This window comes from Nesterenkonia aerolata (genome assembly GCF_031470965.1).
GTDB lineage: Bacteria > Actinomycetota > Actinomycetes > Actinomycetales > Micrococcaceae > Nesterenkonia > Nesterenkonia aerolata.
Genome location: NZ_JAVKGR010000007.1, coordinates 1 through 112,623, shown reverse-complemented (window position 1 = coordinate 112,623; position 112,623 = coordinate 1). Strand labels below are relative to the sequence as shown.

The window sequence follows — 112,623 nt, the reverse complement described above, 5'->3', positions numbered from 1 at the left end:
CAGTGCAGCACGATCGCGCCCTCGGCTGCCCGGCTCATCGCCGCGGAGTCGACCCGATAGTCGCCGAAGAGGCTCAGCCGGTGTTCCTTCTCATCCTCCTGCCCCATGGAGATCCAGGTGTCAGTCGCGACGACGTCGGCATCCTCCAGAGCGGTGGCGGGATCGGTGGTGACCAGGACTGAACTGCCGGTGATCGCCGCACGGTCCTGTGCTGCGGCGATCACCGCATCGGCGGGCAGGTATCCGTCCGGACCGGCGATGCGTACATCCATTCCGGCGTTGACTCCGGCGAGCAGATAGGAGTTCGCCATGTTGTTGGCAGCATCACCCAGATATGCCAGACGCCGGCCGGCCAGGTCTCCGAAGTGTGCACGGACGGTCTGCAAGTCCGCCAGCAGCTGGCAGGGGTGGTAGTCGTCGGAGAGCGCGTTGACCACCGGAACGCCGCTGTGCTGAGCCATCTCCTCGAGCCCGATCTGGGCGAAGGTCCGCCACACCACTGCCGAGACCATGCGCTCGAAGACACGGGCAGTGTCAGCGATGGACTCCTTATGACCCAGCTGCGCCTCACCGGGGTTGATGATCAGCGGGGCGCCGCCCAGTGCGCTGATTCCCGCGGCGAAGGACACGCGGGTCCGGGTGGAGGTCTTGTCGAAGACCACGGCCACGGTCTGCGGACCGGCCAGCGCGGGCACTGCGTAGGGCTGGTCCTTGAGGTGGTCGGCCAGGTCCAGGACCTCGGTGAGCTCCTGCGGCGAGAGGTCGAGGTCGGTGAGGAAGTGGCGGACGGTCATCGGGGCTCCTGGTGGTCATCGAACACGGCGGCGAACCGTGTCAGGAATTCATCGGCGTCGGCCGGGCTGAGGATCAGCGGCGGGGCCAGGCGCAGGGTGTCCGGCCCGGTGGCGTTGAGCACCAGACCGTGGCGGCGGGCTCGGCGGACGACCTCGGGCGCCTCGGCCCTGAGGTCCACACCGAGATGGAGTCCGAACTGGCGCACCTGCGCCACCGGCTCCATCTGCCGCAGCCCCGCGGCCAGCTGAGCGCCGACCCGGCGGGTGTTCTCCAGCAGCCCCTGAGACTCGATCGCGGCGAGGGTGAGGCGCCCGGCGGTGGCGGCCAGCGGATTGCCGCCGAAGGTGGTGCCGTGCTCTCCGGCGCTGAGCCGGGCGGAGTGGCTGGGGCCGAATGCCAAGAGCGCGCCGATCGGCACTCCGGAGCCCAGGCCCTTGGCCAGGGTCATGTAGTCGGGGGTGAGGTCCTCCCCGACCTCACGGCCTGCGCCCTGGAACCGGAACCAGTCGCCGGTGCGCCCCACGCCGGTCTGGACTTCGTCGAGGATCATGAGCGTGCCGTGCTCGCGGGTGAGCCGCCGTACTGCCGCCAGATATTCAGGGCTCAGCGGCCGGACGCCGGCCTCCCCTTGAATTGGCTCGAGGAAGATCCCGGCGATGTCACCGGCGCTCAGCGCGGCCTCCAGGGCTTCGAGATCGTTCGGAGCCAGGAATTCGACACCGTCGAGCAGCGGGCCGAAGGGCTCACGGTAGGCGGGCTTATGGGTCAGGGAGACCGCGCCGACGGTGCGTCCGTGGAAACCGCCGGTCAGCGCCAGGATCCGAGAGCGACCGGTCTGGGCACGGTATTTGAGCACCGCTTTCAGTGCGGCCTCGTTGGCCTCGGAACCGGAGTTGGCGAAGAACACTGTGGAGCCGGCCGGCGCCTCGGCCAGGCGCAGCAGATCCTCGGCCAGACCGATCTGCGGTGCGGAGGTGAACAGGTTGGAGATATGGCCCAGGCGGTTCAGCTGTGCCGTGAGACCCTCGGTGAACCCGGGGTGGGCGTGGCCCAGGGCATTGACCGCGATGCCGCCGAGCATGTCGAGGAGCTCACGGCCCTCGGCATCGGTGACCCGGCAGCCGGAGCCGGAGACCAGCAGCTGCTGTGGGGAGCCGAAGACACCCATCACCGAGTCGGTGTACCGCTGCTGCCAGGAGAGGGATTCCATTCCCTCAGCAGCCGCGGCCCCCTGAGTCCCGACTTCCGGAGGCTCAGATTCCTGGGACTTCGTGACGGGAGCCGTCGACGTCGTGGTCTCCTGAGTCATACTCCACCTCCTGCCGTCTCCCCTGCGGCTGCTCCCCTATCCGGGTGGACCTCTGTGCCGACTCCTTCGGCCGTGACGATCTCCAGCAGCATCGAATGCGGCTCACGGCCGTCCACGACAGCCGCGCGGGAGACACCGGCATCGACTGCATGTAAGGCCGCTGTCATCTTCGGGATCATCCCCGAGGCCAGCTCGGGAAGCATCGCGCGCAGCTCGGAGGCGGAGATCGAGGAGATCAGCGAATCCCGGTCGGGCCAGTCGGCGTAGAGGCCCTCCACGTCGGTGAGCATGATCAGCTTGGCAGCCCCCAGCGCGGAGGCCACCGCCGCGGCGGCGATGTCGGCGTTGACGTTGAGCACCTGCCCGGTGGGCCGTCCCTGCTGGTCGAACTCCGGCGCGACCGTGGAGATCACCGGGATACGTCCGGCCGCGAGGAGGTCCTCGACCCCCTGCGGGTTCACCCCGGTGACCTCACCGACCAGCCCGAGGTCGATCTCCTCGCCGTCGACCTCCGCACGCTGCCGAGCCGCACGCAGCAGGGCCGCATCCTCTCCGGAGAGACCCACCGCGTAGGGGCCGTGGGAGTTGATGAGTCCGATGAGCTCCCGGCCGACCTGCCCGGTGAGCACCATGCGCACCACGTCCATCGTCTCCTCCGTGGTGACCCGGTAGCCGCCGCGGAAGACGGACTCCACGCCGAGGGTCTCGAGCATGGCGTTGATCTGGGGGCCACCGCCGTGGACCACCACAGGGTTGACTCCCACGTGGCGCAGGAAGACCACATCCTGGGCGAAGGCGCGGCGGAGGTCATCGTCGATCATGGCGTTGCCGCCGTATTTGATGACGATGGTCTCTCCGGCGAAGCGCTGCATCCACGGCAGCGCCTCAATGAGGGTCGCAGCCTTCGTCGCCGCGCTCAACCGGGGATCGGAGGCCCGGTAGGTGGTGGTCTCGCTCACTGTGATGCTCCTCAGGTGGAGTACGCGGAGTTCTCGTGGACGTAGTCGTGAGTGAGGTCATTGGTGAGGATCGTGGCCTCCGCCTCTCCGGACTTCAGATCGATGGTCACCTCGACCCGCCTCTCGGAGAGGTCCACGCCGGAGCGGTCCTCACCGATGCCCCCGGCTCGGCAGATCCACACGCCGTTGACGGCGACGTCGATCGTGCTGGGATCGAACTCGACGTCGGTGGTCCCGACGGCGGCGAGGATCCGCCCCCAGTTGGGGTCACCGCCGAAGATCGCGGTCTTGAACAGGTTGGAACGGGCCACCGCACGCCCGGCGGTCTCGGCCTGCTCCTCGGTGGCGGCCCCGATGGTGGTGATGGCGATCTCGTGTGCCGCACCCTCGGCGTCAGCGATGAGCTGGGCGGCCAAGTCCCGACACACCTCGGTCAGAGCGGCGCGGAACTCCTCCTCATCGTGGGCACCGGCCTCAGGATGGGCACCCGAGGCCATGGCGACGACGGTGTCGTTGGTGGACATGCAGCCGTCAGAGTCGGCCCGGTCGAAGCTGACCCGCACGGCTTCGCGCAGTGCGGCGTCAAGCGTGGACGGATCGAGCTCGGCGTCAGTGGTGATCACCGCGAGCATCGTGGCCATCCCCGGCGCCAGCATGCCCGCGCCTTTGGCGATGCCGCCAATGGTGAAGCCGCGCCCTGAGGCCTGGGCGGTCTTGGCGACGGTGTCCGTGGTGCGGATCGCCTCGGCCGCGGCCAGCGCGGAGCCCTCATCCTCGCCCAGCTCCGCGACGGCGGCCTCGACCCCGGGCAGCAGCAGATCCATGCGCAGCCGTTGCCCGATCAGCCCGGTGGAGCAGACCAGGACGTCCTGGGCGGAGAGGCCCAGTGCCTGAGCAGCATGTTCTGCGGTGCGGTGGGTGTCGGCGAAGCCCTCCGGGCCGGTGCAGGCGTTGGCGCCGCCGGAGTTGAGCACTACGGCATCGGCACGGCCGTCGCTGACCGCTTGGGCTGACCAGAGCACCGGTGCCGCCGCGACCCGGTTGGAGGTGAACGTGGCGGCCGCCGCATGCAGGGGCCCGTCATTGACGATGAGCGCGATGTCTCGGCCGGCCGACTTCAGCCCGGCGGTGACGCCGGCGGCACGGAATCCTTCGGGCAGGGTGACGGTCATGGGGAGACTCCCAGCAGGTTGAGCCCGGTAGTTTCGGGGAGGCCGAGGGCGAGGTTCATCGACTGCACGGCACCGCCGGCGGTGCCTTTGGTGAGGTTGTCAGAGGCCGAGGAGACGATGACCCGCCCGGTGCGCTCGTCGACGGCGAGCTGGACGGTGACGTGGTTCGAGCCCACCACCTGCTTGGTGGTCGGCCACTGGCCTTCGGGCAGCAAGTGGACGAAGGGCTCGTCCTCGTACTGGGCGGCATAGGCCTCACGCAATGCCGCCGCGCTCGCACCGGAGGCCAGCCGGGCGGTGGAGGTGGCCAGGATGCCCCGCGGCATCGGCGCGAGTGTGGGAGTGAAGGAAACGGTGACCTCCGCGCCGGAGACCTGCCGCAGTCCCTGTTCGATCTCGGGAGTATGGCGGTGGACACCGCCGACCCCGTAGGGGCTCATCCCGCCCATGACTTCGGAGCCGAGCAGATGAGGCTTCGTCGATTTCCCCGCACCGGAGGTGCCGGTGGCCGCGACGATGACGACGTCGGCACCCTCCAGCAGCCCGGCGGCGAAGGCCGGGGCGAGGCCGAGCAGGATCGTGGTCGGGTAGCAGCCGGGCACGGCGATGCGCCGGGCCGCGCGCAGTCTCTGCCGCTGGCCGGGCAGCTCCGGCAGGCCATAGGGCCAGGTGCCTTGGTGGGCAGATCCGTAGAACTGTTCCCAGGCGGTGGCGGACTCGAGCCGGTGGTCGGCGGCCGCATCGATGACCAGCGTGTCCTCACCGAGCTGGGCGGCCAGCTCACCGGAGGCACCGTGCGGCAGGGCGAGGACGACGACGTCGTGGCCTGCCAGGTTCTCGGCAGTGGTCTCGCTGATGAGCCGGTCGGCCAACGGCAGCAGGTGCGGCTGCAGGCTGCCGAGGCGTTCACCGGCGGAGGAATGCGCGGTGACGGCCCCGATCTCGACCTCAGGGTGCCCGGCCAGCAGACGCAGCACCTCTCCCCCGGCGTAGCCGGAGGCACCGGAGACGGCGATGGAATAGCTCATGACGCCACCTTACGCGATACTATTCGGCATCTCCAATATTTATGCACTACGTCGGAAGTCACCGTCGAGCTGGGGACATTTCTGTCACGATGCCTCTCTTCGGTACCCTGGGCCGCATGAACGCACAGGATGTCTTCCCTGAGGACCTGCCCAGCTCCGCGACCCAGATCCGCGTCGAGCAGACGGGAGGCCCCGAGGTGCTGCAGGCCGTCGAGACCGGACTGCCCGAGCCGGGCGCCCATCAGGTGCTGGTGGAGTCCGGTGCCGCCGGCGTCAACTTCATCGAGACCTACCAGCGCAGCGGCGTCTATCCGATGGAGGCGCCCTTCGTCCCGGGGAGCGAGGGCACCGGTACCGTGATCGCCGTCGGGGAGAAGGTCGAGTCCCTGAGCATCGGCGAGCGCATCGCCACCTGCGAAGCCGCCACCGGCACCTACTCCACCCATTTCCTGGTGGATTCGGTCAAAGCGGTCAAGGTGCCCGATGAGGTCAGCGATGAACAGGCCGCCGCGTTGCCGCTGCAGGGCGTGACCGCCCACTATCTGATCAACTCCACCTACCGCGTCTCCCCCGGAGAGACGGTGCTCACCCACGCCGGGGCCGGCGGGGTCGGACAGCTGCTCACCCAGCTGCTGAAGAACCGTGGCGCCCGGGTGATCACCACCACCTCCACCCCACAGAAGGCAGAGATCGCCCAGCGTGCGGGGGCGGACTATGTGCTCGGCTATGAGGACTTCGCGGAGAAGGTCAAGGAGATCACCAAGGATGAGGGCGTCTCCGTCGTCTACGACGGCGTCGGCCGCGACACCTTCGACGGCTCCCTGGCCTCTCTGGCGATCCGCGGCACGATGGTGCTCTTCGGCGGCGCCTCCGGGCAGGTGCCGCCGCTGGACCTGCAGGAGCTCAACCGCCGCGGCGGGCTGTTCGTCACCCGCCCGGCAGTGCACTGGTACCTGCGCAACGCTGAGGAGCGCGCCTGGCGGTTCAGTGAGCTCTTCGGCCTGCTGACCGAGGGCGAGCTGCGCCTCGACATCGGCGGAGTCTACCCGCTGGCTGAGGCTGCGCGCGCCCATGAGGACCTTGAGGGCCGCCGCACCACCGGCAAGCTCGTCCTGAAACCCTGAGCTGCGGGGCAGAAGCCGCAGAAACGGGTACGCGGCATGAGAGCTCGCACCCGCGCAGCTCTACCCGCTCCGCTATGTATGTGGTGCGGGCTGAGATATATGGCGAGCCCGCACCACATACATAGCGGAGGCCGACAGCGAGCTGTCGGCCTCCGTGCTGGCTGGACTGTTTCATGCCGGGTGGGCTGTTTGAACGCCGGGCTGCTTGAGCGCCGGGTGGACTGCCTCAGCGCTGCACGGCGCCGTGGCGGCTCACCACCAGCTCCACCGCGTCACCGCGGGCGGCCGAGGCCTCCTCGGCGGTGAGCGTGCGGTCCGCTGCCCGGAAACGCAGCGCGTAGGCCAACGACTTCTTCCCGACGTCGATGCCGGCCCCGTCGTAGACGTCGAAGAGCTCGATGTGCTCGAGCAGTTCTCCCGCACCCTCGGCGAGGGTACTCTGCACCTCGGCAGCCGGAATCCCGGCGTCGAGGATCAGCGAGACGTCCTGCGTGGTCGGGGGGAACGTGGAGATCGGCTCGGCGGTGACCTGGCCGGCCGCGGCATCCAGCAGGGCAGAGAGCTCCAGCTCCATCACCGCGGTGCGGGCCGGAAGGTCCCACTGCTCGACGACCTTGGGGTGGATCTCACCAGCCCAGCCCACCTGTGTCTGCCCGATGTGCAGCTGGGCAGTGCGTCCGGGGTGGAAGGCCTGGTGCCTGCCCTGGGTGATCTCCAGCTGGAGGCCGAGCAGTTCGGCGACGCTGCGTGCCGCGTCGATCGCATCGGCCCAGTCGCGGCGTCTTCCGGCGTCTCCGAGTTCGGCCGCCGGCTCATCACCGGCAACGGCAGCAGCGATCCGCCAGGGCTGGTCAGGGATCCCGGCGGTGAGTTCAGCGATGACCTCGTCTCCGGGGTAGCGGCCGAGGGCGGGGATGGAAGCGCTGCCGTGGATCTGACCGGGGTGGAACACCAGCCCGGCTTCGAAGACGGCGAGGTCGTGAAAGCCCCGGGAGACGTTGCGCCGCAGTGTGTCCAGCAGCCCGGGCAGCAGCGTGGTGCGCAGCGTGGGGTGCTGGGCGGCGATGGGGTTGGCCAGGCGCACTGTGGGCAGCGGTTCCGCTGCGCCTTCGGCCCGTCCGAACAGCTCATTGGCCTCCTGGGAGAGGAACGGGTAGCTCAGCGTTTCGGTGTATCCGGCGGCCGCCATCCCGGAGAGCACCTGACGGCGGCGCTGCTGTGCGGGGGTCAACCCGCGCCCGGCGGGAGCCACCGGCAGGCGGGAGCCGATGGCGTCGTAGCCGACGAGCCGGGCGATCTCCTCGATGAGATCCTCCGGGGTGCGCAGGTCGGGACGCCAGGTGGGCGGGGTCACGGTGAGCGTCTGACCTCCGTCGACCACCTCGGCACCGATCGCCCGCAGCGTCTCGATGATCTGTTCGCGCTGGTATTCCACACCGGTGATCCGCTGCGGGTGCTCTGCACTCAGGGCGATGGGGCTCGGCGCGGGAATCTCTCCGGTGACAGTGAGAGCCCCGGTGTCGGTGGCACCGGCGAGGGTGACGAGCAGATCCACGGCTCGCTGGGCCGCCACCGCGGTCATGGCCGGGTCCACTCCGCGTTCGTTGCGCTTGGAGGCCTCCGAGGGCAGCCGGTGGCGTCGGCGGGTGCGGCCGATGCTGACGGCGTCGAAGTGGGCGGATTCGATGAGGATGGTCGAGGTGGTGGCGCTGACCTCGGTGGCCGCACCGCCCATGACCCCGGCGAGGCCGATCGCACCGCGGTCATCTGCGATGACGAGGTCTTCGGTATTCAGCTCGCGGTCTTTCTCATCCAGGGTGGTCAGCCGCTCGCCCGCGGAGGCGCGGCGGACCTGGATCGGTCCCTGGAGGGAATCGGCGTCGTAGAAGTGCAGGGGCTGACCGAGCTCCCACATCACATAGTTGGAGATGTCCACCGGCAGGGAGATGGGGCGCATACCGGCCAGGCGTAGTCGTGCTGCCATCCACGGCGGGGTGGGAGCGGTGACGTCGACGTCGGTGACGGTGCGGGCGACGAACCGTGAGCAGCCGGGCACGCCGTAGACAGGGGCTGCGTCATCGAGGATGACCTCTTGACCAGGGTTCCCGGACTCCGGCGCTGCGACGGCGTCAGCCGGGTCGGTGAAGGGCGTGCCGGTGGCGTGGGAGTATTCGCGGGCAACTCCGCGGATGGAGAAGGCGTAGCCGCGGTCCGGGGTCACATTGATCTCAGCGGCCTCATCGTGGAGCCCGAGGAGTTCAAGGGCGTCAGCGCCGACCTCAGGGTCGAGCCCGAGGGTGGAGAGCACCAGGATGCCGTCATGGTCCTCGCCGATGCCGAGCTCCTTGACCGAGGCGATCATCCCGGCGGAGACATGACCGTAGGTCTTCCGCGCACTGATCTGAAAGTCGCCGGGCAGCACGGCACCGGGCAGGGTGACGACGACTTTGTCACCGACCTCGAAGTTGTGGGCGCCGCAGACCACACCCTGGACGCCGTCGGGCGAGATCCCCTCGTGCGTCAGGGTCTGTGCCTGACCCTCGGGCACCACACGGACCTGACACCAGTTGATGGTCTTGCCGTTGGACTGCGGTTCTGGGTGCTTCTCGAGCACTTCACCGACGACGATCGGACCGCTGATCTCATCGCCAGGACGGTGAACGTCCTCTTCTTCGAGACCGACCCGGACGAGATCAGCCATCAGATCCTCAGCGCGCGCCTCGGCGGGCAGCTGGGTGTATTCACGGAGCCAGGAGAGCGGGATGCGCACGGGCTCAGACCTCCATTCCGAAGCGCTGGGAGAAGCGGACGTCGCCTTCGATCATGTCTCGCATATCGGGGACCCCGTTGCGGAACATCAAGGTCCGTTCCACACCCATGCCGAAGGCGAAGCCGGTGTAACGCTCCGGGTCCACTCCGGCGGCGCGGAGCACATTCGGGTTGACCATGCCGCAGCCTCCCCATTCGATCCACTGCGGGCCGCCCTTGGCATCGGGGTGCCAGATGTCCATCTCAGCGGAGGGCTCAGTGAACGGGAAGTAGGCCGGGCGCAGGCGGATCGCCGCCTCGGGGCCGAACATCTTCCGTGCGAAGTGCTCCAGGGTGCCCTTCAGATCCGCCATGGTCAGCCCCTCGTCCACAGCGAGGCCCTCGAACTGGTGGAACACCGGGGTGTGGGTGGCGTCGAGTTCATCGGTGCGGAACGTCCGGCCGGGGCACAGTACGTAGACCGGCAGCTCGCGCTCCAGCAGGGAACGCACCTGCACCGGGGACGTGTGGGTGCGCAGCACCAGATGCGCCTCGGGCGGTTCGATGAAGAAGGTGTCCTGCATCTCCCGCGACGGGTGGTCCGGTGCAATGTTCAGGGCGTCGAAGTTGAACCACTCAGACTCCACCTCGGGGCCTTCAGCGATCTCCCAGCCCATCGCGGTGAAGACGTCGGAGACCCGCTCCTGCAGCACTGAGAGTGGGTGCCGGGCACCGATGCGCCGACGCCGCGGGGCCGCGGTGACGTCCACGGTCTCCTCCACCAGCATGCGCTCGGCGTGCTCGGCCTCCAGCACCTCCGTACGTGCGGCCAGGGCCTTCTGCACGCGCCCGCGGGCCTGACCGAGCAGCTTTCCGGCGGCAGCCTTGTCCTCCTTGGGCAGGGACCCGATCTGCCGGTTGGCCAGCACGATGGGGGCCTTGTCCCCGGTGTGGGCCAGCCGAGCCGACTTCAGCTCCTCCAGATCAGCCGCAGCGTCAAACGCGGCCAGAGCGTCCTGGACGCAGGCTTCGAGCGCCTCATCGTCGAGCGGGTGGGGCACGGCCTCATCATGGGCGGTGGTGGTCATACTGCTCCGTGGGTCTTGCCGGATCTGCCGACTGCTCAGCAGGCGAACCGCTCCAGTCTATGCGTTCCCAGGGGAAGGTCTCACACCGCTCCATGCGGTCGCATACGCCTGGCCGCAGAGGAAGCCACCCCTATCCGGCGGCTTCGACGTCCTCGTCCACCCATTCCATCGTCCGCTGCACCGCCTTCTTCCACAGGCGCATGCTCCGTGCCCGGGTCTGTTCATCCATCTGCGGGCTCCACCGGCGGTCCTCTGACCAGTTGGCCACCAACTCGTCGGTCCCCTGCCAGTGACCGACAGCCAGACCGGCCGCATACGCGGCACCCAGCGCGGTGGTCTCGATGACCCGAGGGCGGACCACCTCTACCCCCAGGATGTCGGCCTGGAACTGCATGAGCGTGTCATTGACGACCATCCCGCCGTCGACCTTTAGCTCGGTGAGTTCCTGGTCGGCGTCGGAGTCCATCGCATCGACGACCTCCGCGCTCTGATACGCCACCGCTTCCAGGGCGGCCCGGCACAGGTGGCTGCGGTTGACATAGCTGGTCAGCCCCACGATCACCCCGCGGGCATCAGGCTTCCAATGCGGGGCGAAGAGCCCGGAGAACGCCGGGACGATATAGGCCCCTCCGTTGTCCTCGACCTCCTTGGCCCGGGTCTCGGACTCCGCCGCCGAGGAGATGAGGCCGAGGTTGTCCCGCAGCCACTGGATGAGGGACCCGGTGACTGCGATGGAGCCTTCCAGCGCGTAGATGGGCTTCTGCTGGCCGATCTTATACGCCACAGTGGTCAGCAGCCCGTTCTCGGAGCGGACGATGTCCTCACCGGTGTTCATCAGCATGAAGTTGCCGGTGCCGTAGGTGTTCTTCCCCTGGCCGGGTTCGAAACAGGCCTGCCCGAAGGTAGCCGCCTGCTGGTCGCCGAGGATCCCGGCGATGGGCGTGTCGATGAGCAGCCCCTTCTTGCGGCCATAGCCGTAGACCTCCGAGGAGGAGCGGATCTCCGGCAGCATCGCCACCGGCACCCCCATCTCGGCGCAGATCTCGTCGTTCCAGTCGAGAGTGTCGATGTTCATCAGCATGGTCCGTGAGGCATTGGTGACGTCGGTGACGTGCACACCCCCGTCCGGGCCGCCGGTCATGTTCCACACCAGCCAGGTGTCCATGGTCCCGAACAGCAGCTCCCCGGCCTCAGCCCGTTCACGGGCGCCGTCGACCTCATCGAGGATCCACCGGATCTTCGGCCCGGAGAAGTAGGTGGCCAGCGGCAGCCCGACACGCTCTTTGAACCGTTCGGTGCCGTGACCGGAGGCGAGCTCATCACAGATGCGCTGGGTGCGCGTGTCCTGCCAGACGATCGCGTGGTGGATCGGCTCACCGGTGACCTTATCCCACACCACAGTGGTCTCACGCTGGTTGGTAATGCCGACGGCGGCCAACGAGTGACGGTTGATCTCCGCCTCCGTCAGGGCCAAGCCGACGACCTCGCGGGTGTTGCGCCAGATCTCCTGGGCATCATGCTCCACCCAACCGGCCTTGGGCAGAATCTGCCGGTGCTCCTTCTGTCCGCTGGCGACGATGTCGCCGCCGCGGTCGAAGATCAGCGCCCGAGTCGAGGTGGTGCCCTGGTCAATGGCCAGCACGTACTCCGGCGTCTCCTTCGCGCTCTCAGTCATGGTGACGTCCTTCCCCGGTCATCCCGGTGATCTGGTGCTGAGGGTCTTCATCATGCAGTAGCGTCATCCTGCCGTCCCGGTCATCCCGCGGCACCCAGCAGAGGCAGCAGCTGCACCGATCCGCCGGCCAGCACGGCACCGACCAGCGGCCCGACGATGGGCACCCAGGAGTAGGCCCAATCGCTGGAGCCCTTCTTGCCGATGGGAAGCAGCGCGTGCGCGATGCGCGGGCCGAGGTCACGGGCGGGGTTGATCGCGTAGCCGGTGGGTCCACCCAGTGAGGCACCGATCGCCACCACGATCAGGGCGACGGCCAGCGGACCCAATTCATGCGGGGTCTCACCGAACATGAGCACCAGCAGAACCAGCACATAGGTACCGATCGCCTCGGTGACGGTGTTCCATCCGTAGGCACGCTTCTCCGGGCCGGTGGAGAAGACCCCCAGGATGGCGCCGGGGTCCTGCTCGTCGTCGAAATGCTTCTTATAGGCCAGCCAGGCACACACCGCGCCGAGGAACGCGCCGATGAGCTGCGCGGCGAAGTAGGCGAGCATATGCGGCACGGTGACCGCGATGCCCGGGGCGAACTCCTCGGCACCGGAGCTCAGCAGCCCCAGGGTGACCGCCGGGTTGATATGGGCCCCGGAGGCATAGGCGACGTAGACACCGGCGAAGACGCCGAGCCCCCAGCCGAAGTTGACCAGCAGCCAACCCCCGGCATGGCCTTTGGTGCCAGTCAGCACCACATTGGCCACCACACCGGCGCCGAGCAGGACCAGTGTGGCCGTGCCCATGATCTCGAAGAGAAAGATCGTTCCCATCAGCGGAGCTCCTCCCTGTCAGTGACTCAGCTCACGCCCGAGCAGGTTACCCAACAGTACGCGCTCTGGCGAGCATCAGGCCACCATGCCGTGCGGGTCGATCACGTACTTCGTCGCCGCCCCCTGATCGAACTCCGCATAGCCGCGCGGCGCCTCGTCCAGGGTGATGGTCTGCGCATTGACCGCCTTCGCGATCTGCGCCCGGTCATGCAGGATCATGTTCATCAGCTGCCGGTTGTACCGCTTCACCGGGCACTGACCAGTGGTGAGCCGGTGGGACTTCGCCCAGCCGAGCCCCAGGCGCACGCCGAGGGTCCCCTCCTTCGCGGCGTCATCGACCGCACCGGGATCGCCGGTGACATAGAGGCCGGGGATCCCGATACCGGCGGCCGCGCGGGCCACCGTCATACAGTCGTTGAGCACAGTGGCCGGGGCCTCATCCGCCCCCTCACCGTGACCGCGGGCCTCGAACCCGACAGCGTCGACGGCGGCGTCGACCTCCCGCTCCCCCACGACGGCCTCGATCTTATCGGCCAGCGCCCCCTCAGCGGTGAGGTCGATCCCCACACAGCCGAAGCTCTCCGCCTGAGCCAGGCGGCCGGGAAGCATATCGCCGACCATCACGACGGCGGCACCGAGCAGCTGGGCGGCGTGGGCAGCAGCCAGGCCCACCGGGCCCGCACCTGCGACGTAGACCGTTGACCCCGTGGTCACTCCCGCCGTGAAGGCGCCGTGGTATCCGGTGGGGAAGATGTCCGAGAGCATCGTCAGGTCCAAGATCTTCTCCAGGGCCTGGTCCCGGTCCGGGAACTTCAGCAGGTTGAAGTCGGCGTAGGGGATCATCACATACTCAGCCTGCCCGCCGAGCCATCCGCCCATGTCCACGTAGCCGTAGGCGGCTCCGGCCCGGGCCGGGTTGACGTGCAGGCAGACCCCGGTATGCCCCTCGTCGCACATCCGGCACCGCCCGCAGGCGATGTTGAACGGGACCGAGCAGATGTCACCTTCGCGGACGAACTGGACGTCCTCACCGACCTCGACCACCTCACCGGTGATCTCATGCCCCAGCGTCTGCCCCACCGGCGCAGTGGTGCGGCCTCGGACCATGTGCTGATCGGAGCCGCAGATATTGGTCGTGACGAGCTTGAGGATCGCGGCATGGGGAGCTTTCCGGGAGATGCCGAAGTGCTGGGCGACCTCCTGGGGGGTCTCCAGCCGGGGGTAGTCGATCGATTCGACGGCGACCTCTCCGGGCCCTTGGTAGACGACGACGCGGTTCGAGGCAGACATGGTCACGCTCCATTTCCTCAGCAGCCTGGCGATGTGTGATGAATCACATCCTGACTCCAGTGTCCCGCAGAACCTGTGGTGACGGGAAGAGGGAGGGCGGCGCGGACGGAAGTTTAGGACTCCTGAGCTCTCGGGCAGCCGAGCACGCGGTTCGTTGAGCGCCCGGCCTGCTTGAGCACCCGACCCGCTGAGTTCTCGGTCCATACAGGTCCGTACAGGTCCGTACAGAAGGGCACCGGGTAGCGTGGGGCGATGAGCACTTCTCACGCAGAGGCTGCGGCCGACGCGCCGATCCCCGTCTTCGACGGCCATAACGACCTCCCCTGGCACCTGCGGGAGACCCACGGTTCTGCTGTGACAGGCCTTCACGACGAGGCGATCTCTCCGTTCACCACGATCCCGCAGATCCGACGCGGCGGCCTGGCCGCGCAGTTCTGGTCGGTGTACGTACACAGCTCGATCACCGGACCCGAGGCGGTGAAGGCGACGCTGGAGCAGATCGATCTGGTGCACCGCCTCATCGAGACCTACCCGGAGGATCTCGCCTGGGCGCTGACCGCCGATGAGGTCCGGCGCACCGCCTCGGAGGGGCGGGTGGCCTCGCTGCTGGGAGTAGAGGGAGGTCAGCAGATCGACGGATCCCTGGCCGCACTGCGGATGTATGCACGTCTGGGCGTGCGGTATATGACGCTGACTTGGTCGACCACGCATTCCTGGGCGGATTCGGCCACTGATGTGCGGGTCCACGGCGGGCTCACGGAGTTCGGCCGCGAGGTGATCCGGGAGATGAACCGGCTGGGGATGATCGTGGACCTCTCTCATGTCTCGGAGGAGGTCATGCACCAGGCGCTGGAGCTGAGCACGCTGCCGGTGCTGTTCTCACACTCCTGCGCACGGTCGATCACCGATCATCCGCGCAATATCCCCGACGAGGTCTTGGACCGGCTTCCGAGCAACGGTGGCGTGGCGATGGCGACGTTCGTGCCCGGGTTCGTCAGCACTCGAGAGGATGCTGAGGGCGCCGCGGAGGCGACCGTGGAGGATGTAGCCGACCACCTCGACCACATGCGGGAGCGTGTGGGCGTGGACCACATCGGCCTCGGCGGCGATCTCTGCGGTACCCCCACATTGCCCACCGGGCTGGGATCGGCGGCGGACTATCCCCGGCTGTTCTCCGTGCTGTCCGGCAGGGGGTGGTCACGGGAAGACCTGCACAAGCTGGGATTCGAAAACGCCGCACGGGTGCTGGAAGCCAACGACCCGGCCTACCTCAGCTCCCGTTGAGGGCGCCCCCGCGCCGAGGGAGCAAACCTGGCCGCGCCACCCGGCGTGTCACGGCAAATTTCTCTCCCTCGAGACTCCCCGCTCCGGGACCCTGCCTCGAGGGAGCAAAGTTGGTGACGACACGCCGAAATCCGGGGCGAGATTCTCTCCCTCGCTGGGGGTGGGGAGGGTGCGTGCGAGGCGGCACCTGAGTGACCAGAGAAGCGTGATCGAACCCGTGTTCTGACAGCTTCCTCACAGAATCCACTCATCGAACATCTGTTCGACTCACTACCGGGATGACTTGCAGAGTCCATAGAATACGTGTTCTAATCGTGGTGCGCGATGGGAAGCGCGACCCGCGCAGAAGCCCTCCTCACTGCTTCTGCGCGGGTCTCCCATTTAACCGGTCGATCAGCATCAGGTGCCGATCAGGGCCTCGACGATCGGCACATCAGCGGGGATCCATGGATACCTCAGCGCGCGCTCATCCAGCCGCACCCATTCGACGCGGTCATGGTCCTGCAGCGGCTGCGGTGCCGACGAGCCTCCGCTCAGCCGGCCCAGGAACAGCCGCATCACGGCCTTCTCGCTGAGCCGCCAGCCCCACCCCGGCTCATATTCCGGCGCAGTCTGCGACATCACCTCATCGCCGAGTTCGACCTCGACGCCGAGCTCCTCCGCCAACTCCCGTGCCGCGCCGGCACGGGGATCTTCCCCCGGCTCGAGCTTCCCACCGGGGAACTCCCACAACCCCGCCAGCTTCTCCGGGGCGCTGCGCCGGGCAATGAGAAGCTCCTGACCTTCAGCCCCCTCACCGCGCAGGATCGCCGCGGCCACCACCGTCTGCGGGGCATCCACCTCACCGGTCACGGGTCCTCCTCAGCTCACCGGGCGACTCTGCTCCACCCCGATTCTCCCTCATCCCCTATCGGCCCCCGCCGACGCGCGCCGACGAAGCGATGCCAGACCCTGAACGACGAGCACCTCAGGGTCAGCCCGGTGCCCGGCGTGCAGGCGCGCATAGAGCGGGGCGACGTCGGCATCGATGGGAGCGGCTCGTTCATCGCTGAGCATCGGCGCCGTGGCCGCACTGCCGATCACGAAGTTCGAGGCCGTATAGGCACTACCCAGCGGGTCGACCGCGCCCTCCTTCTCCAAGAGGACGCACATCCGCTCGGAGAACCGCAGGTAGTGGGGGCCGCGCGGAGCACGACGGACCAGGATCTGCGGCGCCCAGCGGTGACGGACCAGGTGACGGTACAGCGCCAGCATCAGATCCTCGAACACACCGGACTCCTGGGCCCCGACCCCTCGCACCCGGGAGTCACGGACGTCGGCGTCGAGCGCTCGCTGCACCTCAGCATCCTCACCCAGCGCGGCATCCAAGGCGAGATCGAAGAGGTCTTCCACAGATTCCACCCGCGAGTAGAGGCTCGCTGGTGCCACTGCGATCTGCGCGGCGACGGCGCGCACAGTCAGCACCCCGAGGCCCCCCTCATCGAGCAGCCGCACGGACGCGCGGGCCACCTCCCCGATGTCCACGGCACGGGCCCTGCGCACTGGCCGGACGCGCTCCCAGTAGCTCATGCAGCGATCCTAAACTATCCGAACTGTGTTAGCTTAACACTGTGATCCGTTCCTCTGCCCTCCCTCTCCATGACGACCGCTTCACGCTGCGCAGACTCACCGCCGAGGACGCTGCAGCCTTCGCCCACGGCGCTTCTGACCCCCAGGTCCAGGCCTTCGCCCATCTGCCGCGCACCGACTACACCGCCGCAACAGTCCGAGAGATGATCGACGAGCAGGTCACCCCCTCGCTCGCGCGCGGCGACCTCGCCGTCCTGGCCGTGGCGGACCGCGAGACCGATGAGCTGATCGGCAGCCTGGTGCTCTTCGACGTCACCGTGGACTCCGCCGAAGTGGGCTTCTGGGTCAGCCCCGCACACCGGGGCACGGGGGCGGCCTCTGCTGCACTGCATCTGGGCATGCGGCTGGCCCGGCTCAGCGGGCTTCACCGGCTCTCGGCACGGACCGTGCCTGATAACCCGAGCTCGCAGAAGGTACTGATCCGGACCGGGTTCACCGAGACCGGACGCGGCCGCGAGGTTCTTCCCTCGAACCGCGAGGCAGAGGTCATCCGGTGGATCCGCGAGATCGCCCCCTGCCCGCAGGTCCCGCTGGCCACGTCACGGCTGCTCCTGCGACTGCACACCGGCACCGATGCAGAACCGCTCCGGGCGATCTATGCGCAGCCTGACGTCGCGAAGTATCTCTTAGACGACCCGTGGGACACCTCCGCGGCACAGCGTCACCTCAGCGAACGGATCAACCAGACCGATCTGCGTGCCGATGGGGCGCTGGCCCTGGTCATCACCCACCAGGGGACCGTCATCGGCGATGTCATGCTCTGGTCCCGCGAGGCGCAGCACCGACTGGGCGAGATCGGGTGGGTGCTGGACCCGGCCTTCGGCGGTGCCGGCCTGGCCTCAGAGGCGGTGGAGGCCGTTCTTCGTCTGGCTTTCGATCATTACCACCTCCACCGAGTGGCCGCGCAGATGGATGCCCGCAACACCGCCTCTGCCCGGCTCGCCGAGCGGGTCGGTCTGCGCCGTGAGGCTCACCTGCGGCAGGACTGGTGGAATAAGGGCGAGTGGACCGATACGCTCATCTACGCCCGGCTCCGGCACGAAGCCGATGACCAGCGCAGTCATGAACAGCACCCCGAGGCGTGACGAGCCGCCGATGCTCCTTCTAGACTCCTGGCTATGAGCACTCTGTCTCTGAACTCCGGCCACACCATCCCGCAGATCGGCTACGGCACCTACGCCACCGAGGACACCGCGGCGTCGGTCGCCCAAGCCCTCAAGCTCGGCTACCGCCACCTGGACACCGCCCAGATGTATGAGAACGAGGCCGCCGTCGGTGAGGGCATCCGCCGTTCGGGACTGGATCGGTCGGAGGTGTTCATCACCACGAAGCTGAACAACGGCAACCATCTGCGTGAGGACGCACTGGCCAGCTTCGAGGCCTCTCTCCAGGCGCTGGGCACTGAATATGTCGATCTCTTCCTCATCCACTGGCCAGTACCGACGCTCTACGACGGTGACTTCGTCTCCACCTGGAGGACGATGCAGCAGATCGCCGACTCCGGGCGGGCCAAGACCATCGGTGTCTCCAACTTCACCGCGGAGCACATCGATCGACTCATCACTGAGACCGGCGTCGTCCCGGCGGTGAACCAGATCGAAGTGCACCCCTACTTCCCCAATGACGCAGTGCGTGGCTACTGCCGTGAGCACGGCATCGTCGTCGAGGCGTGGTCACCGCTGGGCCGCGGTGACGAATTCGCCGACCCGACCGTGCGCGAGGTCGCCCAGCAGCTCGATGTCTCAGAAGCCCAAGTCATCCTGCGCTGGCACCTGCAGCGCGGTGATGTGGTCATCCCGAAGTCCAGCACTGAGGAACGGATGCGCGCCAACCTGGATCTGCACAGCTTCCTGCTCTCCGAGGAGCAGATGGCGGCGATCAGCGAACTCGACCGTGGGGAGGCCGGACGGCGCGGAGGTCACCCCGACACGTTCACCGGCTGATCGCCTGCACCGCCTGCCCCACTGCACCGCCTGACCCACTGGTCCCGGGGGCTGATTCGGTCCCGGGAACTGACTCGACCCCGGGGCTCGATTCACCCCAGCTTCCCGGCGGCCGACTCAGCAGCGCTGACCACGGTGCCGGAGCGCACCAGTGCGACGGCGGCCTCAATCTCCGGAGAGAGGTACCTGTCCTCACCCACAGCGGGGATGACGTCACGGACTGCGCCTATCACCGCGGAGGTGGCCGGGGCACTGCACAACGGCCGCCGCAGGTCCAGCGCACGGGCGGCGATGAGCACTTCGATGGCCACCACCCGGGTCAGCGCATCGACTCCGCGGCGCAGCTTCCGGCCCGCCGCCCAGCCCATCGAGACGTGGTCCTCCTGCATCGCCGAGGAGGGGATGGAGTCCACTGAGGCCGGGGCCGCCAGGCGCTTGAGCTCGGAGACCATCGACGCCTGGGTGTACTGGGCGATCATGAAACCGGAATCCAGCCCCGGATCGTCACCGAGGAAGGCCGGCAGACCGTGGGAGCGGGCCGGATCCAGCATCCTGTCCGTGCGCCGCTCCCCGATGGAGGCCAGGTCCGCCGTCGCGATCGCGAGGAAATCGAGCACGTACCCCACCGGGGCACCGTGGAAATTACCGTTGGACTCGATGCGCCCGTCATCGAGGACCACCGGGTTGTCCACAGCGGCGGCGAGTTCGACCTCAGCTACGCGCTGAGCATGGGCCAGCGTGTCACGCACCGCCCCCGCCACCTGAGGGGCGCAGCGCAACGAATAGGCGTCCTGGACGATGGAGCAGTCCTCACCACGGTGGCTGGCCACGATCTCCGAATCGGCCAACAGTGCACGGAGGTTCGCCGCCGAGATGCTTTGCCCGTGATGGGCCCGGACAGCTTGGACCTCCTCGGCGAAGACCCGGTCAGTGCCCAGCAGCGCTTCGATGCTCATCGCCGTGGCCACCTCAGCAGTGCGGACCAGCCCGGCGAGATCCACAAGGCTCAGCGCCAGCATCCCCAGCATCCCGTCAGTACCGTTGATCAGCGCCAACCCCTCTTTGGCGGCGAGCGCATACCGGGGCTCCATCTGCAGTTGGGTGAAGGCCTCATCGGCTCCGAGGAGTCGCCCTTCGGCGCTGCGCACCTGCCCCTCTCCGATGACGGCGAGCGCACAGTGGGCCAACGGCGCCAAGTCACCCGAGCAGCCCAGAGACCCGTATTCATAGACCACCGGAGTGAACCCGTGGTTGAGCAGGGCCGCGTAGCGCTGGGCGGTGGAGAGCCGCACTCCAGTCCGCCCGGTGGTGAAGGTCTGCAGCCGCAGCAGCATCATCGCGCGCACCACCTCCGCCTCGACCTCCGTGCCGGTGCCCGCCGCATGGGAACGGACCAGTGCCAGCTGCAGGGCGTCACGGGATTCGGCGTCGATAAGGGTGTGCGCCAGGGCGCCGAAACCTGTGGATACCCCGTAGATCGCCCGCTCTGAACCGGCATGGTCCTCCACGACGGTCCGGGCATGCTGGATACGCTGCTGCGCCGAGGCGCTGATCTCCACTGCTGCACCCTCACGGGCGACGGCGGAGACCTCCTCCACTGTCAGCGGACGATCACCGAGGATGACCGGATCCTGCTCTGCCCCTGATGGTGCGCCCATAAGCCCGCGTCTCCTTTATTCCGTCCAATGGTGAGCACATGCCGCTGTGCGGCATATCACCAGGCACTCTTCCACAGAGGGCTCCGAAGGACAACGCCTCCCCCGGCGCCTCAGAACGAGACGTCAGGCGCCGAGCACACGCTCCAAGTACGGGTTGCTGAACGCTCGCGCGGGGTCCAGACGTTCCCGCAGGTCCAGTGCGTCATCGAAGCGCGGGTAGAGCCGGCGCAGCGCGGCGGCGTCGAGAGTGTGCAGCTTTCCCCAGTGCGGGCGCGCCTGGAAGTCCGCGAGAACGTCAGAGACCGCGGCGAAATACTGCTCATACTGTTGACCGATGTGCTGATGCGCGGCGATGTAGAGGCTTTCGCGCCCTGCCGAAGTGGACAGCCAGGCCGAGTCCGCCGCCGCGACACGGACCTCCAGCGGGAATGAGGAAGCCCACCCCTGTTCCCGGAAGAGGCTCCGGAGCCTGCCCATGACCTCAGCAGTGTGCTCCACCGGCACGGCCTGTTCAGTCTCGGTGAACCGCACCCGGCGTGAGGTCGCGAAGATCTCATGAGAGGCACGCACCTCGTCGCGGCCGCCCCACACCGCAGTGCATAGACGGTTGATCTGCGGCACTGCACGCGGCACCGCCTGGCCCGCCCGGCAGAGGGCGGCGAAGCCGGCATTGCTGAGCAGTTCGTCCTCCACTGTCCGGCGCAGCGGCGAACGCGGTGTGCGTTCCCGCTCCCCCGGCGCCACCCGATGCGAGGTCTTGGTCAGCACCTGATCACTGTGCCCGAACCAGTAGAACTCAAGGTGATCGACCTGTTGGACCCGCTGCCGCCACTCGGAGACGACGGTGTCGAAGGGTTCGAGCCGCTCGATGATGTGCAGATCGAAGGCCTCGACGCACTGCAGCGTGACCTCCAGGATGATCCCGAAGGCCCCGAGCCCCACGCGCAGAGCATCCAGCAGCTCCGGGTCGGAGCCGTCGACGTCGAGCAGCTCACCGGTACCGGTGAGCATCCGCATCCCTATCACCTGTGAGGAGATCGAGGCGTAGGCGAATCCGGTGCCGTGGGTCCCCGTGGAGACCGCACCGGCGATGGTCTGCCGGTCGATGTCGCCCAGGTTCTCCATGGCCAGCCCGTAGGGCTCCAGCAGACCGGGGATCTGCCACAGCGGGGTACCGGCACGCAGCCGGACACGACGGGCGGCGACGTCGACGTCGATGATCCCGGTCAGCCGGTGCAGATCCACCTGCACCTGCGGGGCGACGGCGATGCCGGTGAAGCTGTGCCCGGAGCCGATGACCTTGACCCGCTCACCGGACTGCAGTGCGGCGCGCACCTGCCGGACCAGTGCGGCCTCAGTATGCGGGGTGATCACCCGGTGCGGCCGGGCGCTCTCCAGCCGCGACCAGTTCCGCCATATCGGTGTGCTGTTCATGCGCTGCTCCTCACAGAAAGACCATCCCCTCGCCACGGTAGGTGGGGGCTGATCCCACGATGGCCTCTCCGCGGATCAGGTGCAGCTCATCGACGTGTTCGCACAGCTCCCCGGCTTTGGTGTGCCGCCACCAGGTCAGCTCACCGATCTGCGGCACCTGTGACGTGCAGCGCAGCGGAGTCTGCACCTCCCCGGCGGCCTCTGCCGGCAGCAGGCGCATACCTGCCGGCCAGACGGGTGAGGGCTGCCGGTCCGCGCCGGTGGGCCCCGAGGCGATCCACCCGCCGCCGTGGACGGTGACGATATCGGCGGCGGGACGGCGCACCACCCGCAGCGCGAAGGCCGCGGCCGGCCGCGGAGCGAATCCGCGGTACCCGTCGAACAGGTGAGGGCCGTAGAGCCCGGAGCCGGCGGCAAGCTCAGTGCACTCGCCTCCGGCATCAGTGCTCTCCAAAGACCCGGTGCCGCCGCCGTTGACGAACTCAAGCTCGGCGTGGCGCCGCACGGCCTCCACCACCTCGCGGCGTCGGCTCCGCAACTCGCGGACGGAGACGTGCTTCATCCCGCGCACCGCGAGATCACCTAACCGTGCGGGGAGGCTGCTGCGCCGGTCGTCGACGACGCCGGCGACCTGCGCCTCGTAACCCATCAGACCCACCAGCCGGAAGCCGGGCCGTGCTGCGATGTGCTCGGCCGCACGTGCGGCCTGCTCCGGGGTCCGCACCGGAGAACGGCGCGCACCGAGGACCAGCGGCCCCACTCGCAGACTGCAGTCGAGATCCAGACAGACCCTGATCTCGGTCCGCGAAGACGGCGGGACGAGTTCGTCGATGAGGTCCAGCTGAGCGGGCGAGTCGATCATCAGGGTGATCTGCGACGCCAGCTCCGGATCAGCGCACAGCTGGGCCAGGGCCCCGCGTTCGGCACACGGATATCCGAGGACGACGTCGTCGCTGGTGCCGGTGCGGACCAGCCATATGGCCTCGGCCAGGGTGAAGGCCAGCACGCCGGAGAACCCTGGGCGGTCCAGGACGGATCGGAGCAGCTGGCGGGACCGCACGGACTTACTGGCCACGCGGATCGGGGTGCCGCCGGCACGGCGGAGGAGGTCTTCGGCGTTGGCATCGAAGGCGTCGAGGTCTACAGCGGCCAGTGGGGCGTCCAGGCCGTCGACGGCGCGGCTGAACGCCTCCCACGGCGGGGGCCAGGCAGTGTCAGTGCTCACCTGGCTGAGTCTACGCTCAGATCGGCGCCGCGTACCCGGCCAGCTGCCGGACCTCGGCGGGCAGGTGAGCGGCGAGGTCCACTTCGTTGAATGCTCGGGTCACGGCATCGTCTTCTGCCTCTGGTGTCATGTGCGTTCTTCCCCTGAGCCGTGTGCTGCTCGGGGGATGCGCCAGCCGAAGCTCAGCGCCAGCAGCCGCAGGGTCAGCACCACCGCCACGATGCCGGTACCGGTCAGGGCCCCGAACACCCCGAGCTCGAGCACCAGAGTGGTCAGCGCGGCACCGAGCAGTGCCGGGGCGGCGTAGACGCCTTCGGGGTTGACGATCTGCGGGACCTCATTGGCGACGACGTCGCGCAGCGTACCCCCTCCCACTGCGGTGGTCACGCCCATCAGGATACAGGCCACCGGGTTGAGGCCGACGTCGTGGGCGATGGTGGCACCCATGACGCAGAACAGCGACAGACCGAGGGCGTCGAAGACCAGCAGGGTGCGGCGCAGCCGAGTCTCCCGGATGAGGGTGAGGTAGACGGCGAGCACTGCGATGAGCACCGGGAGCAGGTAGAGCGGGGTGTCGAAGGCGTTGGGCACCCCGGAGTCGAGGACCAGGTCACGGATCACTCCCCCGCCGAGGCCGGCGAGCCCGGCCAGCAGCAGGGAGCCGACGAGGTCGAAGCCTTTGCGCACGGCGAGCAGGGCACCGGAGACGGCGAAGGCGAAGGTGCCGACGAGCTCCAGGATGAGGATGATGTCGACCTGCGGCAGGCCAGTGAGGAGCGCCGTCATCACCGGCGGGGTGTCAGCCGGACGCCGGGCAGCTGCGGGGCCGGCAGGGGGTCTGCCGTGCCCGGCGGGAACTCACCGAACTGCAGGGATGAGGGATCTTGCACGGAATCGGAGTCTGCTGAGGCGGTGGTGCCAGCAGCATCGGCTCCGGTCTCGAAGCCCATCTCGGCCTGATAGGTCGCGCGGTAGGCGGCGATCTCCTCGTGGCTGCGGCCGACGAAGTTCCACCACATGACGATCTGCTCATCAAGCGGCTGACCTCCGAAGAGCAGTGCCAGCAGCGGCTGCTCATCAGTATGATCACCAGCGTGGTTGCCGGGGTCGTCACTGGTGTGGCCACCGGGGTCGTCACTGAGCGCGGCGGCGGCGCGGATGCGCAGTCGCTGACGCCCGGCGTCGACGACGCCGAGGTGGTCGGCCTCCAGCCGTTGGCCTTCGAAGTCGGCGGCTCCTTCGACGACGAGCAGCCCGTGTTCGTGTCCGGCGGGCACTTCGATCTCCAGAGAGGCACCCGGGGCTAGGCGCAGTTCGGCGCCGGTGAGCGGGATATACGAGTGGATCTGGGAGCGGCTGCCCAGCAGATCACCGACGAACACCCGGGCCTGCCAGCCCTCGCCCTCCACCGGCTCCGGGCGGTGGACATCGAGATGCGGGGCGATGAACCGGTGCTCGTCGGGCAAAGCGTACCAGAACTGGGCCCCGTGGAGAGTGGTCACCTCCGGGGAGGAGTATTCGGAGTGGGTGATGCCGCGCCCGGCGTTCATGAACACCGCGTCACCGGGGCGGAAAGTGGCCCAGTTTCGGGCGGAATCCAGGTGGTCGATGCGCCCGGAGAACAGCCAGGAGACCGTGGCCAGGCCGGTATGCGGATGACGTGGCACGGCCATGCCGCCGGTCTCGGCGACGTCGTCGGGACCGTAGAGATCGAGGAAGCACCAGGCACCGACCAGTGACCTAGTCCGTTGCGGCAACGTGCGACGGACCTGCATGGCCCGCGGCCCGCCGAGCGGGACATCGCGGGGTTCGAGGACTTCCACACCGCCGGCGCCGTGGGTGATGCCCGGGCTGAGGCCCTCGCGCGTGTAGGGGCGGTTCTCGCAGAGGTGTTCCTGCGGATTGCGTTCGGTGTTGCTCATCCCGGCCTGGCCTCCTGCTCGTCGGTGCCTGAACAACTCTAGACGCCGCGCCTCTAGCGTGCCTCTAGACGCCGTGCCTCTAAACTGTGCGCCATGACTGAGCTGCTCGGCACCGACCGGATGGCGAACTACGGGCTGGCCCACGGGGCGATGCTCGTGGTCACCGTGCTGTCCTGTGTGGTCAGTCTCTGGTGGCTGCGGCGGTTGCGTGCCCGCGGCGGGCCGGCGGCCGTGCATCGGGTGATGCGCACCGCCGGGTGGGTCTTCCTCATAATGACACTGCTGTGGGCCGGGTGGCGTCTGCTTCCCGAGAATTTCTCGGTGTCCTCGTCACTGCCTCTGCAGTTCTCGGATGCGCTGCGGTTCATCGTCGCGATCGCCTTGATCTGGCGGGTGCGCTGGGCGGTGGCGGTGAGCTTCTATTGGGGGCTGACGCTGAACCTGCAGTCTCTGATCACTCCGGATCTGACCTACGGTCCGTTTCCGTGGCTGAGCTTCTCGGCGTTCTGGGTGCTGCACATCGTGGTGTTCGCCGTTCCGGTGCTCTTCCTCTTCGTTGACGGGTACCGGCCCACCTGGCCGGATTTCTCCGTGACCTACCTGATCACTCTGGGGTGGGCCGCCGTGGCGATGACGGTCAATGCGCTGACGGATACGAACTACGGCTACCTCAACGGTGCTCCGGAGTCTGCGTCCATACTCGATGTGCTGGGGCCGTGGCCGCTGTATATCGTCTCAGTGGCTGTGTTGGTGGCGGCGGTGTGGGCGCTGATGACCTGGCCGTTCACCTCTCAGCATCGGTATCGACGTCGGCGTCGGCATCTGCTTCAAGGGGGAAGAACCGGCGCAGCGCGGAGATGAAGACCTCCGGCTTCTCCGAATGGACCCAGTGCCCGGCACCCTTGACGGTGACCAGGTGGGTCCGGGGGAAGAGCCGGCGCATCGTAGGCTCGGCGTCTTCGGTGATGTAGTCGGAGTTCTCTCCGGCGACCCAGAGGACCTGACCGTCGAAGGTCACGCCGTCTTCAGCTCCGCGCCGGCCTTGGCTGAGCTGCTTGTCCGCGGGGAATCCGCCGATGGCGTCGAGGTCCCGGTGGAGCATCGTCAGATGAGCCCGCCAGTGGAAGCCTTCGTCTGTGCTGCGCAGGTTCTGCAGCAGGAATCCGCGCACTGTGGGGTTCGGGATCGGCGCGGCCAGTGTCTCGTCAGCATCTTTGCGGCGCGTGATCGTGTTCAGGTCCAGTTCGGCCAAAGCGCCGAGCAGGTGGCTGAACTCCCCGGTGGAGCCGCCGGAGACCGGAGAGATGTCGACGACGACGAGCCGGTCCACCAGTTCCGGATGCCTCAGGGCCAGCACCATGGCGACTTTGCCGCCCATCGAGTGCCCGACTACGTGGACCGGGGATTCGGCCGCAGGCCCGGCACGCAGCTTCTCGGCGACGAGATCTGCGATCTGCACATAGTCGAAGTTCTCGGTCCAGTCCGAGGCGCCGTGGTCCGGCAGATCGACCAAGACGGAACGCAGCTCAGGCAGCAGGGACTTCGCGATCTGCGAGAAGTTCCGGCCTTGGCCGAAGAGCCCGTGCAGGAAGACCACTGTGGCCTGTGGCTCAGCGGATTCGTCGGAGACCTCTGTGGTGTGGAGGGTGAAGGTGTCGAAATCGGTCACCGAGTCACCCTATCGAGAACCTGCGCCCAGGCCCTAGGGTCAGGACTAGGGCCTGAACAAGATGAGGGTCGGAGCAAAGGGGCGCACGATCCTCCGAACGGGTCATCCATCACCGCAGGGAATCACCGGGAATCACAGGGAATCACAGGGAATGAGGAGTGTTCACATGGCATTGCTGCAGGGACATAAGGCGCTGGTCACCGGCGGGACGATGGGCATCGGCCGCGGTATCGCCAAGACTCTCACCAGACATGGGGCCGAGGTCATCGTCACCGGTGTCACCGAGGAGGAGTGTCAGCAGGCCCGGGCGGAGGGGCTTCGAGCGCTGACCTTGGATGTCCGGGATGCGGCCGCCTGCCGTGAGGTCATCGAAGAGGTCACCGCTGAGCTGGGCGGACTGGACGTGCTGGCCTCGAATGCGGGGATCTACCCGCAGGTGCGGATCGAGGACGCCGCTGACACCGACATCGAGTCGATCTTCTCCGTCAACGTCCACGGCACGGTGCATAGTGTGCAGGCCGCAGTTCCGGCGCTGCGTGCATCCGGACGGGGCCGCATCGTGCTGACCAGTTCGATCACCGGGAACTACACCGGGTTCCCGGCGTGGTCGCTCTATGGTGCGACAAAAGCCGCGCAGATGGGTTTCGCCCGCTCGGCGGCGATCGAGTTGGCGCCCTCGCGGATCACCGTCAACGCGGTGCTGCCGGGCAATATCGTCACCCCGGGTCTTGAGGAGATGGGGCAGACCTATCTGGAGCAGATGGCGCGCAGCGTGCCCCTGGGCTACCTGGGTGAGCCCGAAGACATCGGTGAGACGGTGGCCTTCCTCGCCTCGGACGGGGCCCGGTACATCACCGGTCAGGGAATCGTCGTCGATGGTGGGCAGATTCTTCCCGAGACCCCGGAGGCGCTCGACGAGATGTGAGGGCCGGGATTGTGACGTGCGGGATGTGCGATGTCAGAGCTCCCCGATAGGCTCGTCTGCGTCAGACTGACGTATCCGATGTAGGGGTGTCTCATGAGCATCAACTTCCGCAACCTCGTCCTGCGTACCGTTCCGGGCGCGATGATCCTCAACTCCGGCATCGGGAAGCTGGGTATGCCGCGGGAGCAGGCGGAGGCGCTGCAGGCCATGGCGGTCAAGGGTGTGCCGGCCTTCGAGAAGCTGAGCGCTGAGCAGTTCGGCAAGTTCCTCAGCTACGGTGAGGTCGCCGTCGGCGCGGCCCTGTTGACTCCGCTGGTGCCCAACCGCGTTGCCGGTGCTGCCCTGGCGGCGTTCTCCGGGCCTCTGCTGTCGATGTACTTCAACACCCCAGAGATGACGGAAGAAGACGGCATCCGGCCTTCGCAGGAGGGCACCGCGATCGCTAAGGACAGCTGGTTGGCCGCGATCGCGCTGGCGCTGCTCATCGGCGAGGACCGCAAGGACGACTGACTCTGGGTAGACTCACAGATAGGCCTCTGACCTGGGGAAACTCTGTGATACGCCGGGAGGGCATATGGGCGAGACCAAGCAGCCGCAGGACCTGATGCAGATGCTGGAGGAGATCGGCACCTGCATGCTCACCACCGTCGACGCTGAGGGCCGGCTGGCCTCCCGGCCGATGGGGGTCGCGCATATTGATGAGGACCACCGGCGGTGGTTCTTCAGCCGTGTCGAATCCGAGAAGGTCGACGACGTCGTCGGCGAGGGTCAGGTGAACCTGGCCTTCGTCGATGACAAGACCTGGGTGTCAGTGGCGGGCTCTGCCGTGGCGCGCACTGACGAGGCGACGAAGGCGCAGCTGTGGGACCTGGGCGCGAAGGCCTACTTCGCGGACGGTCCGGAGGACCCTGATGTCGCGTTGATCGAGGTACGGCCTGAGTCCGCACAGTACTGGGAGGGACCGGGCGGTGCGGTGGCTCTGGTGAAGATGGCCACAGCCTCACTGGCCAATAAGTGGGGCAAGGACTCCCCCTCGATGGGTGATCAGGGGCGGGTTGATCTCTGACGGCGGGCACGCCACCAGCGGCGGACGTCGGTGGATTCCAGCGCCCAGAGGATGAGCACCGGCTGGAAGAACAGCCGCGCCAATCGGGCGCGGTCGCTCTCCAGCCCGAAGGCATCTGTGCCCTCCACGTATTGGGCGAAGTTTCCCGGGAAGATGACCACGAAGAAGCCCGCTGTGGCCAGGCCGATGACTGGGCGTATGGCGCTGGGGCTGAGGATCAGACTGCCACCCAGGCCGATTTCGATCACGCCGGAGCCCAGGACCACCAGGTCATGGTCCACCGGCATCCAGTCCGGCACCTGGGCCTGGAACTCTTCGCGATGCGAGGTCAGGTGGGCGATCCCGGCGCCGACCAGGGCACTGCCGAGCAGGACTCGTGAGGCGCCGCGGGCCATGCGGATCAGCCGGGAGCCGGTGCCAGGTGATGTACGGGCGCTCATCGTGCCGAACCTGCCGTATCAGGTGAGGTTGACTGCCCGGTGGTGGCTCTGCGGCGCATCGGAGTGTGCGGGATTCCGTCTTCCAGGAATTCTGGGCCATCGGGCTCGAAGCCCAACCGGGCGTACCAATGTGTCAGGTGGGACTGTGCATCGAGTACGCAGTCCTGCTCCCCCACCTGGGCCAGGGCGGCGCGCATCAGCTCTGCCGCCAGCCCTGCGCCGCGGTGCTCCTGGGCTACGGCAACTCGCCCGATCCGCACAGAGTCCGGGTCCTTCAGGACCCGCAAACAGCCCACAGGTGTACCGTGGCGCTCCACCCACAGGTGAGAGGCATCCGATTCCATATCTCTGCCGTCCATATCCATGTACGGGCAGTCCTGCTCCACGATGAAGATCCGGGCACGCAGCTGCCAGAGCTGGTAGGCGACTCGTGGATCGAGATCCGCGAATGCTGCCGAGCGGATACGGGAGGCGTGGAGAGTCTGAGACATGAGAGCCAGTCTGGCACGCAGGTCAGCGATCGAGATAGGCCATGTGCACCTCACCATAGCGGTCGCCGGCGACGCCGATTCATTCACCATGCCCGTGTGGAGTCCTTTTCCCAGCGGGCTGACCGGCACGAAGCTGATGCCGAACGCGGAGACCTCAAGACCTTAGCCGAGTGTTCTGGCGTGCATAGGTCCTCTCGTTCCAAAGCGCTCCTTCACCTCACACGCAAGTGAGAGCGTGGTCCTGATGAACCAACACGGAAGACTAGCAGTCGTCGACATCCTCAAAGTCCAGCAAGAGAGCACAGATGGACATCCTCACACTGCCCCTCGTCGATTTTCGTTGGAGAGTCATCGAGTCAACCTGAGCCTTGCAAAGCAGGATGCAACTATGCATAACACCTGGTCGCCTGCGGTCTAGACGAACCTCAGGGCGCATCTGGGGCGCACACGGTCGGATCAGCCGTCGGGCGTGGCTGACGCCCGGACCTTCAGACGCATCCCGACCTCGAGAGAAGCAAACTCGATCGGTCGCCAGTAAGAGAGATCGTCGAGCATCTGCTCAAGGTCGGCTCGCAGTTCCTCGGCGCTGTGACCGGAAGGAGCGATCTGATGGCTTGCGGTCCACGCATCGACCAGACCTGCATCATCGAGGTAGACCTCGCACATCGCGTACTCGTGACTCCCGTCGTGTTCCACGAAGACGGACAGGTAGTGCCAGGTACTCATGCGGCGACTTCCTTGGTCAGCGGCGTGACGGGTGCGTCGATCTTCGTCATCAGCGGTGCCAGACCCTTCTTGGACAGATGCTCATACCGGTCCAGCGTAATCGAGGGGCAGACCTGGCCCATCGCCTGCGAGACGCACAAGAGGTCAGCATCTGCCTCTGACAATGAGATACGGCGAACGTGCGCCTCAGGCCGTGGACGGTCGGCCGCAGGTTCTTATCATCACGGTCCGCGTGTGCGCGAACGACAGCCCGTGTGAGGGCGTGGTTCGGGTACTGCTTGCCGATCGGCGCGCTTCTTCCGCGGAGACGGGAACATCCAGTCCGCCTTCGGGCGGTCGCCTGCCTGAGCGACGAGCAGCGGCAACGGGTATCGCCGGGACGAGGAGCTGCCGATGGGAGGCCCTGATCTTCATCATGTCGGTGCCGGCCCCGCTCTTCTTCACCGCGAGGGGCGTGTGGCACACCGGTCACCGCCAAGCTGAACTCAACACATTCAGCTCGATGGACGCGCGGTGCTGCACGCACACCCTGACCTCGGTCTACTTGTTAGCAGGAGTCGCCGACACTAGACTGTTCGAAGCAACCGCAAGTACCTTGCGTTTACTACAGATAGGGACCCTGTCATGTCCGCAGCCGAAACCCTCGCCCCGTCGACCCATTCCGCTGACGACGAGCAGCAGCTCCGCCGAGTCTACGACATGCTTACCGCCGAGGAGTCACTGTCCCCGCGACCCCGGCACTACCTGGTGGGCGGAGTAGAAGATGACCCCGTCGAGATCCCGCAGGAGGTCTACGAGGCGCTGCTGCGCGTCGTGGACGCGATGCGCAAGGGCCTGTCTGTGACGGTCTCGCCGACCTCGCAGACGCTAACCACGCAGCAGGCCGCCGATCTCCTGGGCATCAGCCGTCCCACGCTCATCAAGGCCCTCGACGAGGGGCAGCTGCCCTACACCCGCTCGGGCACGCACCGCCGGATCGCCCTGACTGACGTGCTCGACTACCGCGAGCGGCGGCGACAGGCGCAGTACGCAGCCATCGATGCGCTGTCCTTCGACGTCGACGAGACCAGAGACATCGAAGAGACCCTGACCAACCTGCGCCGAGCCCGCAAGGCCGTGGCTGAGAAGCGCCGGGCCGCGAGGACAACCTGAAATAGACTGGGGCGGTGTTCTCCGCCGTCCTCGACACCAGCGTGCTCTGGCCCAGCCTACAGCGCGACTTCCTGCTGTCACTGGCCGCAGAGAGGACCTACTCCCCCAAGTGGAGCACCGCGATCCTCGACGAGCTCGTCTTCCACGAGGCCGAGAAGCTCGTCGGGCGCGGATCACCCGCCGGCGAAGCGAAGCAGTCCGCCGAGCGCCTCATCGACCAGATGTCGAGCGCCTTCGACGACGCCCTGGTCACCGATTGGGAGCCGCTGGAAGGCACCTATGGGCTGCCAGACCCCGATGACGAGCACGTCCTCGCGACCGCGGTCATGTGCAGCGCCGAGGTGATCGTCACCGAGAACCTCAAGGACTTCCCCGAGTCGAAACTGCCCTCACCGATCCGGGTAATCCCGGCACGGGACTTCGTCTACGACACCGTCCGCGCGCATCTGACGCAGTCATGCAGAGCGGTGATCGCGATCTGCGACCGCAGCGGACGCCAGGGCCCAAAGCTCACCACGGCCGACCTCCTGACCATCCTGGAGGAGCGCTACGGGATGACCAGGACCACGGAGCTGCTGTCGACAGCGCCGGGGCTGCGAGACGCGCTGCCCTGAGCCCGCATCGGGGGATCTCTGGCCTAGGGAATGCACTCGTGCCGGTGTTCCACTACGCCCGCGACCTCAGGTCTTCCAGCCGCCGCTGCGCCGGACTGCAACTCACAGCGACACTGCTTCAGTGAGCCTCGAGACGGAGACCGGGCGCTTGAGCAGCTGGGCAGGAAACACGTCGATGCCATCGCACCCGAACAGCACACGCGTCTCCTCGAGTAGACCGGATGCACGCATCAGGAGGTTCCCCTCGGCAGGGTCCATCTCAACGAGGATGTCGATGTCCGATCCGGCAGACGCTGTGCCGCGAGCGACGGGCCCGAACAACTTAGGGTTGGTTGCGCCGAACTGATCGAGGAGCACCTGGAACTCATCACGACGTGCGGCGAGAAGCTCGCGCAGGGCGAGCGTCTCGGGCGTGATGACGGACTCAGACATACTTCCAGGGTACCGGCCCCGGCAGCACCTCGATATGGCGTCCTAGACGTTAAACCGGAACTAAGCCAGTTCTCAATCAAGCACCAGCACATCCCCGGAAACACAGGTGACACACGCTCTCGCGGTAGAGTTTGACCCAAGCACTTTGACCCAAACGATGAGAGCACGATGGCTAAAACCAAGACTACGCCGATACTCAACGGACGCGCTACAATCGCCGCCCCAACGGAGGCATACCCCTACTGGCGCATTACCTACAACGACCCAATCACGGGCAAACGTCGCAGAGCCAGCGGAGGCACCACAAGGAGCGAGGCAGAAGCCAAAGCAGCACACCTGTTAGGCGACTACTCCCCTAACCATAAGAGGAACACCGAGACACCGCCCACGCTGAAAGAAGTTGCCCAAGACTGGCTGGCCACCAACAAGCACCGCTGGAACAGCCGAACCTATGAGAGATACCAGAGCCTAACGAACCGCTACATAAGCGAACTGGCTGACTATCCCATCACACAGATAACGCCCCAGCACATTCGCAGTGTTGATGTTTCAGGCTTGAAGCGCGGAGGACAACAGAGCGCACGCAGAATAATCAACGGCATTTTCGGGCACGCCACAGGATGGATAAACCACGATGTCAGCCTCTACTCCAACGCCATCAACATAAGCGGCAACAAGACACGCACCGGCAGAAACAAGCAAGTCAGCAAAGGCGACATTCCATCAGCACGCTATGTATCAGCACTGATTATCACCGCCTATCACACAGGCCAGATGGGGCCACTGGACGAACCAGACCGATACGGGACAACCATCAACCCCCACACAGGGGAAAAGACCTACGAGATACCCACCAGTCTCTGGCCCAAGGGCATAGGGATGACAGAACCCGATGACACAGCATTCATCGGCGGAGCAGACCAAGTCATCGTTTCCAAGATGAGACGAGGAATGCCCAAGCACTACAAAAACATTGAGCAGCGACAGGCAGACGAAACCGAAGAACTTGCCAGCAGGTTCAGGCAGGTCGGACTACTCACCGCATTAGGCGCAGCAGGAGGCATCCGAGTAGGAGAAGGATTAGCACTCCGAGTAAGGCACTTCCTTACCAGAGAACAAGTCTTCAACTGGTTCCACTATCAACACCGCTTGAAGCGATGGCAGATGGGAGACCGCACCTATGACCAGAGCAGGCTGGAACCATACCGAGGCAAAGTCGAAATATTAGAACAGGCAAGCCAAGGCGCAAGCGGCAAAGTCTGGATAACACGCCCCAAGATGGACAAGGAACGCACCGTCTATCTACCAGCCTTCCTCCCCTCCTGGCACGGGCACACAGCAGGAAGCCACCGAGCAGACATAGCAAGCATCATCCCCCGGTTTGCTGACAAAGAGGCCAACCTATGGAGCGCAACCGACGAAGAAGCAATCGAACTATGGCGACACGGCTTCACACCACTGTGCTACCTACTCTGGCAACGACTTGATGAACTATGGAACAGCAGAGCAGTCCAGCGACACAAGAAAACAAAGGACGCAATAGACGACTTTTTAGACCTACTCCTCTTCCCAACACGCAACACTGTTCGCAAGACCCGAGACGGCAAGCCCAACACCGCCATACCAGAGGGATGGGGACACAGTGTCCGCATTGTGGAGGGAACCGGCAGTTATCAAATCCAAAGCAACTACGCCAACAGATACGCCAACCCGCTTTATGACTATGTGTCAGAAGTCCTGGACGAATGGCCAGAACACCGGCGAAACTCCACCAAGAGACAAGGCTGGACACATCACGGACTACGACACTTCGCAGTCTCATCACGCATTCAATCAGGAACACCGCTACCCATCATTGCTAACCAGATGGGACACAAAGACGCAGGTTTCACACTGGAACGATACGGCCATATGATGACATACGACCTTGACAAAGCAGGATACGAATATTAGCCCAAAAATGTAAGTCGGAAACCAACACCGAAACCGGCAGATTAGGCCCAACATATGGGAACAATCGCCAACACGGTAAGCAAGAACCGTCCGTTTCCCCTTTACAATATCAAGAATGTAAGTTATGTGAGCAAACGGCCGCCCACATCGTGCTTACGGGCAGCATTATTAGCGGCGGACGGACTTATGCCGCTATCAACGAGCCGGACACGCATCATCACTTTCTTATCCCTACGCTTTGCTTATGCCTTCGGCAACGCGCCGCTTGCGAACGAAAGTCCCCTACGGTGATGACACTTTGCCTTTGAAGCGCCAAAGCCGCCGATACTCCGCAATAATCAGCCGAAGACGGGGAACGCCGCAGTCCCGCCACTACACGAGATTTCAGGCACGAAGCAGCCCATTAATGTAGGCATTGACTTCAACAGCAGACCCGAACAGCAGGTCATTCAACTCTTCCAACGGTGGCGGAGGCAACGCAGACAAATCAGGGCGACGAGTAGTCATATTATGTTGATAGACCAGCGCTAACAGTTCGTCGTTATGACGCAGGCGAACACCGCCGTCCTTACTGTTGAGCACATAGTGAAGACGCTTCTCTTTCAGAGACTTCCTTGTCTTACCGCTAACTGACCAATCACGAGAGCAGACCACAGGGCGACCAGAGAAACCGACTGTATCCGCACGATGCGCACGCGATGAGCAGGAAGCAGGGTCAGAGCACCCGCCGCGCTTATGGCACGGCGTTCGCCGCGCCGCTTGTGCGAGTTTATGCTCTTGACGCGCACGCGCATCTGACTTACCACCGGCATAATCCTTATGCTTATCAGAAGTGATTGACTTCATCCCATAACCAAGAGCCTTGACTACATAACCAACTTTCTTCTTCAAGTCCGAGCCACCAAGTTTGTCTATTTTCATTTGAGAGCCCCACTGCCAAGCACCATCAAGGGCCTTGACACCTTGAAGTTTCTCCAACTTCGCATATGTAGATAAGTAATCCAGTGCTTGACTATCAGGGATGCGCACGAGGATGTGTTTATGAATAGCAGCACGCTCCTGCCATTCGTTAGACAGGAAGTAAGCAGCGTCGGGGAAATCACGGCGCAACTGTTTCCTTGTGCTATCCCAGCCAGCAGTAAGCCCCATATGCCACTGGACTTGTTGAGATGCTTCAAAACGAGAAGCCATCCAAGGGGCACAGTCTTCTAACAGTTGAGTTTCACGCAGCGCGACACCAATCAAATCAGGGTCGTGCTTGACTTGACAGTGAGAGCACAGCCCTTCGGCACCCACCGAGTTATGGACAGCACCCATTGAGGGCATAGTAAGAGTGATGAACCAGAACTGATAACCATCCAGCGGAGACCCGTCCTCGTTGAATATGCCATCAAGCCCGATAGCACGCCAATCATCTTTGAACAGACGAGCACACGGAGCACAGATAGAGTTGCGGCGGTTTTCACACCGCTTCGGATACTCCTGGCCAGGGACATAGATAGGGTTCCAGCACGAGTTAGTCAGTTGAGTTTCAACCATCAACTTATGTAAGTCGTTTTCAATCACTACTGGTTTCACTGTAAGCACCTCCACCTGTTAGGGAGGTTTCTAACGCAGAGCAGAAACACAGACTGTTGAGCACGAGTGAGAGCCACATACAGCAAACGGTCATCGTCCTCCGGTTGATACAGAGAACTACCCAGACAGCCGGAAGCAGCGCCGATATTGACCACATAGACAGTGCCAGCCTCATCGCCCTTGAATGAATGAACAGTTGAGAACCGGAAGTTATCAGCAGCAGCCCCGAGAGCAGAGGACAAGCGGCGCAGAGTTTCGTTAGTGCGAGCGAGGACAACAGGAACACCAGCGGAGAAGTCAGCATTAGCACGAAGCCAAGCAGCCTGTTGAGCAACATCGCCCACATCAGTAATCACATTGACAGCACCAGAGACCGAAGAGTGAGTTTCATAGGCAGCCACACCGGAGAGCGACGACAGCGACGACAGAGACCGGACAGCAGCAGCCACAGCAGCAGGACAACGGTAAGTCTCGGATAAGGGAAGCACAGACCAATCAGGACGAGCAGCCAGAGACGGCAGCAGAGCAGCATCTACACCGGAGTAAGTGAAGATGGATTGATACGCATCGCCTACAAGAACCGTTTGAGCACACGAGGCGGACAGCCCAGAGACGAAAGACCAGTGAAGCGGAGATAAGTCCTGTGCTTCATCTACCACCACAGCCGAGTAAGGCGAGTGAGCAGGGAGATTTTTAGCAGCAAAGGAACGCAGCAACTCCCAAGAGAACACCCGTTGAGAAACCATACGGGCAGAGAAGACCGGCAGAACACGCAGAAGCGATGAGGAAGACAACCCGCGAGGCAGCGGAGACCGAGAAGACGACCCATTGAGCCACAGCGCAGCATTATCAACGACAGCAGAGACGAAGCCACTCTCGGCAGGCAAAGACAACTTTTCAAGAGACCAGCGAGCACAGGCACGCACCGCATCCTCATCAACATTCAACGAAGACACACCAAGAGCACGGCAGAGAACACGGTAAACAAGCGCATCCACTGTAAGCACCTCATAAGCGCCATCAGGCAGCCCAGCAGCAGCAAGACGGGCAGAGATAGTAGAGACCGCAGCATTAGTGAAGGCAAGCACCAGCACAGGAGCAGAGAAGCGCCGCGCCGCATTAGACACCAGAGCAGCCACCGTAGTCGTCTTACCAGAGCCAGCAAGAGCAGAGACGATAAGACGCGGAGCCAGAGAGGAAGCAACCGCCTGCTGCTGAACCGATAGGTGGAGGTCATTAGCAACAGGCGGCTGCTGGTCTTCAACTAACATAATGAATATCAACCCTTGATGTGCCACTCACCATCTACTTCGCTGTATTCAAGCCAGACCTTTTCTTCCCCGCAGCCAGGGCAGGGAGAACCGAACTTGTTGATATGGAAGTTATGGTAAGGATGAGGGCACTCACCTAATGGACAGGCTTCAACAGGATTGTCATAGCACTCCACACCGTCAGCCATTATTTTCATTCGTTGAGCATCTCCTTAATATTCTTTCTGTATTTCATCTGTTGAGCACCCCGATAGTTCAGAGCAGCAACCCAAGCCCACAGCAGAGCAGGCAGGACGACAGTGGCAGCAAGCCAAGCCAGCAGATGGAACACAGACCAATCACCAGATAAGAAGTCAGCCATCACTTGCCACCACCGAGAACACGCCGACAACCGCAGACCATATGATGAAACACATCCTCAAAGGCAAGGACGAGTTCGCCAGCATTACCCTCCGGTTCCACCGAGAGATGACCGCAGTGTGAGCACTGATGAACAACGAGATTACTCTTCTTCATTGAGACCAATCACCTCGTCCATAAAGTCATCCCACCCGTAGACGAAGTCAGCACGATAGGCACTGTAATCACAGTCGCAATGGACATTCTGTAAGTGTTGCTTCAATGCCCGATAGTGCGCAGCCATAATGTCCTGATTGACTTGAAGACGACTGATGTCAGCACGCAGCAGGTTCAGTTTCCGAATGAACCGCACCTTGTTATCACTCATTTGCTATCACCACGCCTACGCACACGAGGTTTAGAAGCACACTCCTTATTCAAGACACGCACACGGTCAGCAGCAGTAGAACCAGAACGGGAAGCCTTCCACTCCAACAGGTCGCCCTTATGGAACACCCAACGCCCTGCTACTTTCTGGAAGCGAATACCATCCAGCATCCCGTTGTAAAACGCATCGCGCACAGACGAACTGCGCTTATATCCGAGCAGTTGAGCCACATCGTAGGTAGATAGCCACTCATCCTCTTGATTTTCAAGAAACGGATTATCACTCATCGTCCTCTTTCACCCCCTCATCATTCACTTGTAAGACAACCCTTGAACGCTTGATTTTGTCAGCGAACTTGTAGTTGTCTTCCTTTTCACAAAACTCGATGAAGTCATCTTGACTATCACTCATTTGCTATCACCCGCAGGAGCAGCAGGAGCAACCTCCACCAGGTGGGAGCACTCAAAAGTAATCAACTCACGCCCATCAATCACATAAGTGTTGATAATCGCCTCACCAGCAGGCACGAAGTGCTTACCAGCAGTTAGAGGGGACTGCTTGTCAGGGGCAGTGATAGACACGAACACATTGCGCAACTGACGCTGCTCAGTCGGGTCAATCGCCAACAAGTTAGGCACCGAGTAGAGCACCTGCCCATCAGCGTTAGTCTTCGCATCCTCGCTATCACGCTCGGTTTTGGCAGGGAACTCCGAGATAGGGAGCATACCCGCACCGAACACAACACTGTCCTTCAACTGTTTTCCATCAACTTTTAAACGCATAATACTTTTAGACCTCCATAGTCATCTTGTTAACTTTTCTATGCTGAAAGCAGTCTCCCGAACTGCCCTCATATATGTTTCTAACAAATGTTAACAACGAAAACACAGAAAACGCCCAAATGTGATAAAGACCACAGAAAGAATATATAAATAGACTTGTGCGCACCCAAACAATATGTTATTCTAATAATGTCTTCACAAGGGAGACAAAGAAACTAAACAACCGCCCACACGGGCAGAAAGAGAGAATAAAGAAACTATGACTACTAAACCCGAAACCATCATCATCAGGGACACCCGCTGGGCATCCGTTGAGGACATCCCAACAGAGACAGTCTGCTGTATCGCCCACGCCAAAGAGAGTTGGCAGCGATTAATGGACGACAGCCCGCTGCCACCAGAATGGCAACCGCATCACTCTTACGCAGTAGATAGCACGACGCAAGACGGTCAAGCCATTCACTACATCAAGGAGAAAGCAACCTTTTACCCCGAGTTTCAAACTTGGGGCATCAAGATTGAAGGTAAGCCAGATGTTCAGGACACCATCACTTGGACAATGGACATCCAGCAAGCGCACGACTACCTCGAAAGCGGCAAGTGCGATAACCCCAACCGCCCACACGGGCAGAAAGCAGGAAAGTAAGTAATGACTACCACAGTCGAAACGCAGGAGGACATCATCTATTGGATTGAGCACACTATGCTCAACTACCTCGCAGGCTTTCAACAGTCGTGGATTGATTGGCAACTACTAATCGGTGAATATGACCACTACACGCGTCAGCCACACAGTCGCGAAATGAAATGGGCCAATAACAGCACAGTCCCGGTAAGCGAGTTCGTAAGCGCAGTGGATACATTGGCAGCAGACTTGGGGCACGACAGCGGCATTCAGTTTCTACTCGCCGTTCCAGCACTGAAAGCAGGTGGGTGAGTAATGACTACAAGACATCTATGCCTACCAGGGCTATCATTCGTCCAACTTCTACGGGAATACAAGCGGGAAAGAGACAGGGCCATCAGTGGGCAAGATTTTGACGCAGCACAAATGGACTGGGCAGCGCAAGACATCGCCTCACACTGTGTTCATCTCTTCCTTGAAATGGACACGCACACCAACCACGGAAAGCAGGTGGGTGAGTGATGACATCAGAAACCAAAACAGCGTATGAATGGCTGGCACTCGACACACTGTGGGAAACCGCGCTGGAAAAACAGCAAGAAATGCTAACGGCAGCAGCACACGGAGATATGGAAAAGCAATACCACGCAACCAGTCAGATGCTCCTATGCCTATGCGCCCACTACGCCACCACTCACTATCCTACAAAAATAATCTACTGGCGGGACTTCGAAAATATGCTAACCAGTCGGTCAATACCTGCTGACGCAAAAATGATAGGTCTCGATTTGGACAGCCTTCATTTTCTATCACTTGTGGTAGATACTCCCACTTTTGATAAAACACTTGATTGGCTCTACGCAGAAATAGATTACGGGGCACCTGCCAACGCCCAGTAAGCAACACAACGGAATACAACCGAAGCACCTACACGGTGTGGCACCAACCTCCGCAGTCCAACTGTGGGGGTTTTCCTGTATCAGAGGGAAGAACAGCCGCCGCAGCCAACAGCAGACAACAGCACAGCAGTTAGACAACGCTTGATTATTGGGGGCTCTTTAAGGCACCAGCCACCCATAGAGGACAAGCAGCAGAACTACCAGCAGCACGAGAACCACCAGAGACCGCAGTCCCACATACGAGGCTGGACGCCACCCCAATAATCACAGGGAACCTGACGCTTGACGATAAAGCCAGCAACAGCGGTTCAACTGGACAACGGCGGGAACTGTTAGCAACGCAAGCAAGTCAGCAATGAGAACACCCTTACTTTGTATTCCCCACCAAAGTAAGCAAAGGGGGCTGCTATCGCAGGGGCGCGGCGCAGCCGCTAACGCTCTCCTCCACTCCCCCAACAACAGCCAACAGAGGCAACCAGGGCAGACTATGTCTGAATATTACTGACCCAAACCGTGACCCAAACAGCCCATATGACCCACCTATGACCCAAGTTTAGGAGAGGCTAAAACCCCGGAAACACAGGGAAGTAGAGCCGCTCAAACATTAAACTTGAATTCGACGACGTTCAGAAGCCGAATAACCTATACTTGACGTATGCAGACCTCCGCAGCGATCTACCTCCGGGTGAGCCTTGACCATGAGATGGATGGGCGCACCATCGACCGGCACCGTCAGGACTGTCAGCGCATCGCCAGGGAGCGCGGCTGGACCATCCACCGGGAGTATGTGGACCAGTCCATCTCTGCGACGGACAAGGCCAAGACCAGGCCGGGTTACGACGCGATGGTGGCCGATTACCAGGCAGGGAAGTTCTCGGCGATCATCTGCTGGGACCTCGACCGGCTGACTCGGCAGCCCAGGCAGCTTGAGGATTGGATTGAAGCTGCCGAGGACCGTGGGCTGGTGCTGGTGACCGCTAACGGCGAGGCCGACCTCTCCACTGATGGTGGCAGATTGTTTGCCCGGATGAAGGCTGCTGTGGCTCGTTCCGAGGTCGAACGCAAGGGCAGGCGACAGAGCAGCGCCCAGGCTCAGCGGGCCCGCCAGGGCCGCGCCCCGAAGGGTATCCGTCCGCTGGGGTACGCGCTCAACGGTGACATCCTTGAGGACGAGGCCAAGGCGGTGCAGGAGGTCTACGCGGCGTTTCTGGCAGGCTCCTCCTTGCGCGGCATCGCTCGGGCTCTCTCCGGCGAGGACGGAGAGAACGTACCCGCCGATGTACCTGCTACGGAGACCCAGACTCGCAGGCTGGCCCTTGAGCGGAATCAGCGTCGGGCCGAGGAGAACAAGACGCGTGGTCCTGCTGACCAGTTGGCGATGAAGCCGGTCCCGGAACCGAAGCCGTGGAACCCGGCGAGTGTGCTCATGCTGCTGCGTAATCCCCGGTACGCCGGGTATTCGACATACACCCCGAAGGAGACCGACGACGAGGGCAAGAAGCGGCGCAGCTACAAGGCCAAGATCGTCCGCACAGAGGACGGGGAGCCGGTCTACGGCCTGTGGGAGCCGATCATCGATGAGAACACCTGGTGGAAGGTCCAGGAGAAGCTGGACTCTGCCGAGCGGGTGAGCAACCGTTCCGGCACCGAGCGCAAGCACATGGGCAGCGGACTCTACCTCTGCGGTATCTGCGGCACTAAGGTCAGGGCTCACGGCCAGCGGTACCGGTGCGCCGGGCATGTGCTGCGCAGCCGGGAACAGGTCGATACCTACGTCCTCACTGCTGTGCGTGCCCGGTTGGGGCGGGATGACCTGGCCGACCTTTTGCCCGACAGGGACGAACCCCGGCTTGCGGAGATCAGGACGCTTATCGAGAAGCAGGAAGCCCGCATCCGCCGAGCCCAGCGTGACTATGATGACGAGATCATCGAGGGCCGGGACCTCAAGCGCATCAGGAGCAAGGCCGAGGCTGTGATTACCAAGCTCGATGCCGAGCGGCTGACACTTTCCGTGTCCGATACTGCGGGCGGGGTGCTCAGCGACCAGAACCCGGTGAGCGCGTTCGAAGCGGGCGATCTCGGCATTCGCCGGTCCGTCGTGGATGCCCTCTGCGAAGTACACCTGCATCACAATCCCAAGGGCAGGAGGGACTTTAGGCCCGAGACCGTGGAGATCGTCTGGCGCAGGTAGAGACCTACCGCAGCAGCGGCAGGCGGGAGACCCGGTGCAATGCACCCTCTTACGAAAGGCTCTCCCATGCCGAACACGCACGATGCCCTGGTCCACCAGATTGACGCCAAGGAAGAGACCTTCGGCGAACTGTTCGCCGCGATGGACTCCGAGGCCCCCTACGAAGGCCAGGAGGCCAGCGAAGCCCTCCACGAACTGCCGCTGGAAGTTCGCGTGACCAAGACGATCACGATGGTTTTGTGCACCGGAGGTCCACATGTTGAGGCCACTGCCGAGCTGCACCCTAACGGGGGTATCTCCGATGTGACCATTCGTGGATGGTGGGGCGGAGAACGCGTCGAGCGAGTGGTGGACTCCGACTCCCCTATCCACCGGGCCGTCGAGCACTATACCCAGGACATGATGCCTTGGTGAGGATGATCTCCCGTGGAGCAGCCCCCGCTGCCCCACGGGAGTTTTCTTTTTCGCCGTGAGTCTCATTCGCCCATCTGCCGATCGCGGGAGGCATCGTCATCCCAGTTGCGCATCTTCGCCATAGCCCGCTGATAGGCGGCCTTCTTCTTGAGCCCTTCGAGCTGTTTCCGCTGGTCTGCGGTGGCCTTCATCCCCTGTAGCTCGGCGACTACCTCAGCGAACTCGCGCATCTTCTCTTCCTCCGCCTGGCGTTCCGCTTCCAGTGCCCGCCGAGCAGCCTCTGCGGCGGTGACGGAGTCCTCGGCCTGTCGTTTGGCTTCCTGGGCTTTTCGAATCGCTTCCTCGGACTCCGAGCGCCCTTCGGCGCGCCCTTTCTCGTAGCCTTCTCGCTTGCCCTTGGAGCGCATTGCGTAGGCCTGTTCCAAGGCTTCTTCAATCTCAGCACGTTCCTCGGCCAGTTCGGCCCGTTCCTCCTCAAGCTGGACATACGTGGGTTTGTCCAGCTTCTCCTTCGGACGTTCGGAGACTTCAGCCTCCACCGGGAACCCGGCAGCGATCATGTGCTCACGCAGGCCGCGCTGATAGTTTTCCATCTTGACCGACCCGCCCATCTGCTGACCCTCCTTCTCGTGCCCCTCCGGGTATCTCACGTCCCGGTGGGACCCCCACATCTGCGAGGCCTCTACCCGCAGGGTGTCGGAGTGTTTCGGATGAGGGGCGAAAGTGTCGCAGATTACCTGGATGTGTGGCGTGGTCTCATCGAGATTGATGTCGTATCCGTGAATTGCTGCTTGCCCTCCGGTGAGCACCTTGTCACCGAGATATGCCAGCAGCTCATCGAAGTACCGGCGCATCTCGGCCTCGTCCCGGGCCACATACCGGGTCTTCTTCCTGCCTTCGTTGTCCGTGAACTCTTCCTCGATACACATGCTCTTCGGCAGGTGGGCCACGATGGTCGTGGTGGTGAAGGAGTTGGCTTTGATCTTGCGCTTGACCCGCGCCTGGCGGGCATCGCCGTAGGCCAGTACATCGTCAACGTTGTGGCAGCGCCGGAAGCCTCCGGCTCCGTCGTTGACCATCGCGATGTTGGTCTTCGACAGTGAGGCGATGACGTTGGCGTTCCGGTCCGCCTGCTTGGCGGTCCAGTCCTCGTCCAACTCTCGCATCGCCTCTTCGAGCAAACGCCTTCGGTTTGCTCGTGTGCCGTTCTCGCCGTGCTGGATATGGGACACATCCATCCCTGCTCGACCTGTCATCTTGAGGTGCTCCTTCTGCTCTTCCAGGGACCTGCTTCGCTGCCTCGGAAGAGCAGAAGGAGCAAAGCCAAGTTGGTTATCCGGGTCCCCGCTACGCCTCCCGAAGCAACCAATTTGGCTTTAGGCACCATATGGGACAAACGCTGCGCGTTTGTCATGGCGGCCTCCGGCGGCCCTGCGGGGCTGTGCCCACTAGGCCGGAGCAGTGCTCCGTCTGCGTGGGCGTGGGGACGAGACATCGACCATCACCTTCGATGCCCTGCATCACCCGATTCTGACGACACATGGTCGCCAGAACTCGGGTACACGGTGTCGTCGGTCTTGATCGATAAGCCGTACTCCTCGTCCTCATCGGTGTCGTTGGATTCCGCAGCCGAGGCCTCGGTCTCGACTGCTGCGTTCCACGACAGTTCCTCGTGAAGAACCTTGTCCCGTCCGGTGTCGAAGAACCGGCGTTCCAACTCCTCGACATTGCCGACCGTGGTCGCACCCACGGAGTCGCAAAGCCTCTCCGCCAGTGCCAACTTCGCAGCACGAAGCTCGGCCTCATGCTGCTTCTTACGCTGCCGCTGAAGCCGACGAAGCTTCGCGGCATCTTCCCTCCGGCGCTGTTCGATCTTGCTGATCTCGGCGGTGATCTTGTCTGTCACCTTCGTGGCCTCCTTTGTCGATGATGTGGCGGTTATCCCGGTGAACATGCGTCGCAGGTGCTCCGCCCATAGGGTCTGGCGGCGGATGTGTCCCAGAACCGTTTGCACTGCGAGCACCGGACGACATCGGGGTGAGTCTCGGGGCCGCAGCCGAAACACATGCGGTCGTATGGCTCCAGATCGAGCGCAGAGTACTTGTGACCGCAGGTCCCGCATCTGCGCTGGCCGAGTTCGGCGGCGTCGAGCACCTGTTGTTTGCGGTCCACCAGGTCCCCGGCGATGAGGCGGTGCTCATCGTTCAGGCGTGCGGTGATCTCCTCTGGCAGCGCGGCGATGATGTCGCCGTTGCGCCCATGCATGATCTCTACTGCAAGGAAGCGGGCAGCCCGGTCAACCCCCTTGAGCATCCCCACCGGCTCCATCTCTGCGGTGGTGGTGATCTCTCCCAGCCGGGCACCGTTGCGAGCCCTAACGGTCTCGGTACGCCGGGCCGATTTCTCCTTAGGCCGGTAGAAGCCGATCATGGCCTCCTGCTTGAAGATTTCGAAGGCCTCAGCTGTGCCGATGTCCTCCGCCACACAGATGTCATCAACGGTGCGAACAGGCTTTTGGACTTCTACTACCCAGCCAAGGCGTAGCAGGAACTCGTCAATATCTGCCGGAGCCCGAGACGATGAGGAAGTGGCCGCATCGGCTTCCAGCACTTCAGTAGGCTTCCGTGCCAGAGAGGACAGGCCGAACTCGTAGAGGGTGTTCGAGGTCGTCAGCACCGCAACCCGAGGAGCCGGGGCCTGACGGCTGTAGTACCGACCCTCAGCCTCCACAGATTCATTGGGGTCCAGGTAACGCAGCATCTGGTCATAGCTGCGAAACGCCCGGAAGCGCCCGTCTTCGTGATGGACCAACTCGGCAGAACCGACGTTCTCCAACGCGTGCTGACCTGGTGGACGGACAGTCTGCCACTGCTGTCCAGCATGCCGGGCCAAAGCCGTCAGCTTCTCCAAGAGGTCCGCAGCAAAGGCCTCCTTACCCGAGCGGCGGGGACCCGTGACGGCGATGCCGCTCTTAGTCCACTCAGTTCCCAGAGTGCGCTCGACTTCGACGCGTTTCCGTGTGGCCTCAGCGTCACTGCGGGTCCGCAGTGCGTCGTCGACCTTCCGCTTGTGCCTGCCGTAGACGGCCAGCAAATCGTCATCGAGCTCGATCACCTCCTTGGTGATCTGGCCGGTGATGCACTTCTCAACCAGGTCTTCGACCGCCTCGGCTGCCTGCTGCTTCTTGATGTGCGCCCGGCCCTTGAGCCAGTCGGGACGGCGAGCCCGGTCAATCGGCAAATAGCCCGGGCCCCGGGCGGTGATGACCTCCGCAGGGTCATACTGGAACTTCTCTTCGTACTTGGCGTGGGTCAGGTAGGCCAGCTTGTTATCCAATGACGAGGAGACCTTGCCGTATCCAGGCCAATCGAAGGTGGGGCCGCCCTTGCGGGGCAGATCAATGTGGCCATTCAGCGGAATCCCGATACGCTTGGCCAGGTACGCAGGTGATGCCGAAGCCGGGACGCTTCGACCGTTGCGCTTCTCGCTCTCGAAGACCACAACCATATGCACATGGGGCTCTTTCAGGCACTCCACCGGCTCCTCACCGGAGTAATCCGTCCAGGTGTCTTTGTCGTGGAGGATGATGTATGCGGCAGCGACTCTGGAACCCTCATGCTTCGAGTCCTCGTCAGATTCCCAATCGGTCAGGGCTTGGCCCGCTGCGATCTTGTCGTAGAGGAAGACTGACCCGGAATATTCAAGCCGACCCACGATTTCAGCCCCCAGTCCGGCAACGGCCTGAAGGTCGCCGGAAGCGGCCCGTTCGATCAGACTGACAGCCTCATCCCTGGTCAATCCAAGACGCTGGGTGACGATAGTGCCATCCGCCTCAGCGCGCTCTGCTTCATCGGAGTCCACCCAGTCCCAAAACTGCGGCTTCAGCTGCTGGGTGAGCATCAGATGTGAGACGTTGTCTCTCTTACCCTTGCCCTTCTTGCCATTAGCCACGCCGATCACCCCCGAACCGTGCCCTTCCACCCCGCATAGGCCGACCAATGCGGGGTGCTATGCGGGTACCTATGCGGGTGTCCAATGCGGGAGCGTCAGTTCCGCGAATCTGGGCGGCTGCGCCGCCGAACAATGTCCGAGCGCCGAAGTTGGCTTGGCACCGATTTCTCCTGGTACACCAGTCGAAATCGGCCTGCGCCAACCGCGTGGGCGGCATCGACAAGCAACGCCGCCCACGCGTGAAGGACGCCCCAGCACCCCTCATACCCGCATTGAAGAGGGTTACACCACGGAGGACTTTTGATCTGACCGAACAAACCTCCTCCCGAAGCTCAGGAAGAAGGGATACAGATGAAGTTGCTGGCGTCGGCATCACAGGACACCTCCGAGCAGCTCACGGAGCCGGTCACGGCGCTGTGGAGTCAGAACGGGAGCCTCAGCAGCGATGCGCAACGCAGCAGCTTCAAGCTCATCAGCTTTGGTCGCCTTTGCCTTGGCGCTCGCCTTCCGCCGAGCAGCGCGCATCGCAGCCCGGCGACCAGGCAAGGCATCCAAATCGGACCGGCGCGCTACATACTTACCCTCAGACATCTCCAAGGGGAGGAGACCACGCTTGTGATCGCGGCGAAGGGTATCGGTCGAACCGTAGACACGGCGGCCATCAGAATCACGGACTTCGGCAGCCTGGTAGAGGTCCAGGCGATCTTCCGCAAGAGAACTAGGAAATACAGCGGGCATGAGAAATCCTCAAGAATCAAGGATTCCCACACCCCGCGACTGATCATGCGCTTCGTGGTGGCAGACGAGACCATCCCGCCAACCTGCTATCCGGGGCTCACAGGACCCGCCGACTACCTCGACGCTCCCCGGAGGGCTTTCGCTGTATAACAGCGAATATAGCACAAGCTCGCCCAAGCCGCATTACGCAATGTTACGGAGCGACCAACCCGCAAGCGCCCAAGCCCGCCTAAGCAGCCGGGACATTCGACGGCCACTTGACCGCGTTCAGAGCCAGCTCAGGAAGTGGATCAGCAGCTCGCCCCTGGACTCGCTACCGACGAGGCGGACGCTTGCGCTGTCGGCGCTTAGGGCGTGGACCGGCGCGTTCCACTTTTCCAAGCTGACTGCCTGTACGCCGAGAGGTTCCGCGGCTTCGGTGGTAGATGCCGGCCCATTGCTCGGCTGTGAGGTCTTTGGGCAGAGTCGTCTTCTTGATGCCCAGTTCACCGAGCCACTGACCGACCTGGGTCTGATTACCGCCAGTGGCATTCCGGAGGATCTGCCCGATGCCTCGTCCAGGTCCGGTGAAGATCTGGTGGACGAATCCGGCGTATTGTTTGCGTTCTTTCCACGGTAGCAGCGGTGTTGCACGGCGAGTGATGGTGATGATGCCACCATCCACACTCGGTGCTGGGGTGTAGGCCCTGGCAGGTACTCGGCCCGCCAGGTCAAAGGTGTAGAAGGGCGCCCACTGCGCGGTCATCATGCTGGCACCGCCCACCCCTGCTCGCCGTCGCGCGACCTCCCACTGGGTGATCAGCACCGCCTGAGTCCAATGCGGGTGGTGCAGCAGCTTGCGCAGAATTGATGTCGTTAGATGAAAGGGCAGGTTACCGACGACGACGAACGGCTTCTGCGGCAGCCGATACTCCAGGAAGTCACCCGTCACTACCTGGGTGGTCGGCGAGGTTCTGGATGCCAGATGCTGAGCCAGTCCGGGGTGAATCTCCACAGCAGTGAGTGGTCGGTTGAGTTTCTCAAGCGGCAGGGTCAGTGCGCCCTTGCCGGGTCCGATCTCAAGGAGAGCCCCGGATGTCTTGGCAACGAGATCGACGATCTGGCGAATGACGCGGCGGTCGGTGAGGAAGTTCTGGCCGTGCTCGTGACGGCCGTCGGTATAGGTGCGCACGGTGTATCTCCACGAAGGATGGTTCTTCCTGGGCAGGCACAGGGATCTTCAGATGAGACGAAAAGGATATGGGGTCTGTGCCGCCCAGCTGTTCAGAAAGCTGGCGCGGCGGCGCGCTGTCAGAAGCGGAGAATCTGGAAAGCTCGACGCCGCGGCGTTACGCCCAGGGGCGTGCCACGACGGCAAGTGCTATTGAACCCATGCGGAATACCTTAGACCGGTCGAACCTGGCCCACCAAATTGCTCGGACAACGGCGGGATGGAAGACGCTCAAGCCTGCCTAGGCTATTTACGCCCTCCAGAGGTTAATCCGCTTTTGAACTCGACCACATCCCCATCGCGCATGACGTAGTCCTTGCCCTCCATGCGGACCTTGCCGGCGGCCTTGGCGTCGTTCATGGAACCGGCGGCGGTGAGGTCGTCGAAGGAGACGATCTCGGCCTTGATGAAGCCCTTCTGGAAGTCAGTATGGATCACACCGGCGGCCTGCGGGGCGGTGTCGCCCTTGGTGATGGTCCAGGCGCGGGTCTCCTTCGGCCCGGCGGTCAGGTAGGTCTGCAGCCCGAGGGTGTCGAAGCCGACGCGGGCCAGCTGGTCCAGCCCGGACTCCTCCTGGCCGTTCATCTCCAGCATCTCGCGGGCCTCCTCCTCGGAGAGCTCCACCAGATCCGCCTCAAGCTTCGCATCCAGGAACACTGACTGCGCCGGAGCCACAGATTCAGCCAGCTGCCGCTGCTTCTCCGCATCCCCCAACACGCCGTCGTCGCAGTTGAACACGTAGATGAACGGCTTGGCGGTCAGCAGCCCCAGCTGACCGAGATGCTCCATGTCCAGCCCATCGGACTCGATGGAGGAGAAGATCGTGTCCCCGCGCTCCAGCACCTTCCGCGCCGCCAGGTAGGCATCCAGCTGCGCCTGCTCCGCCTTACGCCCCTTGACCTGCTTCTCCAGCTTCGGCACTGCGTTCTCCAGGGTCTGCAGATCCGCGAGCACCAGCTCGGTGTTGATGGTCTCCATATCGGAGGCCGGGTCCACTTTGCCGTCAACGTGGACGACGTTGCCGTCCTCGAACACGCGGACCACCTGCGCCACCGCGTGCGCCTCACGGATGTTCGCCAGGAACTGGTTCCCCAGCCCCTCCCCCTCCGAGGCGCCCTTGACGATGCCGGCGATGTCCACGAAAGACACCGTCGCCGGCAGGATCCGCTCCGAACCGAAGATCTCGGCGAGCCTTTCCAGCCGTTCGTCGGGCAGGTTCACCACACCCACATTGGGTTCGATCGTGGCGAAGGGATAGTTCGCCGCGAGGATAGTCTGCCGGGTCAGCGCGTTGAAGAGTGTCGACTTGCCCACATTGGGGAGTCCCACGATTCCGATCGTCAGTGCCACAATCGCCCAATCTATCCCGCACCACAGCAGGGAAGCGAGTCCACACCTTCACTAGTGAATCGAGCTGGTTGCCGAGAACACACATCGTCGCCAGATGAGGGACAAGCACATACACTCCATACAGGCTGCGTGCGTTGCGCCCTCCGAGACGTCTTACGAGGTATCAGGAGATATCAGCCGAGACGCCACAGGCAGAGACCGAAGCTCGCGCCAGCTCGCACAGAACTTCACACTAATTTCATCGCATGCCAGGAAGGACTTCGTATGGCAGAGGCCACCGAACCGACGACTAAGGAGCCCAGCAGCCCCGACGGCCCCTCCCCCACCTCGGGGAACGGGCGGTCTCAGCTCAGCCTCCCGGTCTTCATCGGCTCCGCGGCACTGATCATCGCCTTCGTCCTCTGGGCCTGGCTCGCGCCGGAGAACGCCGAGTCGGTCATCTTCGGCGTCACCGGATGGGTCGCCAGAAACCTCGGCTGGTACTACGTGCTCACTGCCGGAATCATCGTGGTGTTCGTGCTCATCGTCGCCTTCTCCCGCGTCGGCCGCACGAAGATCGGTCCTGACCACTCCTCGCCGAAGTTCAATCTGTTCACCTGGACGGCGATGCTCTTCGCCGCCGGCATCGGTGTGGACCTCATGTTCTTCGCCGTCTCCGGCCCCGCTGCGAACTTCCTCACCCCACCGGAAGGCACGGCCGAATCGATGGAGGCCGCCCGCCAGGCCTCACTGTGGACGATGTTCCACTACGGCATCCCCGGCTGGGCGATGTACGCCCTGATGGGCATGGCCTTCGGCCTCTTCGCCTACCGCTACCACCTGCCGCTGAGCATCCGCTCCGCCCTGTACCCCATCGTCGGCCGCCGGGTGAACGGTGCGGCCGGAGACGCCGTCGAGATCGCCGCCATCATCGGCACCATCTTCGGCATCGCCACCTCCTTGGGCATCGGCGTGGTCTTCCTCAACTACGGTCTCTCCTACCTCTTCGGCTGGGAGGAAGGCCCCACGGTCCAGGTCGCGCTCATCGTGCTGGCCGTCATCATCACCACCATCTCCACCGTCTCCGGTGTGGAGAAGGGCATCCGGCGGCTCTCCGAGCTCAACGTGGTGCTCGCCGTCATCCTGCTGGTCTACGTGCTGGTGGCCGGGCACACCCAGTACCTGCTCAACGCCCTGGTACAGAACATCGGCGACTTCTTCGCTCGCTTCCCCTCGATGCTGTTCAACACCTTCGCCTACGCGGACACCACCGGTGAGTACACCTCAGCCGACTGGATGACCGACTGGACGCTGTTCTTCTGGGCCTGGTGGATCGCCTGGGCCCCCTTCGTCGGCCTGTTCCTCGCCCGCATCTCCCGGGGACGCACCCTGCGCCAATTCGTCATCGGCACCCTGATCATCCCCTTCACCTTCATCCTGCTGTGGATCTCCATCTTCGGAAACGCCGCCATGGAGCTCTTCCGCGGCGGCGCCGACGAATTCCTCACCTCCGCAGCAGAGTCCCCGGAATCCAGCTTCTACACCCTGCTGCTGGAATACCCCGGAGCCAGCTTCGCGATCGCCGTCACCGTGCTGACCGGACTGCTGTTCTACGTCACCTCCGCCGACTCCGGCTCCCTGGTCATGGCGAACTTCACCTCCCGCTCCACCGACGCCGGCCAGGACGGCGCCGCCTGGCTGCGCATCTTCTGGTCCGGGGCCATCGGTGCACTGACCCTGGTCATGCTGTTCATCGACGGGGTCTACACCCTGCAGTCGGCGACCATCATCATGGGCCTGCCGTTCTCCGTGGTCATGTACCTGATCATGGTCGGCGTCTGGCGGGCACTGCGCCGCGAACGCCTCACCGTGGAATCCCGCGAAGCGTCGCTCTCCTGGGTGCTCTCCAGCCGCGCCCGGGAATCGGTGGAACGCGGCGGCTGGCGGCGTCGTCTGGCCCGCCACATGACCTTCCCCAATGCTGCCCAGGTCACCGAGTTCCTCAACGAGGTGGGCGTGCCCGCCGTCGAAGAGGTGGCCGATGAGCTGCAGGCCCAGGGCGCCGATGTCAGCTGCTCACGCGGCACCGCACAGGACACCGATATCCCCACAGTGGATCTGCACGTCCGCTTCCGCGACTCCAGCGAGTTCAAATACCAGATCTACCCGGTGGCCTACTCTCTGCCGAGCTTCGCCAATAACCCGGGCACTGTGGAGAGCAACTATTACCGGGCGGAGATCTTCTCCGCCACCGGCTCCCGCGGCCACGACATCATGGGCTACACCAAAGAACAGGTCATCACTGACATTCTGGACGCCTACGAGCACCATCTGACGTTCCTGACCATGAGCGGTGACCACGCGACCACCCTCGGCGAGGACATCGCCATCCCCGACGAGTGGGAAGACGCCGACTCAGTGGAGGACAAGGCCTGAACGACCCGCTTGAGCACAGGGCCCGAGCCTACAGCCGCATAGGCGCAGACAACCTCGCACAGAGCCCGGTGCATCCAGACAGACCTGGCAAGACCCAGACAGATTCCCAGAGAAACAAGGAGCTTCGATGAGCGCGACACTGTACATCGACGGACAGTGGGTTCCCGCCGTCTCCGGCGAGACCCGCACGATCTGGTGCCCGGCCGACTTCGACCGTCAGGTCGGCGTCGTCGCCGAGGCCTCCGCAGAGGACACCGAGAAGGCGATCGCCGCAGCCAAGCGGGCCTTCGAATCCCGGGTCTGGGCGGACACCCCGGCCCGCGAGCGCGGTGACCTGCTGCTGAAGGTCGCCGAGAAGATCGCCGAGCGCAAGGACGACTTCGCCCGGGCCGAGGCCCTGGACACCGGCAAGAGGCTGGTCGACGCCGAGTACGACATGGACGACATCATCGGCTGCTTCCAGCACTTCGGGAAGCTCGCCGACGCCGACCCGGGTCGTCTCGTCGACGCCGGAGACCCGAAGATCGTCTCGAAGATCGTCCACGAGCCGGTCGGCGTCTGCGGGATGATCACCCCCTGGAACTTCCCGTTGCTGCAGGCCGCTTGGAAGATCGCCCCCGCCCTGGCGGCGGGCAACAGCTTCGTCCTCAAACCGGCCGAGCTGACCCCGCACACCGCGATCCTCACCATGGAGGTTCTCGACGAGTTGGGCCTTCCGGCCGGCGTCGGCAACCTCATCCTCGGTGCCGGTGCCACCGCCGGTGCGCCACTGTCCTCGCACCCGGATGTCGACCTCATCTCCTTCACCGGTGGTCTGGTCACCGGGCGGAAGATCGCCGCGGCAGCCGCAGAGACGGTGAAGAAGGTCGCGCTGGAGCTTGGGGGTAAGAACCCGAACGTGATCTTCGCCGACGCCGACTTCGAGGCCGCCGTCGACAACGCGGTCTCCGGCGGGTACGTCGGAGCGGGGCTGGTGTGTTCCGCCGGTCGCCGGGTGATCGTCCAGGACACGATCGCCGAGGCCTTCACTGATGAGCTGGTCCGCCGGGCCGAGGCCATCCGGATGGGCGGCCCCTTCGATGAGTCCGCAGAGACCGGCTCGCTGATCTCGGCGGCCCACCGCGACGTCGTCACCAAGTACGTCGAGGACGGGGTGGCCGAAGGCGCACGTCTGCGCACCGGCGGCCACTGGGGCGGCGAAGAGCTCTCCGGCGGCTATTTCTACGCCCCCACCGTGCTGGACCAGGTGGAGCGGGGCATGAGCGTCCTGGTGGAAGAAGGATTCGGCCCGGTCATCACCGTCGAGACCTTCTCCACTGAGGAAGAAGCCATCACCCTGGCCAATGACACCGAGTACGGCCTGGCCGGAGCGGTCTGGAGCTCCAACCGCGGCACCGCCCACCGGGTGGCCTCTCGGCTGCGCCACGGCACCATCTGGATCAACGACTACCACCCCTACGTGCCCCAGGCCGAATGGGGCGGTTTCAAGCGCTCCGGCATCGGCCGTGAACTCGGCCTCGCCGGGCTTGAGGAGTACCGCGAGACCAAGCACATCTGGGAGAACACCGAGCCCGCGCCCGCCGGGGACTTCGCCGACCCGGCGAAGTGAGCGTGACCCCTCCGAAATACCGCCTCTGGATACCAAACCTGGACATCGAACCTGGATATCGGATCTGGAGAACGCATCTGATAAGGAGAAGATCGTATGAGCGAACACACCTATGACTACGTCGTCGTCGGCGGCGGTTCGGCCGGCGCAGCAGTGGCCGCGCGGCTGAGCGAGGACGCCGATGTCACCGTCGCCCTGCTGGAGGCCGGCCCCACTGACGCCGATAAGGACGTGGTGCTCACGCTGAACCGCTGGCCCGAGCTGCTGGAGTCCGGCTACGACTGGGACTACCCCATCGAGCCGCAGAAGAACGGCAACTCCTTCATGCGTCACGCCCGGGCCAAGGTGCTCGGCGGGTGCTCGTCCCATAATTCCTGCATCGCCTTCTGGGCACCCAAGGAGGATCTCGACGAGTGGGAGGAGATGGGCGCGACCGGCTGGAACGCCGAGAACTGCTACCCGCTCTACCAGCGGTTGGAGACCAACACGGCTGAGGGCGAGCACCACGGCCGCTCCGGGCCGGTGCACCTGATGGATGTGCCCGAAAACGACCCCTGCGGTGTGGCGCTGCTGGAGGCCTGCGAGGAGGCCGGCATCCCGCGCACTCCGTTCAACTCGGGTGAGACCGTGGTCAACGGCGCGAACTTCTTCCAGGTCAATCGCAAGGAGGACGGCACCCGCTCGTCCTCTTCGGTCTCCTACCTGCACCCGATCCTGGACCGCGAGAACCTGACCATCCTCACCGATTCATGGGTGAAGCGGATCGTGATCGACGAATCCCAGCGCGCCACCGGTGTGGAGGTGGTCGACAACGCCTTCGGCCGCAGCCACGTCGTCTCGGCGAACCGTGAGGTGGTCATCTCCGCCGGGGCGATCGACTCGCCGAAGCTCCTCATGCTCTCCGGCATCGGACCGGCCGAACACCTGGAGGAGATCGGTATCGACGTGCTCGTCGACTCCCCCGGTGTAGGTTCGAACCTGCAGGACCACCCGGAGGCCGTCATCGGCTGGGAGGCTGCGCAGCCGATGACCACGGAGTCCACCCAGTGGTGGGAGATCGGCATCTTCTCCCCCACTGAGGACGGCCTGGACCGCCCGGACCTGATGATGCACTACGGGGCAGTGCCCTTCGACATGCACACGCTGCGCCAGGGCTACCCGACCTCGGAGAACAGCTTCGCGCTGACCCCGAACATCACTCACTCCAAGGCCCGCGGCACCGTGCGGCTGAGCTCCATCGACTACCGGGACAAGCCGAAGGTGGACCCGATGTACTTCACCGACTCGGAGGGCCACGATCTGCGTGTGGCTGTTGAGGGCATCAAGCTGGCACGGAAGATCGTCGCCCAGCCGGCGATGTCACAGTGGGCCGGCCGGGAACTGTACCCGGGCGCGGAGGTCACCTCTGATGAAGCCCTGGGTGAGTACGTGAAGAAGACCCACAACACGGTCTACCACCCGGCATGCACGGTGAAGATGGGTGCTGAGGACGACGTCATGGCCCCGCTGGACCCGAGCCTGAAGGTCAAGGGCGTCTCCGGACTGCGTGTGGCTGACGCCTCGGTCATGCCTGAGCTGGTGACGGTGAACCCGAACATCACCACCATGATGATCGGTGAGCGCGCCGCCGACCTGATCAAGGCCGACCACGCCTGAGGCTCACCTGGCTCTCGGCAGCGACAACGGCTGGCCCCTGGGACATTCTCCCGAGGGCCAGCCGTTGTCGCTCAGATCGATGTCAGGGTGACGACTACTCACGATCCCGTAAGGAACCTCCGCCGAGCCGTGACGAGGCACCGAAGATGATCATGCCGATCACCAGACCGATTCCAGTAGCAACCACACCGTGTCCGGCCTCTCCCGAGACCATCCAGGCCATGGCGCCGCCTAAGAGACTCAGCGGCAGAGCGATCAGCAGAGCAGTGATCAGGGGCTTGGAGTTCTGTGTTGTGTGTTCCATGTCCCTCAGTCTTCCCGACCCGTGCGCTCGACCATGACCTCGTACCCGTCACACCGCTGTCGTCCGATACGACGACCCCAGCGCATGACGCATGTCACCCGCATGAGGGGCACAGTGTTACTATGACGCCGTGACTCACAGGGGCGTACACGAACCAGACGACGGGGCGTCCTGGTTCACCGGGGAACGGCGTCACATCAGCACAGGCTTCGATGACCGGCAGACCGCCGGCAGCCGCCGTCTCTGCGCGGCAGTCGCACATCACCTGTCTCCCGATGCCGGGAACATCCTCGATATCGGCTGCGGTGGCGGTGAGATCCTGCAGCTCGCCCTTGCTCTCTGGCCCAACGCCCGGTTCGTGGGAATCGATCCCGAACCGGAGGCTCTCGCACGTGCCAAGCATCGGCTGCAGGAGTCTCGTGTCCGTCTGATCTCGGCTTCGGCGGAGACCCTGGACTCCGCCGTAGATGTTGAGGAAGCCTTCGACCTCATCATCTGCCACCTCAACCTCGCCCTTTGGGACTCCCCTGAGGACGGGCTCGCACAAGCGGCCGCGCGACTGGCACCTGGTGGGGTGCTCTACGTCGTCGATCTCTCCCGGCCCTCTGACGCGGAGTTGCGGGAATTGCTATCGCTGACCGAGTCCGAGGAGGAACGCGAATATCTCACAGTCCAAGCTGAGACCTCCATGACGCTGGAAGACGCCGAACAACTTGCACGTGGCGTGGTAGGGACATGCCCCCATCCGCTGCACCTCAGAGTGGCGCGCGGCGGACTCGCCGGCTACTCCTTCGACTCTGCTGAGGCCGCCGAGCTGTGGAGCGATCCGCATATCCGCGATGCCGTGGCCGCACTGGAGGATTCGTCTCAGAAAACTCCCTCCGCAGACCCAGTCCTGTACTGGGAGTTTCGACGTCATGGGTGAACACCGCCTGGAATCGGAACACGTCACCTCTGAACAGTATGAGACCACCTTCGGCTGGAGATGGCATGCCTTCCACTCCGTGCTCATCACTGCGGCCACCATCACCTCGGCGATCATCGCCGAAGGACCCGGCATCATCCCCATCGCATCAGGTGCCGTCATGCTGGTGCTGCAGTGGACCCTCGGCCGTCAGGGGCTGAGCAGGACGACGCGGCAGCTGAGTGCAGAGCCGGTCGCGCCGAAGGGCAAATGGCCGTACCTGATCGGGATGAGTGCGGCGTTCCTCTGCGTCTGTGCTTCTTCCACCGGAGGCGCGCTCTTCCTGCTGCCGCTAGTGCCGCAGTTCTTCGCTCTCTGCGCACCCCTGGCAGCCTCCATGATCACTGTGCTGATGACCTTGACCGCCGGGATCACGATCCTCATCCACGGCGCCGAAGGCTCAGCCGGGACTTTCCTGCTCATCCTGATCGCCGGGGTCATCAGCGTCGCAGCGGGAATTTGGATCGCCGGAATCCTCAGCCATGCACGCCGACAGTCCATGACCATCGATCGGCTCGAGGAACGGGAGACACAAATCCTCGAAACCGCCCATCTTCAGGGCGCCGCGCAGGAACGTCTGGAGATGAGCCGTGAGATCCACGATGGATTCACCCAGCACGTCACCGCGAGCCTCATGCAGATGCGACGCACTGAGAATCTGCTCGATGCCGGCGACCACGCGGCGGCACATGAGCACCTGCGCCTTGCGATGGAACACACCGAACAGGCGATCGCAGAGTCTCGGTTCCTCCTGGCCCAGGAGTCGCTGGACACCGATTCTTTGACGGTCACCGAGCTCGTCGAACGCATCGCGGGGCTGTACAGTTCTATCGCCGAGGCCCAGACCAGCGTGACCGTCATCGGTGAAACCCGGGAGATGGAGCCGGCTTTGCAGCGCGGGCTGCGGCGGATCCTCACCGAGGCGCTGTCCAACGCTCTGCAGCATGCCGATGCCCACCAACTAGACATCACCGTCGAGCACTCCGAGACATCCGCCGACGAGCGCCACGTCAAACAGCTGCGGCTCGTCATCGCCGACGACGGCCGCGGCTTCGACCCCACCAGCCTGGCCGATGACCCCGGACGGGGCTACGGCCTCAGCGGGATCGCCGCACGAGCGGAGGACCTCGGTGGCTCCAGCCGCATTGACTCCTCCCCCGGGCACGGCACTCGGATCGAAGTGCACCTGCCGATGTCCTGCCCGCACTCAGCACATCCCGATGACGACCCAGCTGATATCCCAGCTGACGCCCCAGCCTCACGAGCGGAGAACCTGACCAGATGACTGCCCCGCAGCCGACGATCACCCGCCTGGTGGTCGTTGACGACCATGAGATCATCCGACACGGTTTCCGGGAGGCCCTCGCCGACCAGGAGGACGTGACCGTCGTCGGTGAGGCCTCTCACGGCCGGGAAGCGCTGAAGCTGTTGGAGAGCACCGCCGCAGATGTCGTCGTCACTGATCTGCATATGCCGGTCATGGATGGCATGGAACTGCTGGAGAGACTCTCCACGCAGCATCCACACATCACCACTATCGTTCTGACGATCCTCGCTGAGCCGGACAAGATCCAGCAGTGTTTGGACCTCGGCGCCAGCGGTTATCTGCTCAAAGACGCCACCACCGACGAGATCATCCGGTCCCTCCGCCGCGCCATGGAGGGGGAACTGGTGCTCTCCTCGACCGTCGGTTCGCTCATCGCCAGACGCCTGCAGGACCGAGAGGACAGCACACTCAGCGATCGAGAGCTTGAAATCCTGCAGGCCGTCTCCACCGGTGCGACGAACGCGCGGATCGCCTCCGAACTCTTCATCTCCGAAACCACTGTGCGCACCCACCTCAGGCGCGCCTACGCCAAACTCGGCGTGCAGGATAGGACCTCAGCCGTCACCGTCGCGCTCTCCCGTGGACTGATCCATCCCAGCACTGCGGATTCGGGACGCTAAGTTCACCACGCCTGGCTGACCGGCAGCGAGTCCTCACCGCTGCGCTGAGACCGCCTGCCCGACGGCATGAGATGAGACACGACGAGGTTATGCACGCTGTGTACTATGACTGCAGACTCAAGACCATCGAGGCGCCCTAGAGCGCATAGCAGACCGCTGATGAGGTGGTACCGGTAGACAGGGCCGCCGGGGGCATCGTGCAGCCCTGCGAAACCAGGCACAGTGAGCATCCCGAGAATCGGATGATCGCGCCAGATGACCTCCTCGGCCAGTGCTGTGGTCACCACGGCGAGGATATCCTCCGGCTCCTGGGCATGGCGCTGTCCAGGGTTGAGCAGCCCTATAATGCCTCCCGCACCCAGAGCCACTCGAGCCGTTCTCGGCATCGGCGCGGTCCAGGCGATCACCCCTGTGACGAGGTCATAGCACTTCTGCGCACGCTGCGGAGGCCCCAGCTCAGGATACCGCCGCGCTGCCGCGGCGATGACACGCGGAAGGCTGAGGTGGACGGCTCGTCGGATCAGACCTCCGCAGAGGCTCATACCTCCCCGCGTCCGCCGAATGGCAGCAGATACAGCGGCACCTCGTCCACACCATCGAAGCCGAGGAGAGAGGAGACCTCATCGTCGCAGAAGCCGCCCAACGGCCTGGAGGCCAGGCCGAGTGCAGCACCGACGAGCTGGAGATCCTGGGCCAGGTGACCGGATTCCATGAGCGCGAACCGCAACGCCCGCTGACCGTATTTGAAGCGGGACCGCCACGGCATCGCCGAGATGACCACGGTGAATCCGGCGGCGGCCACGATATCGGGCTGCAGTGAGGCCTCTCCAAGCGCATCCAGGTCCACCGGGGAGATCCAGACCAGTTCTGCCTGCCCCGTCTCGGGCATGCGTACGTAGTAGAGACCGGGATCGACTCCGGGGACATCAGTGACGACTGTCCAGACATCAAGCGGGTTCAATGCACCAGCCGAGGGCGACGGCCTGCGAGGTTGGGTGCCGAAGCCGGGCCCGGTTTCGTCCACAGGCTCCCAGCTCAGCCGAAGCACAGTGGCCATCTCTTCGAGAGAGACGGGTTCTCCGGAAAGCTGCGGGGCCGAGCGACGCGCCAACAGGGCTTCGGACAACGAGGTCTCCAGCACTGTCGCTTCCGGCAGCCGCAGGGATTTCCTGGACTGGTACCCCCGGTACGCTCGGGCGATGACCGGGTGCATCTCGGGTGTCTGTTCCAGCATGGTGACCCCGGGGGCGTCCCAGCCCATCGCGTCACGATGCAGTTTCGAAGCCTCGATGAAGTCCTCGGCCGGGTCGCCGACCTCGGGCGGCCCTGATCCACCATAGACGATGTCGGTCAGGTTCGCGCTGTGGATATCAGAATCCACCATCTCAGGTACTCCTGTCTCTGGCTGAGGTGCCTTGAGGTGCCTGATATGTGGGGCACCGTTCGTGTGCTGATCAGGGGTGCCGGTCAGAAGCACACGGATCAGGGGAAGGGATGCGGGCGCGGGTTCAGCTCCGCCGTGCTCACCGGGCCGTCGCCTAGACCCACCTGCTGGGGACGCTGTCGGATTCGCTGGCCTCCCATATAGCGTTGGTGCCACCCCGAGTCTAACGGGCTCAACGCCGCGGAGAAGACCTTGACCACGCTCAGCCCTGCTTCGGCGATGTCCGGACTGGTCACGTCCACCGCCGTGGCGTCAACACCCCGCCCGTCGGTTTCTTGGCTGCTGAGCCTGGACATGATCTCCCTGATGGCAGCGCCCGGTGTCTCATCGGGCACTCGAGGGAGGTCGTCGACGGCGACGGTCTGGGTGCTGGCGGTCAGAAATGCCGCCGCCTCGATGCTTCGGGGATGCAGAGACATGCGCACGTGGTCGTCGAAGGTGCGCACCTGCTCGAACCCCTCGTCCGGGTCGAGGATCGCTCCGGCACGCTGCTCCGACATCGCCCAGGTGCGAGTCTGAAATGCCTCGATAGCCGCCTTCTCGCAGGCCCTCACAGGATCAGTCGAAGCGGCGGCACCCAGAGCCAGAGGCGCGATCTCATTATGGGGGTTCCTGATCACGGCGAGCACTGTGGGCACCTCGACCAGGGCCGAGAGGTCGATCAATGTGACCTCCAGCCCCGTCTGCTCGAGATGGGTGGCGAAGAACGCCGCCAACTGTGGGTCCGAGTCGATCTCGATCTGCGGCAGGCTCAACATCCGGTACCAGGTGGTGACGAAGGCATCGCGTTCGACGAGTTCCAGCAACCCTCCGAGTGTCGCCTCCTCGAGAGTACTCCCACAGGCCAGACCGTTGGATGTGGGATATCCGATCATGTGGTGCGGGTCATCGGAGGGGACCATGTACACCAAATCGGCCGGTACGAGCCGTACGCTCTGATCGGCGAGGTCTGTCCCCGCCGCCCACGTCACTGATGTGTCCTCTTCGAGAGGCACATAGGGGAAGGCCGGGTCCTCGTGCTGTTCCTCGGCGAAGAGGGTGAGTTCCTCGGGCTCCGTGTGCCGGGCCCCGTACAGTCTCAGAGTCTCCGGTGTGGCGATGATCAGATCTTCTGGGTCTCGCCAGGCCACGCTGTACCGCTCGGCCGTCTCACCGATCGCCGCAGCGGTGGCCTGTTGCAGGCTCTGGTGTCCGCCTCCGTTGAGTTCGTTGCACCCGGCCCCGAGCACCGCTTCGGAACGGCACGCCTGGGCACCGACGGCAGCGAGCGCGGCATCATCGTGGTCATGGAGCTGCCCGAAGGTACGGTGAGCGATACCCACCAGATCGGAGTGAAGCGCCGCGAGCCGACGCCGACCCACCTCAGGCTGCGCCCATGCGACGCCGTAGTCCAGATGCGGAACAGTGCGGCGTGCGCTCAGCGACGCGGCACCGATGTCATGTGTCTGAGTCATCCTTTCTCCCCTCCTTGCGCGGCCGGGTGGGCCCAGACCTGGGGGTTCCCACGGCCACGCGTCGGCGAGCAGACCGGGCAGCGCGGTACGCGCAACACATGCTGCTCCTCGACGGTGAGACCGGGGGCACCGCGGGAGATGACGCACATGCGTCCGGGAGCCGCTGCCGAGGCTCGATCGTCGAGGCCGATGAGTTCGACGATCTTCTGGCTGAGGATCCCCGCCACTACGTGATCATGCCCGGCCGGCACGGCTCGCCGCGGTGAGGTCTCGAGGGATTCGGCCTCGACGAGCTGATCGACCAGTGTCGGGTCCGGCGAGTTCGCCGCCCGGCGCAGCCACACGCATTCTAGGCAGGCTGATGAGGAGGGCACCATCCACGGACCGATGAGGGTGCGGACCCCATCACTCTCCACCACCGGCATCCACCGACGACCCGTCCGCACCGCAGCATCGTTGGCGCGGATCAGACGACGGTCACGCAGGTGGTCTCCGATGACGACCGGCAGCGCAGCCGGGTCCTCGAAGATCTCTTCGACGGCCGAGAGCTCATGATCGATGCTCACAGGCACCTGAGTCTCGTCCAGGCTGGTACGCAGCACTTGGCTCAGCGGTGAGTCAGCGACGATCGCGACGCGCGTGGCCCGGAGGCGCTCCTGCAGCTCATGGAGGTCGGAGGCCTCAGGGTCCAGAGCCCAGAGACTGCGCGCCGCAGAGCTCACCGTGTCGATGTCCTCCTGTGTCGTCAGACCGGCACGTTCGAGGAAGTCGAGGAAATTCGTCAGGCTCTCCTCTTGCTCATCGGTGGGCAGAGTGAGATGTCCTGCTGCAGACTCCGCCACCAGGGACTGCAGATAATCGGCGAGCCGTCGGTTGGTCAGCTGCGTGGTGTGGTCACCACGTCGGATGAGCAGAGAATCCTGATGACGCAGCGTCTGCGTCTGCGGCATCAGAGGGACATTCACGGTCATCGTCTTTTCTCCTCGTGAGTATCGTCAGTTGTCTCGTGACGGCGAATCGCCTCATCGACATCAGTCGGGGCGCGGCCCAGGACCTCGGTGAGCTGGGCGCTGGTCATCGGTCTCTGGGTGGCCTGCGAGCCAATCCACTGCTGGTGACCCACCACGGCAGCGGCATAAGCCGGCCCGGCGAGCTCCGTCAGATGCGACTGCAGGGCATCACCGGAGACGGGGACGGTGTGTGAGCTACCGCCGAGACACCCCGCCCAGCGTTCGAGCAGGTCCTCGACGGAGAGCGGTTCAGCCCCGACGAGTTCGTAGGTCCCGCCACGACGCTGCGGCGCTGTACAGGCCTGCACGGCTGAAGGCACGTCATGGGCGCTGATCCATGCGGCCGTCCCTGACCCATAGGCGTGGTAGATGCGGCGACCTTCGCGCAGGGAGTCCCGGTAGACACCCAGGTCCTCGACGACAGGCCCGAGGCGAAGCACGGTCGCATCAGGCCGATGCGCCCGAAATTCCCGCTCGCGATGTGCGAGAGTCTGCAGATACTCCGAGTCCGGCGTCTCAACTCCGACAGTCGACAGCACCACAGTGTGGACCGCAGATGCCTCGGATGATGGAGCGTAGGACGACGCAGAGTCTTCGTCGGGCATTGCGCTGCGCCATGTGGTGTCATCAGTGGACCAGAGGTCAACGGTGAATACGTCGTCAGACAGATTCCGGTCTGCGGCGAATGCTCCGGTCAGGGAGCGTCGTTGGGCGACGATCTCCGCCATGGGTGATTCCTCTCGGGTGATGGGTCGGGTGGGTCGGCAGGATCAGCGGCGTTTCTGAGGTGCCCAGCGGAAGAAACGGACGGCGAGCAGCACGGCACCGAGTGTCCATAGCCCGGGAACCCAGAGGATCTCCCCCATCAGTTCGGACACAGCGGCGTCTCCGGCATAGGCTTCGGTGGCCCCCTGCACGACGCCGCTGAACGGCAGCCAGTCAGCGATATCGGCGAACCACTCGGGCACCCGATCAAGAGGGAAGAAGACCCCGGATGCCATCAGGAGGGGTAGGCAGATGGCGTTGGCCAACGGTGCGGCGGCTGTCTCACTGCGAATGACGACGGTCGCCGCAACACCCAGGGCGCTTCCGAGGAGGAAGGTCATCGTCAGCGCAGCCAGTGCGGTCAAGGGGAAGGCGGGAGTGACGTCGAATGCCAGCATTCCGATGAGTCCGAGGCACACGACTGTTCCGCCCGCCACGATGATCCCGGCTCCCATACGGGAGCCCAGATACACCCACCGAGACAGAGGTGTCACCAAGACCCGCTTAAGCTGACCGAATTCGCGCAGGTAGGTCAGCGTCACTGCCAGATTCGTCAGGGTTCCCGAGGCAAGGGCAAGCACCATAGTCGCCGGGACATAATATTCGGCGGCGCTGCTGGCGTCGTCGCTGGTGGCGGTGAAGGCCACCAGGAACAGCACTGGAAGCGCCAGTGTGAAGATGATCGATGAGGGATTGCGCAGTTGGGCACGCACGTCGTATCCGAACTGCCCGACTAACAGGGCCAGTCCCGGACGGGGAGGACGGAAAGAGGTGGTGCGGTAGGTCGTCGTCTCAGGGTCGGCCGTCTGGGTCATCGTCGGGCTCCTGACTTCTCTGCGGTACTCGTGGGCGAGGGGCTTATCGGTGAGGGTCTGAGGCTCAACTCTCAGCACGATGCGTGAGCGTCGGCTCGCAGCAGTCGAAGGTAGGCATCTTCGAAGGTGGGGCTGCTGACCTGAACGTCTACGAGGTCCTCACCGAGACTGCGGTTGAGCTGCACGACACTCTGTGAGACATCCTCAGTGGCGAGGATGAACCGCCCGGTTTCTGCCTCACGGTGGGCGCCCAGAGTGTTCACGGCTGTCTCAGCGGATCCGGTCACGAAGCTAATCGTCGTGCCTCCTGCCGTCTCGTCACGGATCTGTTCCGCGGTTCCGGCACATGAGACCTCACCTCCGCGAAGAATGACGATGCGATCTGCCAGGTGCTCCACCTCTTGAAGGTCATGACTGGTGAGAAGAACGCTGACTCCGTCACCGGCGAGATCACTGATGAGTCCCCAGATATCGCGTTTCGCGCTGGGGTCGAGTCCGGTGGTCGGCTCATCGAGGAAAAGTAGCTCGGGGCTGCCGATCATCGCCAGTGTCAAATCGAGCCGGCGACGTTCACCCCCGGAGAGACGGTGTACTTTCTGGTGCCGTAGAGCCAGCATGCCGACACGGTCCAGCATGGCATCAACCGGCTGGGGCTCGGAGTACCAGAGAGCGGTCATCTGGGCGAATTCGGCGACGCTGAGGTCAGCGTCAAGCCGAGTGTCCTGGAGAATCACACCGATCCGCTCACGCCAACTGCGAGGTGCACGCCACGGATCTTGACCCATGACGCGGACAGTGCCCTGATCCGGTCTGCGGAAGCCTTCGAGGCAGTCCACCAGAGTGGTCTTCCCAGCCCCGTTCGGCCCCAGAAGCGCGACGGTCTCCCCAGGTGCCACAGTCAGCGCGATGTCGGAGAGGACACGCCGGCCGCCCAATTCGACTCCGACACCGTCCACGGCAATCGCCGCGACACCGTGCTGAGCGACACCATGCTGGGCGATAACATGCTGATCTGCTGTGGTGTGCATGCTGGTCACGTCCTTACTGATACGTCGTGGGGATCTTCGGGTCCGTTGTCGCCTTCGGGCTCGTTGTCATCTTCAGATCGGGAAGCCAGAGCATTCGGGGGTCGGGCTGCCGAGCGCCAGGGCATACCGCACCCCAACCCCCGAATGCTCCGAAATCGCTAGCACCGTCGGTCAGAGACCGAGGTCGACACAGCCGGTGCAGCACGTCGAGGAACTCGACGAGCACCGTGCCGCAGTGGGCTCGAACAGGGTGGTGGAACGCCCGAAGGACGTCACCGTTGTGTCCTCGATCAGCGAGACGAAGTCTGCGTGGCGGATGGACATGTCTGTGTCACTCCTTGGTGGTGTGGATATGTACTGTGAGCGACGGGCTGTCCCGCTCACTCACATGACCCATCTCACGCACTGGTCCCGCCGAAGACAAGGCTTTCCCGTCAGGTTCGTCGCGGCTGGTGACACCGGTGTCCTCCGTTCGGACGACACCGCCTCGTTCACATCGATGGCTCATCCCGCTCACACCGCTGCCAGGACGACCGTCTCAGCCCAGTACCGCATCAGGGCCTCAGCGCCTCAGAGCCACCCGCGCTCGACGGCAACGCGCACGGCATCGTGGCGGTTATCTGCCTCAGTCTTACCGATCGCAGACGACAGATGATTGCGCACAGTGCCCTCGGTCAGGTGCAGTCTCTGGGCCAGCTTTCGTGTGGTGCCGCCCTCGCGGGCCGCGCGCAGCACCTCCTGCTCACGTTCTGTGAGCGGATTGATGCCACCGGCCAGCGAGTCCGCCGCCAGCGTCGGATCCACCACACGCTCCCCCGCCGCCACTCGGCGGACCATCTGGGCCAGCTGAGCCGCAGGAGTGTCCTTGACCACGAACCCGCTGGCACCGGCATCCATCGCCCGGCGCAGGTATCCCGGACGCCCGAACGTCGTGACGATCAGACTCTGGCACGCCAGCGACGACTCACTCACCTGCCGGGCCGCCTCAATCCCGTCCAGACCGGGCATCTCGATATCGAGCAGCGCGACGTCGGGCGATTGCTGACGCACTGCCTCCAGCACCTCATCGCCACGGCCCACTTCGGCGACGACCTCCAGATCCGGTTCCAAGGACAGCAGAGCCGCTAGTCCGCCCCGCACCAGGTCCTGATCATCGGCCAGCAGCAGCCGGATGGACCCGGACGCCCTGCCTTCTGTCTGTGTCACAGTCGCACCTCGATCCTCGTGCCGATACCGTCTTCGCCCGGCCCGGCCTCCACCTGGGCCCGGGCCGCTCTGACCCTCTCCCGCAGGCCCCGCAACCCGTGTCCTGCCGCGCCCTCGGCCTCCTCCGGGAGGCCGACGCCGTCATCGGTGATGCTGATCCGCCCCGGCCCCAGCTCCACGCGGCACCGCTCGGCCCCGGCATGGCGCAGCACATTGGTCACTGCCTCACGCAGCGTCCAGGCCAGCAGCCGATCGTCGTCGTCGATCTCCGCGGGGGCTTTCTCAGCCTTCAGCTCGAACTCGACGCCGGCGGCCTCCAGTGCGGTGCGCACAGCCTCCACCTCCGTCTCCAGCTGAGGAGTCCTCAGCCGGGTCACCGTGCTGCGCACCTGGCTCAGCGATTCCCGGGCGAGCGTGTCGATCTGCGCCAGCTCCTCCTTGGCGCGGACCGGGTCATCATCGATGAGCCGGCCCGCCAGCTGCGCCTTGATCGAGAGCACTGTGAGCGAGTGGCCCAATACGTCGTGAACGTCCCGGGCGATGGCACTGCGCTCCTGGGCCTGCCGCAGCTGCTCCTCATCCCGCCGCTGCCGCTCTTCATAGTGTTCGGTCATCCGGATCACCACGATGAACAGCACGCCGACCCCGGGCCCGCCCACCAGCCACCAGGAGGGCAGCCCCCAGATGGCTGCGGCGAGGAAGCTCGGGCCCAGCCACAGCACGACACCCACGGGGATGCCGTCCCGCGGTGAGAGGCAGAACGCCGCCAAGGCCGTGAGATACGGGGTCATCCCGATGACGAAGCTGCCCGCCGCGATGCCAGTCAGCCCCATGATCGCCATCAGCAGTGCCACTGCACCGACGAGCTGCCCATTGCTGGGGCCTGCGTTGGATTCCACAGCGGGCATCCAGCGGCTCATCAGCGTCATGTAGACGAGGATGAAGGCCGCGAGCATCGCGTAACCGAAGACCCGGACCCCCGCAGTCTCACCGACGGTGTAGACGCCGACGCCCACCGGAACCAGGAAGACCAGCCAGACCGCGGCATAGAGCATGTCCAGCGGGAATCCGGCACCTGCTTCCCGGGTGTCAGTCTCAGTGCTCGTCATCTCATCCTCCTCGGGTGGTCTCGGGCGGTTGTCGGTCGCGTGGTCAGGGGCTGTCGGGCTCGGTCTCATCGTCGCATGGTGGCCCGGCGGCCCAGCATCAGGCACAGCAGGCCGAAGATCAGCGCCCAGACTCCGACGTTGAGCAGGATCCCCCATAGCGGGTCGGTGTACTGCTCCCCGGACATCGTCACACCGCCGCCATCACTCAGCGGATAGCGGGCCAGGGCGACGGTCCCGTACATCGGGGTGAAGCGGGCGAAGTCGAGCAGGGCGCCGTCCAGCGGGGCGAAGGCGTTGCCCAGGAACCCCAGGATGACGAGAAACCCGGAGGCCGCGCCAACGGCGGCATCGGAGCGGAAAGCCAGCCCGGCGGCCAGCCCGTAGAGCGCGAAGGGCAGCGCACCCACCACGGTCAGCAGCGCACTCTGCACCCAGACCACCGGCGTCATCTCAGCCGTGGTGAAGAGACCGACGACGTTGAGCACCACCACCGCACAGGAGGCCATGATCAGCGCCGTCACCGTCTTAGAGACAACATACATCCCGTGTGGCAACGAGGTCATCGCCAGCTGGCGACCCCACCCCTGCTGCAGCTCGACGGCGGCGGCACCGGCCAACGAGGTGGTCGCCATCGCGGCACCGTAGGAGGCCATCGCGATCATCGTCCAGGCGCTGACATTGCCGTCACCGACGGACTCATCCGCCCAGCCGGTGTTCACGCCGAAGAAGATGTAGAGGGCGGTGGGCAGCATGATCACGAAGAACGAGTTGCCCATGTTGCGCAGGTTCCGCCAGAAGTCCATGGCGGTGTAGGTGATGAGGCTCATCGCTGCGTCTCCTTCTGGTGTGCGTGCTGGGATGCATCCTGAGATGTGTCCTGGGACGTGTCCTGTGACGCATCTCCGGTCAGCGTCATGAACGCCTCCTCCAGCGAGGCCTGGGTGACGGTGATGCTGTGGGCGTCAGTACGGGTGAGCAAGTGCCGGGCCAAAGTGTCGGCATCGTCGGTGCGCAACTTCACCTGCGAGCCGATACGTGCGGAGTCCGTCACGTGGGGGAGCCCGCGCAGCTGTTGCTCCGTCGGAGACCAGGTCACCACCACATGGGCTGAGGCCGCCTGGGCTCTGACCTCATCGGTGGGCCCGTCGGCCAGCAGCCGTCCGCCACCCAAGAGCACAGTGCGGCGGGAGAACTGCTCAGCCTCTTCCAGGTAGTGGGTGGCGAACAGCACCGTGGTCCCAGCCTCGGCTTGGGTGTGCATCCGCTCCCAGAACTCATGCCGAGCCGAGACGTCCATTCCTGCGGTCGGCTCGTCCAGCACGAGCAGATCCGGTTCCGGCAGCAGCGCCAGGGCAAACTTGACCCGCTGCTGCTCGCCGCCGGAACACTTGCCGATGCGCCGTCGGGCGATGCCGGTGAGCCCGGCGGTCTCCATGACCTCCTCGACGGGCGTGTGGGACCGGTGCAGGGATGCGACCATGCGGATCGTCTCAGCGACGGAGAGATCAGGCAGCAGCCCGCCGGTCTGCAGCAATGCACCGACTCGGCCGTTCTGCACGGCCTTCTTCGGGCTGGTGCCGCCGATGCGGATCCTCCCGGTCTCGGCAGTGCTGAGCCCGAGGATCATGTCCAGCAGGGTCGTCTTCCCGGCCCCGTTGGGCCCCAGGACGGCGACGACCTCCCCCGGTGCCACAGTCAGGGAGACATCGTCGACGGCGACCACCCGGCCACCGGATCCTGGAAAGCTGCGAGTGACCGACTCCACCGAGACCATCGGTTCCCGGCTGGCCGAATGCTGCGGCGCAGTGTGCTGTGAGATCGTCATGACACCAGTCTCTGGCGCAGCAGCGACAGGACCCCATAGCCGGTGTCATGGATCGGCCATGACGAATGTCAGGGGTTCAGAAGAAGCTCTGGAGAGAGGTTGAGCACGCGCAGCCGCGCGTGGGAGACGATCTGCTCATCGCTGAGTGCGGCCACCGCCCCGGCGAGGTCGTCGCCCTCCACTCCCCCGCGCGGCAGCGAACTCGACAGCGGCGCATCGGTCAGGGGCACGTCGATCACGGTCACCGAGGCCGGAGTCAGCGGGATGAATCGGCTGCGGTCGATCAGACCCATCGATTCGAACAGCACACGCAGCGCCGCCCCGTGGGAGACCGCTACCGCAGTGCGGACCTCGAAGCTCAGATCCGGTGAGGCCGTGGGTTCCACCGTCGCGGTCTGCCGGACGATCTCGCAGAAGGCCCGCCCCATCCGAGCAGCGAGCATCTGCTGGGACTCGCCGCCTTCAGGGGTGAAATCACCGGAACGCCACTGGGCGAACTCCTCCGGCTTGGAATCTCTGATCTCGGCGGCGTAGGCGCCCTCCCAGACCCCGAGGTTCTGTTCCCGCAGCTCGTCCCAGATCTGAGGGGACCCGGCAGCACCGGCGCCGTCGAGGCCGAACTGCTCGTAGGTCTGCTGTGTGCGCACCAGAGAGGAGACATGACCCAGCTGTGGCTGCTGCGCACGGACGAACGCCCCGGTGGCAGCGGCCTGCCGACGTCCCGACTCAGCCAGGGGGATATCGGAATGCCCCTGCAGGCGGTGGTCGCGGTTCCAGTCGGTCTCACCGTGGCGGCACAGCAGCACGCGGATCATGGGGCGGGGTCCCTTCGTGGGCGACGGAAGTGGTGTCGGAGTTCATCGTGTCATAGGCCGGTGCGATGCTGGGGCTATGGATTTCTTGGTGTTCTTTCTCGGTGCACTGATCGGTCTCGTCCTCGGTGCCGTGCTCGCCCTCCTGATGCTGCGCCGTACCCGGCTCGACGGCCCCGGGGTGGAGGAGGTGACCGAGCTGCGGGAGCAGTTGGCCGGCGCGCAGGCGGAGAACCGGTTGCTGCACAGTCAGCGGCAGGCCGAGGAGGAGTCGGAGACGGCACGCGAGACCGAACGGGAATCGCTGATCGAGATGCTCATCCCGGTGCGGCAGTCGCTGACGACGATGCAGCAGCAGATCCAGACGATGGAGCGCGAGCGCGCCGCCCAGCACAGTGCGTTGACCGAGCAGCTGAGCACGGCGGCGAAGTCTGATCAGCTGATCATCGAGTCCACCCGCGCGCTGATGGGAAGCCTGCATTCGACCACTGCTCGGGGCCACTGGGGTGAGGTGCAGCTGCGCCGGGTGGTTGAGGCCGCCGGGATGATCCCCCACGTGGATTTCGCCGAGCAGCACACCGGGACCGACGTCGACGGGGCCGGACTGCGCCCGGATATGGTGGTCCACCTGCCCGGGGAGCGTCAGCTCATCGTCGATGCCAAAGCACCGTTGGCACCGGATGATCCGGCCGCACAGGCCAAGGCGCTGCGTGCCCGGATCGAGGAGCTGGCGAAGAAGCGCTACTGGGAATCCGTGGACCTCTCCCCCGAGGTGGTGCTGTGCTTCGTCCCCGCGGAGTCTCTGCTCTCCTCGGCGTTGACCGCAGATCCGAGCCTGCTGGACCACGCGATGACCCGCGGAGTCAGCCTGGTCTCCCCGGCCTCTCTGCTGGCGGCGCTGAAGGCGGTGGCGGCGGCCTGGCGGCAGGAGCGGATGGCGCAGAACGCCGGGGCCGTGGTGGAGGCCTCCCGGGTGCTGCACCAACGGCTCAGCACCCTCGGCGGTCACCTGGACCAGCTCGGCCGTGCCCTGAACCGTTCGGTGGATCAGTACAACCGGCTGGTCGGTTCCCTGGAGCGCAGCGTCTTCCCCCAGGTCCAGCGGATGCGTGATCTGGAGGTCCGTGCCGCCGACGGCGAGGACCACACCACACCGGACTGCCTGGCTGAGGCAGAGCCTGAGACGACTCAGGCCCCGCCCACACGTCATCTCGACGCTGCGGTGCGGGGCCTGACCCGGGAGGAGCTGAGGCTCAGTAGCTCAGACCGAACACCCAGACCACCAGAGTCATCGACACCAGAGTGATCACCATGACGGCGACGATGTTCAGCCATACCCCGCCACGGACCATCTGGCCGACCGTCACATAGCCGGAGCCGTAGGCGATGGCATTCGGCGGGGTCGCCACCGGCAGCATGAACGCGCAGGTGGCAGCCAGCGCCACCGGTGCGGCGAGCATCAGTGGCTCGATGCCGGTGCCCATCGCCACGCCGGAGGCCACCGGAAGGAAGGTCGCGGCGGTGGCCGTGTTGGAGGTCATCTCGGTCAGCAGCAGGATGCCCACGGCTGCGATCAACACCAGCACCCACATCGGGACTCCAGCCAGACCCTCCACGGCGGAGCCCAGCCACTCGGAGAGCCCGGAACCGGAGAACTGACCGGAGAGCGCCAAGCCGCCGCCGAAGAGCAGCAGCACGCCCCAGGGGAGCTTCGCCGCGGTCTCCCAGTCCAGCAGGCGCACGCCCTTGGCCGCGCCGCCGGGTAGCAGGAACAGCAGGGCAGCCACGGCCATAGCGATACCGGCGTCGGAGATGAACGGATCCTCCAGCCCCATCAGGTACTCGGAGATGAGCGGGACGAAGACCCACGCCAGTGCCGCGAGCACGAAGATCGATAAGACCCGTTTCTCCCCTGAGCTCATCGGCCCGAGCTTGTCCATCTCCCCGCGGATCAGGTCGGAGCCGCCGGGCACTTCGGTGATCTCGGGGCGGAAGAGCACTTTGGTCAGCAGGAACCAGGTCGCGAAGAGCATGATGACTGCGATGGGTACACCCACCAGCATCCAGTGACCGAAGCCGATGTTCATCCCGTGCTCAGTGGCCATGTGCCCGGCCAGCAGCGTATTCGGCGGGGTGCCGATGATCGTGCCCAGCGAGCCAACGGAGGCCGCGTAGGCGATGCCCAGCATCAGCGCGGTGCCGAAGTTCGACTTCACCGGCTGCTGCGTGGTGACCTCGGCGGCGTCGGTGTCCTCATCGGCGGTGCGGCCGTCCGCCGAGTCGGCACCGTCGGCGGTGTCGCCTTCGAGATCCTGGCCCTGCTCCTTGAGCACACGGTTGACCAGCATCAGCACGGAGATACCGATGGGCAGCATCATCACCGCGGTGGCGGTGTTGGAGACCCACATGGAGATGAAGCCCGTAGCGATCATGAATCCGGCGATGAGGTTGACCGGTTTGGATCCCATCAGCCGCAGCGTGCCCAGCGCGATCCGCCGATGCAGGTTCCATCGCTGCATGGCCAGGGCGAGCATGAACCCGCCCATGAACAGGAAGATGATGTTATTGCCGTAGGAGGCACCGATGTCATCGACGCCGACCCCGGCACCCTCCTCCGTCTCAGCGGCGGGGACGAGCACCGGGAAGATGATCAGCGGCAGCAACGCGGTGGCCGGGATCGGGATGGCCTCGGTCATCCACCACACGGCCATCAGCACAGCCGTGGCCGCGGTCAGCCGAGGCCATACGTCAAGGTCCCCGGGCATGATCGCGTAGATCAGCACCGCCCCGAGCACACCGCCGATGAGACCGATGAGGCGCCGGACCAGTGCCGACCGAGGCACAGGTTCCGCCCGGGAGCCTTCGGAGAGCTCTCGTTCATCCTGGGCGGCGCGGCGGCCAGGATCGTATTTCTTCAGGTGGTCGCCCTCGACGCGGGACCGGTTCTCGGCCATGGCTGTGCTCCCTCACAATGTTCCCTCGGTGCGTGATACCGAGCACATTCTACGGGACGTAGAGGACGCCGGGGAGCCGGGTCGATAGCCAGCGCGCCGTCAGCGCGAGCGGCGACGGCCACCCCGGCCGACGTCGTCGTTCGCCTCGACCTCCTGCAGAGCCTTGCGGATCTCCTTGGGCAGGGAGAAGACGATGTCCTCCTCCGCGGTGACGACCTCCTCGACGTCGCCGTAGCCGTAGTCCTCCAGCAGCCGCAGCACCTCTCCGACCAGGACATCGGGCACGGAGGCCCCGGAGGTGACTCCGATGGTCTGGGCGTCCTGGAACCAGGTCTCATCGATCTGCGCGGCGAAGTCCACCCGCTCGGCACGCCGGGCACCGTATTCGAGGGCGACCTCCTTGAGCCGGACCGAGTTCGAGGAGTTCGCCGAGCCGACCACGATCACCAGGTCAGAGTCCGGGGCCACCTTCTTGATCGCAGCCTGCCGGTTCGATGTCGCATAGCAGATGTCATCGCTGGGCGGGTCCTGCAGGTTGGGGAAACGCTCCTTCAGCCGGGTGACGGTCTCCATGGTCTCGTCCACTGAGAGCGTGGTCTGAGACAGCCAGACCAGCCGGTCCGGGTCCTTCACCTCAATCTGATCGACTTCCCAGGGGCCGTTGACGATCGTGGTGTTCTCCGGGGCCTCCCCGTAGGTGCCCTCGACCTCTTCGTGGCCATCGTGGCCGACCAGCAGGATCTCGTAGTCCTGTTTGGCGAACCGGACAGCCTCGCGGTGGACCTTAGTCACCAGCGGGCAGGTCGCGTCGATGGTCTGCAGCCCGCGGTCCTCGGCGCTCTGCTTCACCGCCGGGGAGACACCGTGGGCGGAGAAGACCAGCAGGGCGCCTTCGGGCACTTCGTCGGTCTCTTCGACGAAGACCACGCCCTTCTCGGTCAGCGTCTCCACCACGTGCCGGTTGTGCACGATCTCCTTGCGTACGTAGACCGGCGGACCGTACCGCTCCAAGGCCTTCTCCACGGCGACGACGGCTCGGTCCACTCCGGCGCAGTACCCTCGTGGGGCGGCCAGCAGCACTCGGCGCTCCCCAGAGAACGTCGAGGCTGCGGCTATCTCCTCCGGGGCGCGGCGTTTCGGCGGGACGATCGGCGTAGGGATCGAGACGTGCCGAGGGCGTGCAGGGGCATCCGACGTCACGGGGGTAGTCATGCGGGCAATTCTACCGGCCAGCCCGGTCTGCCCGCAGTCAGACCCTGCTCAGATGCGCGTGCTCCGGATCGGTGGGCACCTGCGATGCCTGCCGGCGTCGTCTGTTCCAGTGCCCGTTCGAGCTCAGTGCGGCTCCCAGCAGACCACCGATGACGAGCACCGCCCCCGCACCGAGCCCGACCCACCATGTAGGTTGCGCCCACTGGCGCACACCAGCCTCCACATGGGTGAGGATCGCACCCGCGGCCTCGGAGAGTTCGGGGGGACGGTCGAACTCTGGGGCGGCCGGGACCAGCGCCATCCACAAGCAGATTCCGCTGAAGACCAACCCTGCCAGGGCCAGCCCGATCCAGCGGCTGCGTCCGCCGCCGATCAGCACCCCGAGGCCCAGCAGCAGGGCCGAGACCACGGCGAAGACCGGCCAGTATCCGCTCAGCTGCACCACCGCGGCCCAGATGTAAGGGTCGGCGTCGTCGTCGATGCCGGCGTCGAGATCCACGACGACCTCCGGGGCCAGCCCGTCGAAGGAGGACTCCTCCACCCCGGGGAGCCAGCTCAGCCCGGAGGAGAGGTCCTCACGCAGCGAGGAGGTCATCTCCTCGACCACCGGGCTCAGGTCCACCTCAACGGTGATGTCATCAGCGGTACCGGTCCCGCCGTCGGCGAAGAGCTGTTCCAACTGGGCGGCGTAGTCACGGCGGGTCTGCTGCAGCACCTCATCCCAGGGGCCCTGCATCTGCGCGGAGTCCAACATGGAGAGCACCGTGCTGTGGATGGCGCTGTCGATCGGTCCGGGCAGGGAGACCGGCAGCTGCTCGTCGAGGCCCTCGGTGACCATGTCTGCGGCGGCTTCGCCGAAGTCCGGTTCAGCCGGAATGTCTCCGGCGATCTCACGGATCGGCTCCTCGCTGTGGGCCAGGGCGTTCACCTGGTGACCGGCCAGGGCCGCGGCGGCCAGCACGGCAGCGACGAGCAGGCTCAGGATGCTCAGCAGGTGGCGCATGATCGGGTGTGGTCCTTTCAACGGTCCAGGCTGTGGAAGAGGCCGCGGCGGATGTCCTGTGGAGAACCCCGGGTACCGGGGCGGTCATGAGTAGAGTTGTCCCGGAGAAGCGTTGACAGCAGCCGAGGATACCGGCCTGTGCTGAATGACCGGTGAGAGGGTTGGACGATCGGTGGGAGGGAGCACTGTGGCTGAGGCTGGGACGCCAGAGGATCCGCAGGAGTCGGGCACGGGTCCAGGCACTGGGGCAGGTGCCGAATCAGGCGCTGGGTCAGACGCTGGGTCACGGACCGGGTCAGCCGGCGGGCTGGCCGGTTCCTCAGTGGAGACGACGGCGGAGAACCCGTGGCCGCTGAGCCACTTCTCGGGGAAGCTGAAGGCCCATATCGAGCGGGTGCCGCCGACGTGGGTCGAGGGCGAACTGGTGGAGTTCACTGTACGCCGCGGCAATGCGTGGATGACCCTGCGAGACCTGGAGCAGGAGGTCTCCTTCACCGCGGTGGCTTGGCGCCAGACGGCCTCGGCGATCGACGGATTGGTCTCCCCCGGCTCTCGGGTGGTCGCCCAGGTACGGCCCAATCTGTATGAGAAGTCCGGTCGGCTGTCCCTGGTGACCCAGCAGATGCGTCCAGTCGGGTTGGGCGATCTGCTGGCCCGGGTGGAGCAGCTGAAGAAGCAGCTCGCCGCCGAGGGGCTGTTCGCCCCCGAGCGGAAGAAGCCGCTGCCGGTGCTCCCGGGCAGGATCGGGCTGATCACCGGCCGCGCCTCGGATGCGATGAAGGACATCCTGCGCAATACGCATGCCCGGTGGGCCGCGGCCGAGTTCGAGATTCGTGAGGTCGCCGTCCAGGGGCCCTCCGCACCGACGGAAGTCGTCGAGGCGCTGGCCGAGCTCGACGCTGACGAGCGGGTGGATGTCATCGTCATCGCCCGAGGCGGTGGTGCGCTCGAGGAGGTGGTACTGCCGTTCTCCGACGAGCGGATGATCCGTGCGGTGTCCCGGGCGCAGACCCCGGTGGTCTCAGCCATCGGGCATGAGGCCGACCGTCCGCTGCTCGATGAGGTGGCCGATGTGCGGGCTTCGACCCCGACCGGGGCGGCGAAGCTGCTGGTGGTGGAAGAGACCCAGGAGCGGGAGGCCATCACCCAGGCACGGGCGCGGATGTCGGCCGGTGTGGAACGGCTGATCGGCCGCGAGCAGCAGTGGCTGGAGACGATCCGCTCGCGTCCGGTGATGGCGCGGCCCGAGACGATGGTCACCGTGCGGGCTGAGGAGCTGACCGGGCTGCGGCGTCGGGCGCTGGTGTCGATGGAGGCGCGGCTGGACCGCGGCCGGGACTGGGTGGAGGCCGCCCGCGCCCGGGTGACCGCGCTGTCCCCGCAGTCGACGTTGGACCGCGGATACGCGGTGGTGCAACAGCACTCGGACTCCGATGCGCTCGACGAGCAGGGCACACCGAGCGCTCGTGCGGGGTGGGAGATCGTCCGCGATGCCTCGCGGGTCCCTGCCGGAGCTCCCTTGCGGGTCATGGTGGCCGACGGGGAACTCACCGCCCGAGCACTGCGGAGCCTCGACGCCGACGGCAGGTGACGCGCCGGTGACGAGGCCGGGCATCGCAGAGAACGCACGGCACCTCACGGAACTAGCGAACAGGGAGATATTAAGGAGCATCATGACCCAGGAACAGGACGCCGGGCAGCAGGATCGGCAGGACGAACAGGGGTTCGCCCAGGTGCGGACCGAAGATATCGAGACGATGAGCTATGAGCAGGCCCGCGAGGAGCTGGTCTCCGTGGTCCAGCAGTTGGAGACCGGCGGGGTGCCATTGGAGCAGTCGCTGGCGCTGTGGCAGCGCGGCGAGGCTCTGGCCGACCGCTGCGAGCGGTGGCTCGACGGTGCCCGCTCCCGCCTCGAGGAGGTCCGGCGCAGCCTGGACGACGATGACGAGCAGACCACGAGCGCTTAGACCCCACCACGAGGTCTATGCCGGTGACTACACGATGACTAAGCGCTGACTACACCCTCGCCCGGGCGTGAGCGTCCCGGTAGGAGGCCAGGAAGTCGGAGATGCCCTCGACGGCGATCTCCAGCTCCTCCACCGACGGCAGTGTGACCAGGCGGAAGTGCTGGTCATCGATCCAGTTGAAGGCCCGGCCGTGGGAGACCAGGATCTTCTGCTGGCGCAGCAGCTCGATGACGAACTTCTCATCGTTGGGAATCGGGTAGATCTCCGGGTCCAAGCGGGGGAACAGGTACAGCGCGCCGTCGGCCTGCTCCACGGTCACGCCCTCGATCTGCGAGAGCAGGTGGTAGGCGGTGTTGCGCTGTTCGTAGAGACGCCCACCAGGTTCGATGAAGTCATTGATGGACTGGTACCCGCCCAATGCGGTCTGGATGGCATGCTGGGCCGGCACGTTCGGGCACATCCGCATATTGGACAGCAGCGTCAGTCCTTCGAGATAGTTCTTGGCTCGCTGCTTCGGCCCGGACATATAGATCCACCCGGAACGGAACCCGGCCACCCGCCAAGTCTTGGAGAGCCCGGAGAAGGTGATGGTGAACACGTCGTCGGAGAGGGTGCAGGCGTTGATGTGCTCGGCGCCGTCGTAGGTGATCTTCTCGTAGATCTCGTCCGAGAGCAGGATCAGGTTGTGCCGGCGAGCGATGTCGACCAGGGCTTCGAGGATATGCCGGGGGTAGACCGCGCCGGTCGGGTTGTTCGGGTTGATGATCACCAGGGCCTTCGTGCGGTCGGTGACCTTCGACTCGATCTCCTCCGGGTCCGGGTACCAGTGGTTCTGCTCATCGCAGATGTAGTGGACGGCGCGCCCACCGCAGAACGTCGTCGCCCCCGTCCACAGCGGATAGTCCGGAGACGGGATGAGCACCTCGTCACCGGGGTTCAGCATCGCCTGCAGCACCATGGTGATCAGTTCCGAGACCCCGTTGCCGAGGATGACGTCTTCGACGTCGGCGTCGGTCATCCCCCGGGACTGGTAGTACTGGGCCACGGCGATACGCGCCGAGTAGATGCCCTGGGACTCTGAGTATCCCTGCGCCTGGGGCAGGTTCTTGATCATGTCCACCAGGATCGAATCCGGCGCCTCGAAGCCGAACGGCGCCAGATTGCCGATGTTGAGCTTCGTGATCCGGTGCCCGGCGGCCTCCATCCGGGCCGCCTCCTCAGCGATGGGACCGCGCACGTCGTAGCGCACACCGCGCAGCTTCTCGGACTGGAGAAAATCGCTGTATTGGTCCATGGATCAATACTGCCTCATCTGCACCGCGGCGCGGAACACCTCGGGCAGGGCGCGCCGGATCAGCCCCAGTCCTCCGGCTCAGCGATGATCTCCTCACTCACCAGCCAGTACTCAGCGGCCTCTTCGGGGCTGAGCCCATCGGGGCCGTCCAACAGGCGCTGGATCAGCCTCAGCGCGTCCTGGTCAAGGCTCTCCGAGACCTCCGCGGCGACGTCGGGGATCTCTTCGGCCACCGAGGTCTTGGCCACCGGCAGGTACTGCTCCGTGGGGAAGGCGCCGCGGGCATCCTCCACCGAGACCAGCGCGTAGTCATGGATCTGCGGGGTGGAGCTGCTGACCACCGCGGCATCGATCTCGGCGGTGATCAGCTGATCCACCAGATCCTCCGGTGCGGCAACGCTGAGCTCCTCGGGCTCGCAGTCGTACCTCTCAGCCAGGCGATGCTCGATCTCGGGCAGTGCCTCGTCCACTCCCAGGCGTTGCCCGTGGCAGGCGTCGGTGAAGGATTCGGCATCGGAGGAGCCGTCGAGGTCGATGCCCTCGCCCTCGGCGGTCACCGTGGTGATCACGAGTGTGCTGTCCAGCTCACCGGCTGAGGGGGTGAGGACTTCGGCGCCGTCTAAGGCCTCTTCGATCAGTGTGGTGAGATCTTCGGTGGACGTCGAGGCTGCGGCCGTAGTCCCGTCCGGTTCGGCCAGCTCAGCGAAACCGTCCGGATCGAGGGTTTCGGCCAGAGCCAGGGAACGGGAGACGACGAGGTCATAGGAGGCGACGTCGTCAGTGCCGTCACCGGCCACCTCACCCTCAGATGAGGAGAGCTCCGCCGCCAGCTCGGCAGAAGCCGTCTCACCGGTCTGCACCACCGCCGGAGCGTCCCGGGAGTTCAGTGCCAAGGAATAGGCATAGGCCACAGCCTGATCCACCGGGTCCTGCCCGACGGCAAGACGCCAGGCGTCCTCCGCCGCCTCCCCAGTGGGCTCCTGCCCGGCAGGTGGGCCGCCGCAGGCCGCCAGCACCAGGGAGAACAGCCCCGCGAACAGTCCCGTCAGCGGCCTGCGGACAGAGAAATTCCGCACCGGCACAGGCCCTGCACAGCTCTGCATAGACGCTGTACCCCCAGCATCACGCGCCCAGGCGGCAGGCGCCGTGATGAGGGCCGGAGAAGTCATGGCCGCCATTCTACGGACACCGCAGCGCCATCCCATCTCAGCGCCATACCCCGATACATAACCCCGGTACCGAGTCTCACCGTGCCGTAGGCTGGTGAAGATGACCGGTGAACACGCAGAATCTCAGGTGGAGATGCCCGGCACAGCACCTTTGGCCACACGTCTGAAAGCTCTGCTGCACGCTCCCCAGGTCACCGAGACCACAGCGAAGACCGCACGAGGGTGGATCGATCTGGCCTATGAGGCCGCCTACGGCGAACGATACGCCGCAGCCGCCGACGCCGCCCGCGCAGGACTGCAGGCACCCGGAGGCGACACCTCGGAGAATCGGCTGATGCTGCTGCGTGTGCTCTCTGGAGTCCACGAGATGCGCGGAGACTCCGACGCCTCCGCTCCCGTCCTGGCCGAACGGATCGCCCTGCTGCGCCAGCTGGGGCGGACCCGGCAAGCCCGCATCGAGGAGGACCTCGGGGCGATGCTGCTGCGCGAACCCGATGCCGTCGAAGGTGAGATCCTCTCCCGGGTCGCCGAGGAACTGCGCGCCGAGGACGCCGAAGCCGGCTCCGCGGGCAGCCTGGTGCTCGCCGATGTGCTCTCCTCCCTGGCCGTGCGCACCCTGCATGACTCCGGACCCGAGGCCACACTGCCGCTGGTGAAGGAGAGCTGCCGGATCCTCGCCGCCCATGACCGGCAGGAGGCCCTGGCCGGGGCCCGCATGTTCCTCGCCCACAGCCTGCTGCTCGCCGGAGAGTCCGAGGAAGCGCTCTCCGTCGCCGAATCGGTGCTCGCCGCCCCGGCGAACCGGGCCGTGCGCGGTGCGATGCAGATGCTGCGCGCCACCGTCCACCACGGGCAGGACCGCACCGCCCAAGCCCTCGAGGAAGCCGTGGCCTCTGCGGAGCTCTACGCTGCCTGCGGAGTCCGCCGGGGCTCGGCCTCGGCGGCCGCGTTGGTCGCCGGACTCGCCTCGGCCGTCGAGGACGAGGAATCTGCGGTGCTGGCCTGGCAGGTGGCAGTGCAGCAGGCCGAGCTCGGAGAGTTCCCGGAGGCCGCCGTCCTCTCCCTGGCGCTGGGGCAGCAGCTGCTCGAAGGCGACGAATACCGTGAGGCCGAGAAGGTCCTGGACCGCATCGTCTCCCGGGGCCAGAATCTGCAGGACTCCTCCACCCGGGGCAAGGCGCTGATGGGGCTCGGCCACGCCGTCGCCCAGCAGAAACGCCCGACCGAAGCCCTGGCCCACTGGCAGGAGGCCGCCGAGATCTTCCTCAACGACGATGAGCCCGACGAAGCGGCCCGCGCCCACCTGGCCGCCGGCGCGCTCTCAGCCTCCCTGGAGAAGCTCGAGACCGCCCGCGAACACTACGAGATGGGCTTAGAACTGGCTGAACAGTCCCAGGAGGACCCAGCCGTGCTGGTCCAGGCACTGCACTCCCTGGGCCACCTGCTCACCCGGGAAGGTGACTCCGCCGGCACCGCGCACCTGGACCGTGCCCTGTCCCTGGCCCAGGACCACGGCACGGACTGGCTGGTCGCCGATATCACCGACTCCATCGCCCGCGGGCTGATCGCCCTGGGCAACGGCACCGGCGCCGTCTCCCGCGCCCTCGACGCCGCCGATCTCTTCCGCACCGCCGAGGACGCCCGCTCCGCGGCGAACGCGGAGATCTTCGCCGGTCAGGTGCTGCTGCAGATGGGCCGCGCCGATGAGGCCGAAGCGATCCTGCGCATGGCCGTCTCCGACGTCGGTGAGGAGGACGACCTGGTCGCCGAAGCCCTCGAAGGCCGGATCGATGCGCTGATGCGTCAGGACAAGGCCGAAGAGGCGGCCCGACTGCGCCGTGACCTGACCCGGCTGAAACGCCGCCGCCAGGCGTGATGGCAAGCACTACTCCTCGGCCCCGACGTCGGCCGCTGAGCAACCTGCCGGTGCGCACCCGCGTGCTCACCTCGATGGTGCTGGTCTCCCTGCTGGTCCTCGTCCTCGCCGGCGGTGCCGCCTACCTGCTCCAACGCATCGACACCCACCGCAGCATCGACGACTCCCTGGAACGCAGCGCCGTGGAGTTCATCCGGATCGCCGAGACCAGCACCGACCCGCAGACCGGCGAGTCCTGGCGCAGCGCCGACCGGCTGATCTACTCGGCGATGATGCAGACCATGCTCGCGGAGAACGAATCGATGGTGGCCCTGCGTGAAGGCGAGGTCACCTGGACTCCGAACGAACGGCAACCGGTCCGCCTCGACGAGGACCCGGAGTTCCTCCAGTGGGTGCAGGATCAGGCACCCATCACCGAACGCAGCATCCGCACCGTCCAGACCGAGGAATCCAGCTACCGGGCGGTGATCCTGCCGGTGCTCTTCCCCGAAGACCGCGCCGAGACCCTGTTCGTCCTCGCCGCAGACACCGACGCCGAGATGGTCACCCTCAATCGCACCTTCGCCACCTACTCGGGGGTGGGCGTCGGGGCGCTGGCGGTGGCGGCACTGCTGGGCTGGCTCACCGTGGGGCGGATGCTCTACCCGGTGCGTCGGCTGCGTGAGACCGCCCAGTCGATCACAGAGACCGATATCTCCGGACGCATCGAGGTGACCTCCCACGACGATCTCGGAGAACTGACCGTCACCGTCAACGCGATGCTTGATCGGCTCGAATCCGCTGTGGTCTCCCAGCGGCGGCTGCTCGACGACGTCGGCCACGAGCTGCGCACCCCGCTGACCATCGTGCGCGGTCACCTCGAGCTGGTCGACCCGGAAGACCGCGACGACGTCCTCGCCGTCCGGGAGCTCTCCCTCGACGAACTCGACCGGATGGGGCGGCTGGTGGAGGATATGCTCACACTCGCCAAATCCGAGCAGCGAGACTTCCTCTCCCCCGCACCCACTGATGTGGCGGCACTGACCCGGCAGGTCGCCGAACACGCCGCGCAGCTGGGCAACCGCCAGTGGCGCACCGAGTCCGCCGCAGAGGCCACAGTCCCCCTGGACGCCCAGCGGATCACCCAAGCCTGGTTGCAGCTGGCCCATAACGCCGTGCGGTTCTCCCAGGAGGGGTCGGAGATCGCACTGGGCTCAGCGATCAACCGGAGGCCCGACGGCGGCTCACGGCTGGACCTGTGGGTCCAGGACGCCGGGGCGGGCATCGCGGAGGCGGACCGCGAGCGGATCTTCGAGCGTTTCGCCCGGGGTGCTGAGGCGCCGCGGGCCGAGGGGTCGGGGCTTGGGCTGACCATCGTGGCCAATATCGTCGCCGGCCACGGCGGGGAGATCCGCGTGGACTCCGTCCCCGGGGCCGGTTCCCGGTTCACGATGCAGATCCCCTACCGCGTCGGTTCACGTGAACCCACCTCCCAGCCGACTCACCCGCCGTCCCGAGACCCGTCCGCCCCATCAGCAGAGAGGCCCTGATGAAGCGTATCCTGATCGTCGAAGACGAACCCCGCATCGCCTCCTTCGTCGCCAAAGGACTGAAATCCGCCGGATACGACTCCCAGATCGCCACCACCGGCCCCGAGGCGATCGTCGCCCTGACCAACGGGCAGTTCGATCTGATGATCCTGGACTTGGGACTGCCCAGCATGGACGGCTACCAGGTGCTGGAGCGTCTCCGCTCCGCCGGTGAACAGCTGCCGGTCATCATCCTCACCGCCCGGTCCTCCGTGGAGGACACCGTGCAGGGGCTGAGCTCCGGGGCGCAGGATTACATGTCCAAACCGTTCCGGGTGGAGGAGCTCATCGCCCGGGTGGCACTGCGCCTTCCGGCCGAGGAACCGACCACCGCCCCGGCCGGGCACACCGCAGAGCCTGCCCAGGAGCTGAGCCAGGACGGTCTTCATCTGGATCTGCGCACCCGGCAGGCCCATGTGGACGAGGAACCGGTGGAGCTCTCGGCGCGCGAGTTCGCACTGGCCGAAGTGCTCCTAGACCACCCGCGGCAGGTGCTCTCCCGGGAGCAGCTGCTGGACCTGGTGTGGGAATCGACGACGGAGACCTCCTCCAACGTCGTCGACGTCTACATCCGCTACCTGCGCACCAAGCTCGGCGCTGAGCGCATCGTCACCGTCCGCGGGGCCGGGTATCGGCTGGCCACTGCGGAAGAGCTGGGCCGCGGCTGACCGTGCCCAGGAGCGCCTCAGCGCAGCTCAACCGATGTTCGGCCTCCTGACGCCAGGTGCTGCGCGAGGTGTCCCGCGCCCCCGCCACCAGGGACAGCGCGACCGCCGCGGAGCGCAGCCGCAGCCCGTGCGGGTCCGTCCGCTGCGCGAAATCCGCGGCGAACCGGGAGAAGGCCGCCGGTGCATGGATATACCGCGCATCCACGGCCGGGAGCACCGCCAGATGCCCGAGGAAGCAGGCGAGATCATCGATACGGCGGCCCGGGCCCAGGGAGTCGACGTCGAGGAGGCTGGAGACCGCACCATCCTGCATCAGGATATTGGCCTCGTAGAAGTCCCCGTGGGTGGGCACCAGCGGACCAGTCTCGGTCAGCGGCAGCTCCGCGGCGATCCTCCCGGACAGAGCCTGGATCCGCTCGGCGCATTCCGGCAGGGCGGAGACCGCGGCGTCGGTGTAGGAGTCGAGCTGGTCGCTCCAGGACGGACGCTGGGCCAGGGTGAGCACCTGCTCCGGAAGCCCGTCGAGAAGCTCGACGAACAGCCCTGGTGACAGTTGGGCCGCACCGTCGGCGAGAAAAGCCTCCGCCAGAGGTTCCCCACCACCGTCGGGCAGGGCGAGGACATCACAGTGCGGACGATCCACCGGCATCGGCACCGGCAGGCCGGCCTCGGCGAGCATCCGGTGCCGATCATCGAGGCGAGCTGCGGCGCCACGGCGCAGCGCTTTGAGGAACACGCGCTCGCCGTCGTCGAAGATGGCGAGGATGACAGCCCGGCGCAGCGGCCGGTAACTGATGGTCTCCAGGGAGAGCAGCCCACGGCCTCGACCCCACTGCTGGACCACGGCGGCCGGATCTGCGGCGAGGTGGAAGCCGGGCAGCTCCGGATCGGCCGGATGCCGCCAGATGTGCAAGGACCCCACCTCAGAGTCCACCACTGTGACCGTGCTGCGGTCCTGCACCGCTTCAGTGGTGACCCCCAGGAAGAGGTGCTCGACGCCGACCTGCCGAGCCGGACCCCCGGTGCTGGCCCCAGAGACCTCAACCCGGTAGATCCCGGTGACTCCCGCACCGGGACGATGCTGGATGCTCTCCCGCCGAATTCGGCGGGGCATGATCCCCAGGCCCCGGAGAGCTGTGCGCACCGGCGCGTTGACCACTGAGGACTGCAGATAGGCCAGCTGATCGGCCTCTGTACCGGACACGGGGTGCGTCGTCTCCGAGGATCAGGCCCGACGGCGCCTCAGCACGGCATCCAGATCCAGTGCCTGCTGCCCGGAACCCCGATGCGGTGCCGTGGAGAACGCGGGGATCTGTGAAGCTTCCGCGGCGGAGGCGGCGTGGGCGGCGTGGGCGGGCTCGGCGTCGCCGCGGTTGAGCCGGACATCGCCGCTGGGGACCGGCTGCTCGGGACGCAGCGGCTCGGGCAGCGGCCGGGTGACCTTCTCCGCGTCGAGATACTTCGGCCGCGGCACCTCACGCGGACGCCACTGACCACTGGCGTCTGCCGGGTGAGCAGTACGAACCGTGTGAGCCGTGTGAGCCGTGTCCTGAGAGGCGGGCTCCGCCGGGGTGGCCTGAGGAGCGCGCTGGGGTGCAGCCTGGGCGGTCGCCTGCGGGGCGTGCGCTGGGGTGCTCTGCAGCTCCGGCTGGTCTCCGAAGGTCTCGGCCAGGTCCACCGGCAGTCCGTCGGCGTCGATCTCCTGCAGCGAGCGGGGACCGCCGGAGCCGCGGGCATCGGAGATCATCGCATCGAAGGGGGCCGCCTGTTGGGCGTGCAGCGTGTGCGCAGTGGTCGGTACGTGCGGACGGCGCTGTGCGGCGGCCTCCTCGGAGCTCAGCGTCGGATTCATCGCCTCCGCCAGAGCCGCATCGAGCTGCTCGCGCCGCTCTCCGCGGCGTCGGGTCACCGCCATCGCGCGCAGTCCGACGATGGCGGCGGCGAAGACCAGCAGGGCGATCAGCGGGATCGTGAAGGTGATCGTCCCGGTCGCCGCGATCACGGCGGTGACCACAGAGGTCACCAGGGCGAGCACACCGAGCAGCGCGACGGTGGCACGTCCCCAGCGCACGCTGAAGGAGGCGGTGGGCTCCCGGGTCGCAGCCGCGGGAGCCTCGACGACGGGTTCCCCGGCGGAGGCCGCGGGGGCCTCGCGGGTCTCTGGTGCCGCGAGCGCGGTGCTGGCTCCACCGCGCTGAGTGTTCTCTGACATTGGTGCCCTTCGTTCTGCTCGTCCCCTCCGTGGGGTCCGGGGCCGCCGGAGCCGTCGGAGACGGGTGATCGTGGGGTGCATGAGACGGGCCGCCGTCCACGGGGACGCCGGCCGTTCAGGCAGCCGCTGGGCTCGGATGATCAGCGCAGCCAGGAAGAGCCCGGCGGCGAAGGCGAAGAGCACCGAAGAGTGAATGGGCAGATCGGGGATGACGGTGAGCATCGTCGTCTGGTGACGAGATGCGCCCAGTATCACCGCTTCTCCCTTCCCTGTCCCTCTATCGGCGCCCGCTGTCCCCACCCGTCGGGGGATCCGCTGATCGGAGGCTTCAGCCCATCCTAATGGATTCCCAGGGTCCTTCCACCTTTGGGCAGCGGGTGTCCAGAAACAGCTCCTCAGAGGCGAGCTGTGACCCTGGATCTTGACTGCGATCGTGACCGTGGATCGTGGCCCTCCATCATGACCGTCCATGCAGGAGAGCTGGTCCTGACGCCTCGAGACTCAGGCCGGGAGTGTCCAGCCGCGCGGCTCCTCGGCGGTGATCGCGAAGATCCGGTGATCGGCCCACTGCCCGCCGATGTGCAGGCACCGCCGCCGCAGCCCCTCTTCACGCAGACCGAGCTTCTCCACCACCCGCAGGCTGCGCAGGTTCTCCGGGCGGATCGCGATCTCCACGCGGTGCAGCCCGCGGACGTCGAAGAGGTGATCGATGGCTGCGGCCACGGCCGTGGTCATGATCCCGCGTCCGGCATGGGCCTCATCCATCCAGTAGCCGATGCTGGTGCTGCGTGCCGAGCCTGCCACGATGGGCCCAACGGTGAGCTGGCCGACCAACCGGAACTGGCCCGTCCCTTCCGACGCATCGGCACCTTCTGGTGCATCGGGGGAATCCGGCGCGAACCAGATGAGCCAGGGTATCGAGGCCCCGCGCCGGGCCTGGGCAAGCAGGGCACGGGTGCTGGCGCGGAAGCCCGCCGCATCGGGCCGGGTCCGCGGGTCCTCCGGAGTGGTGGCGGCCCAGGGGGCGAGCCAGTCCTCGTTGCGGAGCTGAAGGGCCAGGTAGCGGTGCTCATCGGCCAGGCTCAGCGGCCGCAGCAGCACGCTGCCCACCCGAGTCCGTGCGTCCACACTCACCGGCCAGGACCGTTGAGCCCTCACCATCCTGACGGCTTCATCCCGGCGGGGCCGAGCGCCGCCGCGCCTGGCCCCGTAGCCCCACCGCCGCAGGAATCCCATCGAGCCGCCGTTCACCCCTTCTGCAGGGCGAAGCGCAGCGTATCCAGGCCGAGCATACCCAGCTGCAGCACCTCCGTGTGGAAGCCCCGCAGATCGAAGGCCGCGCCGTCGGCGGCCTCACGCTCAGCACGCAGCTGCTCGAAGACACGCTGGCCGACCTTATAGGACGGCGCCTGGCCCGGCCAGCCCAGGTAGCGGGTGAACTCGAAGTCGAGCTCGCCCTGCGACACCGGCAGATGATGTCGCAGGAAGGCGTAGCCGGTCTCCGCAGTCCAGGCCTTCCCGCCCCACGCCTCCGGGGCGGTGAACCCGCAGTGGACGCCGATGTCGAAGACCACACGGGCCGCGCGCATCCGCTGCATGTCCAGCATGCCCATCGCATCGCCGGGATCCTGCAGATAGCCGAGCTCATCCATGAGCTTCTCGGCGTAGAGCGCCCAGCCTTCTGCGTAGCCGGAGACCATACAGCCGTTGCGACGCCAGGAGTTCAGCCGGTCCCGGATCATCGTCGCCGTGGCGATCTGCAGGTGGTGGCCGGGCACACCCTCGTGGTAGACGGTGGTCGTCTGGGACCAGGTGGTGAAGGAGGTCTCGCCCGGCGGCACCGACCACCACATGCGGCCCGGGCGGGAGAAGTCCTCACTGGGTCCGGTGTAGTAGACGCCGCCGTCCTGAGTCGGAGCGATCAGGCATTCCAGCCGGTCCATCGGCGCGGGGATGTCGAAATGGGTGTCCTTGAGCTCGGCGACGGCGCGGTCGGAGAGGCCCTGCATCCACGCGCGCAGCGCCTCAGTACCCTCGATCTGCCGAGCCGGGTCCGCGTCCAGGATCTCCTTGGCCTCAGCGATGTCGGCTCCCGGGCTGATCTGTGTGGCAACACGCTGCTGCTCAGCAACCAGCCGGTCCAGCTCCTCCAAGCCCCAGGCGTAGGTCTCCTCGAGGTCGAGCACTGTGCCGGTGAAGGTCTGGGAGACGAGCTGGTAGTGCTCGCTGCCGACGGCGTCGGCCTGAGGAGCCTGGGGCAGCAGCTCCTCGTCGAGTCGGGCCGCCAGCGCCTCGTAGGCTTCCGCAGCGGCCCCGACGCCGTCGAGCACCCGATCTCTCACGGCCTCATCGACGTCGGCCCGCTCGGCGGCGGTGACGAGAGCGGCCAGGGCGCCGTCGGCGCTGGCATAGTCACGGCACTGCCCGGCAACGGTGCTCACCTGCCGCGCGGCAGGGACCTGCCCGTGGGAGGCAGAATCGCGCAGCGACTCCCAGTATCCCTCCAGGGCACCGGGGAGGTTGTGCAGGCGCCCGGCGATGCGCTCGAAATCAGCGTCACTGGACTGCGGCATCAGCTCCAGCACCATGCGCACTGCCTGCGGTGCGGAGGCGAGGTTGTTCAGCTCCGTGCGGCCGGTCTCGTGCAGCGTCACCGCCAGGCCCAGCCGCTCGCGCATCGCGTGCAGGGTGACCTCATCGGTGTGATCGGCCGGGCGCAGCGTCTCAAGACCGCGCAACGTCGCACGGTCCAGCTCGGCCATCGCCTCGGCACCGGCCGGTGAATAGTCAGCGTATTCGGTCTCGACTCCGGTGCGGCCGAGGATCGTGGCCTCTTCCGGGCGCAGCGCGAGGAATCTCTCGAAATAGTCCTCCGCGCAGGCGTCGACAGCGGTGGGGGTACGCGAGGGTTCCGGTGCGGGGCTCATCCTGTCATCGTAGCCGCCGGCTCCACTGAGGCCTGACCCGCCGATTCAACCTCCGTAGGCGTGCAGTCGTCGTGCCGCTTCGGAGATCGACCCGGTCAGCGAGGGGTAGACGGTGAAGGTCTTGGCGACGTCGTCGACGTGGATCTTCTGGGTCACTGCCAGCGCCAGCGGGAAGATCAGCTCCGAGGCACGCGGTGCGACGACGACGGCGCCGATCGTAGTGCCTGACCCCTTGCGGGCGAAGATCTTCACGAACCCGTCCCGGACCATCATCATTTTGGCCCGCGGGTTGGTGGCCAGGTCCAGCTTGACCACATCGGCCTGATATTCACCCGAATCCACCTGGGACTGGGTGACCCCGACGGTCGCGATCTCCGGTGAGGTGAAGACGTTGGAGGCGACGTGGTGCAGCTTCAGCGGGCTGACCGCGTCACCGAGCATGTGCGAGACCGCCACCCGGCCCTGCATGGCCGCCACTGAGGCCAGGGGCAGCTGACCGGTGCAGTCGCCGGCGGCGTAGATGCCGCTGGCGGTGGTGCGCGAGACCGAGTCCACTCGGACGTGGCCGGAGCCGGTGAGCTGGACGCCGCAGTCCTCCAGCCCGACGTCGGTGGTGTTGGGTACCCCGCCGACGGCCATCAGGCAGTGGGAGCCTTCCAGCACGTCCCCGGTGCTCAGTGTGACACGGACGCCGTCGTCAGTGCGCTCGACCGATTCGGCGCGGGATTTCGAGGCGACCTTGGCTCCGACGCGGGCGAAGGACCGTTCCAGCACGGCGGCGGCGTCGGCGTCCTCACCGGGCAGCACACGGTCTCGGGAGGAGACGAGGGTGACCTCGGCGCCGAGCCGCCGGTAGGCGGAGGCGAACTCCGCGCCGGTCACCCCGGAGCCGACGACGATCATGTGCTCGGGGACATCGGTGAGGCTGTAGGCCTGGGTCCAGTTGAGGATGCGTTCGCCGTCGGGGACGGCCGTGGGCAACTCGCGGGGGCTGGCCCCGGTGGCGACGAGGACGGCGTCGGCGTCGATGACGTGGGAACTGCCGCCCTCATGCGGGGTGACTTCGATGCTGCGCGGGGGGATCAGACGGCCGCGGCCCTTGATCACGGTGATCCCGGCGCGGGTCAGGGAGGCTTCGATGTCTCGTGACTGATCCTGCGCCAGCTTCAGGAGCCGCTCGTTGACCCGGGAGAAGTCGGCCCAGGCTTCGGTCTCGTACTGGTCGTCGTCGGCGTCGCCTTGCTCGCCGAACCGGACGCCGAAGGCCACTGAGGCGTTGACCCGGCGCATCGCGTCAGCTGTGGCGATCAGCGTCTTGGAGGGAACGACGTCGGTGAGCACCGCGGAGCCGCCGAGGCCCTTGTCCTCGACGATGGTGACCTTGGCCCCGGCGTCGGCGGCCACCAGCGCGGCTTCGTAGCCGCCGGGACCTCCTCCGAGGATGGCGATGTGATCAGGTGCGAATGGGTTCCCAGCATCAGAAGAAGTCACGCTCCCCATTGTGCCCACTGAGGAGACTCAAGTCATAGTCCGAGGCCCGTGAGGTGAGCTGGTCCGTAGGCTCCTCGGCCTGGGTGAATCGGTCTTGGGGTGGCTCAGCCCTAGGTAAATCAGCCCCGGGCGACCTGACCACAGGCTGAGCCGACCCTGGGTGACCCGGGCACAGAACCTGCCTGCCGTACGGCTCCCCTGCCCCAGCATCGAGGGAGAGAATCTGGTCCCGAATACCGGCGTGTTGAGGCGAATTTCTCTCCCTCGATGAGCAACCCGGGCGCCCCAGGCCTTGAGGGAGAGAATCTTGCCGCGCGGATCGGGGCGGGTTCAGCGTGTCACGGCAACTCTTGCTCCCTCGATGCTCAGCGGTCGGGGCGCCTGGTCGAGGGAGCTGGTCGAGGGAGCTGGTCGAGGGAGCTGGTCGAGGGAGCTGGTCGAGGGAGAGAATTTGGTCCCGGACACCGGCGTGTCGGGACCAAATTCTCTCCCTCGATGGCGGGTGGGGGCCTGCTCGAGCGTCCAGGGGTGCCGGGCATACCGGAGCTGCGGGCACACAGGTACATTGGGAGACGATGACTGAGCACAGCGCACCCACCGCAGGCGGGATGTCCCAGCACCTCACCGCCGAGTCCCTCACGATCCCCGCCGACGCCACAACACCCACCAACGACGCCGAAGCTCCCGCGAACCGGCTGGCCTCCGAGGCAGCCACTGCGCTGCTCGCCCGTGCCGGTGTGGAGTCCCTGGACCTGGCCTGCACCCTCGGCTCCGGCTGGAGCGAGGCCGCCGACCAGCTCGGTGAGACCGTCTGCGAGATCGACGCCGCGCAGATCCCCGGCTTCCACGCCTCCGCCGTCTCCGGGCACGCCGGCACGCTGCGGGTCATCCGCGCCAGTGCGGGAGATAGTGCCGGTGCGGGAGATAATGCCGGCGCGGGAGATAGTGAGGGAGGCACAACCGCACACATCCTGGTGATCGCCGCGCGCACGCACTACTACGAGGGCCGCGGCGTCGACGCCGTCGCTCACGGTGTGCGCACCGCAGCGGCCGCCGGTGCCAAGACCATGGTGCTGACCAACGGCTGCGGGGGTCTGCGCGAAGAATGGGCGCCCGGCACAGCAGTGCTCATCCGTGATCACCTCAACCTGACGGCCACCTCCCCGCTGCGCGGTGCGCACTTCGTGGACATGACCGACCTCTACTCCCCCAGGATCCGCGAGATCGCGCGCGAGGTGGACCCTGCTCTGCCCGAAGGCGTCTACGCCCAGTTCCCCGGCCCCCACTATGAGACTCCCGCAGAAGTGCGCATGGCCGGTGCCCTCGGCGCCGACCTGGTCGGCATGTCCACCGCGTTGGAGGCCATCGCCGCCCGTGCGGCCGGGATGGAGGTCTTCGGCATCTCCCTGATCACCAACCAGGCCGCCGGCATCTCCCCGCAGCCGCTGAGCCACCGCGAAGTGATCGACGCCGGACGCGAGGCCGCCCCGCGGATCTCAGCGCTGCTTGCTGAGATCATCGGCCGCACCCTCAGCAGCTGACGCTAGACCCGAAACCGATCCCGACTCGAAGCTGACCCTGCCCCGAACCAGCGATCCGGAGACACCGATGAGCGATGACCAGCTGCTGACCACCGTACGCCGGTGGATCGCCCTGGACCCTGACCCCACCACGCGCGAGCAGCTGCAGGAACTGGTCGACTCCGCCGACGGCGAGAGGGCTGCCGCCACGCTCCGCGAGCTCTTCGCCGGACGGCTGACCTTCGGCACGGCCGGGCTGCGTGCCGCCCTGGGGCCGGGGCCACTGCGGATGAACCGCCTGGTGGTGCGGCAGACCGCCCAGGGCCTGGTCCACTTCGCCCGGGCCAAAATGGCCACCGGCGACGACGACGGCACAGGATCCGTCGCCATCGGCTTCGACGCCCGGCACGGCTCCTTCGACTTCGCCGTGGAGACCGCCCGGGTATTCCTGGAGGCCGGCTGGCAGGTCGCCGCCTTCGACCGGCCCATGCCCACTCCGGTGCTCGCCCAGCAGGTCGTCTACGAGGACGCCGACATCGGGATCATGGTCACCGCCTCGCACAACCCTCCCCAGGACAACGGCTATAAGGTCTACTTCGGTGGACGGCTGGCCCGGCTCGTCGACCCCACCGGAGCCGGGGTCGGCGCGCAGATCACCGCCCCGACGGATGTGCAGATCGCCGAGGTGATCAACGCCGTCGTCGAGGACACGCTGAGCACACCTGGCCCCTCGGCGGAACCCGTCTCCTCGGACATGCTCACGATGCCTGCCAGGGTGTGGAAGATCGGCTGGATGGCCCGCGGGGGCTACCGGTGGAACGCCGGGGCGTTGGTGGACCGTCGGCGCTTCCCCTCTCGGGACCTGCGGATCGTCTACACGGCGATGCACGGCGTCGGGGCCGAGCTGGTCGGGGCCGTGCTGAAGGACGCCAGGTTCCGCGACGTCATCGAGGTCGAGGAGCAGTGCCGCCCTGACCCGGACTTCCCCACAGTGGAGTTCCCCAACCCGGAGGAGCCCGGTGCCCTGGATCTGGCTCTGAAGACGGCCGAGCGGCACGAGGCTGACCTGGTACTCGCCAATGATCCCGACGCCGACCGGCTCTCAGCTGCCGCCTATGACCCGGCCGGGCAGCGGTGGCGTCAGCTCAGCGGTGATGAGCTCGGTGTGCTGCTCGGGGCCCATATCCTCGACCGCGGGGCGCTGAGCCCGGAGGCTCCCGAGGGGGCGCCGCTGGTGATGGCCAACTCTGTGGTCTCCTCCCGGCAGCTGGGTGCGCTGTGTGCTGCGCGCGGAGTCGAGCACCACCAGACCCTGACCGGGTTCAAATGGCTGGCTCGGGTCAAGGGGCTGAGTTTCGGCTACGAGGAGGCCATCGGCTTCGCCGTGGATCCCTCGTCGGTGCGGGACAAGGACGGGGTCTCCGCCGCCGTCGTCCTGGCTGAACTCGCCGCGGATCTGAAGTCACGCGGGCTGACCCTGTTCGACCGGCTCGCCGAGTTGGCCGAGGAGACCGGTCACTTCGTCACCGGACAGGTCACCGTGCGGGTTGAGCATCTCTCGCAGCTCGGTGAGATCACCGCCACCCTGCGCGCCACCCCGCCGAAACAGCTCGCCGGTTCCCCGGTGACCTCCGCTCTGGACCTGCAGAAGGATCCGCTGCCGGGTACCCGGTTCGACGAGGCCACCGTGACCGATGCCCTGATCTTCGACACCGAACAGGGCGACCGGGTCATCGTCAGGCCGTCGGGCACTGAGCCGAAGGTGAAGTGCTATCTGGAAGCCGTCGCAGAGACCCGCGCCCTAGCCGAAGGGCGGCTCGAGGAGCTGCGCAGTGCGATGGAGGCCCTGCTGAGCTGATCCTTGCTGATCCTTCCCCCTCGCTGCCCTCCTCACCCACCTGCCCAGGACCCGCATTCGTTCCCACCTCACCAGGAGTATCTACCCATGTCTTCAACCCCCACCGCCGCTGAGCTGGCGGCCCTCATCGATCACACGGCGCTGAAGCCTGACACCGACGAAGCCACCGTACGTCGCCTCATCGCTGAGGCCCGTGAGCACGGTTTCGCCTCCGTCTGCGTGAACCCCCGCTGGGTGCCGCTGGTCGCCGCGGAACTCAGCGGCACCGACGTCGGCACCTGTGCCGTGGTCGGATTCCCGCTGGGTGCCACCACCACTCAGACCAAGGTCAGCGAGGCGGAGCAGGCGGTGGCCGCCGGCGCCACGGAGATCGATATGGTCATCGACATCGCCGATGCCTTAGCCGGTGACCGCGCCGCCCTTGAGGCCCAGATCGCGCCGATCGCCGCCGTCGTCCACGATGCCGGCGCCCTGCTGAAGGTGATCATCGAGACTGCTCTGCTCACCGACGAGGCCAAGGAGCTGGCCTGCCGGGCCGCTGAAGCCGCGGGAGCGGACTACGTGAAGACCTCCACCGGGTTCTCCGGCGGCGGGGCCACTGTCGAGGACGTGGCGCTGATAAGCCGGCTGGTCGCCCCACGGCTGGGGGTCAAGGCCTCGGGAGGGGTGCGCAGCTATGCCGATGCCGTCGCCTTCGTCGCCGCGGGGGCAACACGCCTCGGGGCGAGCTCCTCGCTTGATATCGTAGGCTCAGCAGGGCGCCCGTCAGCCTCGGGCCCGGATGCGGGCTCCGGCGACGCCTACTGATACTCGCACCATCACTCCAAGGGGACCACATGATCAGCAACGGCAAGGTCAAGGCCTACTCCGGGCAGGGCAACCTGCTGGGCAGCCTCATCGCTTTCCTCATCACCTTCGGCGCCCTGGTCGGCTCGATCGTGGCCGTGAGCTTCTGGACCTTCGAGAACGTGTGGCTGCCGGGCCTCGCCTTCCTCGCGCTCTACGGCGTCGCCTTCTTCCTCGCCAAGGAAGTCATGGGTCGCTCCGACACACTCGAGCAGCAGGATCTGCACCGCGAGCACGCGCAGATCGACGCCGCCACCACCTCCCACTGAGGTATACACACTCTTCCCGGCACTGACTCTGACCCGGTGACTCAGGGCGCGCGAGTCCGCAATATCGGCGTCGATCTGCTGCGGATCCTCTCCGTGGTCGCCGTGGTGCTGGGCCATGCCTATCCGCAGATGCCGGGCGAGGAGTACGTCCAGATCTGGCGGATGCCGCTGTTCTTCTTCCTCTCCGGCTGGTTCTTCGCCGGTTCACGAGGCTTCGTCGGCGAGCTGCAGGTGCGCTGGCATACCTTGGCCGTCCCCTATCTGAGCTGGCTTCTGCTGCTGAGCCTGGTGGTGCTCGCCGTCTCCCCCACTCCGGCGGCCTTCGACGACGGTGTGATCCTCGGGGCGCTGCACGGCGGGGCGATGACCGATATGCCGTACTTGGCGTTCTGGTTCATCTCCGTGATGTTCTTCGCCGCGATGCTGCTGAGGGTGCTCGTCGCCCTGCCCTGGTGGGTGGGGGTGCTCGTCGCCGTCGGCGGGCTGACCTTGGCTGAGCTGCCGGATTCCCAGATGGCCTACACGTTTTTGGGCCTGGGCCTGGTTCCGGCGTGTACAGCGTATATGCTCGCCGGCTGGTGGTTCCGCCGTCTGCATCATCTGGTGCCGGCACCGGCGGTGCTCGGCCCGGCCGCCGTCGTGATGGGCATAGCTGCAGTGGCCCTGGGTGTGGCTCCGATGAACATGAAGTGGTCCGGGTTCGGCACCTACCTGCTCTCACCGGCTGTGGCGGTACTCATCTGCTGCGGACTGGTGCTGATCTTCTCCAGCGCAGTGGACACCCTGCTACGGCGCAGCTCACCTGCGGTCCGTGTGGTCTCGGAGTTAGTGCTCACCGGGACCCTCGTCGTCTTCCTCCACCCGCTGGTGCTGTGGGCGGCCTCAGGGCTCGGTGTGCCCCATCCGCTGCTGTCCATGACCTTCGCCCTGGCCGTCTGCTGGCCGCTGGGGGCATGGGTCAACCGGACGTGGGCCTCGCCGTATCTGACGGGGCTGCCGCGGCCGCTGCCGACGGCGGGGTGAGGACCGCCTCGAAGACCTGCACCAGCCAGTCCAACAGCGGCCCGTCGGTCAGGTCCTGACCACCGACCCGGGAGGTCAGGGGCTTCGGGATCAGCAGCTGCTTCAGTCCGGCCTTCAGCTGCGAGCCCGGGTACATCCGCTCCAGCCGCAGCTGACGGGATTCGGGCAGGTCCTCCACCGGGGAGAACCGGATCCACTTGCCCTGCACGGCGATGTCGGTGACTCCGGCCGCTCGGGCGGTGTTGCGCAGTCGGGCGACCCGTTCCAGGTTGACCACCGGCGCCGGCGGCTCCCCGTACCGGTCCCGCCATTCGCCCAGGACTTCCTCGATCTTCTCGTCAGTGTCGGCGGCGGCCAGCTTCCGGTAGCCCTCCAGGCGCAGCCGTTCGCCGGGCACATAGGCCTCGGGCAGGTGGGCGTCGATGGGCAGTTCGATCTTCACCTCGGGCACTTTCACCTCGGTGTCACCGCGGTAGTCGGCCACCGCCTCACCCACCAGACGCAGGTAGAGGTCGAAGCCGACGCCGGCGATATGCCCGGACTGTTCTCCACCGAGCAGGTTTCCGGCCCCGCGGATCTCCAGATCCTTCATCGCCAGCTGCAGTCCGGCGCCGAGTTCGTTGTTCGCCGCCACCGCGCGCAGCCGCTCCAGGGCCACCTCGCCGAGCGGCTTCTCCGCGGGGTAGAGGAAGTAGGCATAGGCGCGCTCACGGGAGCGGCCTACCCGCCCGCGCAGCTGATGGAGCTGGCTGAGCCCGTAGGTCGAGGCCCGGTCGACGATCAGCGTGTTGGCGTTGGAGATGTCCAGCCCGGTCTCGATGATCGTGGTGGAGACCAGCACGTCGAAGCGTTTCTCCCAGAAGTCCTGGATGATCTGTTCCAGCCGGGCCTCCCCCATCTGCCCGTGGGCGACCTCCACGCGGGCCTCCGGCACCAGCTCGCGGATTCGCGCGGCGGTGCGGTCGATGGAGGAGACCCGGTTGTGGACGAAGAACACCTGACCTTCACGCATGAGCTCACGGCGGATCGCCGCTGAGACCTGCTTATCGGTGTAGGGGCCGACGTAGGTCAGCACCGGGTGGCGCTCCTCCGGCGGGGTGGCCAGCGTGGAGGTCTCCCGGATCCCGGCCATGGACATCTCCAGGGTCCGCGGAATCGGTGTGGCGGACATCGCCAGCACGTCGACGTCGGTGCGCATCTTCTTCAGCGCTTCCTTGTGCTCGACGCCGAAGCGCTGCTCCTCGTCGACGATCACCAGGCCCAGATCCTTGAAGGTGATCTCCTTGGACAGCAGCCGGTGGGTGCCGATGACGACGTCGAGGCTGCCGTCAGCGAGCGCGGCGGTGACCTCAGCAGACTCCTTCGCCGTCTGGAACCGGGAGAGCGCCCGCACGGTGACCGGGAATCCGGCGAACCGCTCGGTGAAGGTCTCCAGGTGCTGGGAGGCGAGCACTGTGGTGGGCACCAGGACGGCGACCTGCTTGCCGTCCTGCACTGCCTTGAAGGCGGCGCGCACTGCGATCTCCGTCTTGCCGTAGCCGACATCGCCGGAGATGAGCCGGTCCATGGGCACTTCGCGCTCCATGTCCCGTTTGACCTCGTCCATCGTGGTCAGCTGGTCGGGGGTCTCGGCGTGCGGGAAGGCGTCCTCCAGCTCGGCCTGCCAGGGGGTGTCGGGGCCGAAGGCGTGGCCGCGGGTGGCCATGCGCGCGGAGTAGAGGCGGATGAGCTCGCCGGCGATCTCCTTGACCGCCTTCTTGGCCTTACGTTTGGTCTGCGCCCAGTCCGAGCCGCCCATCTTCGAGAGGCTGGGGGCGTCACCGCCGACGTACTGGGAGACCTGGTCCAGCTGATCGGTGGGCACCATCAGCCGGTCCTTGGGTCCGCCGCGCTTGGTGGCGGCGTATTCGACGACGAGGTATTCGCGTACCCCGGCGGTGCCGGCGCGCACCGCCTGCGCGGAGCCGACCTGACGTTGGACGAGTTCGACGAACTGGCCGATGCCGTGCTGTTCGTGGACGACGTAGTCGCCCTTCTTCAGCGCCAGCGGGTCCACCTGGTTGCGGCGTCTGCGGGCGGGCATACCGCCGCGGCGGGAGGAGGATTCGCGGACTGAGCGGCCGAGCATCTCAGATTCGGTGAGAAGGGCCAGCTGCAGCGGTTCGACGGCGAAGCCCTCACCGATCTCGGCGGTGGTCACGGTGATCCGCCCCGGCTGCGGCGGCTCTTCGAGGGATTCGGCGGAGACGGCGGGGACTTCGTTGTCCTGGAGCAGCTCCAACACCCGGGCTGCGGAACCGGATCCGGCGGTGGTCACGACGACGGACCAGCGGTCAGCGGGCCGGGAGGCGAGGAACCGCATCACCTCGTCCACGCTGCCCCGGTAGCCGATGGGTTCGCGGGAGTCCACGGAGACGACGTCGGCGTCCTGTTCCAGTTCCTCGTCCAGGCCGAGGGAGGTGATGGACCACCACCCGGCGCCGGCGTCGAGGGAGGCCTCGCGGGTCTCGGCGAGGCTGGCGAAGGCCCCGGTGGCCAGGTGCGCGGCCTCGGTGCGGGATTCGGGGGCGGAGACGTCCAGCGGGGCGGCGCCGCCGTCGGGGGCGGCGGACCAGGCGGCGGCGAGGAACTCCTCGTTGGTGGCTGCCAGGTCCTGGGCGCGGCCGCGGGTGCGTTCAGGTTCGACGATGAGGGTCAGCGAGCCGGAGGGCAGCTCGGTGACCAGCGGCACCATGGTCTCCACCAGCGCCGGGGCCAGGGATTCCATCCCCTCGACGGCGATGCCCTCGGAGATCTTGGCGAGCATATCGGTCGCGTGGGGCATCTGGGGCATCATCACGGCCGCACGAGCCCGGACGGTCTCGGTGATGAGCAGTTCGCGGCAGGGCGCGGCGTCGAGGACGGCGGGGGCCTGCTCCTCGTCGAGGGAGCGCTGATCGGCCACGGAGAACCAGCGCATCCGTTCGACCTCGTCGCCGAAGAACTCTACGCGCAGCGGGTGCGGCTGGGTGGGCGGGAAGACGTCGAGGATGCCGCCGCGCACGGCGAACTCCCCGCGCCGGGTGACCATGTCCACCCGCGAGTAGGCGGCGGCGGAGAGGGCTTCGACGACGGCGTCGAAGTCGTGCTCCTCACCGACCTCCAGGTGCACCGGGGCGAGATCCCCCAGCCCGGCCACCAGCGGCTGGACCACCGCACGCACCGGGGCGATGACGACGTCGAGCGCACCGGCCTGTTCCGGGTGGGCCAGCCGGCGCAGCACGCCGAGCCGACGCCCGACTGTGTCTGAACGGGGTGAGAGCCGCTCATGCGGCAGGGTCTCCCAGGAGGGGAAGTGCGCGGTGCGCAGCTCAGGGGCATAGGCACCCAACGAGACGGTCAGGGCTTTGGCTTCGCGGTCGGTGGCGGTGACCACCAGCAGCACCGCGCCGTGCTCGGCATCGCGGACTCCTTCGGCGATGTCAGCGATCAGGGCCGGGCGCAGCCCCTGGGAGGCGGCGATCCGCAGCTCATCAGTGCGTTCGGCCGCTCGATGACCGGCCGCGGCACGGATGCGGCGGACGGAGGCCTCTGAGGTCAGTGCGGTGCGCAGGCCGGTCAGTGCCATGGGGAGGGGACGCCTCGATTCGACGAGAGGTGCACATCAGGTGCGGGAATGCGGAAGAGGACCCCACAAGGATACTCCCCTCACCGCGGCATGGTCCTACCCGGGGATGCGTGCGGGGAGTCCTGCAGGTTCTGTGATCGCAGGGTTCTATGATGGGGACGATCCGCATACCTCGTATCCCCAGGAGGCAGGCCCGTGGCCCTTGAAGCAGAAACCGTGATCCCGCAGCCGGCGCAGAAGATCATCGAGGCCTTCGCCTCGCGTGACTTCCACGAGCATCTGGCCGCGAAGGTCGGCTCCCAGCTGAAGAGCTTTGAGGTCTCCGGTGAGACCGCCGGGGCCTTCACCATCACCTCCGAGCAGTCGATGGCGGTGGATCGGCTGCCGGATATCGCGCAGAAGATCCTCAAGGGCCAGGTCACCGTCACCATCACCGAGGAGTGGAGCGCAGCCGATCAGGACGGCTCCCGCCGCTCGGATATGACTGTGAAGATCCATTCCGCCCCGGTCAGCGCGGAGGCCTCGCAGAACCTGCACGCCCGGGGCGAGGAGACTCGCGCCACGGTCCGCGGTGAGGTCAACACCTCGATCCCGCTGATCGGGAAGAAGCTGAAGTCCGCCGCCGAGCCGTATATGCGTCGGTTCGTGGAGCTGCAGTCCCGTGAGGCCGACGCCTGGATCCGCAGCAACGCCTGAGGATCACCGCGGCTGGCGCCGGGCGGATCCGCCCAGCAGGCAGGCCGCGGCGGCGAGTACGACGACGGCGGCCCAGATGCCGGCCAAGCCGATGAGCAGGTAGGTGGCCGCCCCGGCGGCTGATCCGAGCGCGATCGCCGTCCAGAGGGCGGCATAGCGCAACCAGGCGGTGTTCCACCCTTCGGTGAACACCGCGGCGGCGTGCTGCCCGGCCTTCACCAGTGCCCCGGTCATATACGTCAGCCCGACGCTGACCTCACCGCCGCGGGCGAAGGTCGCGTTGACTGCTCCCATGGCGGCGGCGATCAGCGGGGCCACGGCGGCCTCGGCGGGCAGCAGACTTCCGCAGGCCGCGGCGAGCGCCAAGAGTCCCACTGATAACCAGACTGCCCGGGGCTGGTCACCGACGGCGTAGATCCGTCGGATGCGTGAGCCTCGGGTGATCCACGTGGCGAGCATGACCCCGAAGACGAAGGCCAGCACCAGGCCCAGGGCCTTGGCCCAGCCGAGCAGGTCCCCGGCGGCGAGGTCTGCGCCGGCGCGGGTGGAGTTGCCGGACATGAAGGAGACGAAGTATCCGCCGAGGTGGATGAAGCCGATGCCGTCGACGAATCCGGCGGCCGCGGTCATCGCGCAGGCCAGCATCAGCTGAGGTCGGGTGAGTCGTGTGGCCATGACGAGCGTCAGTGTGCGGTGTTCTGGGCGGCGGTCAGCCCCTCGAGGACGAGCTTCTCCGCCGCATCGGCACAGCGGGAGACAAAACCCTCCAGCTCCTGCTGCTCGGCGGAGGAGAACCGGCTGAGCACATAGTCTGCCGTGTCCATCCGGCCGGGAGGGCGGCCCACTCCGGCGCGTAGGCGCAGATACTCACGCTGGCCGCCCAGGTGCTGGGTGATCGACCGCAGCCCGTTGTGCCCGCCTTCTGAGCCGCCCTGTTTGAGTTTGATCCGGCCGAAGTCCAGGTCCACTTCATCGTGGATCACCAGCAGGTGGTCTTCGTCGACGTCGAAGTAGTCCATCAGCGCCCGGACCGGTTTCCCGGAGCGGTTCATATACCCCTCGGAGACGGCCAGCACCACTCGCGGCCCGCCGATCCCCAGCCGGGCGGAGACCACCTGGGCACCGACCTTGGTGCGGGTGAGTGTGGCGTCCATCCGGGTGACGAGCTCGTCGATGACGGTCTGCCCGATGTTGTGCCGGGTGCCCCGATACTGCTGTCCCGGGTTGCCGAGTCCCACGATGAGCCAGTTCCGCGATGCCATGATCGCGATTCTATCGGCGAGCGGGCGGCGGTCACGTCGCCGTGGGCCTGCGGTGGACGTTAGCATGTGGAGGAACCCTGAGATCCCCGGTGGCACCGCTGTGACCTGCGACGATCACATCCTTCCCGGGGTCCGCCGTGCGATGAGAGGTCCTATGGTCGAGACAGTGTTGAGTGTGGTGGTCGGCCTGCTCGTGCTCAACCTGGTCATCGCCGCCGTCGTCTTCGCTCGCTTGCGCGCCGCCGGTGCCTGGCTGCTGGTGATTCTGCTGGCCTCGACCACCGGTATCGCGCTGGCGGCGGTGCTGGCCGTGCTCAACGATGCTCCGCGGATGCTCGATGCCGCGCTGGTGCTCGCCGGCACCGCGGTGGTGACGGCGGCGGTGCGCAGCGACGCCGAACGCACCCGAGGCGGTACACCCGTCGACGCCGAGCACGGGACCGCTGATGGGTGAGCTGGTTCTCGACAGCCTCGGCATGACACTGATCTTCCTGGGCACACTGTTCTTCCTCGCCGGGACCACCGGGCTGCTGCGGTTTCCGGATCAGCGCTCCCGGCTCCATGCGCTGACCAAGGCGGATCATCTCGGCCTCGGGCTCATCCTCGCCGGGACCGCGGTGCTGTTGGGCCGCTGGACCACCGCGGTGGTGCTACTGCTGATCTGGGTGCTCGCCGTGGCCGCGGCCTCTGTCTCCGCGCATCTGCTGGCTTCGCTCGAGGCCGAGGGCCGACATGACCGGGAGGCTCGTCATGGGCGCTGAGCTGGCTGCCATCGATGTGCTACTCGGGCTCGGGATCCTCGCGACGGCGGCCTGCGCACTGTTGCCTCGGACCCGGCTCGCCGTGGCCATGGGCTTCCTCGCCTTGGGCGTGGTGGTCTCTCTGGTGTGGCTGCGGCTGGGGTCCGTCGATGTGGCACTGGCTGAAGCCGCCTTGGGCGGCGAGATACTCGGTGCGGTGCTGGTCTGGCTGGCGATACGATCCCGGTCAGCACCCGCCGCACAGCACCGGGCTGCTGCTCGATGGCGAGTGGCGCTGGGGGTATTCGCCGCCGTCGTGCTGACCGGGCTCTGCGCGGCCGTCTGGGGTCGGGTCGTGCCGCAGATCGCCGCGTGGAGCCAGCCGGTGCAGCAGCAGATGCCGCAGACCGGTGTCGATCACGGGGTCACTGCGGTGCTGCTGGCCTTCCGCGCCTATGACACGCTGCTGGAGACCGCGGTGTTGCTGATGGCCGCAGTGGCGGTGATGGCGTTGAGCGGTGAGGGGGCCGAGCACCCCGCGCGGCTGCGTGTGCAACCACGGTCAAGCACACTGACGACCCTGGCCCGGTTCAGCGCTCCGGTGCTGCTGCTGGTCGGGCTTTGGCTGCTCTTCGCCGGCAGCAGCCAGTCCGGGGGTGCGTTCCAGGCTGGTGCGGTGCTCTGCGCCATGCTGATCCTGCTGCGCGTGGCCGGTGCGCCGATCGCCGAGGCCACTGTGCGGTGGATGCCTGCCGCGGCGGCGGTGGGTGTGCTCAGTTTCGTACTCGCCGGACTCATCGGCCCGGTGAGCGGTGGGAGCTGGCTGAGCGGAGATCCGCAGTGGGCCGGTGCCGCGATCGTGGTGATCGAGGTGTTCCTCACGGTGAGCATCACCGCCGGGCTCTACATGATCTATCTGGGGTTGGATGATCTGCCCAGCACCCGGAAGCACCTCGGGAGTCAGGAGTGATGGCGGTGAGCATACTGAGCGTGATGGGGACCGAGCCCACCGCTGTGCACTGGTACCTGGTGCTGGGCACGCTGCTGGGTATCGCGGGTACTGTCCGGCTGATGCTCACCCGGGATCTGATGGCTCGTCTGGTGGCGATGAACGTGGTCGGAGTGGGTTCGCTGCTGATCCTGCTGGCCGTGGCCGCCATCGCACCGGAGGCTGGCACCGGAGCTGGCGCCCAGACCGGCACTCAAACCGGCACCCAGGCCGGCGCAGAGAGTGATGCGGTGCTCTCCGCGCTGGTCATCACCGGTCTGGTGATCACCGTGGCGTTCACCGGGGTCGGTGCGGTGCTGATCCGGCGGATCGAGAGCACCGAAGCGGACGGTGAGCAGTGATGACCTGGGCTCAGTTCACCCTCGGCGCGCTGGTTCTGCTGCCGGTGCTGACCTCGGCACTCACGGTGGCCGCACCTCGGAGCCGGGAGGGTCAGCGGCGGCTCGGTGCCGGGCTCGGAGTGCTCACCGCCGTCGCGCTGGTGGCCTTGATGGTTCCCCTGCTGTGGACGGTCACGGTCGACGGCGACGTCATCGAGCTGGCCCTGGGCGGATACCAGGCGCCTCTGGGGATCCACCTACGCGCGGACGGGCTCTCCGTGGCGTTCCTGGCACTGTCGGTGATCGTCGGCGGCATCGTCTCGGTCTACGCGGCGGCCATGCCGCAGGCCATCGGGCACCGGAGATTCTGGCCGCTGTGGCTGGCCTGCTGGGGCGGGCTGCACGCCGTCTTCGTCTCCGGGGATCTGTTCAACACCTACGTGGGTTTGGAGCTGGTGGGCATGACCGCCGTCGGCCTGGTGGCCATCGGCGGCAGGGATTCCTGGCAGGCGGCACTGCGGTATCTCTTCGTGGCGGTGCTGGGTTCGCTGCTGCTGCTTCTGGGGATCGGGCTGCTGGTCTCGGTGACCGGCACTCTGGATGTGATGCAGATCCGTGAGGTGCTCGCCGGCAGCATGGACCAGCAGCGTCCGGCTGTGGTGCTGGCGCTGGGCCTGATCACAGTGGGCATGGGGCTGAAGGTGGCTCTGATGCCGTTCCATGCCTGGCTGATCCCTGCCCATGCGGGGGCGCCGAGTGCGGTCTCCGCGCTGCTCTCGGCGTTGGTAATCAAGGCGCCGGTGTTCGTGCTGCTGCGCCTGTGGCTGTGGGTCGTGCCCCAGGGCGAGGATCTGCGGTTCCTCAGTCTGGTGCTCTCTGTGCTGGGGGCGACGGCGATCATCGCCGGGGCTGTGCTGGCCCTGCGGCAGAGCCGCCTCAAACCGCTGATCGCGTATTCGACGGTGGCCCAGGTGGGGTATTGGTTCCTCTTCGCCGCGCTCATCGGCGGCGCCTCGGCAGATTCGCTGACGGGGATGCCCGGGGCTGATGTCACCGAGGACGAGGTCATCTCCTCGGCTGTCGTCGGCACTGTGGCACTCGTATTGGGGCACGGGGTGGCCAAAGCGGCGATGTTCCTCGCCGCCGGTTTCCTCAAAGATCTCTACGGCACCGATGAGATCGCCCGGCTGCGCGGCGTGGGTCGTGATCACCCGGGGCTGGTGATGGCGATGGGGCTCGCCGCCGTCGGGCTGGCCGGGCTGCCGATCTCGCTGAGCTTCTCCGGCAAATGGCTGGTGACCACCTCCGCGGTGGCCACCGGCGAGTACTGGGTGGTGGGCGTCATCGTGGTGGGCACAGTGCTCTCATCGGCCTATCTGGTCACAGCGATCGCCCCGCTGCTGGTGGAGTCAGAGGACGAGGGCACTGCGGTGGAGCTGCCGAAGTGGCAGCTGGACCACACCCCCGCCCTGACCCAGTGGGCCCCGCTCGTTCTGGGCCTGCTGACCGTGGGCACCGGTTTCCTCGGAGCCTGGTTGGGCGGGCTGCTGGAGGTGGGCGCACCGTGGTGAGCACTGAACAGCTCGTCGAGCTCTCCGGGCGGTTCGTCCCGCTGGTGATGGTGCTGCTCTCGGTCACCGCGGCCGTGCTGATCTTCCCGATGCGGGAGCAGAGCGTGCGGCTGCGCACTGTGGTGAACATCGGCCTGGCCGTGATCAAAGTGGTCCTGGTGGTGCTGTTGGTGCCGCCGGTCGTGGTCGAGGGGCTGCGCCCGGAGTTCTCCGCTCCGTTCTTGCCCGGATTGGACCTGGTGCTGCGGGTGGACCCGCTGGCGCTGTTCTTCGCGGGGCTGTCTGTGCTGCTGTGGCTGCTGACGACGATCTACGCCGTCGGGTATTTGGAGGGCAAAGCCCACCGCAGCCGGTTCTTCGGGTTCTTCAGCCTGTGTGTGACCGCCACCGTCGGGATCTCCTTCTCCGGGAATCTGATCACCTTCCTGCTGTTCTATGAGCTGCTGACCCTGGTGACCTACCCGTTGGTGGCCCACTGGGGGACTCCTGCCTCAGTGCGGGCGGCGCGGCTCTACCTGCGCTATGCGCTCTGCGGCGGACTCTCGGTGTTGGTGGGCACCGTGTGGCTGACCATGCACGCCGGGCCGGTGGACTTCGTGGCCGGGGGCGCGGAGGGGGTCACCGAGCTGGCCCGGCAGGAACCGGTGCAGGCGGTGCTGATCTTCGTGCTGCTGATCGGCGGGCTTTCGGTGAAGGCGGCGATCTTCCCGCTGCACGGTTGGCTGCCGGCGGCGATGGTGGCTCCGGCCCCGGTTTCGGCGCTGCTGCATGCTGTGGCCGTGGTCAAGGCCGGCGCCTTCGGGATCGTGCGGGTGATCGATGACGTCTACGGGGTCGACGTCGCCGATGAGCTCGGTGTGCTGACTCCGCTGTTGGTCCTGGCGTGCTTCACAGTGGTCTACGGCTCCGTGGTCGCCCTGCGGCAGCAGGATCTCAAACGCCGTCTGGCGTATTCGACGGTCTCCCAGGTCAGTTACATCGTCATCGGCATCACTCTGGTGGAGGTGCTCTCCACAGCCGGCGGGTTGGCGCATCTGGTGCATCAGGGGCTGATGAAGATCACCCTGTTCTTCTGCGCCGGGCTCTTCGCCGAAGTGCTGCATATCCACCGGGTCTCCCAGATGCGGGGGCTGGGGTATCGCATGCCGTGGACCTCGGTGGCGTTCACCGTCGGGGCCTTCGGGATGATCGGACTGCCGCCGACGGCGGGGTTCATCTCCAAATGGCAGCTCGGTCAGGGGGCGCTGGCCTCGGAGCACCCGTGGGTGCTGCTGGTGCTGTTGGTCTCCACCCTGCTCAATGCGGCCTATTTCTTGCCGGTGGTCTATACGATGTGGTGCCACGCGCCGGAGAGGTCGGACGGCGCGGAGGGCTCTGGGGGCTCGGCTGCTGTGGTCGAGCCGAAGACCTTGCTGCTGCCGGCGGTGGTCACCGCAGTGCTGGTGGTCTTCGTCGGGCTGGTCGCCTCGCTGCCGCTCTCCCCCTGGGAGACGGCGAAGCTGATCGCTGAGGGGGTGTTCGGGTGATGCTGGCCGTCACGTTCCTGGCTCCGGTGCTGCTGGTGCTGGCGATGGGTCTCAGCGGGCTGCTGCCCAGCCCGCGTGCCCGCCGTGCCCGGAAGCTGCTGGCAGTGGTGTCCCCGGCTGTGACGCTGCCCGGAGTCGTGACCGCGCTGAACGCTCCGGTGAGCCCTTCAGGGGCCGCCGAGCCGGGCAGTGCGGCGGTGCTGAGTGTGCCGTGGATGCTCTTCGGCGTCGAACTGGCAGTGGACTACCGGGGGCGCGCGCTGCTGCTGGTCGCCGCACTGCTCTATGCGGCGGCGATGAGCGCGGTGACCTGGTTGAAGCTGCGCCACGCTGAACCCCGATACACCGGGCTGACCTCCCTGCTTGCGGTCTGCTACCTGGGCACCATCGGCACCTTCGTAGCCGCCGATGCCGTGACGTTCTACCTGTCCTTCGCGCTGATGAGCTTCGCCGCCGCCGGTCTGGTGGTCCACCACCGCTCCTCGGCGGCGCATCGTGCCACCCGGATCTATCTGGTGATGTCGGTGCTCAGCGAGGTCGCCATCCTCGCGGCCCTGATGCTCACCGTCTCGGCCGGTGGGATGAAGATCGATGAGGCGGCCGCGGCGGTGGCGGCCTCTGAGCACACCGGGCTGATCGTGGGGCTGCTGCTCGTCGGATTCGGCATCAAGGCCGGCGCGGTGCCGCTGCATGTCTGGCTTCCGTTAGCTCATCCGGCGGCACCTCCGGCGGCTTCGGCGGTACTCTCCGGGGCGATGGTCAAGGCCGGGATGATGGGGTGGATCCGCTTTCTGCCCGCAGAAGCCGGTGCGGCCTCGCAGACGGCGGGCTGGGTGCTGCTCAGTGTGGCGCTGCTCGGTGCTTTCGCGGCGGTGGCCGTGGGGCTGCTGCAGGACGATCCGAAGGTTCTGCTGGCCTATTCGACGATCTCGCAGATGGGGTTCATCGCCGCGGTGCTGGCGGCGGGGTTGATCGCCCCGGAGCTGCACTCTGCGACGACGGCGGCCGCGGTGATCTACGCGGTCCACCACGGGCTGGCCAAGGGGGCGCTGTTCCTCGGGGTGCCGGTGGTGTGGCATTACGCTCAGGGCCGCACCGGCGTGGTGGTGGCCGTCGGGATGATCGGGGCGGGTTTGGCCGTGGCCGGTGCCCCGCTGACCTCGGGGGCCTTCGGCAAGTATGTCTCGAAGGAGGCGGTGGCGGAGATCTCCGTGCTGGGGGTGCCGTTGGCCGGGGTGCTGCCGCTGGTGGCCACCGGCTCCACCCTGCTGCTGATGCGCTTCGCCTGGGTGATGTCGCGTACCCGGCCGCGGCAGCGCCGCTCCCCCGATGGTGAGCTGCTCTCCTGGCTGCTGGTGGCCGGGGCCGGCGTCGTGGTGCCCTGGGCGGTGGGGCTTTTCTGGTTCCCGGCAGGTGGTCCAGAGGTGGCTGTGCCCGGGTGGGAGGCCGGGACGGTGTGGGATGCCACCTGGCCGATCATGCTGGGGGTGGGGCTCGGCGGTGCCGTCTGGCGGTTAGCCGCGGTGGGGCGGCTTCCCGGCTGGGTGCCCGCGGCCGATGGTTCCGTCGTCGCCGCCGGTGATCTGGTGGTCCCGGAGGAGTCTGCGGTCCGGGTTCTGCGTGCACGCGGTGCCCGGGGTCTGGATGTGGTGGAGGCCCATGGCATGGGCGGACGCCGGGGCCTCTCGCAAGCCGTCGATCAGGTGCTGGAGATCTTAGCCGCCGGAGTGGGGGCAGCTGAGCGTGGGCTTGCGCGCTGGGAGGTTTCCGGTGCGGTGTTCGTGGTGCTGCTCAGCCTGGCCCTGGTGGTCACTGTGCTGAGGGGGTGGTTGCTGTGACGGGCAGGAAAACCAGTGGGGACTCTTCGGCTGCGGCCGGGCGCCCCGGGCTCGGCACATGGCTCCTGGCCGGGTGGTGGCGGGTGCTGCTGTTCGGTCTGCTCTGGGCTGCGCTTTCCGCAGCTGTGGCGGACTATGCCTGGTACGGACTCTTCTCGGTGGCGGCCGCCGTCGCACTGAGCCTGTGGCTTTCCCCTCCCCGCCGTGGGGTGCCTGTCCGCCGGTGGCCTCGTCGTTTGGTGGCTGCAGTGCGGTTGGCCCTGTGGTTTGCCGTGAGCTCCGTGCACGGTGGGGTGGATGTGGCGCTGCGGGCTGTGCGGTGGCGGGTGGGCATCGCCCCGGAGGTGGTCTGCGCCCCGGTGGAGCTGCCGGCCGGGGGCGGGCGGCAGCTGGCGCTGCTGATGATGAACCTGATGCCCGGCACGATGGTCCAGCGGGTGCTTGAGGACGGTGGCCCGCAGGATCACCGGGTCGAGCTGCACACGCTCTCGGTCTCGCTGAAGCCTGCGCAGCAGTGGCACAAGCTCCAGCAGCTGATCGCACCGGTCTTCGACCGCGGCTAAGGCCTGCCCTGGCACATCGACGTCCCTTTTTCAGTCATCATCGAGGCCGTTCAGCCCCGGATTCGCGCTTTTTCGTGACTGCAAAAGGGACGCCGATCCCGTGGGCCGGTCTGAGCACACGACAAGGCCCCTGCCGCTTCCGAATTCTCGGTGCGACAGGGGCCTGCGTCGGGGCGTGATCACTCGTCGGAGTCGGACTCTTCCGAGTCGGAGTCGCCAGACTCCTCGGACTCGCCCTCGGCGGCCTCTTCGCCCTCGGCGACCTCGGCCTCTTCCTCGGTCTCGGGCTCGTCGCCCAGGTCCTGCTCCTCCGGCTCCTGGATGGAGACGATCGGCGACTCGAGATCGGTCATCGCCAGCTCCACACCGCCGGGCAGCTGCAGGTGCTCCGGCAGAGCGTTCTCCTCGAAGTCGGTGATGTCCACGACGATGGACTCCGGCAGGTGGGTCGCCTCGGCCTCGACGGAGACGGTGGCCTGCTCCAGGAAGTGCTCGAAGCCCTGCGCCGGCTCACCGACGACCTCCACGGAGACGTCGACGACGATCTTCTCACCGCGGCGGACGGTGAGCAGGTCGAGGTGGTCGACGGTGCGCTTGAGCGGGTCGCGCTGGATGTCCTTGGGGATGACCAGCTGGTCCTTGCCCTCGATGTCCAGGGTGATCAGCGCGTTGGGGTTACGCACGGCCAGGGTGGTCTGGTGCTCCGGGAGCAGGATGTGGATGGGGTCCTCGCCGTGGCCGTAGACGACGGCGGGGATGCGGCCGGCGCGGCGCGCCTGGCGGGAGGCGCCCTTACCGAACTCGGTACGCACGAGCGCCTGGATCTGGATCTTGTCTGACATGGGATGTGTCCTTCGTTGGTCTGACCTTGTCATTGCAGTGCAGGCCGCCTCCGAGAAGGAACGCGCTGGGCAGGTGTCTCACCTCTGTGTCTGACACACAGCCTTCCGCCGAGAGATCTGGTTCTCAGAGCTGATCAGCTCGGTGCGCTCGTTCGCCTCGTCGATCACGGAGTCACCGAGGAACCTGCCGGTTCTTGGTGCTCCCTCGCCTGGGCACAGTGGATCACTTTATCATGCAGAGGGAGGGGCTGTGCGCCGAATCCTGCGCCGGTCCCTGCCCTGTTCTTCCGTCGTCGTGGCACCTGGCATGGGCTGCGAGCCGGGCGGATTCCCGAGAGCCTCAGGAGGCTGGCACATCATGAGCACACCCGCACTGACCCTGACTACTCTGCAGTCTCCTCAGGACCCGGCCCGGGTGGTGGTGCTGATGCCGGGGATGGGCACTGATGTTGCCGGGACGTGGGCGGTGACGGCGCGGCATATGGATCCGACTTCGCACATCATCGCCGTGGACCTGCCCGGCCACGGCCTCTCCCCCACCTGGCACGAGGAGGAGGCCACCCTCGATGACGTCGCCCGGGGCGTGGCCGAGGCGGTTCGCCCGGCGGTGGCGGAGGCCGGACTCACTGAGCTTCCGGTGTATTTCGCGGGGATATCTGTGGGTGGTGCGATCGCTCTGCAGCTGGGGTTGGAGCACAGCGACCTGTTCTCCCGGGTGGCAGTGGTGTGCTCGGCGGCGAAGATCGGTGACTCCGAAGGCTGGACGGACCGTGCCGCCACCGTGCGTGAGCAGGGTACCGGGGCGATGGTCGAGGGGTCGATGCAGCGGTGGTTTGCTCCCGGCTTCCTGGAGGCGAACCCGCAGGTCGGTGAGACACTGGCGGCCTCGCTGCGGGCCGCCGATGACGAGACCTACCGGAGTCTGTGCCTGGCGATCGGTCGTTTCGATATGCGGCCGCGGCTGGCGGATATTCGGATTCCTGTGTTGGCCATCGCCGGGCAGCACGATGTGGTGACCACCGCCGAGGATGCGCGGATGATTGCTGAGCGGGTCAGCCAGTGCACGGCTGTGGTGGTGGCCGATGCCTCTCATCAGGCCGGGGTGGAGCAGCCTGAGGAGGTTGCGCGCCTGCTGGATCAGCTCTTCGGGTAGAACCTCGGGTGTGGCGTACGGTTCTGGTCCCACACGACGTCGGAGTCAGGCACAATACTGTCCATGAGCCTGTTGATGCCCCTGCTGGGGCTGTTGGTCACGCTGGCCGCGCTGGCGGGCCTGCTCGCACTAGGGGTGAGGCGGCTGCGCGCCAGGGGCGAGCTGATCAGCGGTGGAGTGCCGCTGCAGGCGGTCATCATCTCGGTGCGTCCCAGTTCAGTGGATACGACCTGGGCTTACCACCCGACCGTGCGGTACCAGTTCCAGGGCCGGTCTTGGGTCTCAGAGCCGAAAGACGGCCATCTCAGGGTGAATCCTCCGGGGTGGAAGACCGCACACACCGGGAATCAGTTCATCGGGCAGCCGCTGGACATCGTCGTCGACCCGCAGCAGCCCACACGCTCTGCGGTACCCATCCGGGACCGGCGGGCGCTGACCCTCGTGACGCTCACCCTCGTCTTCGGCGGGCTGATCATCCTGATCGGGCTGGTCGGCATCATCGCCGGGATCATCCTGCAGCAGTAGGTTGCGGTCGCTCTCGCGGTCCGACACCTCAACTGTCATCTCGATGTGGATCAGTCCCGCACCTATACGTTCCGCTCGCGTGACCTCACCGCTAATGTTGCGGGATGGGTACAGAGCAACTCGAGCTAGACAATCTACTGGCTCTCGAACACCGTGGATGGGACTCCCTCTGCCGTCAGCAAGGAGGGTCGTTCTACGGGAGCATCATGATGCCAGAAGCATTGATGATCCTCGTGAATGGCATGGTGCTCGATAGGGCGACGATCGCGGCAACTTTGAATGACTCCCCAGCGTGGTCCTCTTACACCATTGATAACCCGCGTTGCATCGCCATCAGCGCTACGAGCTCAGTCCTGATCTACCACGCAACTGCCTCACGGACGAGTCAGGGACTGCCGCACGGATAGGTGACATCTGATCTGGCTTGCCCACTGGGCGGCCTG

Annotated in this window: 108 protein-coding genes (1 of these 108 only partly in view); 46 read left to right on the top strand and 62 right to left on the bottom strand. The window is 65.8% G+C overall.

Features of this window, described 5'->3' with window-relative positions; all coding sequences use genetic code 11:
• The 5 genes in view from argF to argC are tightly spaced (at most 11 nt apart) and all read right to left on the bottom strand, a layout consistent with a single transcriptional unit that may run on beyond the window.
• Window positions 1-794 carry the 5' portion of an ornithine carbamoyltransferase gene (gene argF, locus RIL96_RS07720; protein ID WP_310548443.1) on the bottom strand. Its footprint begins 196 nt before the window's first position, so 794 of the gene's 990 nt are visible here — the first part of the coding sequence; the start codon lies at window positions 792-794; its stop codon lies beyond the left edge, outside the window.
• On the bottom strand, window positions 791-2,104 hold the full coding sequence (locus tag RIL96_RS07715) for an acetylornithine transaminase (RefSeq protein ID WP_310548442.1): 1,314 nt from the start codon (window positions 2,102-2,104) through the stop codon (window positions 791-793). Before RIL96_RS07715 ends, argF begins: the two co-directional genes overlap by 4 nt.
• A complete protein-coding gene (argB, locus tag RIL96_RS07710) occupies window positions 2,101-3,063 on the bottom strand; it encodes an acetylglutamate kinase (protein ID WP_310548441.1) in 963 nt (320 codons plus the stop codon). Before argB ends, RIL96_RS07715 begins: the two co-directional genes overlap by 4 nt.
• An 11-nt stretch (window positions 3,064-3,074) precedes the next feature.
• Entirely contained in the window at window positions 3,075-4,235 is a 1,161-nt protein-coding gene (argJ, locus tag RIL96_RS07705; protein ID WP_310548440.1) for a bifunctional glutamate N-acetyltransferase/amino-acid acetyltransferase ArgJ, read from the bottom strand.
• Window positions 4,232-5,263 carry an N-acetyl-gamma-glutamyl-phosphate reductase gene (gene argC / locus RIL96_RS07700; protein WP_310548439.1) on the bottom strand — a complete coding sequence of 344 codons (1,032 nt, stop codon included), beginning with the start codon at window positions 5,261-5,263 and terminating at the stop codon, window positions 4,232-4,234. Before argC ends, argJ begins: the two co-directional genes overlap by 4 nt.
• A 116-nt stretch (window positions 5,264-5,379) precedes the next feature.
• On the opposite strand from argC, the gene RIL96_RS07695 reads away from it, so the two are divergent.
• Entirely contained in the window at window positions 5,380-6,387 is a 1,008-nt protein-coding gene (locus RIL96_RS07695; protein WP_310548438.1) for a quinone oxidoreductase family protein, read from the top strand.
• 226 nt (window positions 6,388-6,613) lie between these two features.
• Here the strand turns inward: RIL96_RS07695 and pheT are convergent, their stop codons facing one another.
• From pheT to fdhA, 5 genes are all read right to left on the bottom strand, one after another.
• Window positions 6,614-9,157, bottom strand: a complete 2,544-nt coding sequence (pheT, locus tag RIL96_RS07690; protein ID WP_310548437.1) for a phenylalanine--tRNA ligase subunit beta — start codon at window positions 9,155-9,157, stop codon at window positions 6,614-6,616.
• A gap of 4 nt (window positions 9,158-9,161) precedes the next feature.
• Window positions 9,162-10,223: a phenylalanine--tRNA ligase subunit alpha gene (pheS, locus tag RIL96_RS07685; RefSeq protein WP_310548436.1), complete on the bottom strand. Its 1,062-nt coding sequence runs from the start codon at window positions 10,221-10,223 to the stop codon at window positions 9,162-9,164.
• 130 nt (window positions 10,224-10,353) lie between these two features.
• Window positions 10,354-11,898: a glycerol kinase GlpK gene (gene glpK / locus RIL96_RS07680; RefSeq protein WP_310548435.1), complete on the bottom strand. Its 1,545-nt coding sequence runs from the start codon at window positions 11,896-11,898 to the stop codon at window positions 10,354-10,356.
• Window positions 11,899-11,978: 80 nt separating this feature from the next.
• A complete protein-coding gene (locus tag RIL96_RS07675) occupies window positions 11,979-12,719 on the bottom strand; it encodes an MIP/aquaporin family protein (RefSeq protein ID WP_310548434.1) in 741 nt (246 codons plus the stop codon).
• 75 nt (window positions 12,720-12,794) lie between these two features.
• Window positions 12,795-14,009, bottom strand: coding sequence for a formaldehyde dehydrogenase, glutathione-independent (gene fdhA / locus RIL96_RS07670; protein WP_310548433.1), 1,215 nt, complete (start codon window positions 14,007-14,009; stop codon window positions 12,795-12,797).
• Between the two features lie 252 nt (window positions 14,010-14,261).
• Here fdhA and RIL96_RS07665 point away from each other — a divergent pair, with 252 nt between their 5' ends.
• On the top strand, window positions 14,262-15,293 hold the full coding sequence (locus RIL96_RS07665; RefSeq protein WP_310548432.1) for a dipeptidase: 1,032 nt from the start codon (window positions 14,262-14,264) through the stop codon (window positions 15,291-15,293).
• A 399-nt stretch (window positions 15,294-15,692) separates the two neighbouring features.
• On the opposite strand, the gene RIL96_RS07660 is transcribed toward RIL96_RS07665, so the two are convergent.
• Entirely contained in the window at window positions 15,693-16,145 is a 453-nt protein-coding gene (locus RIL96_RS07660) for a (deoxy)nucleoside triphosphate pyrophosphohydrolase (RefSeq protein WP_310548431.1), read from the bottom strand.
• Window positions 16,146-16,193: 48 nt separating this feature from the next.
• Complete coding sequence (locus RIL96_RS07655) at window positions 16,194-16,862, bottom strand: TetR/AcrR family transcriptional regulator (RefSeq protein ID WP_310548430.1); 669 nt, start codon at window positions 16,860-16,862, stop codon at window positions 16,194-16,196.
• A 41-nt stretch (window positions 16,863-16,903) separates the two neighbouring features.
• On the opposite strand from RIL96_RS07655, the gene RIL96_RS07650 reads away from it, so the two are divergent.
• Window positions 16,904-18,007 (top strand): GNAT family N-acetyltransferase, encoded by a 1,104-nt coding sequence (locus tag RIL96_RS07650; RefSeq protein WP_310548429.1) that lies wholly within the window; start codon window positions 16,904-16,906, stop codon window positions 18,005-18,007.
• A gap of 33 nt (window positions 18,008-18,040) precedes the next feature.
• Window positions 18,041-18,865, top strand: a complete 825-nt coding sequence (locus tag RIL96_RS07645; protein WP_310548428.1) for an aldo/keto reductase — start codon at window positions 18,041-18,043, stop codon at window positions 18,863-18,865.
• Window positions 18,866-18,957: 92 nt separating this feature from the next.
• Here the strand turns inward: RIL96_RS07645 and hutH are convergent, their stop codons facing one another.
• The 5 genes from hutH to RIL96_RS07620 all read right to left on the bottom strand — a co-directional run bounded on the left by hutH (window position 18,958) and on the right by RIL96_RS07620 (window position 25,104).
• Window positions 18,958-20,523: a histidine ammonia-lyase gene (hutH, locus tag RIL96_RS07640; protein WP_310548427.1), complete on the bottom strand. Its 1,566-nt coding sequence runs from the start codon at window positions 20,521-20,523 to the stop codon at window positions 18,958-18,960.
• A 123-nt stretch (window positions 20,524-20,646) separates the two neighbouring features.
• On the bottom strand, window positions 20,647-21,957 hold the full coding sequence (locus RIL96_RS07635; protein ID WP_310548426.1) for a D-arabinono-1,4-lactone oxidase: 1,311 nt from the start codon (window positions 21,955-21,957) through the stop codon (window positions 20,647-20,649).
• Window positions 21,958-21,967: 10 nt separating this feature from the next.
• On the bottom strand, window positions 21,968-23,182 hold the full coding sequence (locus tag RIL96_RS07630) for an amino acid deaminase/aldolase (RefSeq protein WP_310548425.1): 1,215 nt from the start codon (window positions 23,180-23,182) through the stop codon (window positions 21,968-21,970).
• Between the two features lie 126 nt (window positions 23,183-23,308).
• Window positions 23,309-23,968: a trimeric intracellular cation channel family protein gene (locus RIL96_RS07625; protein ID WP_310548424.1), complete on the bottom strand. Its 660-nt coding sequence runs from the start codon at window positions 23,966-23,968 to the stop codon at window positions 23,309-23,311.
• Complete coding sequence (locus RIL96_RS07620) at window positions 23,968-25,104, bottom strand: pirin family protein (RefSeq protein WP_310548423.1); 1,137 nt, start codon at window positions 25,102-25,104, stop codon at window positions 23,968-23,970. The genes RIL96_RS07625 and RIL96_RS07620 overlap by 1 nt, the downstream gene beginning before the upstream one ends.
• 93 nt (window positions 25,105-25,197) lie before the next feature.
• On the opposite strand from RIL96_RS07620, the gene RIL96_RS07615 reads away from it, so the two are divergent.
• Entirely contained in the window at window positions 25,198-25,965 is a 768-nt protein-coding gene (locus tag RIL96_RS07615) for a YwaF family protein (protein ID WP_310548422.1), read from the top strand.
• Here the strand turns inward: RIL96_RS07615 and RIL96_RS07610 are convergent.
• Window positions 25,889-26,773, bottom strand: coding sequence for an alpha/beta fold hydrolase (locus tag RIL96_RS07610; protein WP_310548421.1), 885 nt, complete (start codon window positions 26,771-26,773; stop codon window positions 25,889-25,891). The two genes, RIL96_RS07615 and RIL96_RS07610, sit on opposite strands and share 77 nt — an antisense overlap.
• 166 nt (window positions 26,774-26,939) lie before the next feature.
• On the opposite strand from RIL96_RS07610, the gene fabG reads away from it, so the two are divergent.
• The 3 genes from fabG (at window position 26,940) to RIL96_RS07595 (ending at window position 28,764) form a co-directional block, all read left to right on the top strand.
• On the top strand, window positions 26,940-27,698 hold the full coding sequence (gene fabG, locus RIL96_RS07605; protein WP_310548420.1) for a 3-oxoacyl-ACP reductase FabG: 759 nt from the start codon (window positions 26,940-26,942) through the stop codon (window positions 27,696-27,698).
• Between the two features lie 93 nt (window positions 27,699-27,791).
• The gene (locus RIL96_RS07600) at window positions 27,792-28,208 is read left to right on the top strand and encodes a hypothetical protein (protein WP_310548419.1); all 417 of its coding nucleotides are present in this window, start codon (window positions 27,792-27,794) and stop codon (window positions 28,206-28,208) included.
• Between the two features lie 64 nt (window positions 28,209-28,272).
• On the top strand, window positions 28,273-28,764 hold the full coding sequence (locus tag RIL96_RS07595) for a pyridoxamine 5'-phosphate oxidase family protein (protein WP_310548418.1): 492 nt from the start codon (window positions 28,273-28,275) through the stop codon (window positions 28,762-28,764).
• Here the strand turns inward: RIL96_RS07595 and RIL96_RS07590 are convergent.
• From RIL96_RS07590 to RIL96_RS07575, 4 genes are all read right to left on the bottom strand, one after another.
• Window positions 28,743-29,204, bottom strand: a complete 462-nt coding sequence (locus RIL96_RS07590; protein WP_310548417.1) for a DoxX family protein — start codon at window positions 29,202-29,204, stop codon at window positions 28,743-28,745. The genes RIL96_RS07595 and RIL96_RS07590 overlap by 22 nt on opposite strands.
• Complete coding sequence (locus tag RIL96_RS07585) at window positions 29,201-29,695, bottom strand: GNAT family N-acetyltransferase (RefSeq protein ID WP_310548416.1); 495 nt, start codon at window positions 29,693-29,695, stop codon at window positions 29,201-29,203. Before RIL96_RS07585 ends, RIL96_RS07590 begins: the two co-directional genes overlap by 4 nt.
• Window positions 29,696-30,151: 456 nt before the next feature.
• Window positions 30,152-30,421, bottom strand: a complete 270-nt coding sequence (locus tag RIL96_RS07580; protein ID WP_310548415.1) for a hypothetical protein — start codon at window positions 30,419-30,421, stop codon at window positions 30,152-30,154.
• On the bottom strand, window positions 30,418-30,561 hold the full coding sequence (locus RIL96_RS07575) for a hypothetical protein (RefSeq protein ID WP_310548414.1): 144 nt from the start codon (window positions 30,559-30,561) through the stop codon (window positions 30,418-30,420). The genes RIL96_RS07580 and RIL96_RS07575 overlap by 4 nt, the downstream gene beginning before the upstream one ends.
• A 484-nt stretch (window positions 30,562-31,045) precedes the next feature.
• Here RIL96_RS07575 and RIL96_RS07570 point away from each other — a divergent pair, with 484 nt between their 5' ends.
• Entirely contained in the window at window positions 31,046-31,573 is a 528-nt protein-coding gene (locus tag RIL96_RS07570) for a helix-turn-helix domain-containing protein (RefSeq protein WP_310548413.1), read from the top strand.
• 14 nt (window positions 31,574-31,587) lie between these two features.
• On the top strand, window positions 31,588-32,187 hold the full coding sequence (locus RIL96_RS07565; RefSeq protein ID WP_310548412.1) for a PIN domain-containing protein: 600 nt from the start codon (window positions 31,588-31,590) through the stop codon (window positions 32,185-32,187).
• Between the two features lie 102 nt (window positions 32,188-32,289).
• Here RIL96_RS07565 and RIL96_RS07560 read toward each other — a convergent pair whose 3' ends face one another.
• Window positions 32,290-32,619, bottom strand: a complete 330-nt coding sequence (locus tag RIL96_RS07560; protein ID WP_310548411.1) for a nucleotidyltransferase family protein — start codon at window positions 32,617-32,619, stop codon at window positions 32,290-32,292.
• Window positions 32,620-32,787: 168 nt separating this feature from the next.
• On the opposite strand from RIL96_RS07560, the gene RIL96_RS07555 reads away from it, so the two are divergent.
• Window positions 32,788-34,572, top strand: a complete 1,785-nt coding sequence (locus RIL96_RS07555) for a tyrosine-type recombinase/integrase (RefSeq protein ID WP_310548410.1) — start codon at window positions 32,788-32,790, stop codon at window positions 34,570-34,572.
• A 384-nt stretch (window positions 34,573-34,956) separates the two neighbouring features.
• On the opposite strand, the gene RIL96_RS07550 is transcribed toward RIL96_RS07555, so the two are convergent.
• The 6 genes from RIL96_RS07550 to RIL96_RS07525 all read right to left on the bottom strand — a co-directional run bounded on the left by RIL96_RS07550 (window position 34,957) and on the right by RIL96_RS07525 (window position 38,930).
• Entirely contained in the window at window positions 34,957-36,138 is a 1,182-nt protein-coding gene (locus RIL96_RS07550) for a replication initiator (RefSeq protein ID WP_310548409.1), read from the bottom strand.
• 8 nt (window positions 36,139-36,146) lie between these two features.
• A complete protein-coding gene (locus RIL96_RS07545) occupies window positions 36,147-37,421 on the bottom strand; it encodes a UvrD-helicase domain-containing protein (RefSeq protein WP_310548407.1) in 1,275 nt (424 codons plus the stop codon).
• A gap of 193 nt (window positions 37,422-37,614) precedes the next feature.
• Entirely contained in the window at window positions 37,615-37,782 is a 168-nt protein-coding gene (locus RIL96_RS07540; RefSeq protein ID WP_310548406.1) for a hypothetical protein, read from the bottom strand.
• 141 nt (window positions 37,783-37,923) lie between these two features.
• On the bottom strand, window positions 37,924-38,148 hold the full coding sequence (locus tag RIL96_RS07535) for a hypothetical protein (protein ID WP_310548405.1): 225 nt from the start codon (window positions 38,146-38,148) through the stop codon (window positions 37,924-37,926).
• Window positions 38,145-38,435, bottom strand: coding sequence for a helix-turn-helix domain-containing protein (locus tag RIL96_RS07530; protein ID WP_310548404.1), 291 nt, complete (start codon window positions 38,433-38,435; stop codon window positions 38,145-38,147). The genes RIL96_RS07535 and RIL96_RS07530 overlap by 4 nt, the downstream gene beginning before the upstream one ends.
• A 120-nt stretch (window positions 38,436-38,555) precedes the next feature.
• The gene (locus RIL96_RS07525; RefSeq protein ID WP_310548403.1) at window positions 38,556-38,930 is read right to left on the bottom strand and encodes a hypothetical protein; all 375 of its coding nucleotides are present in this window, start codon (window positions 38,928-38,930) and stop codon (window positions 38,556-38,558) included.
• A gap of 259 nt (window positions 38,931-39,189) precedes the next feature.
• Between RIL96_RS07525 and RIL96_RS07520 the strand changes: the two genes are divergently transcribed.
• The 5 genes from RIL96_RS07520 (at window position 39,190) to RIL96_RS07500 (ending at window position 43,059) form a co-directional block, all read left to right on the top strand.
• The gene (locus RIL96_RS07520) at window positions 39,190-39,576 is read left to right on the top strand and encodes a hypothetical protein (protein ID WP_310548402.1); all 387 of its coding nucleotides are present in this window, start codon (window positions 39,190-39,192) and stop codon (window positions 39,574-39,576) included.
• 3 nt (window positions 39,577-39,579) lie between these two features.
• The gene (locus tag RIL96_RS07515; protein ID WP_310548401.1) at window positions 39,580-39,867 is read left to right on the top strand and encodes a hypothetical protein; all 288 of its coding nucleotides are present in this window, start codon (window positions 39,580-39,582) and stop codon (window positions 39,865-39,867) included.
• A gap of 209 nt (window positions 39,868-40,076) precedes the next feature.
• Complete coding sequence (locus RIL96_RS07510; protein WP_310548400.1) at window positions 40,077-40,454, top strand: hypothetical protein; 378 nt, start codon at window positions 40,077-40,079, stop codon at window positions 40,452-40,454.
• 655 nt (window positions 40,455-41,109) lie between these two features.
• Window positions 41,110-42,645, top strand: a complete 1,536-nt coding sequence (locus RIL96_RS07505; RefSeq protein WP_310548399.1) for a recombinase family protein — start codon at window positions 41,110-41,112, stop codon at window positions 42,643-42,645.
• Between the two features lie 66 nt (window positions 42,646-42,711).
• Window positions 42,712-43,059 (top strand): hypothetical protein, encoded by a 348-nt coding sequence (locus RIL96_RS07500; protein WP_310548398.1) that lies wholly within the window; start codon window positions 42,712-42,714, stop codon window positions 43,057-43,059.
• A 62-nt stretch (window positions 43,060-43,121) separates the two neighbouring features.
• Here the strand turns inward: RIL96_RS07500 and RIL96_RS07495 are convergent, their stop codons facing one another.
• The 3 genes from RIL96_RS07495 to RIL96_RS07485 all read right to left on the bottom strand — a co-directional run bounded on the left by RIL96_RS07495 (window position 43,122) and on the right by RIL96_RS07485 (window position 47,010).
• Window positions 43,122-44,315: a hypothetical protein gene (locus tag RIL96_RS07495; protein WP_310548397.1), complete on the bottom strand. Its 1,194-nt coding sequence runs from the start codon at window positions 44,313-44,315 to the stop codon at window positions 43,122-43,124.
• Between the two features lie 245 nt (window positions 44,316-44,560).
• Entirely contained in the window at window positions 44,561-44,965 is a 405-nt protein-coding gene (locus RIL96_RS07490) for a hypothetical protein (RefSeq protein ID WP_310548396.1), read from the bottom strand.
• Window positions 44,966-44,997: 32 nt separating this feature from the next.
• Window positions 44,998-47,010: a hypothetical protein gene (locus RIL96_RS07485; RefSeq protein ID WP_310548395.1), complete on the bottom strand. Its 2,013-nt coding sequence runs from the start codon at window positions 47,008-47,010 to the stop codon at window positions 44,998-45,000.
• A gap of 351 nt (window positions 47,011-47,361) precedes the next feature.
• On the opposite strand from RIL96_RS07485, the gene RIL96_RS07480 reads away from it, so the two are divergent.
• Window positions 47,362-47,898, top strand: a complete 537-nt coding sequence (locus RIL96_RS07480; protein ID WP_310548394.1) for a hypothetical protein — start codon at window positions 47,362-47,364, stop codon at window positions 47,896-47,898.
• 163 nt (window positions 47,899-48,061) lie between these two features.
• Here the strand turns inward: RIL96_RS07480 and erm are convergent, their stop codons facing one another.
• Both erm and ychF read right to left on the bottom strand, forming a co-directional pair.
• The gene (gene erm, locus RIL96_RS07475; protein ID WP_310548393.1) at window positions 48,062-48,919 is read right to left on the bottom strand and encodes a 23S ribosomal RNA methyltransferase Erm; all 858 of its coding nucleotides are present in this window, start codon (window positions 48,917-48,919) and stop codon (window positions 48,062-48,064) included.
• Window positions 48,920-49,204: 285 nt separating this feature from the next.
• Window positions 49,205-50,308, bottom strand: coding sequence for a redox-regulated ATPase YchF (gene ychF / locus RIL96_RS07470; RefSeq protein WP_310548392.1), 1,104 nt, complete (start codon window positions 50,306-50,308; stop codon window positions 49,205-49,207).
• A gap of 264 nt (window positions 50,309-50,572) precedes the next feature.
• Between ychF and betT the strand changes: the two genes are divergently transcribed.
• The 3 genes from betT to RIL96_RS07455 all read left to right on the top strand — a co-directional run bounded on the left by betT (window position 50,573) and on the right by RIL96_RS07455 (window position 55,988).
• Window positions 50,573-52,723: a choline BCCT transporter BetT gene (betT, locus tag RIL96_RS07465; protein WP_310548391.1), complete on the top strand. Its 2,151-nt coding sequence runs from the start codon at window positions 50,573-50,575 to the stop codon at window positions 52,721-52,723.
• A 127-nt stretch (window positions 52,724-52,850) separates the two neighbouring features.
• Window positions 52,851-54,332: an aldehyde dehydrogenase family protein gene (locus tag RIL96_RS07460; protein ID WP_310548390.1), complete on the top strand. Its 1,482-nt coding sequence runs from the start codon at window positions 52,851-52,853 to the stop codon at window positions 54,330-54,332.
• Between the two features lie 96 nt (window positions 54,333-54,428).
• Complete coding sequence (locus RIL96_RS07455) at window positions 54,429-55,988, top strand: GMC family oxidoreductase (protein WP_310548389.1); 1,560 nt, start codon at window positions 54,429-54,431, stop codon at window positions 55,986-55,988.
• 94 nt (window positions 55,989-56,082) lie between these two features.
• Here the strand turns inward: RIL96_RS07455 and RIL96_RS07450 are convergent, their stop codons facing one another.
• Window positions 56,083-56,292, bottom strand: coding sequence for a hypothetical protein (locus tag RIL96_RS07450; RefSeq protein WP_310548388.1), 210 nt, complete (start codon window positions 56,290-56,292; stop codon window positions 56,083-56,085).
• A gap of 130 nt (window positions 56,293-56,422) precedes the next feature.
• On the opposite strand from RIL96_RS07450, the gene RIL96_RS07445 reads away from it, so the two are divergent.
• From RIL96_RS07445 to RIL96_RS07435, 3 genes are read left to right on the top strand one after another with little or no spacing between them, the layout of a single operon-like run.
• Window positions 56,423-57,217, top strand: a complete 795-nt coding sequence (locus RIL96_RS07445) for a class I SAM-dependent methyltransferase (protein WP_310548387.1) — start codon at window positions 56,423-56,425, stop codon at window positions 57,215-57,217.
• Window positions 57,210-58,541: a sensor histidine kinase gene (locus RIL96_RS07440; RefSeq protein WP_310548386.1), complete on the top strand. Its 1,332-nt coding sequence runs from the start codon at window positions 57,210-57,212 to the stop codon at window positions 58,539-58,541. The genes RIL96_RS07445 and RIL96_RS07440 overlap by 8 nt, the downstream gene beginning before the upstream one ends.
• A complete protein-coding gene (locus RIL96_RS07435) occupies window positions 58,538-59,203 on the top strand; it encodes a response regulator (RefSeq protein ID WP_310548384.1) in 666 nt (221 codons plus the stop codon). Before RIL96_RS07440 ends, RIL96_RS07435 begins: the two co-directional genes overlap by 4 nt.
• Before the next feature lie 2 nt (window positions 59,204-59,205).
• On the opposite strand, the gene RIL96_RS07430 is transcribed toward RIL96_RS07435, so the two are convergent.
• The 13 genes from RIL96_RS07430 to RIL96_RS07370 form a co-directional block, all read right to left on the bottom strand.
• Window positions 59,206-59,745 carry a hypothetical protein gene (locus RIL96_RS07430; RefSeq protein ID WP_310548383.1) on the bottom strand — a complete coding sequence of 180 codons (540 nt, stop codon included), beginning with the start codon at window positions 59,743-59,745 and terminating at the stop codon, window positions 59,206-59,208.
• The gene (locus RIL96_RS07425; RefSeq protein ID WP_310548382.1) at window positions 59,742-60,587 is read right to left on the bottom strand and encodes a SagB/ThcOx family dehydrogenase; all 846 of its coding nucleotides are present in this window, start codon (window positions 60,585-60,587) and stop codon (window positions 59,742-59,744) included. The genes RIL96_RS07430 and RIL96_RS07425 overlap by 4 nt, the downstream gene beginning before the upstream one ends.
• A 98-nt stretch (window positions 60,588-60,685) precedes the next feature.
• The gene (locus tag RIL96_RS07420; RefSeq protein ID WP_310548381.1) at window positions 60,686-62,101 is read right to left on the bottom strand and encodes a YcaO-like family protein; all 1,416 of its coding nucleotides are present in this window, start codon (window positions 62,099-62,101) and stop codon (window positions 60,686-60,688) included.
• The gene (locus RIL96_RS07415; RefSeq protein WP_310548380.1) at window positions 62,098-63,072 is read right to left on the bottom strand and encodes a TOMM precursor leader peptide-binding protein; all 975 of its coding nucleotides are present in this window, start codon (window positions 63,070-63,072) and stop codon (window positions 62,098-62,100) included. Before RIL96_RS07415 ends, RIL96_RS07420 begins: the two co-directional genes overlap by 4 nt.
• Entirely contained in the window at window positions 63,069-63,839 is a 771-nt protein-coding gene (locus RIL96_RS07410) for an SDR family oxidoreductase (RefSeq protein WP_310548379.1), read from the bottom strand. The genes RIL96_RS07415 and RIL96_RS07410 overlap by 4 nt, the downstream gene beginning before the upstream one ends.
• A 42-nt stretch (window positions 63,840-63,881) precedes the next feature.
• Window positions 63,882-64,691 carry an ABC transporter permease gene (locus RIL96_RS07405; protein ID WP_310548378.1) on the bottom strand — a complete coding sequence of 270 codons (810 nt, stop codon included), beginning with the start codon at window positions 64,689-64,691 and terminating at the stop codon, window positions 63,882-63,884.
• Between the two features lie 71 nt (window positions 64,692-64,762).
• Window positions 64,763-65,719: an ABC transporter ATP-binding protein gene (locus RIL96_RS07400; protein ID WP_310548377.1), complete on the bottom strand. Its 957-nt coding sequence runs from the start codon at window positions 65,717-65,719 to the stop codon at window positions 64,763-64,765.
• Between the two features lie 171 nt (window positions 65,720-65,890).
• Window positions 65,891-66,043 (bottom strand): hypothetical protein, encoded by a 153-nt coding sequence (locus RIL96_RS07395; protein WP_310548376.1) that lies wholly within the window; start codon window positions 66,041-66,043, stop codon window positions 65,891-65,893.
• 246 nt (window positions 66,044-66,289) lie between these two features.
• The gene (locus RIL96_RS07390; RefSeq protein ID WP_310548375.1) at window positions 66,290-66,925 is read right to left on the bottom strand and encodes a response regulator; all 636 of its coding nucleotides are present in this window, start codon (window positions 66,923-66,925) and stop codon (window positions 66,290-66,292) included.
• Window positions 66,922-68,034 carry a sensor histidine kinase gene (locus RIL96_RS07385; RefSeq protein ID WP_310548374.1) on the bottom strand — a complete coding sequence of 371 codons (1,113 nt, stop codon included), beginning with the start codon at window positions 68,032-68,034 and terminating at the stop codon, window positions 66,922-66,924. Before RIL96_RS07385 ends, RIL96_RS07390 begins: the two co-directional genes overlap by 4 nt.
• 65 nt (window positions 68,035-68,099) lie before the next feature.
• On the bottom strand, window positions 68,100-68,861 hold the full coding sequence (locus RIL96_RS07380) for an ABC transporter permease (protein ID WP_310548373.1): 762 nt from the start codon (window positions 68,859-68,861) through the stop codon (window positions 68,100-68,102).
• A complete protein-coding gene (locus RIL96_RS07375; RefSeq protein ID WP_310548372.1) occupies window positions 68,858-69,859 on the bottom strand; it encodes an ABC transporter ATP-binding protein in 1,002 nt (333 codons plus the stop codon). The genes RIL96_RS07380 and RIL96_RS07375 overlap by 4 nt, the downstream gene beginning before the upstream one ends.
• Before the next feature lie 68 nt (window positions 69,860-69,927).
• Window positions 69,928-70,674 (bottom strand): histidine phosphatase family protein, encoded by a 747-nt coding sequence (locus tag RIL96_RS07370; RefSeq protein ID WP_310548371.1) that lies wholly within the window; start codon window positions 70,672-70,674, stop codon window positions 69,928-69,930.
• A 76-nt stretch (window positions 70,675-70,750) separates the two neighbouring features.
• On the opposite strand from RIL96_RS07370, the gene RIL96_RS07365 reads away from it, so the two are divergent.
• The gene (locus RIL96_RS07365; protein ID WP_310548370.1) at window positions 70,751-71,977 is read left to right on the top strand and encodes a DNA recombination protein RmuC; all 1,227 of its coding nucleotides are present in this window, start codon (window positions 70,751-70,753) and stop codon (window positions 71,975-71,977) included.
• Here RIL96_RS07365 and RIL96_RS07360 read toward each other — a convergent pair.
• The 3 genes from RIL96_RS07360 to RIL96_RS07350 all read right to left on the bottom strand — a co-directional run bounded on the left by RIL96_RS07360 (window position 71,925) and on the right by RIL96_RS07350 (window position 75,840).
• Complete coding sequence (locus RIL96_RS07360; protein ID WP_310548369.1) at window positions 71,925-73,625, bottom strand: SLC13 family permease; 1,701 nt, start codon at window positions 73,623-73,625, stop codon at window positions 71,925-71,927. The two genes, RIL96_RS07365 and RIL96_RS07360, sit on opposite strands and share 53 nt — an antisense overlap.
• Before the next feature lie 99 nt (window positions 73,626-73,724).
• Entirely contained in the window at window positions 73,725-74,837 is a 1,113-nt protein-coding gene (locus RIL96_RS07355; protein ID WP_310548368.1) for a 4-hydroxy-3-methylbut-2-enyl diphosphate reductase, read from the bottom strand.
• A 37-nt stretch (window positions 74,838-74,874) separates the two neighbouring features.
• Window positions 74,875-75,840 carry a hypothetical protein gene (locus RIL96_RS07350; RefSeq protein ID WP_310548367.1) on the bottom strand — a complete coding sequence of 322 codons (966 nt, stop codon included), beginning with the start codon at window positions 75,838-75,840 and terminating at the stop codon, window positions 74,875-74,877.
• Between the two features lie 187 nt (window positions 75,841-76,027).
• Here RIL96_RS07350 and xseA point away from each other — a divergent pair, with 187 nt between their 5' ends.
• Both xseA and RIL96_RS07340 read left to right on the top strand, forming a co-directional pair.
• A complete protein-coding gene (gene xseA, locus RIL96_RS07345; RefSeq protein WP_310548366.1) occupies window positions 76,028-77,431 on the top strand; it encodes an exodeoxyribonuclease VII large subunit in 1,404 nt (467 codons plus the stop codon).
• An 82-nt stretch (window positions 77,432-77,513) separates the two neighbouring features.
• Window positions 77,514-77,807 (top strand): exodeoxyribonuclease VII small subunit, encoded by a 294-nt coding sequence (locus RIL96_RS07340; RefSeq protein ID WP_310548365.1) that lies wholly within the window; start codon window positions 77,514-77,516, stop codon window positions 77,805-77,807.
• A 49-nt stretch (window positions 77,808-77,856) separates the two neighbouring features.
• Here the strand turns inward: RIL96_RS07340 and RIL96_RS07335 are convergent, their stop codons facing one another.
• Window positions 77,857-79,101, bottom strand: coding sequence for a pyridoxal phosphate-dependent aminotransferase (locus RIL96_RS07335; RefSeq protein ID WP_310548364.1), 1,245 nt, complete (start codon window positions 79,099-79,101; stop codon window positions 77,857-77,859).
• Window positions 79,102-79,160: 59 nt separating this feature from the next.
• Window positions 79,161-80,270: a glycine betaine ABC transporter substrate-binding protein gene (locus RIL96_RS07330; protein WP_310548363.1), complete on the bottom strand. Its 1,110-nt coding sequence runs from the start codon at window positions 80,268-80,270 to the stop codon at window positions 79,161-79,163.
• Between the two features lie 100 nt (window positions 80,271-80,370).
• Here RIL96_RS07330 and RIL96_RS07325 point away from each other — a divergent pair, with 100 nt between their 5' ends.
• The 3 genes from RIL96_RS07325 to RIL96_RS07315 are packed head-to-tail and all read left to right on the top strand — an operon-like array spanning window position 80,371 to window position 84,382.
• Window positions 80,371-82,146, top strand: coding sequence for a tetratricopeptide repeat protein (locus tag RIL96_RS07325; RefSeq protein WP_310548362.1), 1,776 nt, complete (start codon window positions 80,371-80,373; stop codon window positions 82,144-82,146).
• A complete protein-coding gene (locus RIL96_RS07320; RefSeq protein ID WP_310548361.1) occupies window positions 82,146-83,675 on the top strand; it encodes a sensor histidine kinase in 1,530 nt (509 codons plus the stop codon). Before RIL96_RS07325 ends, RIL96_RS07320 begins: the two co-directional genes overlap by 1 nt.
• The gene (locus tag RIL96_RS07315) at window positions 83,675-84,382 is read left to right on the top strand and encodes a response regulator transcription factor (RefSeq protein ID WP_310548360.1); all 708 of its coding nucleotides are present in this window, start codon (window positions 83,675-83,677) and stop codon (window positions 84,380-84,382) included. The genes RIL96_RS07320 and RIL96_RS07315 overlap by 1 nt, the downstream gene beginning before the upstream one ends.
• On the opposite strand, the gene RIL96_RS07310 is transcribed toward RIL96_RS07315, so the two are convergent.
• The 5 genes from RIL96_RS07310 to RIL96_RS07290 all read right to left on the bottom strand — a co-directional run bounded on the left by RIL96_RS07310 (window position 84,324) and on the right by RIL96_RS07290 (window position 91,021).
• On the bottom strand, window positions 84,324-85,586 hold the full coding sequence (locus tag RIL96_RS07310; protein WP_310548359.1) for a phosphotransferase: 1,263 nt from the start codon (window positions 85,584-85,586) through the stop codon (window positions 84,324-84,326). The genes RIL96_RS07315 and RIL96_RS07310 overlap by 59 nt on opposite strands.
• Before the next feature lie 21 nt (window positions 85,587-85,607).
• Window positions 85,608-86,849, bottom strand: coding sequence for a hypothetical protein (locus RIL96_RS07305; RefSeq protein WP_310548358.1), 1,242 nt, complete (start codon window positions 86,847-86,849; stop codon window positions 85,608-85,610).
• Window positions 86,850-87,095: 246 nt separating this feature from the next.
• Window positions 87,096-87,722 carry a GNAT family N-acetyltransferase gene (locus tag RIL96_RS07300; protein WP_310548357.1) on the bottom strand — a complete coding sequence of 209 codons (627 nt, stop codon included), beginning with the start codon at window positions 87,720-87,722 and terminating at the stop codon, window positions 87,096-87,098.
• Between the two features lie 119 nt (window positions 87,723-87,841).
• Window positions 87,842-89,521 carry a DUF885 domain-containing protein gene (locus RIL96_RS07295; protein WP_310548356.1) on the bottom strand — a complete coding sequence of 560 codons (1,680 nt, stop codon included), beginning with the start codon at window positions 89,519-89,521 and terminating at the stop codon, window positions 87,842-87,844.
• Window positions 89,522-89,566: 45 nt separating this feature from the next.
• Complete coding sequence (locus RIL96_RS07290) at window positions 89,567-91,021, bottom strand: NAD(P)H-quinone dehydrogenase (RefSeq protein WP_374761862.1); 1,455 nt, start codon at window positions 91,019-91,021, stop codon at window positions 89,567-89,569.
• 599 nt (window positions 91,022-91,620) lie between these two features.
• Here RIL96_RS07290 and RIL96_RS07285 point away from each other — a divergent pair.
• From RIL96_RS07285 to RIL96_RS07265, 5 genes are all read left to right on the top strand, one after another.
• The gene (locus RIL96_RS07285; protein ID WP_445482782.1) at window positions 91,621-92,553 is read left to right on the top strand and encodes a purine-nucleoside phosphorylase; all 933 of its coding nucleotides are present in this window, start codon (window positions 91,621-91,623) and stop codon (window positions 92,551-92,553) included.
• 67 nt (window positions 92,554-92,620) lie between these two features.
• Window positions 92,621-94,390, top strand: a complete 1,770-nt coding sequence (locus RIL96_RS07280) for a phospho-sugar mutase (RefSeq protein ID WP_310548353.1) — start codon at window positions 92,621-92,623, stop codon at window positions 94,388-94,390.
• Window positions 94,391-94,477: 87 nt separating this feature from the next.
• Window positions 94,478-95,197, top strand: coding sequence for a deoxyribose-phosphate aldolase (deoC, locus tag RIL96_RS07275; protein ID WP_310548352.1), 720 nt, complete (start codon window positions 94,478-94,480; stop codon window positions 95,195-95,197).
• Between the two features lie 29 nt (window positions 95,198-95,226).
• Window positions 95,227-95,505, top strand: coding sequence for a hypothetical protein (locus RIL96_RS07270; protein ID WP_310548351.1), 279 nt, complete (start codon window positions 95,227-95,229; stop codon window positions 95,503-95,505).
• A 36-nt stretch (window positions 95,506-95,541) separates the two neighbouring features.
• Window positions 95,542-96,528 carry an acyltransferase family protein gene (locus tag RIL96_RS07265; protein ID WP_310548350.1) on the top strand — a complete coding sequence of 329 codons (987 nt, stop codon included), beginning with the start codon at window positions 95,542-95,544 and terminating at the stop codon, window positions 96,526-96,528.
• On the opposite strand, the gene mfd is transcribed toward RIL96_RS07265, so the two are convergent.
• Window positions 96,464-100,135 (bottom strand): transcription-repair coupling factor, encoded by a 3,672-nt coding sequence (gene mfd, locus RIL96_RS07260; protein WP_310548349.1) that lies wholly within the window; start codon window positions 100,133-100,135, stop codon window positions 96,464-96,466. The two genes, RIL96_RS07265 and mfd, sit on opposite strands and share 65 nt — an antisense overlap.
• 195 nt (window positions 100,136-100,330) lie before the next feature.
• Here mfd and RIL96_RS07255 point away from each other — a divergent pair, with 195 nt between their 5' ends.
• Window positions 100,331-100,831 carry a DUF2505 domain-containing protein gene (locus RIL96_RS07255; protein WP_310548348.1) on the top strand — a complete coding sequence of 167 codons (501 nt, stop codon included), beginning with the start codon at window positions 100,331-100,333 and terminating at the stop codon, window positions 100,829-100,831.
• A 3-nt stretch (window positions 100,832-100,834) separates the two neighbouring features.
• Here the strand turns inward: RIL96_RS07255 and RIL96_RS07250 are convergent, their stop codons facing one another.
• Together RIL96_RS07250 and pth are read right to left on the bottom strand one after the other, a co-directional pair.
• Window positions 100,835-101,506 carry a YoaK family protein gene (locus tag RIL96_RS07250; protein ID WP_310548347.1) on the bottom strand — a complete coding sequence of 224 codons (672 nt, stop codon included), beginning with the start codon at window positions 101,504-101,506 and terminating at the stop codon, window positions 100,835-100,837.
• Window positions 101,507-101,514: 8 nt separating this feature from the next.
• Window positions 101,515-102,093, bottom strand: a complete 579-nt coding sequence (gene pth / locus RIL96_RS07245; RefSeq protein WP_310548346.1) for an aminoacyl-tRNA hydrolase — start codon at window positions 102,091-102,093, stop codon at window positions 101,515-101,517.
• Window positions 102,094-102,247: 154 nt separating this feature from the next.
• Between pth and RIL96_RS07240 the strand changes: the two genes are divergently transcribed.
• From RIL96_RS07240 to RIL96_RS07205, 8 genes are read left to right on the top strand one after another with little or no spacing between them, the layout of a single operon-like run.
• Entirely contained in the window at window positions 102,248-102,547 is a 300-nt protein-coding gene (locus tag RIL96_RS07240; RefSeq protein WP_310548345.1) for a hypothetical protein, read from the top strand.
• Window positions 102,540-102,854 (top strand): cation:proton antiporter, encoded by a 315-nt coding sequence (locus RIL96_RS07235; RefSeq protein WP_310548344.1) that lies wholly within the window; start codon window positions 102,540-102,542, stop codon window positions 102,852-102,854. The genes RIL96_RS07240 and RIL96_RS07235 overlap by 8 nt, the downstream gene beginning before the upstream one ends.
• Complete coding sequence (locus tag RIL96_RS07230) at window positions 102,844-103,803, top strand: MnhB domain-containing protein (RefSeq protein WP_310548343.1); 960 nt, start codon at window positions 102,844-102,846, stop codon at window positions 103,801-103,803. Before RIL96_RS07235 ends, RIL96_RS07230 begins: the two co-directional genes overlap by 11 nt.
• Before the next feature lie 5 nt (window positions 103,804-103,808).
• Window positions 103,809-104,183, top strand: a complete 375-nt coding sequence (locus tag RIL96_RS07225; protein ID WP_310548342.1) for an NADH-quinone oxidoreductase subunit K — start codon at window positions 103,809-103,811, stop codon at window positions 104,181-104,183.
• Window positions 104,183-105,733: a complex I subunit 5 family protein gene (locus RIL96_RS07220; protein ID WP_310548341.1), complete on the top strand. Its 1,551-nt coding sequence runs from the start codon at window positions 104,183-104,185 to the stop codon at window positions 105,731-105,733. Before RIL96_RS07225 ends, RIL96_RS07220 begins: the two co-directional genes overlap by 1 nt.
• A complete protein-coding gene (locus RIL96_RS07215) occupies window positions 105,730-107,259 on the top strand; it encodes a complex I subunit 5 family protein (RefSeq protein ID WP_310548340.1) in 1,530 nt (509 codons plus the stop codon). The genes RIL96_RS07220 and RIL96_RS07215 overlap by 4 nt, the downstream gene beginning before the upstream one ends.
• Window positions 107,259-109,097: a proton-conducting transporter transmembrane domain-containing protein gene (locus RIL96_RS07210; protein ID WP_310548466.1), complete on the top strand. Its 1,839-nt coding sequence runs from the start codon at window positions 107,259-107,261 to the stop codon at window positions 109,095-109,097. Before RIL96_RS07215 ends, RIL96_RS07210 begins: the two co-directional genes overlap by 1 nt.
• Window positions 109,094-109,660 (top strand): Na+/H+ antiporter subunit E, encoded by a 567-nt coding sequence (locus RIL96_RS07205; protein WP_310548339.1) that lies wholly within the window; start codon window positions 109,094-109,096, stop codon window positions 109,658-109,660. Before RIL96_RS07210 ends, RIL96_RS07205 begins: the two co-directional genes overlap by 4 nt.
• A gap of 179 nt (window positions 109,661-109,839) precedes the next feature.
• Here RIL96_RS07205 and RIL96_RS07200 read toward each other — a convergent pair whose 3' ends face one another.
• Window positions 109,840-110,502 (bottom strand): 50S ribosomal protein L25/general stress protein Ctc, encoded by a 663-nt coding sequence (locus RIL96_RS07200; RefSeq protein WP_310548338.1) that lies wholly within the window; start codon window positions 110,500-110,502, stop codon window positions 109,840-109,842.
• 358 nt (window positions 110,503-110,860) lie between these two features.
• On the opposite strand from RIL96_RS07200, the gene RIL96_RS07195 reads away from it, so the two are divergent.
• The 3 genes from RIL96_RS07195 (at window position 110,861) to RIL96_RS13350 (ending at window position 112,587) form a co-directional block, all read left to right on the top strand.
• The gene (locus RIL96_RS07195; RefSeq protein ID WP_310548337.1) at window positions 110,861-111,655 is read left to right on the top strand and encodes an alpha/beta fold hydrolase; all 795 of its coding nucleotides are present in this window, start codon (window positions 110,861-110,863) and stop codon (window positions 111,653-111,655) included.
• 63 nt (window positions 111,656-111,718) lie between these two features.
• Entirely contained in the window at window positions 111,719-112,180 is a 462-nt protein-coding gene (locus RIL96_RS07190; RefSeq protein WP_310548336.1) for a DUF3592 domain-containing protein, read from the top strand.
• Window positions 112,181-112,284: 104 nt separating this feature from the next.
• On the top strand, window positions 112,285-112,587 hold the full coding sequence (locus RIL96_RS13350) for a nuclear transport factor 2 family protein (RefSeq protein ID WP_374761861.1): 303 nt from the start codon (window positions 112,285-112,287) through the stop codon (window positions 112,585-112,587).
• Window positions 112,588-112,623 lie beyond the last annotated feature (36 nt).

Bases quoted from the DNA above. Each gene is read 5' to 3' on its own strand.
- RIL96_RS07360 (WP_310548369.1), bottom strand. From the start codon at position 73,625: ATGGCCGAGAACCGGTCCCGCGTCGAGGGCGACCACCTGAAGAAATAC.
- RIL96_RS07210 (WP_310548466.1), top strand. From the start codon at position 107,259: ATGCTGGCCGTCACGTTCCTGGCTCCGGTGCTGCTGGTGCTGGCGATG.
- RIL96_RS07530 (WP_310548404.1), bottom strand. From the start codon at position 38,435: ATGAGTGATAATCCGTTTCTTGAAAATCAAGAGGATGAGTGGCTATCT.
- RIL96_RS07525 (WP_310548403.1), bottom strand. From the start codon at position 38,930: ATGCGTTTAAAAGTTGATGGAAAACAGTTGAAGGACAGTGTTGTGTTC.
- RIL96_RS07615 (WP_310548422.1), top strand. From the start codon at position 25,198: ATGACTGAGCTGCTCGGCACCGACCGGATGGCGAACTACGGGCTGGCC.
- RIL96_RS07655 (WP_310548430.1), bottom strand. From the start codon at position 16,862: ATGAGCTACTGGGAGCGCGTCCGGCCAGTGCGCAGGGCCCGTGCCGTG.
- RIL96_RS07320 (WP_310548361.1), top strand. From the start codon at position 82,146: ATGGCAAGCACTACTCCTCGGCCCCGACGTCGGCCGCTGAGCAACCTG.
- hutH (WP_310548427.1), bottom strand. From the start codon at position 20,523: ATGGGCGCACCATCAGGGGCAGAGCAGGATCCGGTCATCCTCGGTGAT.
- RIL96_RS07570 (WP_310548413.1), top strand. From the start codon at position 31,046: ATGTCCGCAGCCGAAACCCTCGCCCCGTCGACCCATTCCGCTGACGAC.
- RIL96_RS07420 (WP_310548381.1), bottom strand. From the start codon at position 62,101: ATGACTCAGACACATGACATCGGTGCCGCGTCGCTGAGCGCACGCCGC.
- RIL96_RS07270 (WP_310548351.1), top strand. From the start codon at position 95,227: ATGATCAGCAACGGCAAGGTCAAGGCCTACTCCGGGCAGGGCAACCTG.
- RIL96_RS07380 (WP_310548373.1), bottom strand. From the start codon at position 68,861: ATGAGCCTCATCACCTACACCGCCATGGACTTCTGGCGGAACCTGCGC.
- RIL96_RS07350 (WP_310548367.1), bottom strand. From the start codon at position 75,840: ATGCGCCACCTGCTGAGCATCCTGAGCCTGCTCGTCGCTGCCGTGCTG.
- RIL96_RS07590 (WP_310548417.1), bottom strand. From the start codon at position 29,204: ATGAGCGCCCGTACATCACCTGGCACCGGCTCCCGGCTGATCCGCATG.
- RIL96_RS07545 (WP_310548407.1), bottom strand. From the start codon at position 37,421: ATGTTAGTTGAAGACCAGCAGCCGCCTGTTGCTAATGACCTCCACCTA.
- RIL96_RS07240 (WP_310548345.1), top strand. From the start codon at position 102,248: ATGGTCGAGACAGTGTTGAGTGTGGTGGTCGGCCTGCTCGTGCTCAAC.
- RIL96_RS07230 (WP_310548343.1), top strand. From the start codon at position 102,844: ATGGGCGCTGAGCTGGCTGCCATCGATGTGCTACTCGGGCTCGGGATC.
- RIL96_RS07250 (WP_310548347.1), bottom strand. From the start codon at position 101,506: ATGGCCACACGACTCACCCGACCTCAGCTGATGCTGGCCTGCGCGATG.
- RIL96_RS07695 (WP_310548438.1), top strand. From the start codon at position 5,380: ATGAACGCACAGGATGTCTTCCCTGAGGACCTGCCCAGCTCCGCGACC.
- RIL96_RS07450 (WP_310548388.1), bottom strand. From the start codon at position 56,292: ATGGAACACACAACACAGAACTCCAAGCCCCTGATCACTGCTCTGCTG.
- glpK (WP_310548435.1), bottom strand. From the start codon at position 11,898: ATGACTGAGAGCGCGAAGGAGACGCCGGAGTACGTGCTGGCCATTGAC.
- RIL96_RS07400 (WP_310548377.1), bottom strand. From the start codon at position 65,719: ATGCACACCACAGCAGATCAGCATGTTATCGCCCAGCATGGTGTCGCT.
- RIL96_RS07535 (WP_310548405.1), bottom strand. From the start codon at position 38,148: ATGAGTGATAACAAGGTGCGGTTCATTCGGAAACTGAACCTGCTGCGT.
- RIL96_RS07340 (WP_310548365.1), top strand. From the start codon at position 77,514: ATGACCCAGGAACAGGACGCCGGGCAGCAGGATCGGCAGGACGAACAG.
- RIL96_RS07665 (WP_310548432.1), top strand. From the start codon at position 14,262: ATGAGCACTTCTCACGCAGAGGCTGCGGCCGACGCGCCGATCCCCGTC.
- fdhA (WP_310548433.1), bottom strand. From the start codon at position 14,009: ATGTCTGCCTCGAACCGCGTCGTCGTCTACCAAGGGCCCGGAGAGGTC.
- RIL96_RS07480 (WP_310548394.1), top strand. From the start codon at position 47,362: ATGAAGTTGCTGGCGTCGGCATCACAGGACACCTCCGAGCAGCTCACG.
- RIL96_RS07560 (WP_310548411.1), bottom strand. From the start codon at position 32,619: ATGTCTGAGTCCGTCATCACGCCCGAGACGCTCGCCCTGCGCGAGCTT.
- RIL96_RS07625 (WP_310548424.1), bottom strand. From the start codon at position 23,968: ATGACGGCGCTCCTCACTGGCCTGCCGCAGGTCGACATCATCCTCATC.
- RIL96_RS07500 (WP_310548398.1), top strand. From the start codon at position 42,712: ATGCCGAACACGCACGATGCCCTGGTCCACCAGATTGACGCCAAGGAA.
- RIL96_RS07430 (WP_310548383.1), bottom strand. From the start codon at position 59,745: ATGAGCCTCTGCGGAGGTCTGATCCGACGAGCCGTCCACCTCAGCCTT.
- RIL96_RS07515 (WP_310548401.1), top strand. From the start codon at position 39,580: ATGACTACCACAGTCGAAACGCAGGAGGACATCATCTATTGGATTGAG.
- deoC (WP_310548352.1), top strand. From the start codon at position 94,478: ATGTCTTCAACCCCCACCGCCGCTGAGCTGGCGGCCCTCATCGATCAC.
- RIL96_RS07595 (WP_310548418.1), top strand. From the start codon at position 28,273: ATGGGCGAGACCAAGCAGCCGCAGGACCTGATGCAGATGCTGGAGGAG.
- RIL96_RS07555 (WP_310548410.1), top strand. From the start codon at position 32,788: ATGGCTAAAACCAAGACTACGCCGATACTCAACGGACGCGCTACAATC.
- RIL96_RS07675 (WP_310548434.1), bottom strand. From the start codon at position 12,719: ATGGGAACGATCTTTCTCTTCGAGATCATGGGCACGGCCACACTGGTC.
- RIL96_RS07370 (WP_310548371.1), bottom strand. From the start codon at position 70,674: ATGATCCGCGTGCTGCTGTGCCGCCACGGTGAGACCGACTGGAACCGC.
- RIL96_RS07520 (WP_310548402.1), top strand. From the start codon at position 39,190: ATGACTACTAAACCCGAAACCATCATCATCAGGGACACCCGCTGGGCA.
- RIL96_RS07325 (WP_310548362.1), top strand. From the start codon at position 80,371: ATGACCGGTGAACACGCAGAATCTCAGGTGGAGATGCCCGGCACAGCA.
- RIL96_RS07635 (WP_310548426.1), bottom strand. From the start codon at position 21,957: ATGAACAGCACACCGATATGGCGGAACTGGTCGCGGCTGGAGAGCGCC.
- RIL96_RS07285 (WP_445482782.1), top strand. From the start codon at position 91,621: ATGTCCCAGCACCTCACCGCCGAGTCCCTCACGATCCCCGCCGACGCC.
- RIL96_RS07330 (WP_310548363.1), bottom strand. From the start codon at position 80,270: ATGACTTCTCCGGCCCTCATCACGGCGCCTGCCGCCTGGGCGCGTGAT.
- RIL96_RS07510 (WP_310548400.1), top strand. From the start codon at position 40,077: ATGACATCAGAAACCAAAACAGCGTATGAATGGCTGGCACTCGACACA.
- RIL96_RS07365 (WP_310548370.1), top strand. From the start codon at position 70,751: ATGGATTTCTTGGTGTTCTTTCTCGGTGCACTGATCGGTCTCGTCCTC.
- RIL96_RS07385 (WP_310548374.1), bottom strand. From the start codon at position 68,034: ATGACGAGCACTGAGACTGACACCCGGGAAGCAGGTGCCGGATTCCCG.
- RIL96_RS07315 (WP_310548360.1), top strand. From the start codon at position 83,675: ATGAAGCGTATCCTGATCGTCGAAGACGAACCCCGCATCGCCTCCTTC.
- RIL96_RS07585 (WP_310548416.1), bottom strand. From the start codon at position 29,695: ATGTCTCAGACTCTCCACGCCTCCCGTATCCGCTCGGCAGCATTCGCG.
- RIL96_RS07460 (WP_310548390.1), top strand. From the start codon at position 52,851: ATGAGCGCGACACTGTACATCGACGGACAGTGGGTTCCCGCCGTCTCC.
- RIL96_RS07425 (WP_310548382.1), bottom strand. From the start codon at position 60,587: ATGGTGGATTCTGATATCCACAGCGCGAACCTGACCGACATCGTCTAT.
- RIL96_RS07195 (WP_310548337.1), top strand. From the start codon at position 110,861: ATGAGCACACCCGCACTGACCCTGACTACTCTGCAGTCTCCTCAGGAC.
- RIL96_RS07415 (WP_310548380.1), bottom strand. From the start codon at position 63,072: ATGACCGTGAATGTCCCTCTGATGCCGCAGACGCAGACGCTGCGTCAT.
- RIL96_RS07405 (WP_310548378.1), bottom strand. From the start codon at position 64,691: ATGACCCAGACGGCCGACCCTGAGACGACGACCTACCGCACCACCTCT.
- RIL96_RS07600 (WP_310548419.1), top strand. From the start codon at position 27,792: ATGAGCATCAACTTCCGCAACCTCGTCCTGCGTACCGTTCCGGGCGCG.
- RIL96_RS07355 (WP_310548368.1), bottom strand. From the start codon at position 74,837: ATGACTACCCCCGTGACGTCGGATGCCCCTGCACGCCCTCGGCACGTC.
- RIL96_RS13350 (WP_374761861.1), top strand. From the start codon at position 112,285: ATGGGTACAGAGCAACTCGAGCTAGACAATCTACTGGCTCTCGAACAC.
- RIL96_RS07280 (WP_310548353.1), top strand. From the start codon at position 92,621: ATGAGCGATGACCAGCTGCTGACCACCGTACGCCGGTGGATCGCCCTG.
- RIL96_RS07440 (WP_310548386.1), top strand. From the start codon at position 57,210: ATGGGTGAACACCGCCTGGAATCGGAACACGTCACCTCTGAACAGTAT.
- RIL96_RS07335 (WP_310548364.1), bottom strand. From the start codon at position 79,101: ATGGACCAATACAGCGATTTTCTCCAGTCCGAGAAGCTGCGCGGTGTG.
- RIL96_RS07435 (WP_310548384.1), top strand. From the start codon at position 58,538: ATGACTGCCCCGCAGCCGACGATCACCCGCCTGGTGGTCGTTGACGAC.
- RIL96_RS07505 (WP_310548399.1), top strand. From the start codon at position 41,110: ATGCAGACCTCCGCAGCGATCTACCTCCGGGTGAGCCTTGACCATGAG.
- RIL96_RS07295 (WP_310548356.1), bottom strand. From the start codon at position 89,521: ATGAGCCCCGCACCGGAACCCTCGCGTACCCCCACCGCTGTCGACGCC.
- RIL96_RS07410 (WP_310548379.1), bottom strand. From the start codon at position 63,839: ATGGCGGAGATCGTCGCCCAACGACGCTCCCTGACCGGAGCATTCGCC.
- RIL96_RS07235 (WP_310548344.1), top strand. From the start codon at position 102,540: ATGGGTGAGCTGGTTCTCGACAGCCTCGGCATGACACTGATCTTCCTG.
- RIL96_RS07200 (WP_310548338.1), bottom strand. From the start codon at position 110,502: ATGTCAGACAAGATCCAGATCCAGGCGCTCGTGCGTACCGAGTTCGGT.
- RIL96_RS07190 (WP_310548336.1), top strand. From the start codon at position 111,719: ATGAGCCTGTTGATGCCCCTGCTGGGGCTGTTGGTCACGCTGGCCGCG.
- RIL96_RS07645 (WP_310548428.1), top strand. From the start codon at position 18,041: ATGAGCACTCTGTCTCTGAACTCCGGCCACACCATCCCGCAGATCGGC.
- RIL96_RS07290 (WP_374761862.1), bottom strand. From the start codon at position 91,021: ATGGGGAGCGTGACTTCTTCTGATGCTGGGAACCCATTCGCACCTGAT.
- argJ (WP_310548440.1), bottom strand. From the start codon at position 4,235: ATGACCGTCACCCTGCCCGAAGGATTCCGTGCCGCCGGCGTCACCGCC.
- RIL96_RS07580 (WP_310548415.1), bottom strand. From the start codon at position 30,421: ATGAGTACCTGGCACTACCTGTCCGTCTTCGTGGAACACGACGGGAGT.
- RIL96_RS07375 (WP_310548372.1), bottom strand. From the start codon at position 69,859: ATGACGATCTCACAGCACACTGCGCCGCAGCATTCGGCCAGCCGGGAA.
- RIL96_RS07395 (WP_310548376.1), bottom strand. From the start codon at position 66,043: ATGTCCATCCGCCACGCAGACTTCGTCTCGCTGATCGAGGACACAACG.
- RIL96_RS07540 (WP_310548406.1), bottom strand. From the start codon at position 37,782: ATGGCTGACTTCTTATCTGGTGATTGGTCTGTGTTCCATCTGCTGGCT.
- RIL96_RS07220 (WP_310548341.1), top strand. From the start codon at position 104,183: ATGACCTGGGCTCAGTTCACCCTCGGCGCGCTGGTTCTGCTGCCGGTG.
- RIL96_RS07455 (WP_310548389.1), top strand. From the start codon at position 54,429: ATGAGCGAACACACCTATGACTACGTCGTCGTCGGCGGCGGTTCGGCC.
- argC (WP_310548439.1), bottom strand. From the start codon at position 5,263: ATGAGCTATTCCATCGCCGTCTCCGGTGCCTCCGGCTACGCCGGGGGA.
- pth (WP_310548346.1), bottom strand. From the start codon at position 102,093: ATGGCATCGCGGAACTGGCTCATCGTGGGACTCGGCAACCCGGGACAG.
- betT (WP_310548391.1), top strand. From the start codon at position 50,573: ATGGCAGAGGCCACCGAACCGACGACTAAGGAGCCCAGCAGCCCCGAC.
- RIL96_RS07715 (WP_310548442.1), bottom strand. From the start codon at position 2,104: ATGACTCAGGAGACCACGACGTCGACGGCTCCCGTCACGAAGTCCCAG.
- mfd (WP_310548349.1), bottom strand. From the start codon at position 100,135: ATGGCACTGACCGGCCTGCGCACCGCACTGACCTCAGAGGCCTCCGTC.
- fabG (WP_310548420.1), top strand. From the start codon at position 26,940: ATGGCATTGCTGCAGGGACATAAGGCGCTGGTCACCGGCGGGACGATG.
- pheS (WP_310548436.1), bottom strand. From the start codon at position 10,223: ATGACCACCACCGCCCATGATGAGGCCGTGCCCCACCCGCTCGACGAT.
- RIL96_RS07620 (WP_310548423.1), bottom strand. From the start codon at position 25,104: ATGAGCAACACCGAACGCAATCCGCAGGAACACCTCTGCGAGAACCGC.
- RIL96_RS07495 (WP_310548397.1), bottom strand. From the start codon at position 44,315: ATGACAGGTCGAGCAGGGATGGATGTGTCCCATATCCAGCACGGCGAG.